General features: G+C 61.1%; 109 protein-coding genes, 1 tRNA gene and 1 other RNA gene (1 of these 111 only partly in view). 51 read left to right on the plus strand and 60 right to left on the minus strand.

Features of this window, described 5'->3' with window-relative positions; all coding sequences use genetic code 11:
- The first annotated feature begins 476 nt into the window (after positions 1-476).
- Positions 477-2063, plus strand: coding sequence for a gamma-glutamyltransferase family protein (locus tag IFT66_RS13960; RefSeq protein ID WP_249406460.1), 1587 nt, complete (start codon positions 477-479; stop codon positions 2061-2063).
- Between the two features lie 91 nt (positions 2064-2154).
- Here IFT66_RS13960 and IFT66_RS13965 read toward each other — a convergent pair whose 3' ends face one another.
- The 8 genes from IFT66_RS13965 to IFT66_RS14000 form a co-directional block, all read right to left on the minus strand.
- A complete protein-coding gene (locus tag IFT66_RS13965) occupies positions 2155-3564 on the minus strand; it encodes a mannitol dehydrogenase family protein (protein ID WP_192077994.1) in 1410 nt (469 codons plus the stop codon).
- The gene (gene uxuA, locus IFT66_RS13970; RefSeq protein ID WP_192077995.1) at positions 3561-4760 is read right to left on the minus strand and encodes a mannonate dehydratase; all 1200 of its coding nucleotides are present in this window, start codon (positions 4758-4760) and stop codon (positions 3561-3563) included. Before uxuA ends, IFT66_RS13965 begins: the two co-directional genes overlap by 4 nt.
- Positions 4757-5821, minus strand: a complete 1065-nt coding sequence (locus tag IFT66_RS13975) for an L-idonate 5-dehydrogenase (RefSeq protein WP_192077996.1) — start codon at positions 5819-5821, stop codon at positions 4757-4759. The genes uxuA and IFT66_RS13975 overlap by 4 nt, the downstream gene beginning before the upstream one ends.
- Positions 5822-5895: 74 nt before the next feature.
- Positions 5896-7302: a TRAP transporter large permease gene (locus IFT66_RS13980; RefSeq protein ID WP_174195363.1), complete on the minus strand. Its 1407-nt coding sequence runs from the start codon at positions 7300-7302 to the stop codon at positions 5896-5898.
- A gap of 4 nt (positions 7303-7306) precedes the next feature.
- Positions 7307-7885 carry a TRAP transporter small permease gene (locus IFT66_RS13985; protein ID WP_174195364.1) on the minus strand — a complete coding sequence of 193 codons (579 nt, stop codon included), beginning with the start codon at positions 7883-7885 and terminating at the stop codon, positions 7307-7309.
- 70 nt (positions 7886-7955) lie between these two features.
- A complete protein-coding gene (locus tag IFT66_RS13990) occupies positions 7956-8927 on the minus strand; it encodes a sialic acid TRAP transporter substrate-binding protein SiaP (RefSeq protein ID WP_192077997.1) in 972 nt (323 codons plus the stop codon).
- Positions 8928-8992: 65 nt separating this feature from the next.
- Positions 8993-9706: a FadR/GntR family transcriptional regulator gene (locus tag IFT66_RS13995; protein ID WP_192077998.1), complete on the minus strand. Its 714-nt coding sequence runs from the start codon at positions 9704-9706 to the stop codon at positions 8993-8995.
- A 63-nt stretch (positions 9707-9769) separates the two neighbouring features.
- Positions 9770-10870: an Ldh family oxidoreductase gene (locus IFT66_RS14000; protein WP_192077999.1), complete on the minus strand. Its 1101-nt coding sequence runs from the start codon at positions 10868-10870 to the stop codon at positions 9770-9772.
- A gap of 110 nt (positions 10871-10980) precedes the next feature.
- Here IFT66_RS14000 and IFT66_RS14005 point away from each other — a divergent pair, with 110 nt between their 5' ends.
- Together IFT66_RS14005 and IFT66_RS14010 are read left to right on the plus strand one after the other, a co-directional pair.
- Positions 10981-11973 carry a GntR family transcriptional regulator gene (locus IFT66_RS14005; RefSeq protein WP_192078000.1) on the plus strand — a complete coding sequence of 331 codons (993 nt, stop codon included), beginning with the start codon at positions 10981-10983 and terminating at the stop codon, positions 11971-11973.
- 29 nt (positions 11974-12002) lie between these two features.
- The gene (locus IFT66_RS14010) at positions 12003-13121 is read left to right on the plus strand and encodes a mandelate racemase/muconate lactonizing enzyme family protein (protein ID WP_192078001.1); all 1119 of its coding nucleotides are present in this window, start codon (positions 12003-12005) and stop codon (positions 13119-13121) included.
- 76 nt (positions 13122-13197) lie between these two features.
- Here IFT66_RS14010 and IFT66_RS14015 read toward each other — a convergent pair whose 3' ends face one another.
- A complete protein-coding gene (locus IFT66_RS14015) occupies positions 13198-13575 on the minus strand; it encodes a hypothetical protein (protein WP_062454259.1) in 378 nt (125 codons plus the stop codon).
- 36 nt (positions 13576-13611) lie between these two features.
- Positions 13612-14511 carry a glutathione-dependent disulfide-bond oxidoreductase gene (gene yghU / locus IFT66_RS14020; protein ID WP_092664068.1) on the minus strand — a complete coding sequence of 300 codons (900 nt, stop codon included), beginning with the start codon at positions 14509-14511 and terminating at the stop codon, positions 13612-13614.
- A 270-nt stretch (positions 14512-14781) separates the two neighbouring features.
- Between yghU and IFT66_RS14025 the strand changes: the two genes are divergently transcribed.
- The 7 genes from IFT66_RS14025 (at position 14782) to IFT66_RS14055 (ending at position 22793) form a co-directional block, all read left to right on the plus strand.
- Positions 14782-16548, plus strand: coding sequence for a chemotaxis protein (locus tag IFT66_RS14025; protein ID WP_192078002.1), 1767 nt, complete (start codon positions 14782-14784; stop codon positions 16546-16548).
- A 170-nt stretch (positions 16549-16718) separates the two neighbouring features.
- Positions 16719-17129 carry a 30S ribosome-binding factor RbfA gene (gene rbfA, locus IFT66_RS14030; RefSeq protein ID WP_192078003.1) on the plus strand — a complete coding sequence of 137 codons (411 nt, stop codon included), beginning with the start codon at positions 16719-16721 and terminating at the stop codon, positions 17127-17129.
- Positions 17130-17145: 16 nt separating this feature from the next.
- Entirely contained in the window at positions 17146-18075 is a 930-nt protein-coding gene (gene truB / locus IFT66_RS14035; RefSeq protein ID WP_192078004.1) for a tRNA pseudouridine(55) synthase TruB, read from the plus strand.
- 144 nt (positions 18076-18219) lie between these two features.
- A complete protein-coding gene (rpsO, locus tag IFT66_RS14040; RefSeq protein WP_062454254.1) occupies positions 18220-18489 on the plus strand; it encodes a 30S ribosomal protein S15 in 270 nt (89 codons plus the stop codon).
- 340 nt (positions 18490-18829) lie between these two features.
- A complete protein-coding gene (pnp, locus tag IFT66_RS14045; protein ID WP_192078005.1) occupies positions 18830-20962 on the plus strand; it encodes a polyribonucleotide nucleotidyltransferase in 2133 nt (710 codons plus the stop codon).
- Between the two features lie 92 nt (positions 20963-21054).
- On the plus strand, positions 21055-22062 hold the full coding sequence (locus tag IFT66_RS14050; protein WP_062454252.1) for a class I SAM-dependent methyltransferase: 1008 nt from the start codon (positions 21055-21057) through the stop codon (positions 22060-22062).
- An 83-nt stretch (positions 22063-22145) separates the two neighbouring features.
- Entirely contained in the window at positions 22146-22793 is a 648-nt protein-coding gene (locus IFT66_RS14055; RefSeq protein ID WP_192078006.1) for a tetratricopeptide repeat protein, read from the plus strand.
- 37 nt (positions 22794-22830) lie between these two features.
- Here IFT66_RS14055 and fabI read toward each other — a convergent pair whose 3' ends face one another.
- Genes fabI through fabA form a run of 3 tightly spaced genes read right to left on the minus strand, consistent with a single transcriptional unit; the run spans position 22831 to position 25427 of the window.
- The gene (gene fabI, locus IFT66_RS14060; protein WP_192078007.1) at positions 22831-23637 is read right to left on the minus strand and encodes an enoyl-ACP reductase FabI; all 807 of its coding nucleotides are present in this window, start codon (positions 23635-23637) and stop codon (positions 22831-22833) included.
- A gap of 4 nt (positions 23638-23641) precedes the next feature.
- Positions 23642-24865 carry a beta-ketoacyl-ACP synthase I gene (gene fabB / locus IFT66_RS14065; RefSeq protein WP_184654306.1) on the minus strand — a complete coding sequence of 408 codons (1224 nt, stop codon included), beginning with the start codon at positions 24863-24865 and terminating at the stop codon, positions 23642-23644.
- Between the two features lie 46 nt (positions 24866-24911).
- Entirely contained in the window at positions 24912-25427 is a 516-nt protein-coding gene (gene fabA / locus IFT66_RS14070) for a 3-hydroxyacyl-[acyl-carrier-protein] dehydratase FabA (RefSeq protein ID WP_062454248.1), read from the minus strand.
- A gap of 306 nt (positions 25428-25733) precedes the next feature.
- Between fabA and irrA the strand changes: the two genes are divergently transcribed.
- Complete coding sequence (irrA, locus tag IFT66_RS14075) at positions 25734-26150, plus strand: iron response transcriptional regulator IrrA (RefSeq protein ID WP_192078008.1); 417 nt, start codon at positions 25734-25736, stop codon at positions 26148-26150.
- On the opposite strand, the gene IFT66_RS14080 is transcribed toward irrA, so the two are convergent.
- Positions 26147-26800 (minus strand): trimeric intracellular cation channel family protein, encoded by a 654-nt coding sequence (locus IFT66_RS14080; protein WP_192078009.1) that lies wholly within the window; start codon positions 26798-26800, stop codon positions 26147-26149. The two genes, irrA and IFT66_RS14080, sit on opposite strands and share 4 nt — an antisense overlap.
- A gap of 121 nt (positions 26801-26921) precedes the next feature.
- Between IFT66_RS14080 and IFT66_RS14085 the strand changes: the two genes are divergently transcribed.
- Complete coding sequence (locus IFT66_RS14085; RefSeq protein WP_192078010.1) at positions 26922-27386, plus strand: hypothetical protein; 465 nt, start codon at positions 26922-26924, stop codon at positions 27384-27386.
- Positions 27387-27404: 18 nt separating this feature from the next.
- Here IFT66_RS14085 and IFT66_RS14090 read toward each other — a convergent pair whose 3' ends face one another.
- The 3 genes from IFT66_RS14090 to IFT66_RS14100 form a co-directional block, all read right to left on the minus strand.
- Entirely contained in the window at positions 27405-28193 is a 789-nt protein-coding gene (locus IFT66_RS14090) for a YdcF family protein (RefSeq protein ID WP_192078011.1), read from the minus strand.
- Between the two features lie 67 nt (positions 28194-28260).
- Positions 28261-29469: a TIGR03862 family flavoprotein gene (locus IFT66_RS14095; protein WP_199864845.1), complete on the minus strand. Its 1209-nt coding sequence runs from the start codon at positions 29467-29469 to the stop codon at positions 28261-28263.
- A gap of 19 nt (positions 29470-29488) precedes the next feature.
- Positions 29489-33115, minus strand: a complete 3627-nt coding sequence (locus IFT66_RS14100; RefSeq protein WP_192078012.1) for a hydantoinase B/oxoprolinase family protein — start codon at positions 33113-33115, stop codon at positions 29489-29491.
- Positions 33116-33313: 198 nt separating this feature from the next.
- On the opposite strand from IFT66_RS14100, the gene IFT66_RS14105 reads away from it, so the two are divergent.
- The 4 genes from IFT66_RS14105 to IFT66_RS14120 are packed head-to-tail and all read left to right on the plus strand — an operon-like array spanning position 33314 to position 36796.
- Positions 33314-33898 carry a TRAP transporter small permease subunit gene (locus tag IFT66_RS14105; RefSeq protein WP_192078013.1) on the plus strand — a complete coding sequence of 195 codons (585 nt, stop codon included), beginning with the start codon at positions 33314-33316 and terminating at the stop codon, positions 33896-33898.
- A 3-nt stretch (positions 33899-33901) separates the two neighbouring features.
- Positions 33902-35215: a TRAP transporter large permease gene (locus IFT66_RS14110; protein WP_192078014.1), complete on the plus strand. Its 1314-nt coding sequence runs from the start codon at positions 33902-33904 to the stop codon at positions 35213-35215.
- A gap of 20 nt (positions 35216-35235) precedes the next feature.
- The gene (locus tag IFT66_RS14115; protein WP_062454240.1) at positions 35236-36219 is read left to right on the plus strand and encodes a TRAP transporter substrate-binding protein; all 984 of its coding nucleotides are present in this window, start codon (positions 35236-35238) and stop codon (positions 36217-36219) included.
- A complete protein-coding gene (locus tag IFT66_RS14120) occupies positions 36182-36796 on the plus strand; it encodes a winged helix DNA-binding protein (protein WP_446737906.1) in 615 nt (204 codons plus the stop codon). Before IFT66_RS14115 ends, IFT66_RS14120 begins: the two co-directional genes overlap by 38 nt.
- A 10-nt stretch (positions 36797-36806) precedes the next feature.
- Here IFT66_RS14120 and IFT66_RS14125 read toward each other — a convergent pair whose 3' ends face one another.
- Entirely contained in the window at positions 36807-37631 is an 825-nt protein-coding gene (locus tag IFT66_RS14125; RefSeq protein ID WP_192078015.1) for an alpha/beta hydrolase, read from the minus strand.
- A gap of 222 nt (positions 37632-37853) precedes the next feature.
- Here IFT66_RS14125 and IFT66_RS14130 point away from each other — a divergent pair, with 222 nt between their 5' ends.
- Genes IFT66_RS14130 through IFT66_RS14155 form a run of 6 tightly spaced genes read left to right on the plus strand, consistent with a single transcriptional unit; the run spans position 37854 to position 43275 of the window.
- The gene (locus IFT66_RS14130) at positions 37854-38990 is read left to right on the plus strand and encodes an ABC transporter substrate-binding protein (protein WP_192078016.1); all 1137 of its coding nucleotides are present in this window, start codon (positions 37854-37856) and stop codon (positions 38988-38990) included.
- Between the two features lie 9 nt (positions 38991-38999).
- The gene (locus IFT66_RS14135) at positions 39000-39923 is read left to right on the plus strand and encodes a branched-chain amino acid ABC transporter permease (protein ID WP_192078017.1); all 924 of its coding nucleotides are present in this window, start codon (positions 39000-39002) and stop codon (positions 39921-39923) included.
- Positions 39924-39936: 13 nt separating this feature from the next.
- Positions 39937-40914, plus strand: a complete 978-nt coding sequence (locus tag IFT66_RS14140) for a branched-chain amino acid ABC transporter permease (protein WP_192078018.1) — start codon at positions 39937-39939, stop codon at positions 40912-40914.
- On the plus strand, positions 40907-41656 hold the full coding sequence (locus tag IFT66_RS14145; protein ID WP_192078019.1) for an ABC transporter ATP-binding protein: 750 nt from the start codon (positions 40907-40909) through the stop codon (positions 41654-41656). The genes IFT66_RS14140 and IFT66_RS14145 overlap by 8 nt, the downstream gene beginning before the upstream one ends.
- On the plus strand, positions 41656-42339 hold the full coding sequence (locus IFT66_RS14150; protein ID WP_430257997.1) for an ABC transporter ATP-binding protein: 684 nt from the start codon (positions 41656-41658) through the stop codon (positions 42337-42339). Before IFT66_RS14145 ends, IFT66_RS14150 begins: the two co-directional genes overlap by 1 nt.
- Before the next feature lie 3 nt (positions 42340-42342).
- Entirely contained in the window at positions 42343-43275 is a 933-nt protein-coding gene (locus IFT66_RS14155) for a glutaminase (RefSeq protein WP_113165751.1), read from the plus strand.
- 80 nt (positions 43276-43355) lie between these two features.
- On the opposite strand, the gene IFT66_RS14160 is transcribed toward IFT66_RS14155, so the two are convergent.
- The 4 genes from IFT66_RS14160 to IFT66_RS14175 form a co-directional block, all read right to left on the minus strand.
- Complete coding sequence (locus IFT66_RS14160) at positions 43356-44873, minus strand: tripartite tricarboxylate transporter permease (RefSeq protein WP_062454231.1); 1518 nt, start codon at positions 44871-44873, stop codon at positions 43356-43358.
- A 22-nt stretch (positions 44874-44895) separates the two neighbouring features.
- Positions 44896-45384, minus strand: coding sequence for a tripartite tricarboxylate transporter TctB family protein (locus IFT66_RS14165; RefSeq protein ID WP_062454230.1), 489 nt, complete (start codon positions 45382-45384; stop codon positions 44896-44898).
- The gene (locus IFT66_RS14170) at positions 45381-46325 is read right to left on the minus strand and encodes a Bug family tripartite tricarboxylate transporter substrate binding protein (protein ID WP_062454229.1); all 945 of its coding nucleotides are present in this window, start codon (positions 46323-46325) and stop codon (positions 45381-45383) included. The genes IFT66_RS14165 and IFT66_RS14170 overlap by 4 nt, the downstream gene beginning before the upstream one ends.
- Positions 46326-46555: 230 nt before the next feature.
- Positions 46556-47623: an ABC transporter substrate-binding protein gene (locus IFT66_RS14175; RefSeq protein ID WP_062454228.1), complete on the minus strand. Its 1068-nt coding sequence runs from the start codon at positions 47621-47623 to the stop codon at positions 46556-46558.
- A gap of 165 nt (positions 47624-47788) precedes the next feature.
- Here IFT66_RS14175 and IFT66_RS14180 point away from each other — a divergent pair, with 165 nt between their 5' ends.
- From IFT66_RS14180 to IFT66_RS14190, 3 genes are all read left to right on the plus strand, one after another.
- Complete coding sequence (locus IFT66_RS14180; RefSeq protein ID WP_192078020.1) at positions 47789-48295, plus strand: DUF1993 domain-containing protein; 507 nt, start codon at positions 47789-47791, stop codon at positions 48293-48295.
- A gap of 84 nt (positions 48296-48379) precedes the next feature.
- A complete protein-coding gene (locus IFT66_RS14185; RefSeq protein ID WP_113109268.1) occupies positions 48380-49057 on the plus strand; it encodes a response regulator transcription factor in 678 nt (225 codons plus the stop codon).
- Positions 49054-50436, plus strand: a complete 1383-nt coding sequence (locus IFT66_RS14190) for a sensor histidine kinase (protein WP_192078021.1) — start codon at positions 49054-49056, stop codon at positions 50434-50436. The genes IFT66_RS14185 and IFT66_RS14190 overlap by 4 nt, the downstream gene beginning before the upstream one ends.
- Positions 50437-50448: 12 nt before the next feature.
- Here IFT66_RS14190 and nagA read toward each other — a convergent pair whose 3' ends face one another.
- Genes nagA through IFT66_RS14210 form a run of 4 tightly spaced genes read right to left on the minus strand, consistent with a single transcriptional unit; the run spans position 50449 to position 54293 of the window.
- Positions 50449-51603 (minus strand): N-acetylglucosamine-6-phosphate deacetylase, encoded by a 1155-nt coding sequence (gene nagA / locus IFT66_RS14195; RefSeq protein ID WP_192078022.1) that lies wholly within the window; start codon positions 51601-51603, stop codon positions 50449-50451.
- On the minus strand, positions 51600-52628 hold the full coding sequence (locus IFT66_RS14200) for an SIS domain-containing protein (RefSeq protein WP_245341588.1): 1029 nt from the start codon (positions 52626-52628) through the stop codon (positions 51600-51602). Before IFT66_RS14200 ends, nagA begins: the two co-directional genes overlap by 4 nt.
- Before the next feature lie 10 nt (positions 52629-52638).
- Positions 52639-53403: a GntR family transcriptional regulator gene (locus IFT66_RS14205; protein ID WP_184654292.1), complete on the minus strand. Its 765-nt coding sequence runs from the start codon at positions 53401-53403 to the stop codon at positions 52639-52641.
- Positions 53400-54293 (minus strand): N-acetylglucosamine kinase, encoded by an 894-nt coding sequence (locus tag IFT66_RS14210; RefSeq protein WP_192078024.1) that lies wholly within the window; start codon positions 54291-54293, stop codon positions 53400-53402. Before IFT66_RS14210 ends, IFT66_RS14205 begins: the two co-directional genes overlap by 4 nt.
- 205 nt (positions 54294-54498) lie before the next feature.
- On the opposite strand from IFT66_RS14210, the gene IFT66_RS14215 reads away from it, so the two are divergent.
- The 7 genes from IFT66_RS14215 (at position 54499) to IFT66_RS14245 (ending at position 61179) form a co-directional block, all read left to right on the plus strand.
- Positions 54499-55422 carry an N-acetylmuramic acid 6-phosphate etherase gene (locus IFT66_RS14215; RefSeq protein WP_192078025.1) on the plus strand — a complete coding sequence of 308 codons (924 nt, stop codon included), beginning with the start codon at positions 54499-54501 and terminating at the stop codon, positions 55420-55422.
- An 18-nt stretch (positions 55423-55440) separates the two neighbouring features.
- A complete protein-coding gene (locus tag IFT66_RS14220; protein ID WP_192078026.1) occupies positions 55441-56697 on the plus strand; it encodes an ABC transporter substrate-binding protein in 1257 nt (418 codons plus the stop codon).
- Between the two features lie 170 nt (positions 56698-56867).
- Positions 56868-57821 (plus strand): carbohydrate ABC transporter permease, encoded by a 954-nt coding sequence (locus IFT66_RS14225; protein ID WP_192078277.1) that lies wholly within the window; start codon positions 56868-56870, stop codon positions 57819-57821.
- 15 nt (positions 57822-57836) lie between these two features.
- On the plus strand, positions 57837-58679 hold the full coding sequence (locus IFT66_RS14230) for a carbohydrate ABC transporter permease (protein WP_192078027.1): 843 nt from the start codon (positions 57837-57839) through the stop codon (positions 58677-58679).
- Positions 58676-59740 carry a Gfo/Idh/MocA family oxidoreductase gene (locus IFT66_RS14235; RefSeq protein WP_192078028.1) on the plus strand — a complete coding sequence of 355 codons (1065 nt, stop codon included), beginning with the start codon at positions 58676-58678 and terminating at the stop codon, positions 59738-59740. Before IFT66_RS14230 ends, IFT66_RS14235 begins: the two co-directional genes overlap by 4 nt.
- A 73-nt stretch (positions 59741-59813) precedes the next feature.
- On the plus strand, positions 59814-60815 hold the full coding sequence (locus IFT66_RS14240; protein WP_192078029.1) for a sn-glycerol-3-phosphate ABC transporter ATP-binding protein UgpC: 1002 nt from the start codon (positions 59814-59816) through the stop codon (positions 60813-60815).
- A gap of 100 nt (positions 60816-60915) precedes the next feature.
- Positions 60916-61179, plus strand: a complete 264-nt coding sequence (locus IFT66_RS14245; RefSeq protein ID WP_174195392.1) for a hypothetical protein — start codon at positions 60916-60918, stop codon at positions 61177-61179.
- A gap of 46 nt (positions 61180-61225) precedes the next feature.
- Here IFT66_RS14245 and IFT66_RS14250 read toward each other — a convergent pair.
- Both IFT66_RS14250 and IFT66_RS14255 read right to left on the minus strand, forming a co-directional pair.
- Positions 61226-61301, minus strand: a tRNA-Ala gene (locus IFT66_RS14250).
- 154 nt (positions 61302-61455) lie between these two features.
- Positions 61456-61845 (minus strand): TIGR02300 family protein, encoded by a 390-nt coding sequence (locus tag IFT66_RS14255; RefSeq protein ID WP_062454214.1) that lies wholly within the window; start codon positions 61843-61845, stop codon positions 61456-61458.
- A 213-nt stretch (positions 61846-62058) separates the two neighbouring features.
- On the opposite strand from IFT66_RS14255, the gene aroA reads away from it, so the two are divergent.
- The 4 genes from aroA (at position 62059) to rpsA (ending at position 66587) form a co-directional block, all read left to right on the plus strand.
- Positions 62059-63426 (plus strand): 3-phosphoshikimate 1-carboxyvinyltransferase, encoded by a 1368-nt coding sequence (aroA, locus tag IFT66_RS14260; RefSeq protein WP_192078030.1) that lies wholly within the window; start codon positions 62059-62061, stop codon positions 63424-63426.
- A 9-nt stretch (positions 63427-63435) separates the two neighbouring features.
- Entirely contained in the window at positions 63436-64077 is a 642-nt protein-coding gene (locus tag IFT66_RS14265) for an FMN-binding negative transcriptional regulator (protein ID WP_192078031.1), read from the plus strand.
- Positions 64078-64094: 17 nt separating this feature from the next.
- Positions 64095-64727 (plus strand): (d)CMP kinase, encoded by a 633-nt coding sequence (gene cmk / locus IFT66_RS14270; RefSeq protein WP_192078278.1) that lies wholly within the window; start codon positions 64095-64097, stop codon positions 64725-64727.
- A gap of 156 nt (positions 64728-64883) precedes the next feature.
- Positions 64884-66587, plus strand: coding sequence for a 30S ribosomal protein S1 (gene rpsA, locus IFT66_RS14275; protein ID WP_062578558.1), 1704 nt, complete (start codon positions 64884-64886; stop codon positions 66585-66587).
- Between the two features lie 96 nt (positions 66588-66683).
- Here the strand turns inward: rpsA and IFT66_RS14280 are convergent, their stop codons facing one another.
- From IFT66_RS14280 to rimP, 10 genes are all read right to left on the minus strand, one after another.
- Positions 66684-68438 carry a hypothetical protein gene (locus IFT66_RS14280; protein ID WP_192078032.1) on the minus strand — a complete coding sequence of 585 codons (1755 nt, stop codon included), beginning with the start codon at positions 68436-68438 and terminating at the stop codon, positions 66684-66686.
- 288 nt (positions 68439-68726) lie between these two features.
- Positions 68727-69353 (minus strand): ribonuclease D, encoded by a 627-nt coding sequence (locus IFT66_RS14285; protein ID WP_092663999.1) that lies wholly within the window; start codon positions 69351-69353, stop codon positions 68727-68729.
- A gap of 458 nt (positions 69354-69811) precedes the next feature.
- Positions 69812-70804, minus strand: coding sequence for an Ldh family oxidoreductase (locus IFT66_RS14290; protein ID WP_184654281.1), 993 nt, complete (start codon positions 70802-70804; stop codon positions 69812-69814).
- Positions 70805-70860: 56 nt separating this feature from the next.
- Positions 70861-71772 (minus strand): cell envelope integrity protein TolA, encoded by a 912-nt coding sequence (locus IFT66_RS14295; protein WP_092663995.1) that lies wholly within the window; start codon positions 71770-71772, stop codon positions 70861-70863.
- Entirely contained in the window at positions 71769-72275 is a 507-nt protein-coding gene (gene exbD / locus IFT66_RS14300; RefSeq protein ID WP_192078033.1) for a TonB system transport protein ExbD, read from the minus strand. The genes IFT66_RS14295 and exbD overlap by 4 nt, the downstream gene beginning before the upstream one ends.
- A 4-nt stretch (positions 72276-72279) precedes the next feature.
- Entirely contained in the window at positions 72280-73239 is a 960-nt protein-coding gene (gene exbB / locus IFT66_RS14305) for a tonB-system energizer ExbB (protein ID WP_249406469.1), read from the minus strand.
- A gap of 374 nt (positions 73240-73613) precedes the next feature.
- The gene (gene infB, locus IFT66_RS14310) at positions 73614-76457 is read right to left on the minus strand and encodes a translation initiation factor IF-2 (RefSeq protein WP_062578571.1); all 2844 of its coding nucleotides are present in this window, start codon (positions 76455-76457) and stop codon (positions 73614-73616) included.
- 100 nt (positions 76458-76557) lie between these two features.
- Positions 76558-77241, minus strand: coding sequence for an RNA-binding protein (locus tag IFT66_RS14315; RefSeq protein ID WP_184654277.1), 684 nt, complete (start codon positions 77239-77241; stop codon positions 76558-76560).
- Entirely contained in the window at positions 77238-78854 is a 1617-nt protein-coding gene (gene nusA / locus IFT66_RS14320) for a transcription termination factor NusA (protein ID WP_113109286.1), read from the minus strand. The genes IFT66_RS14315 and nusA overlap by 4 nt, the downstream gene beginning before the upstream one ends.
- Before the next feature lie 61 nt (positions 78855-78915).
- Entirely contained in the window at positions 78916-79518 is a 603-nt protein-coding gene (rimP, locus tag IFT66_RS14325) for a ribosome maturation factor RimP (protein WP_062578581.1), read from the minus strand.
- 290 nt (positions 79519-79808) lie between these two features.
- Here rimP and IFT66_RS14330 point away from each other — a divergent pair, with 290 nt between their 5' ends.
- Entirely contained in the window at positions 79809-81458 is a 1650-nt protein-coding gene (locus IFT66_RS14330; protein ID WP_192078035.1) for an MFS transporter, read from the plus strand.
- A gap of 18 nt (positions 81459-81476) precedes the next feature.
- Here the strand turns inward: IFT66_RS14330 and IFT66_RS14335 are convergent, their stop codons facing one another.
- The gene (locus tag IFT66_RS14335) at positions 81477-82658 is read right to left on the minus strand and encodes a lytic murein transglycosylase (RefSeq protein WP_249406470.1); all 1182 of its coding nucleotides are present in this window, start codon (positions 82656-82658) and stop codon (positions 81477-81479) included.
- Between the two features lie 66 nt (positions 82659-82724).
- Positions 82725-83330: a recombination mediator RecR gene (recR, locus tag IFT66_RS14340; RefSeq protein WP_113167613.1), complete on the minus strand. Its 606-nt coding sequence runs from the start codon at positions 83328-83330 to the stop codon at positions 82725-82727.
- A gap of 54 nt (positions 83331-83384) precedes the next feature.
- On the opposite strand from recR, the gene IFT66_RS14345 reads away from it, so the two are divergent.
- On the plus strand, positions 83385-84017 hold the full coding sequence (locus IFT66_RS14345) for an MOSC domain-containing protein (protein ID WP_192078037.1): 633 nt from the start codon (positions 83385-83387) through the stop codon (positions 84015-84017).
- A gap of 54 nt (positions 84018-84071) precedes the next feature.
- Here IFT66_RS14345 and IFT66_RS14350 read toward each other — a convergent pair whose 3' ends face one another.
- The 3 genes from IFT66_RS14350 to ffs form a co-directional block, all read right to left on the minus strand.
- Positions 84072-84395 (minus strand): YbaB/EbfC family nucleoid-associated protein, encoded by a 324-nt coding sequence (locus IFT66_RS14350; protein ID WP_062454196.1) that lies wholly within the window; start codon positions 84393-84395, stop codon positions 84072-84074.
- A gap of 22 nt (positions 84396-84417) precedes the next feature.
- Positions 84418-86295: a DNA polymerase III subunit gamma/tau gene (locus tag IFT66_RS14355; protein WP_174195408.1), complete on the minus strand. Its 1878-nt coding sequence runs from the start codon at positions 86293-86295 to the stop codon at positions 84418-84420.
- Positions 86296-86371: 76 nt separating this feature from the next.
- An RNA gene (gene ffs, locus IFT66_RS14360) (signal recognition particle sRNA small type) lies at positions 86372-86468 on the minus strand.
- A gap of 85 nt (positions 86469-86553) precedes the next feature.
- On the opposite strand from ffs, the gene IFT66_RS14365 reads away from it, so the two are divergent.
- Positions 86554-86964 (plus strand): HIT family protein, encoded by a 411-nt coding sequence (locus tag IFT66_RS14365; RefSeq protein WP_192078038.1) that lies wholly within the window; start codon positions 86554-86556, stop codon positions 86962-86964.
- Positions 86961-87917, plus strand: coding sequence for an NAD(+) diphosphatase (gene nudC, locus IFT66_RS14370; protein ID WP_062454193.1), 957 nt, complete (start codon positions 86961-86963; stop codon positions 87915-87917). The genes IFT66_RS14365 and nudC overlap by 4 nt, the downstream gene beginning before the upstream one ends.
- A gap of 18 nt (positions 87918-87935) precedes the next feature.
- Here the strand turns inward: nudC and IFT66_RS14375 are convergent, their stop codons facing one another.
- Positions 87936-88799, minus strand: coding sequence for a prephenate dehydratase (locus IFT66_RS14375; protein WP_062454192.1), 864 nt, complete (start codon positions 88797-88799; stop codon positions 87936-87938).
- Positions 88800-88811: 12 nt separating this feature from the next.
- On the minus strand, positions 88812-89570 hold the full coding sequence (locus tag IFT66_RS14380; RefSeq protein WP_192078039.1) for a 3-deoxy-manno-octulosonate cytidylyltransferase: 759 nt from the start codon (positions 89568-89570) through the stop codon (positions 88812-88814).
- Between the two features lie 150 nt (positions 89571-89720).
- Between IFT66_RS14380 and IFT66_RS14385 the strand changes: the two genes are divergently transcribed.
- Entirely contained in the window at positions 89721-90308 is a 588-nt protein-coding gene (locus IFT66_RS14385) for a c-type cytochrome (protein WP_062454190.1), read from the plus strand.
- 25 nt (positions 90309-90333) lie between these two features.
- On the opposite strand, the gene IFT66_RS14390 is transcribed toward IFT66_RS14385, so the two are convergent.
- Entirely contained in the window at positions 90334-91278 is a 945-nt protein-coding gene (locus IFT66_RS14390) for an AEC family transporter (RefSeq protein ID WP_062454189.1), read from the minus strand.
- A 349-nt stretch (positions 91279-91627) separates the two neighbouring features.
- Here IFT66_RS14390 and IFT66_RS14395 point away from each other — a divergent pair, with 349 nt between their 5' ends.
- Complete coding sequence (locus IFT66_RS14395; RefSeq protein ID WP_192078040.1) at positions 91628-92620, plus strand: adenosine kinase; 993 nt, start codon at positions 91628-91630, stop codon at positions 92618-92620.
- Here the strand turns inward: IFT66_RS14395 and IFT66_RS14400 are convergent.
- Positions 92613-93155 (minus strand): SH3 domain-containing protein, encoded by a 543-nt coding sequence (locus IFT66_RS14400; RefSeq protein ID WP_062454187.1) that lies wholly within the window; start codon positions 93153-93155, stop codon positions 92613-92615. The genes IFT66_RS14395 and IFT66_RS14400 overlap by 8 nt on opposite strands.
- Before the next feature lie 164 nt (positions 93156-93319).
- On the opposite strand from IFT66_RS14400, the gene IFT66_RS14405 reads away from it, so the two are divergent.
- Positions 93320-94324, plus strand: a complete 1005-nt coding sequence (locus IFT66_RS14405; RefSeq protein ID WP_092663971.1) for a 2-hydroxyacid dehydrogenase — start codon at positions 93320-93322, stop codon at positions 94322-94324.
- 6 nt (positions 94325-94330) lie between these two features.
- Here the strand turns inward: IFT66_RS14405 and IFT66_RS14410 are convergent, their stop codons facing one another.
- Genes IFT66_RS14410 through recF form a run of 3 tightly spaced genes read right to left on the minus strand, consistent with a single transcriptional unit; the run spans position 94331 to position 96751 of the window.
- Positions 94331-94804 (minus strand): GNAT family N-acetyltransferase, encoded by a 474-nt coding sequence (locus IFT66_RS14410; RefSeq protein ID WP_192078041.1) that lies wholly within the window; start codon positions 94802-94804, stop codon positions 94331-94333.
- Positions 94801-95589 carry a molybdopterin-synthase adenylyltransferase MoeB gene (moeB, locus tag IFT66_RS14415; protein ID WP_192078042.1) on the minus strand — a complete coding sequence of 263 codons (789 nt, stop codon included), beginning with the start codon at positions 95587-95589 and terminating at the stop codon, positions 94801-94803. The genes IFT66_RS14410 and moeB overlap by 4 nt, the downstream gene beginning before the upstream one ends.
- Before the next feature lie 37 nt (positions 95590-95626).
- Positions 95627-96751 (minus strand): DNA replication/repair protein RecF, encoded by a 1125-nt coding sequence (gene recF, locus IFT66_RS14420; protein WP_192078043.1) that lies wholly within the window; start codon positions 96749-96751, stop codon positions 95627-95629.
- 197 nt (positions 96752-96948) lie between these two features.
- On the opposite strand from recF, the gene IFT66_RS14425 reads away from it, so the two are divergent.
- Positions 96949-97155, plus strand: a complete 207-nt coding sequence (locus IFT66_RS14425) for a SlyX family protein (protein ID WP_062454183.1) — start codon at positions 96949-96951, stop codon at positions 97153-97155.
- Between the two features lie 3 nt (positions 97156-97158).
- On the opposite strand, the gene IFT66_RS14430 is transcribed toward IFT66_RS14425, so the two are convergent.
- From IFT66_RS14430 to IFT66_RS14445, 4 genes are all read right to left on the minus strand, one after another.
- Complete coding sequence (locus tag IFT66_RS14430) at positions 97159-98337, minus strand: low temperature requirement protein A (RefSeq protein ID WP_192078044.1); 1179 nt, start codon at positions 98335-98337, stop codon at positions 97159-97161.
- Positions 98338-98492: 155 nt separating this feature from the next.
- On the minus strand, positions 98493-99629 hold the full coding sequence (gene dnaJ / locus IFT66_RS14435) for a molecular chaperone DnaJ (RefSeq protein ID WP_062454181.1): 1137 nt from the start codon (positions 99627-99629) through the stop codon (positions 98493-98495).
- Between the two features lie 94 nt (positions 99630-99723).
- Entirely contained in the window at positions 99724-101625 is a 1902-nt protein-coding gene (gene dnaK / locus IFT66_RS14440) for a molecular chaperone DnaK (protein ID WP_062578609.1), read from the minus strand.
- A gap of 194 nt (positions 101626-101819) precedes the next feature.
- Entirely contained in the window at positions 101820-104381 is a 2562-nt protein-coding gene (locus IFT66_RS14445) for a transglycosylase domain-containing protein (RefSeq protein ID WP_192078045.1), read from the minus strand.
- Positions 104382-104621: 240 nt separating this feature from the next.
- Between IFT66_RS14445 and IFT66_RS14450 the strand changes: the two genes are divergently transcribed.
- The 5 genes from IFT66_RS14450 to IFT66_RS14470 all read left to right on the plus strand — a co-directional run bounded on the left by IFT66_RS14450 (position 104622) and on the right by IFT66_RS14470 (position 106440).
- Positions 104622-104825, plus strand: coding sequence for a hypothetical protein (locus tag IFT66_RS14450; RefSeq protein WP_062454178.1), 204 nt, complete (start codon positions 104622-104624; stop codon positions 104823-104825).
- A gap of 111 nt (positions 104826-104936) precedes the next feature.
- Positions 104937-105179 (plus strand): hypothetical protein, encoded by a 243-nt coding sequence (locus IFT66_RS14455; RefSeq protein WP_062454177.1) that lies wholly within the window; start codon positions 104937-104939, stop codon positions 105177-105179.
- A 104-nt stretch (positions 105180-105283) separates the two neighbouring features.
- Positions 105284-105481 (plus strand): hypothetical protein, encoded by a 198-nt coding sequence (locus IFT66_RS14460; protein WP_062454176.1) that lies wholly within the window; start codon positions 105284-105286, stop codon positions 105479-105481.
- 276 nt (positions 105482-105757) lie between these two features.
- Positions 105758-105970 carry a hypothetical protein gene (locus tag IFT66_RS14465; protein ID WP_062454175.1) on the plus strand — a complete coding sequence of 71 codons (213 nt, stop codon included), beginning with the start codon at positions 105758-105760 and terminating at the stop codon, positions 105968-105970.
- A gap of 95 nt (positions 105971-106065) precedes the next feature.
- The gene (locus tag IFT66_RS14470) at positions 106066-106440 is read left to right on the plus strand and encodes a hypothetical protein (RefSeq protein WP_139283901.1); all 375 of its coding nucleotides are present in this window, start codon (positions 106066-106068) and stop codon (positions 106438-106440) included.
- Between the two features lie 15 nt (positions 106441-106455).
- Here IFT66_RS14470 and IFT66_RS14475 read toward each other — a convergent pair whose 3' ends face one another.
- On the minus strand, positions 106456-106935 hold the full coding sequence (locus IFT66_RS14475) for a YbaK/EbsC family protein (RefSeq protein ID WP_113166876.1): 480 nt from the start codon (positions 106933-106935) through the stop codon (positions 106456-106458).
- A 550-nt stretch (positions 106936-107485) separates the two neighbouring features.
- Between IFT66_RS14475 and IFT66_RS14480 the strand changes: the two genes are divergently transcribed.
- Positions 107486-107695 (plus strand): cold-shock protein, encoded by a 210-nt coding sequence (locus IFT66_RS14480; protein ID WP_062454173.1) that lies wholly within the window; start codon positions 107486-107488, stop codon positions 107693-107695.
- Positions 107696-107998: 303 nt separating this feature from the next.
- Here the strand turns inward: IFT66_RS14480 and IFT66_RS14485 are convergent, their stop codons facing one another.
- The 3 genes from IFT66_RS14485 to IFT66_RS14495 all read right to left on the minus strand — a co-directional run bounded on the left by IFT66_RS14485 (position 107999) and on the right by IFT66_RS14495 (position 110454).
- Entirely contained in the window at positions 107999-109387 is a 1389-nt protein-coding gene (locus tag IFT66_RS14485; RefSeq protein ID WP_192078046.1) for a dipeptidase, read from the minus strand.
- Between the two features lie 174 nt (positions 109388-109561).
- Positions 109562-109993 carry a MarR family winged helix-turn-helix transcriptional regulator gene (locus tag IFT66_RS14490; protein WP_062454171.1) on the minus strand — a complete coding sequence of 144 codons (432 nt, stop codon included), beginning with the start codon at positions 109991-109993 and terminating at the stop codon, positions 109562-109564.
- Positions 109994-110241: 248 nt separating this feature from the next.
- The gene (locus IFT66_RS14495; RefSeq protein WP_192078294.1) at positions 110242-110454 is read right to left on the minus strand and encodes a hypothetical protein; all 213 of its coding nucleotides are present in this window, start codon (positions 110452-110454) and stop codon (positions 110242-110244) included.
- Between IFT66_RS14495 and polA the strand changes: the two genes are divergently transcribed.
- Positions 110392-113382 carry a DNA polymerase I gene (gene polA / locus IFT66_RS14500; protein ID WP_192078047.1) on the plus strand — a complete coding sequence of 997 codons (2991 nt, stop codon included), beginning with the start codon at positions 110392-110394 and terminating at the stop codon, positions 113380-113382. The two genes, IFT66_RS14495 and polA, sit on opposite strands and share 63 nt — an antisense overlap.
- Positions 113383-113392: 10 nt before the next feature.
- Here polA and IFT66_RS14505 read toward each other — a convergent pair whose 3' ends face one another.
- Complete coding sequence (locus IFT66_RS14505; RefSeq protein ID WP_192078048.1) at positions 113393-113695, minus strand: hypothetical protein; 303 nt, start codon at positions 113693-113695, stop codon at positions 113393-113395.
- 80 nt (positions 113696-113775) lie between these two features.
- On the minus strand, positions 113776-113874 hold the end of the coding sequence (gene phnN, locus IFT66_RS14510; protein ID WP_192078049.1) for a phosphonate metabolism protein/1,5-bisphosphokinase (PRPP-forming) PhnN. It continues 495 nt past the right edge of the window; only the last 99 of its 594 coding nucleotides appear in the window; the start codon falls outside the window, past its right edge; its stop codon occupies positions 113776-113778.

Raw genomic sequence — 113874 nt, forward strand, 5'->3', positions numbered from 1 at the left:
GTTCAAATCCTGCCCCCGCAACCAAATCATCATTATCGAAAAACACCCGTAGCCATAAGCTGCGGGTGTTTTGCATTTGTGGCCTAACCGAACCGTATCGACGACCGATACGCCGTGTGTGCCAAGACGGGTGACGCCGGATGGGATCGGTTTTGCTGGGCTTCTCCTCAGACAATGCTGAAAACTCTTCGAGCGACGCTCGTGTTGCTAGCCTCTGCCAGGGCTTAAGACATAGCTGCACGGGCGCAGGTTTCAGTGCTCAAACGAAATTGCGAGACCGCCTTTCCTTCCTTGAGGTTGCAGGTTTGCCGTTCGCTGCACTATCGTGCAAGCCGATTGCCTGATGGAGGTTACCGTCCAAGGGCGGCGGCCTGCCGAAAGGTTTGCCGCTGACCGACATCCCCTCCGAATATGATGACGTTTGGACCCGTAGGCGCTGAGGCCATGACAGGCTGTCAGTGAAACAAAGGAATGACATGTCTGATTTCGATTTCTTTTCCGCAAGGCGCCCGTCGACCCTGTCGACCGGCGCGATGATTGCCACGTCGCATCCGCTCGCCACCGCAGCCGGTCTGGAAGTCCTGCAGGATGGCGGCAATGCTGTCGACGCAGCGATTGCGGCTGTCTCCGTCCAATGCGTCGTCGATCCCCTGATGACCGGTATCGGTGGCGATTGCTTTTCGCTCTACGCACCTGCGGGCGGTGCGGTCAAGGCGCTCAACGGTTCGGGCCGAGCGCCTGCCGCCGCCTCCGTTGCAGCCCTTACAGAGCTCGGCTTAAACGGCGAGATTCCCCAGACAAGCCCGCATTCGGTCACCGTCCCGGGTGCCATTTCCGCCTGGTGCCGTCTCCACACCGATCATGGAACTCTACCGCTCGAGCAATTGTTCATGCGCGCGATCGGCTATGCGCGTTCCGGCTTTCCCGTCACGCCTCGTGTCGCGATGGACTGGAAGGGCAATGAAAAGGTTATCGCCGGCGACAGCCACGCCGCTGCGGTGTTTCTGCCTGAAGGCAAGGCGCCCGTTGCAGGCGCTGTCATCCGCCAGCCGCTTTTGGCAGACCGCCTCGAGGAGATTGCTGCAGGCGGGGCTGCCGCCTTCTACGAAGGGGAAACGGCGGAAAAGATGGTTGCCCATCTGCGCTCGCTCGGTGGTCTGCACACGCTTGAGGATTTCGCGGTCGGCAAGGATGGCGCGAACTGGGTCGATCCGGTCAGCGCCAGCTACAAGGGTTTCGACGTCCACGAGTGCCCGCCGAATGGACAGGGGCTGGCGGCGCTGCTGATCCTGAAGATCGTCGAAGGCTTCGATCTCGCCGCCATGGACGAGGCGGATCGGATCCATGTCCACGCGGAGGCGACCAAGATCGCCTATCATCACCGCGACGCCCTGATCGCAGACCCCGACCATTGCGCGGGCGTTGCTGAGCAACTGTTGTCCGATGAAGTCGTTGCGACGCTCCGCAGCCGTATCGACATGAAGAAGGCATTGCCGCCGGTTCTGTGGGACGAGCCAGAACACAAGGACACGATCTACCTCTGCGTCGTCGATACGCAGGGCAACGCGATTTCCTTTATCAATTCGATCTTCCATCCCTTCGGCTCGACGCGTCTCGACCCGAAGACCGGCGTGCTGTTCCACAGCCGTGGCGCATCCTTCCGGTTGATCGAGGGGCATCCGAATGCGATCGGCCCGTCGAAGCGCCCGATGCACACGATCATTCCCGGCATGGTGACGCAGGATGGCAAAACGGTGATGCCGTTTGGCGTGATGGGCGGCCATTACCAGGCAGCGGGTCATGCGGCCTTCCTGTCGGGCGTGATCGACAGGGGCCTCGATCTGCAGGCGGCCATGGACGTGCCGCGCAGTTTCGGCTTCGGCGGCGTGCTGGAACTCGAGCCCACCGTCAGCCCGGCGGTGCGGGCAGATCTTGGAGCGAGAGGCCATGTGCTGAAGATCGTCACCAGCCCGATCGGAGGCAGTCAAGCCATCCGCATCCGCGACGGCCTGCTCGAGGGCGGGTCGGACAGCCGCAAGGATGGCATGGCGCTCGGCTTCTAGCCATGGCGGCGTATTCCGTTGCTGTCGTTCAGAAGTGCAAAAAGCCCGCCGAGTGCGGGCTTTTTGTCGTTCTAGCAGACGGAGGAACGCCCTAGCGCCACTGTTTCATTTCCGCATCCACCAGCACGCGCCATGCCTGGGAATCGATCAGAGCCTGCGGAAACAGGCCCGGGATCTCGAAAAACGGGGCCGAGGGGTGCTCGTCCGAACTCCGTGCAGCGGCGGAGAGAAGCTCGTCGCGGCGCGGATCGTTGCAGTCCTGTAGCCGGCAAACGGCCGCCAGCCACACGCCGACGACATGCGCATAGGCCGCCCCATCCTCGCCTTGGCCGAAAACCTCAACTGCGGGTCCGAAAATACGCTGAGGGATCTTCTGGCTCGTATCCATCGCGATCTGCGCGCAGCGATGCGCGATTGTCGGATTGGCAAAGCGTTGCAGAAGCTGCTGGATATAGGCCGACAGGTCGATGCCCGGGACCGGGTCGAGCGTCTTGACCACGGTGTTGAGATGTCGCTCGACATCGTCAACATGCCGTTCAACCGTCATCACGTCACGTGTGCATTCCAGCCCGTCCAGCAGGCCCAGATGCGCAAGCAGCGTATGCGAACCGTTGAGAAGCCGGAGCTTCATTTTTTCATAGGGCTCGACATCGACGGCAAAGAGGGCGCCGGCGGCTTCCCATTGCGGTCGGCCGGAGACGAACTCGTCTTCGATCACCCATTGCAGAAACGGCTCCGTATCGAGCGCCAGTGCGTCTTCGACGCCGAGCAGTCGGGATGCGCGCTGCCGGGTTTCTTCCGTGGCGGCGGGCACGATCCTGTCCACCATGCTGGAGGGAAAGGCACCGTTCTCGGCAATCCATTCGGCAAGAGCCGGGTCGCGCCGGTTTGCCATGTCGAGCACCAGCCGCCGCAGGATCTTGCCATTGGACGGAAGATTGTCGCAGCAGAGCACGGTGAAAGGCGCGACATCCAGGTTGCGTCGAAGCGCCAGCCCTTCGACGATGAAACCGATCGGGCCGACCGGCGCCTGCGGGTTTTGAAGATCCGCGGCAACGGAGGGGTGATCGGGATCGAGGCCGCCTGTCGTCGGATGCAGCCCGTAGGCCTTTTCGGAGACGGTGAGTGTGACGATCCGGATGTCGGGGCTGGCGAGATAGGCCAGAACCTGGTCGCGCTGGTCCGCAGCGCAGATCCAGTCGACGGTCGAACCGATCACCTCGGAACGATCGCCCTCGGTGTCGCGCACGGTGATCGAGTAGAGCCCGTCCTGTTCGCCAATCGCTTTGACCGGCTCCGGCGAGCGCAGATTGACCGCAACGATGCCCCAGGGGCCAAACTCCGCCTCGAGCGCCTTTTGCGTATAGACCGCCTGATGGGCGCGGTGAAAGGCACCGAGCCCGAAATGCACGATCCCGGGGCGAAGTTTCGTGCGGTCGAATGGCGGACCGGTCACGGTTTCAGGCAACACCGTGGCGGATGAAAGTCTCTGCAGGGTCATTCTCTTGCTCCAAATTCCGGATGGCTGAGCGCGCGCTCGATGCCGCGCAGTTCTGCCAGTCCCTTGAGCCGGCCGATGGCTGGGTAGCCTGGCTGGGCGCCACGGGTGAGATCGTCGAGGATCTCCTGACCATGGTCCGGCCGCATGGCAATCCTGTGGTCTTCACGTCCTTCGCGATGACGCCGCTTTTCTTCCTTCAACAGGGCGGCGATGACCGCCACCATGTCGGTACCGCCTTCGAGATGCTCGTCTTCGAAGAAGGAGCAGGGCAAGGAGTCCTCATCGCGCGTCACATTGCGCAGATGGACGAAATGGATGCGGTCGGCAAAACGCTCGGCAATCCGGGGAAGGTCGTTGTCCGCACGCGCGCCAAGCGAACCCGAGCACAGCGTCACGCCATTGGCGCGGCTGTCGACCGCTTTGAGCATATGGGCGTAATCGACTTCGGTCGAAAGGATCCGCGGCAGGCCAAGCAGCGGCCACGGCGGATCGTCCGGATGAGCGCAGATGTTGATCCCCACCTGCTCGGCGACAGGCACGACTTGCGAGAGGAAATCGACGAGGTTCGACTGGAGTTTTGCGCGGTCGATGCCGTGGTAGGTCCTCAGCTTCTCCAGAAGCTGGTCGAGCGAGTATCCGTCCGCTGATCCCGGCAGCCCCGCACCGATGTTGCGGCCGAGCGCTGCGATCCTGTCATCCGCGAGCTCGGAGAATCGCGTCGCCGCTTTGTCCTTCAGGGCGTCGGGATAATCGGACGCTGCATCCGGTCGCTTGAGGATATGAATATCGAAGGCGACGAAATCGGTAAGGTCGAAGCGCATCGCCTTCGCGCCGTGCCGGGTTTCCCAGCGCAGGTCGGTCCGGGTCCAGTCGAGGACCGGCATGAAATTATAGCATACTGTGCGAATGCCGCTTTGCGAAAGGCGGCGCAGACTTTCCTGCCAGTTGGCGACATGGGCGCGCCAGTCGCCGGTCTGTGTCTTGATTTCTTCCGAGACGGGCACGCTTTCGACCACATCCCAGTAAAGACCGCCGGCCTTGATCTCCGCGTGTCGCTTCTCGATCTCGTCGGCCGGCCACACTGCCCCCGTCGGAATGTGGTGCAGGGCACTGACAATGCCTTCCGCACCGGCCTGCGCCGCATCCCTCACCGAGACCTTGTCGATCGGTCCGAACCATCGCCAGGTATGCTTCATTCTGTTCTTCCCGTTTCATGGTCGAAAAGTGCGATCTGCACCTTGCAGGCGACGGAACGGTCCGAAGCCTGTTCGAAGGCGCTCAGCGCGTCCTCGAGTGGATAGGTATGCGAAAGGATTGGCCGCACATCGATGGCGCGCCGAGAAATCAGATCGACCGCTTCTGCAAACTCGCGATCGAAGCGCTGCGAACCGCGCCAGTTGATTTCCTTGCCGACCAGCATGTTGAGCGGGATCGTCACGTCTCCCGTCACGCCCACCTGAACAAGAGTTCCCCGCGGCTTCAGGGCTGCAAGAGCGGTGCGAAGCGCTGGGCCGGCGGCAGAGCAATCGAAGGCCACATCGATCGTGCCTTTGCCTTCGAGATAGGGCGCAAGCGCTTCCGCGTTTTCGGCGACGTTGACCGTATCGGTCGCGCCCATGGCGGGCGCCCGGGCAAGCGCTGCATCGGCGAGATCCGTCACGATGATCTCGGCAGCGCCTGCATACCGGGCGGCTGCGACCGTCAGAAGGCCGATCGGTCCAGCGCCGGTCACCAGCACGCGCTTGTTTTTGAGATCGCCGGCCTGGGAAACTGCATGAAGGCAGACTGCCAGCGGTTCGGCGCAGGCGGCTTCGGCTGGCGAAACATCTGCCGAGACCGGATGGCACTGCATTGCCGGCACGACCAGATGATCGCGGAACATGCCCTGTTCGTGCGGCAGGCGCATGGCGCTGCCCATGAACCGCATTTCGAGGCAGTGGATCGGTTGGCCGAGACTGCAATAGTGGCATTGGCCACAGGGTTGGGAAGGATTGACGGCGACCAGGGTGCCGACGCTGAGACCGGAAACGCCGTCTCCGATCGCTTCGACGAAGCCGGATGCTTCGTGTCCGGAAATGATCGGTTCGCGCACGCGGATCGGGCCGAAGCCGCCGTCTTGGTAATAATGCAGGTCAGAGCCGCAAATGCCGCCCATCGCCATGCGCAGGAGCACTTCACCGGGTCGAGGAGCGCCATAACCCTCGCTCTCGACCTTGAGATCGCGTTTGCCATGCAGGCGGACGACGCGGGTAAGCATGGGGATAGCCTCGTTTCGTGCGTTTCGATCGGTCATTCCGCGCCGGGCCGGCCGGCGCGGAATGGGTGTCGGTATCAGCGGATCAGGCCCATTTCCGTTGGCAGCCACAGCGTGATTGCCGGCACGAAGGTGATCAGCACCAGTGCGAGCAGCAGCGGCACCAGCCACGGAAGGATTGCCATCGTGGTGCGCTCGACAGAAAGCTTCGCGACGCGGGACAATACGAACAGCACCATGCCGAGCGGCGGATGCAAGAGGCCGATCATCAGGTTCAGCGTCATGATCAGGCCGAAATGCACCGGATCAATGTCGAACTGCAAGACGATCGGCAGCAGGATCGGCACCAGGATGGTGATGGCGGCGATCGTATCGAGGAAGCAGCCGACGAACAGCATCAGAAGGTTGACGAGGATCAGGAACACCCACTTGCTGTCGGTCAGGCTGGTGATCGCCGTCGACAGAAGCTGCGCCGTCTGGCTGACCGTCAAAAGCCATGCAAAGACCGAGGCCGCGGCCACGATGAACAGCACGGAGGCCGTGGTTTCGATCGTATCGAACGTTGCCTTGGCAAGCGACTTGAGGGTCATGGTGCGATAGCGCACGAGGCCGAGGAACAGCGACCACAGCACGGCGGCAACGGCTGCCTCGGTCGGCGTGAACCAACCCATCGTCATGCCGCCGATCAGGATGACAGGTGTCATCAGCGCCATGACGGCGGAGAAGTCGAAATACCAGTCGCAGGCGAGAAGCACGACGAGCGCGATCAGGATCGACAGGTTGAGCGATAGCCCGGTCAGCGTCAGCAGATAGATACCAAGCGGCACCATGGCCACAACAAGGACCTCCGTCGATGCGCTGAGGATATTCCTCCAGCTGAACGGCGTATCGGAACCCCAGCGTTTCACATAGGCGAAGATGGCAACGGTCAGCATCATCAGCACCGTCATGACGACGCCCGGCACGATGCCGGCCATGAACAGGGCGCCGATCGAAACGTTGGCCATCATCCCGTAGATCACGAAAGGCAGCGATGGCGGGAAGATCGGACCAAGCGTTGCCGATGCCGCGGTAACGCCGACGGCGGCCTCGATCGGATAGCCGTGGTCCTTCATCGCCTTGATCTCGATCGTGCCGATGCCGGCAGCGTCGGCAAGCGCCGTTCCGGACATGCCGGAAAAGATGACCGAACCGATGATGTTGACCTGCGCCAAACCACCTTTCATCCAGCCGACCAGCGCGACTGCGAAAGAGTAGATGCGGCCGGTCACGCCGGCGCTGTTCATCAGGTTGCCGGCAAGAATGAAGAAGGGAACGGCCAGAAGCGGGAAGCTCTCGACACCGGCAATCAGCCGCTGCGCGACGATGATGTCAGGCGCAACATTGTAAAAGACGATGTAGAGGACCGACGAGGTTGCCATGGAGATGGCGACCGGCAGACCCAGCACCATCAGGAGAAGAAACGAACCGATAAGCAGCAGCATGAAATCAATCCTCGGCGTTCTGGAATTCTTCGGGGCGCTCGAGCACCGAATAACCGCGGCGCATGTTGGCGACGAAAACCTGGATGGAGCGCAGCAGCATCAGCACGAAGGCAACCAGCACGCTGTAGAAGACGATGTTGCGGGGCAGGTTTACGGTGACCATCTCCTCGCCCTCGACGATTTCCATGTACCGCCACATCAGCCATGATCCGTAGGTAAAGAAACCGACCCGGATAATGTCGACCAACGTCGCCATGATGCGCGTCACATGTGGCGGCAAGTAGTGGTAGAGAACGTCCACCTGAATGTGGCGCGACATGCGTACGCACATGACGGCGCCGAGGAAAACCACGCCGATCAGGCAATTGACGGCGATTTCCTCCGTCCAGGCATAGCTGTCGTTGAGGACGTAACGGGTAAAGAACTGCAGGAAGACGCAGCCCGTCATCACCCAGAACAGGGCAAGCGTGACCCAGTCCTCGAAGGCATAGATTTTAAGGTCCACATCGACGGGCGCTTCGTCGAATGTATGGGCAAGCTCCTCAGGGGTCACCTGAGTGTGGATTTCCGGGGATGTCGACATGGATCCGATCCAGTTTCACGAAGGGAAGGCGCGGCTCTCGCGAGCCGCGCGAACGTTGGCGTGATCCGCGTTACTTGATGGCGCGGATGGCTTCCCAATCGGATTTCGCGTAGCCGAACTCTTCGAAAGTGACCTTTTCCAGCACGGTCTTTTCGAAGTCCGCCTTGTCAACGGTCACGACGTTGAGGCCGCGCTTCTTGAAGTCCTCGACGAGCGCCTTTTCGCGTTCCTCGATGATCTTGGTGGTGCGGGTGGCGGCTTCCTGCGTCACTTCCGTGAAGATTTTCTTGTCTTCGTCCGACAGGCTTGCCCAGCGGCTCTTGGAAATGACCGTGTTGAGATGGTCGACGATGTGACCGGACAGAACGATGTTCTTCTGGACTTCAAAGAACTTCTTCGCCTCGATCGTGGTCAGCGGATTTTCCTGGGCGTCGACCGTGCCGTTCTGCAGGGCGAGATAGACTTCCGCAAAGGCGATCGGCGTGGTGTTGGCGCCGCAGGCCCGTGGCATGGCAAGGTATGCCGGAACGTCCGGAACGCGCATCTTGACGCCCTTCAGATCGGCGCATTTTTCAATCGGCTTGTTGGATGTCGTATGGCGCGTGCCATAGTAGCTGACGGCTGTGATCACGTTGCCGGTCTTGTCTTCATAGCCCTTGGAGAGACGCTTGAAGACGTCGCTCTTCACATAGGCGATCAGGTGCGCCGGATCGCGGAAGATGTAAGGGAAGTAGGTAACGCCGATCGGCTTGTAATCGCGGGCCGCGAAGCTGGAGCCGGAAATGATCATGTCGACCGTTCCGAGCTTCAGACCCTGGTTGATGTCGGCTTCCTTGCCGAGCTGCGACGCGGGGAAGACGTCGATCTTGTAGCGACCTTCGGTGCGCTTGGCGATTTCGCCGGCAGCCCAAACGGATTCCGTATGGAACGGCTCCGAGGTCTCATAGACATGCGCCCACTTGAGCGCTGTCTGCGCCTGTGCGCCGATTGCCGACGCCATGACGACGGCGGCGGCACCTAAAATAGTGGTAAACTTCAACATAACTTTCTCCTCCCGAATTGAAATCTCAAACTATCGTCTCGATCCGCCGCCTCCTCGCGGTCGGATCAGTCGTTCCTCGTCGGCTCCTCTCCGAAGCTTTCCGAGAATCTCTTCTGCGACAGCGTCAAATGCTGCCGCATGGCCTCGCGCGCATCGGCGGGGTTGCCCGCCGCAAGCGCGTCGCGAATGATCTTGTGTTCTTCGAGTGCTGCCTTCCAGGTGTGCGGGCCTTCGAAATAGCTGGCCAGCTTGGTGAAATACGGCGACAGCCGCTTGTCGTAGATCAGGCCGGTAAAGCGGTTGAGCGCCGAATTGCCGATCATGTCCGCAATCGCCGTATGAAACGCCCGGTCCAGCGCCAGCGCCTGGTGCGAATCGTCGAGCGAACCCTCCATCTCCGCAAGGATCGAATTGAGCTTTGCGATGCTCTCGCTGTTGGCCTTGCGGGCTGCCTCTTCGGCAATAGCGCTCTCGATCAGGCAGCGCGCCTGCAGGATCTCAAAAGGACCATCGCTGTCATCGGCGGCAAGGATTTCCGGCTGCCGGTTTGATCTGGCGCTGACATAGACGCCGGATCCCATGCGGATCTGGATCAGACCCTCGACTTCGAGCACGATCAGGGCTTCGCGAATGGTGGGGCGGGACACGCCAAGGCGCTCGGCAAGCTCACGCTCGGCCGGCAGACGCTCACCGGGCCGGACTTCTCCGGCTTCGATCAGCGTACGAAGCTGTTCCGCGGCCTGCCTGTAAAGGCGGCGCGGCTCAAGGGCGACGAACATGGTGTCCTCCACGCGTTCTCCCGACGCGCAATGCGGTCAGATTGTCTTACCAATTTTGGGAAGTCAAGTGCCATCAACCTGTGACTGTGCCGGCATCTCCAAAACCGGCAGTTGCGCCCCGTAGCGACCCGCAAGAACTTCGAAAGCGGCGTGTGTTGCCGGATCGAGCGTGACGCCAGATGCTTGTCGATCCGCTGCAACCGCCCATTCCCGGTCGCCTGGCGCCATGACCCGGCAGTCGGCACGGGCGGGAGAGTTTCGCAACACGTCCAGATAGCGTGCCATGCCCGCATCGAACGTCTCCCGATCGCCGAACGCCTCCGGCAGGATCGCAAATACGAAGGCTCCAAGACCGCGCGGCGTCGAAAAATCTGGACCGCCCATCGGGGCGAGGGCGAAACTCAGGCTCATGCCGGTCACGACAGCGCTGAGGATTTCCGCAAGCCCGGCAAGACCCGCGCCCTTGAAGCCGAATTCGCCGCCGAGCGGCGCCAGCATGTCGGCCTTGTCCGCATCGAGCGTGTCGATGCCCGAAACATCTGACGCGACCGACTGCGGCAGGGTCGTGCCCATGCTGCGGTAGAGCAGAACGCGGTTATAGGGAATGGCGCTGGTTGCCATGTCCAGCAACCACGGATCTTGCCCTTTCACCGGCACGCCGACGGCAATCGGGTTGGTGCCGTGGAAGCGCGATGCGCCCTCATGCAGGCGCACGAAACTGTCGGAATTGCAAAAGGTGAAGCCGATCACGCCCTGGCGGGCCGCCTCCAGCGCATAGGCGCCGGCCGGGCCGAAATGCGAACTGTTGCGGATCGCCACAGCGCCGATGCCGAACTGACGCGCGAGCGCGATTGCGCGGTCCATCGCCGTATAGGTCGCGAGTGCGCCATGCGCATGATCCGCGTCCAGCGTCTCCACCGCCCCGAAACCGCCAGCGGGCTTTAGCTTCGGCACCTTGTTGAGGCGCCCGCCTTCAAGCGCAGTCACGTAATGGTCGAGAAGACGCACCCCGTGACTGTCTACGCCATGGCGGGTGCCATGCATCATCGCCCGCGTCGCCGCATCTGATGTCGCAGCGTCTGCGCCGCAAGCCAGAAGGACGTCGCGGCAGAAGCGATCGAGCTCCCGGAGCGAAACGGTGGCTTTGTTATTCCCAGTCGGCATTCCAGGACATCCTCCACAATGTCTTTTGTCTACACTAGACATACGATTTGGAAGATGCAATCCATGCACTGCGATTTCGATCGATCGCGTTTGTTTTCCTGGAGAGCCGAATGGCTGGCCCGTCCCCGAGGCTTCATCAACGTGTGTGCGAGATACTGGCATCCGAGATCGCCTCCGGTGCGCTGTCTGCCGGCGCGTATCTGACCGAAACCAGCCTTGCCGACCGCTTCGGCATCAGCCGGGCGCCAGCGCGCCATGCCTTGGGCGAGCTTGAACTGCGAGGCCTGATGCAGCGCGTCCCGGGAAGGGGATACCAGATCCTGTCCTCGGAAAGCGGCACCGCGCCCGCCGCCCCGTCGAGCCATTCTGCGGGCTCCGACGAGAAGATCCATTTCCTGTCGAGCTGGGAGCTGATCTACCGTCAGATCGAGATCGAGATCGTCTCGCGCACCTCGCTTGCCAGCTGGCGTATCAACGAAGCAGCGCTTGCCGCAGCTCACGGTGTCAGCCGAACCGTAGCACGGGACGTGATGGCAAGGCTGCAGCAACGCGGCGTGGTGCTGAAGGACGATGCCGGCCGCTGGCTGGCACCGGGCCTGACGCCTGTCCATATCGGCCAGCTTTACGAACTGCGCTGGGTGCTGGAACCGCTGGCTCTCGAGCAGGCCTTCCCGCACTTGCCCGATGGCTACGTGGCGGGATGCATCGAGTTCGTCGAGCAGGCGATCGCCGCCGCCGAGACGGTCACCGGCGACACGCTCGACCGCGTCGAACATCAGCTGCATTCGGAGCTTCTCGGATATTGCGACAACCGCGCGCTGATGCAGGCAATCAGCCTGCCGCAGGCGATCCTCGTCGCCCACCATTTTCTCTATCAGCCGAAGGCCACCGGCTATGACGGCGAGCCATTCCTGCTGGAGCATCTCGACGTGCTTTCGCCGCTCGCTTCCGGCGATATCGGCGCCGCATGCGATGCGCTGGAGAGGCATCTGCGGATCTCACGCGACCGCGCAATCGCCCGCATTGGGGCTGCCGCATCGCGAACCATCGCCCTGCCTGACCTGCCTTATCTGGAGCGGCAGGGGCACGTCAAAACAGACTGATGTCTACCACCGGGAGGAGGAGCCCAAGAATGAAGATCAAATCCATACAGCCATTCATCCTGCATCTGCCGCTAACCTCGGACTCGATTTCCGACAGCACCCACAGCATTACCCACTGGGGTGTCGTCGGCACCGTGATCGAGACCACCGACGGGCTGAAGGGCTACGGCTTTACCGGCACCCATGCCCATATCGCCTCCGACCGGCTGATCACGTCCTGTATAAGGGATTGCTACGCGCCGCTGCTGATCGGCGAGGATGCCAACGAACATCAGCGCCTGTGGACCAAGCTGGCACGCTATCCCTCCCTGCAATGGGTCGGCCGTGCGGGGATCACCCATCTGGCGCTGGCCGCCGTCGACGTCGCGCTCTGGGATCTCAAGGCGAAGAAGGCAGGCGTGCCGCTCTGGAGCCTGCTCGGTGGCGCAAGAACCGATCGTCTCGAGGCGTATAATACCGATATCGGCTGGCTGTCGTTTTCGCTGGAGGACCTGCTGGCCGGGTCGGCGCGCGCCGTGGAGGAAGAAGGCTTCACCCGGATCAAGCTCAAGGTCGGCCATGACGATCCCAATATCGATGTGCGCCGCCTGGAAGCGGTGCGCAAGCGGCTGGGCCCAGACGTGCGGATCGCCATCGATGGCAATGGCAAATGGGATCTTCCCACCTGCCAGCGGTTTTGCGAGCGGGCCCGCGATCTCGACATCTACTGGTTCGAGGAGCCGCTCTGGTACGACGATATTGCCGGACATGCGGCGCTTGCGAGAAGCAGCACGATCCCGATCGCGCTTGGCGAGCAGCTCTATACCGTCGATGCTTTCCGGGCGTTTATCGCAGCCGGTGCCGTGTCCTACGTCCAGCCTGACGTCACGCGTCTCGGTGGCGTCACCGAATATATCCAGGTTGCGGATCTGGCACTGGCCCACCGGTTGCCGGTCGTACCGCATGCAGGCGAGATGAGCCAGGTTCACGTCCATCTCAGCTACTGGCATCCCGCGTCGACCATTCTCGAATACATTCCCTGGATCAAGGATCACTTCGAGGAACCGTCCAATGTCGATGCCGGCATTTACCGCCGGCCGCAGCAGCCAGGCGCCAGCACGACGGTGCTGAAGGAAAGCTTCGAGCGATACGGCAAGAGCCTCGGCTAGATGCAGAAAGGCCGCCGGCGTCAATCGCCAGCGGCCTTATCTAGTTGATCGTCGACAGCAGCGAATACGGTCGATCTCAGATCTCGAAGATATTCTCGAACGATTCCGGAAAGTTCTGCCGCGCCAGCTTTTCGTTGATGACAAGCATCGCCTCATAGGAAAGCGGATCAAACGTTTTGTCGGCCGGCAGCACTTCGCGCCCGAACAGAAGGCTCAGACGCGCGGCATCGAGATTGCCGCGCTCGAAGGGTTCGGTGCCGAAGTGATGCCACAGCGCATGCAGAAAGGCCCCGTCGATCTTGTGCTCTTTCGTGCCGGGACGTGCCCGGCGCGGCAGAGCCTTGATCGGCGTCACGCCTTTCGGATTGGCCCGGCGGATGGTGAACTGCACCCCCGTGCTTGGCATCCCGCCCGGAAAGCCTCGGTGTTTTGTCATTTCAGGCAGGTTTGCCATGCTCGTATCCTCAAGTCCTATGCGGCTGATCGGCTTTTAGCCGATCTTGTCTTGTGTCTTCGTATCGAAATCCGAAGCGTCGTGGCGCTCGTGCAGCTGCTCCGATGGCTCGCCGGATGTCCGGTTGACCATGCGGCCGCGCTTGACGCCAGGCCGTGCGAAAACCTCCGCCGTCCAGCGCTGCAGGTTCTCATAGCTCTTTACCTCAAGAAAATCACCTGCATCGCCGTAAACCTGGCCAAGCGCCAGCGTGCCGTACCAGGGGAAAATCGCCATGTCCGCAATCGTATACTCGTCGCCCGCCATATAACGGTTGTCGGCAAGATGCCGGTCGAGCACGTCGAGCTGGCGTTTCGTCTCCATCGCATAGCGATCGATCGCGTATTTGATCTTGATCGGCGCATAGGCATAGAAATGTCCGAACCCACCGCCGAGAAACGGTGCCGAGCCCATCTGCCAGAACAGCCAGTTCATCGTTTCCGTGCGGGTGCGCAGATCGGTCGGCAGGAAGGCGCCGAACTTCTCCGCCAGATAGACGAGGATCGAGGCCGATTCGAACACGCGCAGCGGCTTGCCGCCATCCTTTGGCGCATGGTCGCAAAGTGCGGGGATCTTTGAGTTCGGATTGATGTCGACAAAGCCGGATCCGAACTGATCGCCCTTGCCGATATTGATCATCCAGGCGTCGTATTCGGCCTGTGTGTGACCGGCTGCCAGAAGCTCTTCCAGCATGATCGTCACCTTGACGCCGTTTGGCGTGCCCAGCGAATAAAGCTGCAGCGGATGCTTTCCGACCGGCAGTTCCTTGTCTTGCGTCGGGCCGGCGATCGGGCGGTTGATACTGGCGAACTGTCCGCCATTGCCCTTTTCCCAGGTCCAGATCTTCGGCGGCTCGTAGCCGGCAGGAAAATTATCGGCAGGAGTTTTCTCGGTCATCAGGGCGGTCCTTCCTGAAAAATTGCTCTTAAAATACGAATGATGCCTGCGATATAAGAAGAACGATAAGAGATTTCCCGTTTTATAGCGCCATCGTATCGCGTTTTTTGGTGCTGGTCAGGATCTCTCTATGCTGCCCCACCGTGTTCCGAACGAGCGGCAATGGTTAACCACGTACACGCAACTCCGCGGTCGGTTCTTGTTCAGTTAACCGTTGCACCGGCACTGTCCAGCTATTCGAGGACACCCGTGCCTGCTTCAGGCGGAGACGTGTCCCACAACAAACAGGGCGAACGGTTTTCCAGCGACGAACTCAACGTTGCGGCGAAGCTGGAAAAGGTGGTGAACATGGCAGTCAGAGCGGTCGTATCGATAGAAGAGGGTGTTTCCGCAGACGCCTCGGCGTTTGCCGCGCGGCTGGACGCTGCCCGTTCGCGCCTTGAGGAACGCTTCACCGAAGGCGGACGAGCGCTTCTTTCCATTCTCGACGTTCTCAACCGCCTGGTCGCCTCGCTCGATCAGGCCGAGAGCTCGCTCGACGAAGAAACGGCGAACGCATCCCTGTTCGAGCTCACCCAGACGGTCGCGCGGCTTTCGCAGCTGAGCGAAAACGAGAAAGGCCGACAGGTCCAGTTCGCCCTCATTTCCGACGCCCAGAGGCACCTGAAGGGCCATTCCGAGGACATGCAGGAAACCCTGCGCTATCTGCGCACCTTTGCAGTTACTGCAAAGATCACCGGCGCCGGAATTGCAGACTTTGCAGGATTTGCCGAGGAAATCCTGCAAAGGATTCAGGACGGCACCCGTCAGGTCAATGATTTCTCGGACAAGGTCCAGTATCTCGGCCAGGGACTGGGTTCCCTGATCACAAGAGGGAAGAGGATTGTAAGCTCCTACGAGGACACAATCCCGCAGATCGCAGCGGGACTGTCGAACGGTGGTGAGGCGATTGCCTTCAATCGCAGATCGATGATCGAACAGGCTGCAAGCGTCCGGGCAATCGCGCGCGGCATCCAGACCAAGCTCGCCTCGACGCTGTCTGCAATGCAGATCGGCGACACAACCCGCCAGCGGATCGATCATTGCCAGTCAACGCTCACGCTCCTCGACGATTTTCTGGCCTCACCGAACGCTACGCCGCTGACCGGTCCTCAGCGCGACAACCTGTCCGCTGTCATCCGGAGGCTTGTCTCCCATCAGCTCAGGCAGTCCATCGATCAATTCGAGCGTGACACGGCAAAGATCGTCGCAAGCGTGGCGGGTTTCCGTTCAGATCTCCAGAAGATCGATGCAATCCGGGAAACGATGGCAGAAGGCCAGGGCGGCGCCGCCGCCATGCGCCAGCTCGACACCGGCGTCGGCGTTGCGCGCGAAGCGGTTCGCCAGATCGAAGCCGTTGCCGGCGAGGCGACGGAACTCAGCCGGTCGACCGGCCAGACCGTAAGCGAGCTCGTCACCAGCATCGGCGTCGTGCAACTGGTCCGCACCGATATTCACTACATGGCCCTCAATACCAATCTGCGCTGCGGCAGGATCGGAGATCAGGGCAAGGCGATCAACGTGGTTGCCGCCGAACTGCGCAATTACGCGGGCGAACTGGATGGTGCCGCCGACAAGATCCTCGTTCATCTCAGAATGCTGGAAGAATCTGCGCAAAAGCTCAGCGCCTGCGAAGATACGGGCGGCTCGCTCGATCTTCGGCTCGAACAGGCACTCGCCAATATCCGCGTTGTCGGCGATCGCAGGGAGACCGAAATGTCGCTGCTTGGCGAACACAGCCGATCCGCCGTCGGCGAAATCGATGCCTCGCTTGCTCGGCTTGATTTCAAGGTTGAGCTTGGTGAGGTTTTGCGGGCCTGCGTGGAAGAGGGCGAAGCCTTCGCAAGCGCCCGGCCACTGGCCGCCATCGAGCCTGCCCTCATCGAACTCGGGGCTCGCATTTCCGCCCTTTACACAATGGGTTTGGAACGTGAACTGCACGCGAAGATCATGGGAACCACACCCCTTGGCGAAACGTCCCTCGTCTCGGTTGCATGAGTGACGACACGCTGTTTTCAGGTGTCATCGGCATCGACGGCCTCCAAGTCAGACCGATTAAATACCCGCTGGACCTTGACCTTTCGCTGGGCCTTTGTCATGTGACCGCCTTCATTTGACGAAGCGCCCCATCGGGACGAGCCCCGGCGGCGTTATACGAAAGAAACAACATGACCAAGCCCACATCCTCGGCGCCGTCGCAGCGCATGCTTCGTGTTGGCGAACAGGTACGCGCCGCCATTACCCAGGTCCTGCAACGTGGCGAAGTTCGCGACGACCTGCTCGAGAAAACCGTGATTTCCGTTTCGGAAGTGCGCATGTCGACCGATCTGAAGGTCGCAACTGCCTATGTGACGCCCCTTGGCGTCGCTGACCATGACGTCGTGATCGCAGCGCTCAACCGGCATGCCAAATATATTCGCGGCCGCATAGCCGGCCAGCTCCGTCAGATGAAATACATGCCGGAAGTGCGCTTCCGCGACGATACGAGCTTCGACAACTACAAGAAGATCGACGAGCTGCTTCGCTCGCCGGAGGTCCAGCGTGATCTCAACAGCGACGAAACCAAAGACCAGAAATAACAATCAAGAAGTATTGATGTCCAAACCCCGCAAACCAAAGGGCCGGCCGGTTTCCGGCTGGCTTATTCTCGACAAGCCGATCGATTTCGGCTCGACCGAAGCCGTGTCCAAGATCAAGTGGCTGTTCAACGCCCAGAAATGCGGCCATGCCGGCACCCTTGATCCGCTTGCGTCAGGCATGCTGCCGATCGCGCTCGGCGATGCGACGAAGACAGTGCCCTATGTCATGGATGGGCGGAAGATCTACGAATTCGCCGTCACCTGGGGCGAGGAACGGTCGACCGACGACCTCGAAGGCGCTGTCACCGCATCGTCCGACAGCCGTCCGAGCGAAGAAGAGATCCGCGCGCTTCTGCCGAACTACACCGGCACGATCAATCAGATCCCGCCGCAGTTTTCTGCCATCAAGATTGCCGGCGAACGGGCCTATGATCTGGCCCGCGACGGCGAGATTGTCGAGATCCCGTCGCGCGAGGTCCAGATCTTCCGCCTGACGCTGCTCGGCGTAACGGCAGACAAGGCGCATTTCGAAGTGGAATGCGGCAAAGGCACCTATGTTCGGGCGCTCGCCCGTGACTTCGGCCGCGATCTGGGCTGCTACGGTCATATCTCGGAACTGCGCCGCACCTTCGTCGCGCCCTTTGCCGAAGACCGCATGGTGCCGCTCGCCGAACTCGTGGCCCTGGAAAAGATCGAGGATCGCGACGAACGGCTTGCAGCCCTTGATGCCTTCATGATCAACACGTCGGAAGCGCTTTCCAGCCTGCCGCATCTGCCTGTCACAGACGATCAGGCCCACCGCATCAAGATGGGCAATCCGATTATCCTGCGCGGCCGCGATGCACCGGCTGACGAAGCGGAAGCCTATGCGACCGTGCGCGGTAAGCTGCTCGCCATCGGCGAGATCGGCCAGGGAGAGTTCCGTCCCAAGCGGGTGTTTGGCTGAGCCTCTTCCATTCTCTCCTTGAATGGTCTATAGGCACCGCCAGCAAAAGCAGGCTTTTCCGCCTGTTTTGCGTTTCACGGCCAAGACTGGACGACATCCCGGCCTTAGGCGACCCATAATCCTCATATTCGAAAGGATAACACGATGTCGATCACTGCAGAGCGCAAGGCCGAACTCATCAAGGAATACGCGACCGTTGAAGGCGACACCGGTTCGCCGGAAGTCCAGGTTGCGATCCTTACCGAGCGGATCAACAATCTGACCGAACACTTCAAGGGCCACAAGAAGGACAACCACTCGCGTCGTGGCCTTCTGACCATGGTTTCCACACGTCGTTCGCTTCTCGACTACGTCAAGAAGAAAGACGAATCCCGTTACAGCAAGCTGATTGCTGCCCTGGGCATTCGCCGCTAAAAAATTTCCGGCGGGCGCTCAATCGGGCGCCTGCCGGTTTCTCATTCGGGCCAAGCGTCCGATGGAATGTTTGCGATGCGCTTCATCTCGCGCCGCAAGAATGCCCGTAGACCCGGATGGGCCGGATCTGCAAAAACCAAACCGTTGACCTGTCATGGGGCAGGATTGCCGGATGCTTTCGACCAGGGATCACTCAAAGACCCTGAGCAGACGTCGACCACCGAAGTCGCCGACCCGAAGCCTCCCGTTGTCTTGCCCGTGATCTGTCACATCGATTGCGGTCGACTATGCACTGCGCCGGCTACGGCACTGCGCGTGCTCCCGCATTAAAGGACACCATATGTTCAATACCCACTCCGTCGAAATCGAATGGGCAGGCCGCCCGCTGAAGCTTGAAACGGGCAAGATCGCCCGCCAGGCTGACGGCGCGGTCCTCGCCACCTACGGCGAAACCGTCGTTCTCGCCACCGTTGTTTCGGCCAAGTCGGCCAAGCCCGGCCAGGACTTCTTCCCGCTGACCGTCAACTACCAGGAAAAGACCTATGCCGCCGGCAAGATCCCGGGTGGCTATTTCAAGCGCGAAGGTCGCCCGTCGGAAAAGGAAACGCTGGTTTCCCGCCTGATCGACCGTCCGATCCGTCCGCTCTTCCCGGAAGGCTACAAGAACGAGACCCAGGTCGTCGTTACCGTCATCCAGCACGACCTTGAGAACGATCCGGACGTATTGTCGATGGTTGCAGCCTCCGCTGCCCTGACGATCTCGGGCGTACCTTTCATGGGCCCGGTTGGCGGCGCACGCGTCGGCTACATCAACGGCGAATATGTTCTGAACCCGCATCTCGACGAGATGGACGAGTCGACCCTCGACCTCGTCGTTGCCGGCACCCAGGACGCCGTCCTGATGGTCGAGTCGGAAGCCAAGGAACTCAACGAAGACATCATGCTCGGCGCCGTCATGTTCGGCCACAAGGGCTTCCAGCCGGTTATCGACGCGATCATCAAGCTCGCTGAAGTTGCCGCCAAGGAGCCCCGCGATTTCCAGCCGGAAGATCATTCCGCGCTCGAAGCCGAAATGCTGCAGCACTTCGAAGCCGAACTGCGCACCGCCTACAAGAACACCCAGAAGGCTGAACGCTACGCTGCCGTCGACGCCGTCAAGGCGAAGGTCAAGGCGCACTTCTTCCCGGAAGGCGTAGAGCCGAAGTACCCGGCCGAAGTCATCGGCGCGACCTTCAAGCACCTGCAGGCGAAGATCGTTCGCTGGAACATCCTCGACACCAAGAGCCGCATCGACGGTCGTGATCTCGAGACTGTTCGCAAGATCGTGTCGGAAGTCGGCATCCTGCCGCGCACCCACGGTTCGGCCCTGTTCACCCGCGGCGAAACCCAGGCGATCGTTGTCGCGACGCTCGGCACCGGCGAAGACGAACAGTATGTCGATTCACTGACCGGCATGTACAAGGAACGCTTCCTTCTGCATTACAACTTCCCTCCCTACTCGGTTGGCGAAACCGGCCGCATGGGTTCCCCAGGGCGTCGCGAAATCGGCCACGGCAAGCTCGCATGGCGCGCGATCCGTCCGATGCTGCCAACGGCTGAACAGTTCCCCTACACGCTGCGCGTCGTCTCAGAGATCACCGAGTCGAACGGCTCGTCCTCGATGGCAACCGTCTGCGGCACATCGCTTGCCCTGATGGACGCTGGCGTCCCGCTCGCAAAGCCTGTTGCCGGTATCGCTATGGGCCTGATCCTCGAAGGCGAACGCTTTGCCGTTCTCTCCGACATCCTCGGTGACGAAGATCATCTCGGCGACATGGACTTCAAGGTTGCAGGTACTGTCGACGGCATCACCTCGCTGCAGATGGACATCAAGATCGCCGGCATCACCGAAGAGATCATGAAGGTCGCGCTCGGCCAGGCACAGGGTGGCCGCAAGCACATCCTCGCCGAAATGGCCAACGCCATCACCGAAGGTCGCTCGGAACTCGGCGAATTCGCACCGCGCATCGAAGTGATGAACATCCCGGTCGACAAGATCCGTGAAGTCATCGGTTCGGGCGGCAAGGTCATCCGCGAAATCGTTGAAAAGACCGGCGCCAAGATCAACATCGAAGACGACGGCACGGTCAAGATTGCCTCCGCGTCCGGCAAGGAAATCGAAGCGGCCCGCAAGTGGATCCATTCGATCGTTGCAGAACCGGAAGTCGGCACCATCTACGAAGGTACCGTTGTGAAGACCGCCGACTTCGGCGCCTTCGTCAACTTCTTCGGCGCCCGCGACGGTCTGGTCCATATCAGCCAGCTCGCTTCTGACCGTGTTGCCAAGACCCAGGACGTGGTCAAGGAAGGCCAGAAGGTCTGGGTCAAGCTGATGGGCTTCGACGAGCGCGGCAAGGTTCGCCTGTCGATGAAGGCCGTCGACCAGGCCACCGGCCAGGAAGTCAAGAAGGCTGACGGCGAAGCTGCCGAATAAGCCCTCGACCTATCGAGAGATCGAGGCGCGGAAGGAATAACTTCCGCGCCTTTTTTGTTTTCACCGACGACACGACCGCCCGAGATCCGATCATGACCCGAGAAGCCCTGAAGACCCTTTTCCATCCCTTCGCCACCGACGCGATCCAAACGCCCGGCGAGGGTGAGCGCATACTGTTTCTGGGTGCGGAAGCGGGCAATGCCCTGCCTGACGGGTTTGATGCCGAGATCACGGCCATCCAGCCGTTCCGTCCACTGTTCCGCAGCCTGCGCGACAACGCGTTTCCCGAGCCCGAGGGCGAGGATTACGACGGTGCGCTTGTCCTGTGCGGCAAGCATCGCGGCGAAAACGAAAACCGCATTGCCGAAGCACTTGCGCGGGTGAAGGTCGGTGGCCTGATCGTCGTTGCCGGTGGCAAGGAAGACGGTATCGCACCCATTCGCACGATGCTGCTGAAGCTCGGCATCACGCTGGACTACGCGCCGAAGTATCACGGCGTTGCCATCTGGTTCGGCCGGCCGGAGGATGCGTCTGGCGCGATCCAGGCACTGAAAAAGACAGCTGTGACGGTCGACGGTCGCTTCCAGGCCGCTCCCGGCATGTTCTCGCACGACCGCATCGATCCGGGCTCCGAACTTCTGGTAAGCCGCTTCCCGACGGATTTCGACGGCAATGCCGCTGATTTCGGTGCCGGCTGGGGTTATCTTTCGGTGATGCTCGCCGAGCGTTCGCCCCGCGTGAACCGTATCGACCTGTTCGAGGCCGATCACCGGGCGCTGGAATTTGCAAAACAGAACGTTGCGCATAACTGCCCGGATCTCGAAGCCCGCTTCTTCTGGCAGGATCTGGGAACCGAGCCGCCAAAGGAAAAATACGACCTCGTCATCATGAACCCGCCCTTCCATGAGACGCAGGCTGCGGATCCGGAACTGGGCAAGACGATGATCCGCACGGCGGCAGGCGCGCTCAGAAGCGGCGGCAGACTGATGCTGGTCGCCAATCGCGGCATGCAATACGAGCCGGTGCTCGAGGAAGCGTTCCGGGAATACGGCGAAACCTGCCGCAACGCCCGCTTCAAGATCCTGTGGGCGAAGAAGTAACGCCACCCCTCAAAAACTAGGATTGCCCGCCCCGATAGCTCGAATGCACACTGAAGTTGCGTTCGAGCTGTCGGGGTTTTTGTATGAAAGGCGTTGTTTCAGCACTTCTGCTCTTGATCGCCACTGAAACGGCAAGCGCCGGAGAGCCGCGCGCCAGTGTTCGCTTGACCTGGGAATGGTTCAACACCGCGGAAACCTATCGCAAATACAAGGTCAAAGGGCCGGATGACCTTCGCATTGCCGCGCATTACTTCCGGCTCGCGGCCAAGAACGGCAACGCTGCGGCAGCATACAAGCTCGGTGAAGCTTATGAGATAGGCTCAGGTGTCCCACTCAATCTTCCGGAAGCGCTCCGCTGGTATCGCCAGTCCGCCGACGCTGGCGACATGCATGCGGAGCTGAAGGTCGGCTGGTTCTATCAGAAGGGCTTGAGCCTGCGGGCTGATCCATCACGGGCTGTCGAATGGTACGAGCGCTCCGCCCGCAAAGGCAACCTGTGGGCCTATCATATGCTGGCCTTCATGTTGATGGACGGGGAGGGTGTCGCAAAGAACCTCGCCCTTGCGCAAAGTTATTTCGAAAAGAGCCTGCCTTTCACGCACGATCACTGGGCGCAGCTGAAGCTGGCGCAGTTGCTCCGGTCGAGCGATCCACGTCGCTCCAAAGAACTGCTCAAGCAGTCAGCGAGTGCCGGCAATGCCGACGCGGTCCGGGAATTGAACTCAAATTGAAAGTGCCCGCCGTCCCAGGGATCGCACGCGTCGGATGCTACTGAGCGTCGGAGTTGCGCAGTCTGTCGAGGCTTGGCAGTGAGGTGATGCTGTATCCGGCGTCCACGTAATGCACTTCGCCTGTAACACCGCGGGAGAGATCGGACAGCAGATAGAGTGCCGATCCGCCGATGTCCTCGATCGTGGCAGTGCGGCGCAACGGCGCGTTCTGCTGGTTCCAGGCGTAGATCGCCCGTGCATCGGAAATCCCGGCGCCGGCAAGCGTGCGCACGGGGCCTGCAGAGATTGTGTTGACGCGGATGTCGTTCGGGCCGAAATCGGCGGCCAGATAGCGCACCGAGGCTTCAAGCGCTGCCTTGGCAACGCCCATCACGTTGTAGTTCGGAATGACGCGCTGTGAACCGTTATAGGTCAGCGTCAGCATAGAGCCGCCATCAGGCATCAGGGCTGCGGCGCGCTTGGCGATTTCCGTGAAGGAAAAGCAGGAGATCACCATCGTACGCGAGAAATTCTCCCGCGTCGTATCGGCGTAGAGGCCCTTCAGCTCGTTCTTGTCGGAGAAGCCGATGGCATGAACGAGAAAGTCGATCGTGCCCCAGCGTTCGCGCAGCGCTTCAAACGTTGCGTCGACCGACGCGATATCTTCGACGTCGCAGGGAACCACGAAATCTGAGCCGAGTTCGGCGGCAAGCGGTCTGACCCGCTTGCCCAGCGCCTCACCCTGATAGGTGAAGGCAACTTCCGCACCCTGTGCCGCGACCGCCTTGGCAATTCCCCAGGCGATCGAGTGGTTGTTGGCAACGCCCATGATCAGGCCGCGCTTGCCCTGCATGATCCCGGACATCAAATTATCCGTTATGACGCTGGAAGACGAGCGTAGCGTTGGTGCCGCCGAAGCCGAAGGAATTCGAAAGAACAGTATCGATCTTGGCACCGTCGATGCGCTTGCGAACGATCGGCACGCCGTCGAATTCCGGATCCAGCGTCTGGATGTGAGCGCTCTCGCCGATAAAGCGTTCCTGCATCATCAGCAGGCCGTAGATCGATTCCTGCACGCCGGCACCGCCGAGCGAGTGGCCGGTCAGCGACTTGGTCGACTGGATGTGCGGGATCTTGTCCTTGAACACTTCGCGGATGGCGCCGATTTCCTTGGAATCGCCAACCGGTGTCGAGGTGCCGTGGGTGTTGATGTAGTCGACCTCGCCTTCCACGTTGGCAAGCGCCTGACGCATGCAGCGGATGGCGCCTTCGCCAGATGGTGCGACCATGTCGTAGCCATCGGATGTGGCGCCGTAGCCGGTGAGTTCTGCGTAGATCTTGGCGCCGCGCGCCTTGGCATGCTCCAGTTCTTCAAGCACGAGAACGCCCGCGCCACCGGCGATGACGAAACCGTCGCGGTCGGCGTCATAAGCGCGCGAAGCCGTCGCTGGCTGGTCGTTGTACTTGGAGGACATGGCGCCCATCGCGTCGAACAGGTTCGACATGGTCCAGTCGAGGTCCTCGTGGCCGCCGGCGAACATCACGTCCTGCTTGCCCCACTGGATCATCTCAGCGGCATTGCCGATGCAATGCGCAGACGTCGAGCAGGCCGACGAGATCGAGTAGTTGACGCCGTGGATCTTGAACCAGGTCGCAAGCGTTGCCGACGCTGTCGAAGACATCGCCTTCGGCACGGCAAACGGACCGATCCGCTTCGGGCTGTTGTTCTTGATCGTCGTCTCGGCCGCTTCGATCAGGGTGCGGGTGGAAGGACCGCCCGAACCCATGATGATGCCGGTGCGCTCGTTCTCGCTGTAATCCTTTTCCTCAAGTCCGGAATCGGCCAGCGCCTGCTTCATCGCCACATGGTTCCACGCTCCACCCTGGGAGAGGAAGCGCATGGCGCGGCGATCGACGAGTTCCGTCGTATCGATGTTGGGCTTGCCCCAGACCTGGCACTTGAAGCCGTGCTCGGCGAAATCCGGCGAGAAAGAAATACCGGACTTTGCCTGCCGCAGGGACTCGGTGACTTCGGCTGCGTCGTTACCGATCGAGGACACGATACCGAGCCCAGTGACAACTACCCGTCTCATTTCATCAAACCTTTGTTGTTTTCGACAGCTGCGCTTTTCAAGCAGTTCAGGCGGTCTTTTCCTTGGACAGACCTACGCGGAGGTCCGTCGCCTGATAGATGGTCTCGCCATCGGCCTTCAGCCAGCCGTCGGCGGTGCCCAGCACGAGGCGACCCCTCATGACGCGCTTGAAGTCGATGCCATATTCCAGAAGCTTGGTGTCCGGGCGGATCATGCCCTTGAACTTCACTTCGCCGGTCGAAAGCGCCATGCCGCGGCCGGGTTCACCCAGCCAGCCCAGGAAGAAGCCGGTCAGCTGCCACATGCCGTCAAGGCCAAGGCAGCCCGGCATGATTGGGTTGCCTTCGAAATGGCAGGGGAAATACCAGTCGTCCGGACGCACGTCGTATTCAGCGCGGATGTAACCCTTGTCGAAGGCGCCGCCGGTTTCCGAGATCTCCGTGATCCGGTGGACCATCAGCATGGGCGGCAACGGCAGCTGCGCATTGCCGGGACCAAACAGATCACCGTGGGCGCAAGAGAGGATTTCTTCGTAGCTGAAGCTGGACTGTCTGGTGGACATGAATTTCCGTTTCCCCCCGTTTGAAGCTTTTGTTTCCCAAGCTTTAGAGCAATATGGGCCGAAATTGAAGTCTTGCCATGACAACACAGGTGCTGTCTGGGGAAGACTGCAGCTGCGGAAGCATCGCATTCAGGTCCGCATATAGGAAGCGGAGAGCGCAAACCAGTGGTAAAACACCGAAAATTAGCGTTTTTGCCGACCGCGGAAGGACGTGCTAAGGGACACTATTGAAAGAATTCATCTTAAAAGTTATATCGGAAATCAGATTAGATCCCGTGTGACAAAACGGTTGGAGCCGAAGCACATATGGCGGATGCCATGCCGAACATCGAGATTAGATTGCGCCATTGCGGCCTTCGACCGACGAGGCAGCGTGTCGCGTTGGCGGATCTGTTGTTTGCAAAGGGTGATCGGCACCTGACGGTCGAGGAACTGCACGCGGAAGCCACGGAAGCCGGCGTGCCGGTCTCGCTCGCAACCGTCTATAATACCCTCCACCAGTTTACCGAGGCAGGCCTCATCCGCGTTCTCGCGGTGGAGAGCGCACGCACCTATTTCGACACCAATATTTCCGATCACCATCATTTCTTTGTCGAAGGGCGCAACGAGGTGCTGGATATCCCGATCAGCAATCTGGAAATCGGCAATCTCCCGGATGCGCCCGAGGGCATGGAGATCGCCCATGTCGACGTGATCATCCGGCTGCGCGAAAAGCGAGCCTAATCCTTGTTCTTGCCCTTGATTGCCTCGTCTGCCGGCCGCCCCGGCCGCGACTTGTAGCGTGGCAGCGTCCAGCCGTAATGGATCGCGCCGCCCCGCAAGGCGAAGGCGACACATACCCCGAAGCCTGAACTAACATACTGCGGAAAACCGAGCGCTTGTGCCGCCGTGAACGCACCCGCGCCGGCAATCGCGGCCGTGATATAGATTTCCGAGCGCAGCAGCACGGAAGGCTCGTTTGCGAGAAGATCGCGCAGGATCCCGCCGAATGCCGCCGTCAGCGCGCCGGTGATGATCGCGATCGTGGGTGATCCGGTCGCGGCCAGACCCTTGGCCGCACCCAGCACCGTGTAGGCGGCAAGGCCCACCGCATCGAGCCAGATCAGCAGGCGATAGCGCCATTCGACCCGGTGTGCCGTCAGGTAGACGAGAACGCCGGTTACGACGCAGATCAGGATATAGGTCGGGTCGAGAACCCAGAAGACCGGGGTCCGGCCAAGAATGATGTCACGCACCGTGCCGCCGCCGAGCCCGGTCACGGCTGCAAAGAACAAAAACCCGATGAGATCGAGCTCCTTTCTCGATGCCGCAAGCGCACCGGTTGCGGCAAACACCGCGATGCCGGCATAATCGAGGATCATCAGCAGGGACATTCCATTCTCCAGCGTCGCGCAAGTGCATTGCTCTAGATGATCAAGCTAACAACGGCAACGGCATCTCCGGTCAGGTCCGATGATGTCATGAACAGATGATTTGAGAATATGGGTAGGTGCGGTGAATAAGGTCTTGATACTTCTGGTCGCTCTCGTCCTGCTGCCGACCTTCGCGTCAGCCCAGCAGAAACTGTTCAGCGATCCGGAAATCACGGAAAAGAGCCATTTCCAGAAAACCTGCGGAAAAGTCGAGTTCGGTCCGGGCTTCATCAAACGTTTCGACATCAACAATGATGGCATAACGGACGTCGTCACCGATCACAGCGACCTGACGTGCGACGGCGTTCGCGGCCCCAAATGCAATGCAGATGGCTGCCCGCAGAACTTCTACGTCCAGGCGAAGGAGGGCGGCTATATCATGATCGCCACCGCCCAGATCTATGGCTACGATTTCGTCCAGTATTTCGGCAACATGGTGTTCATGCTGCAGATGCATCCGCGGTTCTGCGAGCGCACCGATGCCGCGCCCTGCGTCATGCGGGTCCGCGTCCGCGGCGGCCGCTTCGTGACGATCTCGAAACAGTAATCACGGCCCCTTCAGGGATCAGGGCGCCTTGATGCTGTCGATACGGCCCGCGAACCTATAGCCGAGAACGGCCATCCACTCCCGCGCGGCCGTCGCCGTCAGCTGCGCATTGAGCGCCGGCTGGGTGAAATCGAGCTTGGCGGATACGATGCCGCTGGTGCGAAAGTCGGTCGGCCAGGGGCGCACCTGAATGCCCGCCTTCTGAAACAGCGCGACGGAACGGGGCATGTGGAAGGCCGAGGTGATCAGCGCGCAATCGCTGAAGCCCTGCTGTTTCAGGATGTCGGCCGTATTCTGCGTATTCTCGTAGGTGGTGCGCGACGTGTTTTCCTTCACTACCCGGTCCGGCGCTATGCCGAAGGCTGTGAAGAAGCGTTCGGACGCTTGCGCTTCGCCTTCATAGACGCCGCTGAACGACCCGTCGCCGCCGGAAATCAGGATGCGCGACTGCGGAAATTGCAGCGCCAGCCGACCCGCTTCGATAAAGCGGTCCGCCGCCTGGTTGAATTCGATGCCACCCCGCGCCGCCGTCACCTCGCTCTCGAAGGCGCCGCCGAGAATGATCATGCAGGAAAGGTCGGCGGGATCGGTTGCCGGCTTCGGGTAGCGGGCCTCCAGAGACTGCAGCGCCAAAGCGCCCGCCGTCGTATAGAGCGTCACGAACAGGGTGAGCGCGCAAAGAAGTGCCGAAATGGCGGAAAGCTTCCGCCAGCCGAAAAACCCGAAGAGAGCGGCAAGGGCCGAAAGCAGGAATGCGATGGAAAGCGGCTGTGCGAGCAGCCAGATCAGCTTGGAAATGAAAAACATGGACCGTCGTCTGTTTGAGTCCCGGCCAGTCTATCCTGTCGCGGGCCGATGGTGAACGCGGCAACGGTCACTCTGTCTTGAGATAGGCTTCAACGCCGCGCGCCGCGGCAAGGCCCGTGGCAAAGCAGGCGGTCAGAAGATAGCCGCCGGTCGGCGCCTCCCAGTCGAGCATCTCGCCGGCTGCGAACAGACCGGGACGCCGCTCCAGCATGAAGCCGCTATCGAGCTCGTCCCAGGCAATGCCACCGGCCGTCGAGATCGCTTCCGCAATCGGGCGGGGACGCAGCAGCGGGATCGACAGCGACTTGATCGCCCGCGCCAGATCCTCCGGCGGCATCCGGTTCACATCCGGTATCAGTTCGCGCAGCAGGGCCGCCTTGACGCTGTCGAGGCCTGCACCCTTGCGCAACCGGTTGGAAAAGCTCGCTTTCGCATCCTGCCGGGAGAGGTCGCGCACCAGACGCTCGACGCTTCGCCCCGGCATCAGGTCGACGTCAAGTGCCGCCTTGCCATCCCTGTTGATCAGCTCACGCAGCACTGCCGAATGCCAATAGACAAGACTGCCTTCGATCCCGTGTTTCGAGATCACGAACTCGCCCTGATAGGTGCCGGCATCCGATTGGGTCGAGACGGATTTGAGCGGCCCACCCGCAAAACGCTCGACGAACATGTCGCTCCACGCAACGTCGAAGCCGCAATTGGCCGCCTGGAGCTCGGATACCGCAATCCCCTCGGCCTTCAGCCACGGTACCCATGCCGCATCCGAACCGAGCCGTGGCCAGCTTGCTCCTCCGAGCGCCAGAATGACGGCATCCGGGCGTATGAGGAGTTCGCCATTGGGCGTTTCAAACCTGTAACCGCCGCCTTCGAAACCCGTCCAGCGATGTCGCGTCTTCAGCGCAACGCCCCGATTGCCCAGTCGGGCAAGCCACCCCCGCAGCAGTGGCGATGCTTTCATGGCAACCGGAAAAACCCGGCCCGACGTTCCGACGAATGTTTCCGTTCCGAGCTCCTGTGCCCAGGCGCGAACATCCGATGGCGTGAACGCGTCAAGCGCCGGTTGCATCCGCGACGAAGACGAGCCGAAACGACCGGAAAACCGGCCAAAATCCTCCGCATGGGTGATATTGAGCCCGGATTTTCCGGCCAGCAGAAACTTCCGCCCGAAGGTCGGCATCGCCTCGTAAACGGTCACGGAAAACCCTGCGGCGGAAAGATGCTCCGCCGCCATCAGTCCCGCCGGCCCGCCGCCTATGATCGCAACCTGTCTAGTCATGATCTCCGGTTACGGCAGATTACGGCGTTTTGCCATAGCCCCCAGCCGTCGGCGTGGTCACGGTCACCGCTTCGCCCGCCTCGATCACCGTCTGGGCGCAGCCCTGAAGTGTCTCGATCGAGCCGTCGAGCCTGCGCACGGTGGTCATCCCGAGTTCGCCCTCTCCGCCGCCGTTAAGGCCGTGCGGGTGGAGCGTCCGATGCGAGGAGAGGATGGCGCAGTCCATCGTTTCGAGAAACCGGATCGTCCGCTTTGTGCCGTCGCCGGCCGCAAACTGACCCTGTCCGCCGGAATTGTCGCGGATTAGGAAGTCTTCCAGCAGCACCGGATACCGGGTCTCCAGGATTTCCGGATCGGTGAGACGCGAGTTGGTCATGTGCACATGGACAGCGTCGGTGCCGGCAAAGCCGCTACCGTCGTTGAACCGGCCGGCCGGCGAACCGGAGCACAGCGTCTCGTAATACTGGTAGGTGGCGTTGCCGAAGGTCAGGTTGTTCATCGTGCCCTGGCTTGCTGCGATCGCACCCAGCGCGCCGAACAGAGCATTCGTCACGTGCTGCGACGTCTCGACATTTCCGGCAACGACCGCTGCCGGATATTGCGGCTTGAGCATCGAACCATCAGGCACGATGATGCGGATCGGCTTCAGGCACCCGGCATTCATCGGGATCGAGCTCTCCACCATCACGCGGAACACGTAAAGAACGGCCGCGCGCGTCACCGGTTCGGGCGCATTGAAATTGTTCTTTTTCTGCTCGCTGGTGCCGGTAAAATCGACCGTCGCCTCGCGCTTTTGCCTGTCGATGGTGATCTTGACCCTGATCGTGCTGCCCTGGTCGGTCGCGTAGGAAAACTCCGCGTCGCCAAGCTTTTCCAGAACACGGCGAACGCTTTCCTCCGCATTGTCCTGGACGTGGCCCATATAGGCCTGCACGACATCGAGCCCGAATTGCGCGATCATCCGTCGCATTTCGTAGACGCCCTTTTCATTGGCCGCGATCTGCGCCCTCAGATCCGCGACGTTCTGTGCAACGTTGCGGGCAGGGTAGGGATGGTCGGACAGGAGGTTGGTGATGCCCGCCTCGTCGAATCGGCCGCGGTCGACCAGAAGCACGTTGTCGAACAGCACGCCTTCCTCGTCGACCGTGGTCGCCAGCGGTGTCATCGATCCCGGCGCTGTACCGCCGACATCGGCGTGGTGACCGCGCGAGGCGACGTAGAACAGGATTTTCTCACCCGCGTCATCGAACACCGGTGTCACCACGGTAATATCGGGCAGATGCGTTCCGCCATTGTAGGGCGCGTTCAACGCGAAGACGTCGCCGGGACGGATCTTGCCCTGGTTCTGCGCAATGATGGTTTCGACGGATCGATCCATCGATCCGAGATGAACAGGCATATGCGGCGCATTGGCGACCAGCGCGCCGTTCTCGTCGAACACGGCGCAGGAGAAATCCAGCCGTTCCTTGATGTTGACGGACGACGCCGTGTTCTGCAGCGTCACGCCCATCTGCTCGGCAATCGACATGAACAGGTTGTTGAAGACCTCGAGCAGAACGGGATCGGCCTGGGTGCCGACAGCCTTGGCACGCGAGAGCGTGACGATACGCTTCAGGACGACGTGGTTGAGCCGGGTCACTTCGAATGCCCACCCGTCCTCGATCACGATGGTCTGGTGCGGCTCGACGATCAGGCAGGGACCGCTCGCGCGCGCACCGGGATTGATGTCGGCGCGGCGATAGACAGGTGCCTCGCGCCATGCGCCGGTGGAATAGAACCGCGTGTGCTCCGCAGCCGTTGGGGCCGCGTCGTCCAGCGCAAACTCAGGCTCCGAAGCATCGGCACCGCCGCCGATCGCCTCGACCTCGTAGGCCTCGAAGATGATCTCGCGGTTCTCGAAGATAAAGCCGAACTGCTTCCGGTGGACAGTCTCGAACGCGGCCGTCATCTCGGCTGTATCTGTCACCGCGACCGAAAGGGTCGTATCCGTGCCCTGATAGCGAAGATGGGCACGGTGCAGAACCTCGGTCTGCGCTTGCGCCACGCCCTGCGAGCCCATTTCCGCAAGCACGCTGGCGGATAGTTCGTCGCGAACCGGGTCAAGCGACGCCAGCGCTTCGGCAAGCGGCCGCGAGACCGTACGCTGGCGGGTAGCGCGGATATCGGCGAGACCCATCCCGTAGGCAGACAGGATACCGGAAAACGGATGGATCAGGACCGTCGAGATGCCGAGCGCGTCTGCCGTCAGGCAGGCATGCTGACCGCCGGCGCCACCAAAGCAAGTCAGCGCATAATGCGTAACGTCGTAGCCGCGCTGCACGCTGATCTTCTTGACGGCATTGGCCATGTTCTCGACCGCGATGGCAAGGAAACCATCCGCCACCTGTTCCGGCGTTCGGCCATCGCCGACCACCGTCGCCATCTCCTCGAAAGCTGTGCGCACGGAGCCGGCATCCAGCTGCTGATCGCGGTTGGGCCCGAAAATCCTAGGGAAGAGCTCCGGTGAAAGCTTGCCCAGCATCACGTTCGCATCGGTGACGGTGAGCGGGCCGCCGCGGCGATAGGCTTTCGGGCCGGGATTGGCGCCGGCGGAATCCGGGCCGACGCGGAAACGGCCGTTTTCGAAATGCAGGATGGAGCCGCCGCCGGCCGCGACCGTGTGGATCGACATCATCGGCGCGCGCATCCGCACGCCTGCGACTTCGGTCTCGAACGAGCGTTCGAGCTCTCCGTCATAGTGCGAGACATCGGTGGATGTGCCGCCCATGTCGAAGCCGACCATTCTGTCGAACCCGGCAAGTCGCGAGGTCTCGACCGCGCCGACGACACCGCCGGCCGGGCCGGAAAGGATTGCATCCTTGCCCTGGAACAGTCGTGCAGCGGTAAGCCCACCGGAAGACTGCATGAACATCAGCTGCGGGCCGTCTTTTCCTGCACTCTCCGCGTCTGTGCCGAGTTCGCTTGCCACCTGATCGACGTAAAGGCGCAGGATCGGCGAGAGATAGGCGTCGACGACGGTCGTGTCGCCGCGGCCGACGAGCTTAATCAGCGGCGAAACCTCATGGCTTACAGAGACCTGGGCAAAGCCGATCTCGCGCGCAATCATTGCGACAACTTGTTCATGAGCCGGATAACGATACGCGTGCATGAAGACGATGGCGATGGCGCGGTAGCCTGCATCGAATTGTGCCTGCAGGTTCGCGCGCACCGTTGGTTCGTCCGGTTCGGCTTCGATGGTTCCGTCGGCCCGGACGCGCTCGTCGACTTCCACGACCGCTGTATAGAGCAGTTCGGGCTTGATGATTTTCTTCGCAAAGATGTCGGTGCGGGCCTGATACCCGATCGCCAGCGCATCTTTGAAGCCGCGCGTGGTCACGAGCAGCGTCCGCTCGCCCTTTCGCTCCAGCAGCGCATTGGTGGCGACGGTCGTTCCCATTTTCACCGCGCCGACTAATTCGGCGGGTATGGGCTGACCGGCTTCCACCTGCAAAAGCTCGCGAATGCCCTGCAGCGCGGCATCGCGATAGGCTTCGGGATTTTCCGAAAGGACCTTGTGAGCCACCAGCGTCCCGTCCGGCTTGCGCCCGACGATATCGGTGAATGTGCCGCCGCGGTCGATCCAGAAATCCCACTTATCTTGCGCCATGCGATGCCCCCCATAAAGATCGATTTCGAGGCACGAGAACATTTCGTCGATAAAACGTCAATGATCGATTGACATGAAAATGCCCAATACGGCATCATGCCAATATAACAGGCAAAGTGGCCACAAGAGCCGCGCCGCAAAGGCAACCGAGGGGAAGCCACATGAGCGATCTACGCATTCTTGTGCGGAGGGCAAACCGTGTCCACCGTTGATCCACGTCACAGCATCTTCCCCGAATGGCTCCGCAAAGGGTTGGACGGTTTGTACCTCGTGTCCGGCTGGCTGGCCGGCCTGTTCCTGATCGCGATCTTCCTGATCATGCTTGCGCTATCCGCAGGCCGCCCGCTTGGGATAGACGTCCCGGCCGGCGACGATTTCGCGTCCTGGTCTATGGCGGCGTCTGCCTTCCTTGGTCTCGCCCATACATTCCGCTCCGGCGAAATGATCCGCGTCGGCTTGCTGGTGGAGAGGTTCACCGGCCGCACTCGCCAGATGGTCGAGATTTTTGCGCTGCTGGTGGGATCCGCCGCTGCCATCTATTTCGCCTGGTACGCTTTCGACATGAACGTCACCTCGTGGCGTTTTAACGATCTCGCCCAGGGGGTGATCGCCATGCCGCTGTGGATCCCGCAGATGGGTTTTTCCGGCGGCCTGATCATCCTGGCTGTCGCCATGACGGACGAGCTTCTGCACGTGCTTTTCGGTGGGTCGCCCCGCTACGAAAAGCCGCCTGCCGAAACCGCCGAAGAAGTGATCGAACGCGCAATGCAGAGCGGGGCCTGACACATGGGAACGATCGAACTCGTCGAAATTGCCGGCGTCGTCCTCGTCGCGCTGCTGGCGCTTCTCGCCGCCGGCGTCTGGATCGGCGTCTCGCTGCTGATCTGCGGCCTGATTGCCATGCTTTTCGTGCCGGGCATCCCGTTTGGCGCGGTGCTGGCCACCAACTCCTGGAGCAATGGCGCGTCCTGGTCGCTGGCGGCGCTGCCGCTGTTTGTCTGGATGGGCGAAATCCTGTTCCGGACAAAGCTGTCCGAAGAGATGTTCCGGGGGCTGGCGCCCTGGCTTGGCTGGCTGCCGGGCAGGCTCATGCATGTCAACGTTCTCGGATGCGGCCTGTTCGGCTCGATCTCCGGCTCCTCGGCTGCAACCACGGCAATGATCGCCAAGATCGCACTGCCGGAATTGAAGAAGCGCGGCTACGACGAAATGGTCAGCCTCGGCTCGCTGGCCGGTGCCGGCACGCTCGGCATTCTCATTCCGCCGTCGATCACCATGGTCGTCTATGCGGTCGCTGCCAACGTCTCGATCATCCAGATCTTCCTCGCCGGATTCCTGCCGAGCCTGATCGTGATGGTCCTCTATTGCGGCTATATCGTCGTCTGGTCGCTGCTCAACCCCGACAAGCAGCCGCCTGCGCCGCCCAAAATGAGTTTCAAGGAAAAACTGAAGGAATCGGCCAATCTCATTCCGGTCAGCCTCCTGATCATCGTCGTCTTCGCAACGCTGTTGCTCGGTTGGGCCACGGCGACGGAATGTGCGGCATGGGGTGTGGCCGGCTCGCTCGCCATTGCGGCGTGGTCGAAAACGCTCAGCTGGAAGTCCTTCTGGGACAGCGTCATGGGTGCGACACGTCTCACCTGCATGATCATGCTGATCCTGACGGGCGCCGGCTTCATGTCGATCGCCATGGGATATACCGGCATTCCGAACGCGCTGGCTGCCTGGGTGGATAGCTTCAACCTCAGCCCCTACGCTTTGATCGCCGTGCTGACGATCATGTATATTCTGCTTGGTGCGGCACTCGATGGTCTTTCGATGATCGTCCTCACCACGGTTGTCGTTTTGCCGATGATCCAGCAGGCCGGCTTCGACCTCGTCTGGTTCGGCATCTTCCTGGTGCTGATCGTCGAGATGGCGGAGGTCTCTCCGCCCGTGGGCTTCAATCTCTTCGTCCTGCAGACGATGAGCGGGCGCGATAGCCTCACGGTGGCAAAAGCCTCGCTGCCATTCTTTTTCCTGCTTGTGGCGACCGTCGCCATCATTACGGTTTTCCCGGAAATCGTGATGGTTCTGCCGAAAATGGCATTCCCGGGTTAATCACAAAGAGGGAACTGAAAATGAAGGTCACTGGAAAACTCGCCCGCCTCGGCATTGCCGCAGCCGCGCTCCTCGCGTCCACAGCATCGTCTTTCGCAGCCAACTGGGTCCTGCCGTCCGCCTATCCACCGACCAACTACCATGTCGAGAACCTCAACCAGTTCGCCAAGGACATCGATGCGGCCACTAAGGGTGAGCTGAAGATCACCGTTCATCCGAATGCCTCCCTCTTCAAGGCCCCCGATATCAAGCGCGCGGTCCAGACCGGCCAGGCGCAGGCGGGCGAAGTGCTGCTGTCGCTGCACGAAAACGAAAACCCGGTCTTCGGGATCGACGTCGTGCCGTTCCTCGCCACCAGCTTCGAACAGTCCAAGAAGCTTTACACAGCGTCGAAGCCCGCTATCGAACAGGCGCTCGACAAGCAGGGCCTGAAGCTCCTCTACACCACGCCATGGCCGCCACAGGGCCTCTTCACCAAGAAGGACGTCAACACCGTTGCCGACCTGAAGGGTCTGAAGTGGCGCGCGTATAATGTCGGCACATCGCGTATTGCGGAACTGGTCGGCGCCCAGCCGGTCACCGTCCAGGCCGCCGAACTGCCGCAGGCTCTGGCAACCAGTGTCGTCGATGGCTTGATGACATCCAGCGCCACGGGCGTCGACAGCAAGATCTGGGAATCACTGACCCACTACTATGACACCCAGGCCTGGATCCCGAAGAACGTCATCTTCGTCAACAAGGCTGCGTTCGCAGCCCTCGACGCCGCCACGCAGAAAGCCGTGACGGATGCGGCTGCGGCTGCAGAAACCCGCGGCTGGTCGATGGCCGCCGAAAAGACGGCGTCCTACATGGAAACGCTGAAGAAGAACGGCATGCAGGTTCTGGAACCAAGCGCCGAACTGAAGACCGGTCTTTCCGAAATCGGCGCCAAGCTGACCGAGGATTGGTCGAAGAAAGCCGGCGCAGATGGCGCCGCCATTCTGGACGCCTACAAGAAGATGTGATTTCGGAAGCGCCGCGGCAATCGTGCCGCGGCGCCCTCTCATTCCGGAGAAGCTCATGTCCGAACCGATAGACACTGTTGGCCCGATCGTTTCTTCGGAGCACCTGGCAAGCGGCGCGCTGCCGGCTCTGTCCGAAATCGAGTTCGGCCTCACCATGCTCAATCATGCGTTCAGCCGCTGGATGGTGCGCTGCATGGCGGCATCCGGAGTGCCCGACCTTTCGACCGTCGACATTCTCGTCCTCCACAACGTCAACAGCCGCAACAAACCGAAGACGCTGGCCGATATCGCGCTCGTCCTCAATATCGAAGACACCCATGTGGTGACCTACGCTCTCAAAAAGCTGGAACGGCTGAAGCTGATCAAGTCCGGCCGGCGCGGCAAGGAAAAGCTGGTCATGGTGACGGAAGCGGGCGCTGCCGCCTGTGCCCGCTACAAGGCGATGCGTGAAAGCCTGCTCGTCAAATCCGTTTTGGCAACCGAAGTGTCCGCAGACTCCTTGTCGGATGTCGCCGCCCGCCTTCGCGCCCTGTCCGGCCATTACGATCAGGCCGCCCGCGGCGCCGCGTCTCTCTAGCGACAAAACGCTAGCCCAAAAGCGCTCTCGTCAGCGGGTGGTTCGGATCGGATAGCCCGTCCAGAACCGTGAAATGGTTTCTGTCCGGCTCCTCGACGGCTTCGGTCTCGGCCCCCAGACCCTTCCAGATATTGGCGAGCAGTGCGTTCTGTCGAAGGAATTCCGAGCGTTCGTTGCCGCCAACCCAGCAGGTGAGGCGCGTGTTCGGGATGGGTTCCAGCAAGGCCGGGCTTTCGCGCTGCGCCTCCTCAGGATCGATCCGCTGCTTCTCGTTCATCTTCGTCCTCATGATCGGGCGAAGGTCATGCACGCCTGAGATCGACACCGTGTTGACGATGCGGTCTCGGACGGTCTCTGCAAGCGGCGATGTGGTGGTGATCATCCGTGTGACCAGATGCCCGCCCACCGAATGCCCGGCAAGCCGGATCGGCCCCTCCACCAGGTCAGCCGCAGCCGTGATCGCCTGGCCGATCTCGAGGGTGATTTCAGAGATCCGGTTTTCAGGCGCGAGCGTGTAAGCGGGAAGAGCCACCGCATATCCGCTCTCCAAAGCGCCATGGGCAAAATGCGACCAGTAGCTGTTGTCGAGCGCGATCCAGAAGCCGCCATGGACATAGACGACGAGGCCTGCCGGCTCTCCGGCGGGAAGGAAGAGATCGAAACGATTGCGTGGCTTGTCGCCATAGGCAATGCCAAGCTTCGCACGGCCCTCGGCCGTGAGCGCTTCGCGGTACAGTCTTGCCGGTTCCACCCAGGCGGCTGGCCAGAGATCACCCTTTGGAATGTTCGGGCCATTGGCATAGGCGTCGTCCCAATCGGTGATTCCGTGGCGCATGGAATAGTCCCCTGTTCGATCCGACACGCGTCATAGCCTGCCGCACATGTCGCTGGAAAGCCTGCGTTTGTCTCCGTAGGCATCGCCTCATCGGCATAGTTTGCTTTGTGATGCTTTTTGCGCTTGCACGCTGTGGAAGTTTGCCGGCGAATGTGGAAGGTAACGGGTTCACCGCCATCGACGGATTGGCGGAGCAGGGGATAAAAAAAGGGGAGAATGACGATGAAGAAAATCCTGGCAGCCGCCACGATGGCACTCAGCCTCGGCGCATCCGGTCTGGCCATCGCCGAGCCGCTCAAGATCGGCATGATCACCACGCTATCAGGCGGCGGTGCAGGCCTCGGGGTCGATACGCGCGACGGCTTCATGCTGGCCATCAAGCAGTCCAGCAACAAGGATATCACCGTCGTCACCGAGGATGATGCGCAGAAGCCGGAACTGGCCGTCCAGATCGCCGACAAGATGATCCAGAGCGACAATGTCGACCTGCTCACCGGCATCGTCTGGTCGAACCTTCTGATGGCCGTCGTGCCTGGAGCGGTCGCGCAGGACAAGTTCTACGTCTCGACCAACGCCGCACCCGCAGCGCTGGCCGGTGCCGGCTGCAACAAGCTCTATTTCAACGCAGCCTATCAGAACGACAATCTTCATGAAGCTGTCGGCGAATATGCCAACAAGTCCTACAAGAAGATGTTCATCCTGGCGCCGAACTATCCGGCCGGCAAGGATTCGCTGACGGGCTTCAAGCGCTATTACAAGGGCGAACTGGCGGGCGAAGTCTATACCAAGGTTGGCCAGACCGATTACGCTGCCGAAATCGCCCAGATGCGTGCGTCGGGTGCCGACGGCATCTTCGTCTTCCTGCCGGGCGGCATGGGCATTTCCTTCATGAAGCAGTTTGCCCAGTCGGGTGTGAAGATCCCGGTCATGGGCCCGGGCTTCTCCTTCAGCCAGGACGTCCTGCCGGCCATCGGCGATGCGGCGCTCGGCGCCAAGGCATCGGGGCAGTGGGCTCCGGATTTCGATACCGACGTCAGCCGCAAATTCGTCACCGACTTCAAGGCCGAATACAATCGCCTGCCGTCCATCTATGCGCTTCAGGCCTATGATGCCGGCCAGCTGATCGCGTCTGCCGCTGCCAAGGCGGACGTCAAGGATGCAGACGCTTTCCGCGCCGAACTTCTCAAAGCCGATATTCAGTCGCCGCGTGGCAAGTTCAAGTTCAACACCAACCAGCATCCGATCCAGGATATCTACCTGACGGAAGTGGTGAAGAAGGACGGCGTTCTGACCAACAAGACGGTCGAGAAGATCTTTGCCGATCATGGCGACGCCTACGCCAAAGACTGCAAGATCTAAGGGAAGCATGTGACCATCTCGCTTGCTCTCGAGCAGCTGCTGAACGGCATCCAGCTCGGCGTCATGTTGTTTCTCATGTCTGCCGGGCTGACGCTGATCTTCGGCGTCATGGGCCTGATCAATCTCGCCCATGGCTCGCTCTATATGGTCGGCGCATTCGCCTGCGCGGCCGTTGCCGCCTGGACGGGGTCGTTCTGGCTCGGCCTTGTCGCCAGCCTTGCCTGTGCGGCGGCAGCCGGTGCCATCGTCGAACTCCTGGTTATCCGCAGGCTCTATGACCGCGACCATCTCGATCAGGTTCTGGCGACATTCGCGCTGATCCTGATCTTTTCCGAAGGCACCCGCTGGCTGTTCGGCTCCTTCCCGCTTTACCTCGATATTCCGCCGCTGCTGCAGGGTGCGGTCGCTCTGCAGGGGGATGCAACCTATCCCGTCTACCGCCTGGCGATCATCGCCGTCGGTGCGCTGGTGGCGCTCGGCCTTTACCTGCTGATCGGCAAGACCCGGCTCGGCATGCGCATCCGGGCTGGCGAAAGCGACCGCGAGATGATCGGCGCGCTCGGCGTCGATATCCGCACGCTCTATACGCTGGTCTTTGCACTGGGCTCCGCTCTGGCCGGACTTGCCGGCGCAATCGTCGGCCCGCTGCAATCGGTCCAGGTCGGCATGGGCGAACCGGTCCTTATCCTCGCCTTCGTGGTGATCGTCATCGGCGGCATCGGCTCGATCAAGGGGGCGCTCATTGGCGCGCTGCTCGTTGGCATCACCGATACGCTCGGCCGGCTTCTTCTGCCGCAATTGCTGAGCCTGTTCATGGACCCGTCCCAGGCGGGCATGATCGGCGGCGCTGCGGCATCCATGCTGATCTATGTGGTCATGGCCGTGATCCTGTCGTTGAAACCTCGCGGCCTGTTTCCGCCAGCCCATGCATGAAGGCCGTTCAACGATGGTGCTGACCCGCGAAAACGCAGTCAATCTCACGCTGGCCGTGCTGCTGCTCGCCGTGCCCCTGGCCGCGAGCGCGCTCGGCCAGCCGTTCTACATAACCCTTGCGACCCGCATCGCCATCCTCGCTTTGGCCGCACTCGGCCTCAATCTTGCGCTTGGCCTCGGCGGCATGGTGTCGTTCGGCCACGCGGCCTTTTTCGGCATCGGAGGCTATGCCGCCGGCGTTCTTGCAAGCCACGCGCTATCAGGTGAACCGCTTCTGTTCGATCTCTCAGGCACGGCGCAGATGCCGATCATCTGGCTTGTCGCGGTCATCGCAGCCGGTGTGGTGGCGCTCGCCATCGGGGCGCTCAGCCTCAGGACCTCGGGCGTCTATTTCATAATGATCACGCTCGCCTTCGCGCAGATGGTCTATTATTTTGCGATATCCTGGCCGGCTTACGGTGGCGAGGACGGGCTTTCGATCGCGGTGCGCAACCAGTTTCCGGGCACGAACACGATGCGCCCGCTGAATTTCTTCTTTGTCGCTTATGCAGTGCTTCTGGCCGGCATCGGCCTTTTCGCACTGATCCGTGCGTCGCGTTTCGGTGCGGCGCTGGTTGCCACGCGCCAGAACGAGATCCGCGTCGCCGCCCTCGGCATTGACCACTACCGTATCCGGCTCGCAGGTTTCGTCATCTCGGCCATGATCACGGCCCTTGCCGGCGCGCTCTACGCAGATCTCAACCGCTTCGTCAGCCCGTCCATGCTTGCCTGGCACATGTCTGGCGAACTGATTGTGCTGATCATTCTCGGCGGCACCGGCAGGCTTTTCGGGCCGCTCGCCGGTGCAGCGCTTTATGTGGCGTTCGAGTTCGCGCTGGGTGGCCTAACCGAACGCTGGCAGTTCTTCCTCGGTCTCATCCTTCTCGGCGTGGTGCTCTTTGCCCGCGGCGGATTGCTGGGCCTGCTTGCCGGAAAGACGAAACATGGTTGAGCCGGTTCTCCAGACAGACAATCTCGTTAAGAGTTTCGGAGCACTTCGTGCCACCGACGGCATCACGCTCGACCTGAAGCCCGGCGAAATCCACGCACTTATCGGCCCGAACGGTGCCGGAAAATCGACCCTGATTCACCAGATCTGCGGCACGCTCAAGCAGGATAGCGGCACGATCCGCCTCGCGGGTGAAGACATCGGCGCACTGAGTGCAGCCGCTCGCGCCCGACGGGGGCTCGGTCGCACGTTTCAGGTGTCGTCGCTGGCGCCGGAGTTTTCAGCGCTGCGTAATGTCATGCTGGCGGTTCAGGCGAGGCAGGGGTCGAGTTTCGGTTTCTTCCGACCTGTCATGCGCGACAGATCGCTGATCGATCCTGCGATGGCGATCCTCGAGCGCGTCGGTCTGTCCGACCGGGCACGCCTGCCGGCGGCCGAGCTTTCCCACGGCGAGCGCCGCCAGCTGGAGATCGCCATGGCGCTGGCCCTGCAATCGAAGGCTCTGCTTCTCGACGAGCCGATGGCGGGAATGGGGCCGGAAGGTTCGAAACGGCTTACAGGCTTTCTCGATACGCTGCGCCAGGAAGCACCGATCCTGCTTGTGGAACATGATATGGATGCCGTCTTCGCGCTGGCCGACCGGATTTCGGTTCTGGTCTACGGCCGCATCATCGCAACCGGCACGGTTGAGGATATAAGGCGCGATCCGGCGGTCCGTACCGCCTACCTGGGGGATCACGCCTGATGCTGCTCGATGTCAAGGATATCGCGACGTACTACGGCAGCAGCCAGGCGCTGTTCGGCGTCGAATTTGCGGTGGCGGAAGGCGAGGTCGTGGCGCTGATGGGCCGCAACGGCATGGGCAAGTCCACGACCATCAAGTCGATCTGCAATCTCTTGAGCCCGAAAACCGGCCGCATCGTCTTCGATGGTAAGGACACCGGGAAGCTGGCACCCTACAAGGTGGCGCGGCTGGGCGTCGGACTTGTGCCCGAGGGACGCCGCTGTTTCCCGAACCTCACCGTTCACGAAAACCTGGTCGCCGCCGCAAGACCCGGTGAATGGACCGTCTCAGAGATCAATGCCCTGTTTCCCCGTCTGGAGGAACGGCATGCGCAGATGGCCAGATCGCTCTCCGGCGGCGAGCAGCAGATGCTGGCGATCGGACGCGCGCTGATGACCAATCCGCGGCTGCTGATCCTCGACGAGGCGACGGAGGGGCTTGCACCTGTCATCCGCCAGGATATCTGGAAGGCCTTGCGCCAGTTGAAGACGAAGGGCCTGTCCATTCTCCTGGTCGACAAGACGCTGTCCGAGCTCTTGCCGGTTGCCGACCGGTGCGTCATCCTCGAAAACGGCAGAAGCGTCTGGATCGGCGCCCCAGCCGATCTGACACCAGGGTTGCAGGATCGATATCTCGGAGTGTGAGCAATGACGGACGATCTGCAGGCCATCGTCGATCGGATCCACGCCAAGCTGCAGAGCCGGCTGGGCGAGGGAAAAGTGGCCGACTACATTCCCCAGCTTGCCCATGTCGATCCACGCAAGTTTGGCATGGCGGTCGTCACGGTCGACGGCAAGGTCCATAGCGCCGGAGATTGTGCCGAACCTTTCTCGATCCAGAGCGTGTCGAAGGTTTTCACGCTGACGCTCGCACTCGGCAAGCATGGCGAAACCACCTGGAACCGGGTCGGTCGGGAGCCGTCGGGCTCTCCCTTCAACTCCATTGTCCAGCTCGAACAGGAGGCCGGAAAGCCCCGCAACCCCTTCATCAATGCCGGCGCGATTGCCGTCAGCGATCTCGTTCTTGCTGGCCATACGCCGCGCGAGGCGATCGGGGAGATCCTGCGCTTCGTCCGCTATCTCGCGGATGACGAAACGATCGCGATCGACCCGTCGGTTGCGAAATCCGAGGAAGCGACCGGCTACCGAAATATTGCGCTTGCCAATTTCATGCGCTCTTTCAACAAGCTCTCGCATCCGGTCGAGCATGTGCTCGGCGTCTATTTCCACCACTGCGCCATCTCCATGACCTGCACCCAGCTGGCGCGGGCCGGTCTATTCCTCGCCGCCAATGGCCGCAACCCGATGACCGGGCACACCGTGGTCTCAAGCCAGCGGGCACGGCGCATCAACGCCCTCATGCTGACCTGCGGCCACTATGACGGCTCCGGCGAGTTCGCTTATCGGGTCGGACTTCCTGGCAAGAGTGGTGTCGGCGGCGGCATCATGGCCGTGGCGCCGGGACGCGCATCGATGGCCGTCTGGTCTCCAGGTCTCAATCAGAACGGCAATTCGCTGGTCGGTTCGCTGGCGCTCGAAATGCTGGCGGATGAAACCGGCTGGTCCGTGTTCGGGCACTGACACAACACTCCCTTCAAAACAGAAAGCCCGGCCTCCTTTCGGAAGACCGGGCTTGTTTCGTTGGGGGAAGGCTGAGGTCCTCAGTCTTCGCTGGCTGCCATCTGGTTCAGCACATTGCCACGACCGCGCATGCGCAGCACCAGCGGTACGATCAGGGCAGCCGCTGCCACGAGCAGCAGGCCTGCGGCGATCGGCGAGGTGAACAGCACCGTCACGTCGCCCTGGCTGATCGACAAGGCACGGCGCAACTGCTGCTCGGCCAGCGGGCCAAGGATCAGGCCGACGATCACAGGCGCGATCGGGTAATCGAACACGCGCATGATGTAGGCAACGAGACCGAAGACGAGCAGCATGCCAAGCTCGAACACCGACGGATTTGCGCCAATCGTGCCAAGCGTCGCAAACACGAGAATGCCGGCATAGAGCCAAGGCTTCGGGATCGTCAAGAGCTTCACCCACAGACCGACCAGCGGCAGGTTCAATACCAGCAGCATCAGGTTGGCGATGAGAAGCGAAGCGATCAGTCCCCAGACCAGCTGCGGGTTGGTGACAAACAGCAGCGGGCCCGGCTGCAGGCCATATTGCTGGAAACCGGCCAGCATGATGGCGGCCGTCGCCGACGTCGGAAGACCGAGCGTCAGAAGCGGCACAAGCGTACCGGCGGCGGACGCGTTGTTGGCAGCTTCCGGACCGGCAACACCTTCGATCGCACCATTACCGAACTCTTCAGGATGCTTGGAAAGACGCTTCTCGGTCGCATAGGAGAGGAACGTGCCGATTTCGGCACCACCGGCCGGCATTGCGCCGATCGGGAAGCCGATGACGGTCCCGCGCAACCAGGCTTTCCAAGAACGCGCCCAGTCCTGGGCGGTCATCCACACGGAGCCCTTGATCGCTTCCACCTTGTCGGGAGCCTGGGCACCCTGGGCGGCGATAAACAGCGTCTCGCCGATCGCAAACATGGCAACCGCCATGGTCGTGACCTCGATGCCGTCGAGAAGGTCAGGTACGCCGAAGGAGAGGCGGTTCTGGCCGGTCAGCTGATCGATGCCGACAAGCGACAAAGCAAGGCCGATGAACAGAGATGTCAGGCCACGCAGCGTCGAGTTTCCGAAAGCCGAGGAGACTGTGACGAAGGCGAGAACCATCAGCGCGAAATATTCGCGCGGACCGAACACCAGGGCAAGCTTCACGATATAGGGTGCAACGAAGGCAAGCGCGAGCGTGGCGATCAGACCGGCCACGAAGGATCCGATCGCAGCTGTTGCCAGCGCTGGCCCCCCGCGTCCTGCACGGGCCATCTTGTTGCCCTCGAGCGCGGTCACGATCGAGGCGCTTTCGCCTGGCGTGTTGAGAAGGATCGAGGTCGTCGATCCCCCGTACATGCCGCCGTAATAGATGCCGGCAAACATGATCAGCGAGCCGGTCGCATCCAGCTGGTAGGTAACGGGCAGAAGCAGCGCGACGGTGGTTGCCGGGCCGATGCCGGGCAGCACGCCGACCATCGTGCCGAGCGTTACGCCGACGAGCGCGTAAAACAGGTTCATCGGCTCTGCGGCAGAGGCCAGACCCTGAAGTAGGAATTCGAAAGTGCTCATGGATTAACTCTCTGGCTCCAAGTTAAAGGAGCAGGTTTTCCAGCGGACCGGCGGGAAGGGAAAGCTGCAGGACGCCCGCAAACAGGTACCAGATGGCGAGACAGATCGCGATGCCGATCGGAATGCTGATATGCAGCCGACGGGCACCGAAGCCGCGTGCGGCGAAAGCGAAAAGCAGGCCTGTCGCAATCGAGAACCCGACGAACCGGATCAGGATCATCTGGGCGAGAAGCCCGGCGACAACCCAGGCGACGGGACCGAATTCCTGCCGTTCGCGCGCGGGGAAATCCCGACGGAATGCCGCAAAGACCGTCCAGATGGCAAGGCCGATCAGGCCGAAAGCGATCCAGTAGGGCACGGAGGCGGGGCCGACAGGCGAGTAGCCAGTCGTACTCGTCAGCCGCGACACATCGATGAAGATGACGGCGGCGACGATCGCGAGTACGGCTGCAATGGCAAGCGCCGCCCAATCAGGGCGGCGCTGTTCGGTAGTCGTGTTTTCAGAACTCATTTGACCAGTCCGATGTCCTTCAGGATGGTTTCCGTCGCAGCGATATCCTTGGCGAGCTGCTCATCGAAGGCCGGACCGGAGAGGTAGGTGTCCATCCAGCCCTTGGTCTTCAGGTTATCCTGCCAGGTCTTGGACTTTACCAGCTTCTCGATGTCGGCAGTGATGGTCTTCTTCTGCTCGTCGGAAATGCCGGGAGCAGCGGCAACCATGCGCCAGTTCTGCAGCACGACGTCGAGACCGGATTCCTTCAGCGTCGGGGCATCGATGCCGTCGATCTTCTTGTCGGACGAGATCCCCAGCAGGCGCAGCGAGCCGGCCTTGATCTGCGATTCGAACTCGCCGTAGGACGAGATACCGGCCGTCACCTGGCTGCCCAGGATCGCGGCAAGCGCTTCGCCGCCACCGGAAAACGCGATGTAGTTGATCTTGGTCGGGTCTACGCCGGCAGCCTTTGCAATGAGGCCAGCGCCGATATGGTCGGTGCCGCCAGCCGAACCGCCACCCCAGGATACGGAACCCGGATCAGCCTTCAGCTTGGTGACCAGATCCGCCATCGTCTTGATGTCGGAAGATGTCGGGACGACGATCACTTCGTATTCGCCGGTGAGGCGTGCGATCGGTGTGACGTCTTTCAGGGTTACCGGCGACTTGTTGGTGAGGATTGCGCCGACCATGACGTAACCGCCAACCATCAGAGCGTTCGGGTTGCCCTTCTGCTGGCTGGCGAACTGGGCGATGCCGATCGTGCCGCCGGCGCCCGGAACGTTCATGACCTGGACGCGGTTGGAGATCTTCTCCTGCTGCAGGGCGACCTGCATGGTGCGGGCCGTCTGGTCCCAGCCGCCGCCCGGCGCTGCCGGTGCCATGACCGAATAGTCAGCCGCTACGGCCGGGAAGGCGACTGCGCCCGCGAGGAAAGATGCGATGAGAAAATGTTTCAAGGGTATGTCCTCCGTTGACGTCCTTTTGGACGAAATCTTTGATGGCGCAACGGTAGGATCGATTTGAGCGGACTGGTGCCGTCCGTTGATCTCCTCCCGTCACCGATCGAGTCCGCCTCCGAACGGGTCTCGAATGGTTCTAAGGCAGCATAACAAGCTGACATCTACCTGACATTTCCCTGACTGCGTCTGTTTGACAAGGGTAAATGCCTCAAAATCGCCAGAATTGATCACTGCTGGCGCAAGACCTCGTTCCATTTCGAGATCAGCCGCGCCCGTTTCACCTGATCGAGATAGACCATCAGCCCGAGGCTGACCGGCACCGGCTTCAATTGGCCACCCAGCATCTCGCGCATCGTCGTTGCGGTGTTGTTGCCGGACACTTCGGGACTGACGGCCGGGATCTGCAGTTCGCGGGCCATGATCGTCTGGCCCTCCTTCGACATGAAGAATTCGAGGTAGCGCTTTCCGAGATCGGCACGTTGAGCGGCTTGCGGCACCAGCCCGATACGCGACATGACCACCGTATAGTCCTTCGGCAGGACGATCCCGACATTCGGGTTCCGTGAGGCCCAGTCGGCGGCGTAGGATCCGACGATATTGTAACCCATCAGGAAACGGCCATCCGCCACCCTCTCAAGGATGGCGCCGCTTGTCGAATAGAGTTTGACGCCCGCTTCGCCCATCGCCCGCACCACCGACCAGATGTCCCCGAACTGTTCCTGGTCGCGCGACATGAACAGGAAGCCGACGCCGGAGCGTTCGATATCGTAGGTGCCGATGCGGCCATGCGCCTGGTCACCCTGGCGCGCCAGAAACGCGATGAACTCGGCGCGGGTGGCAGGCGGCGCCTCGTTCTTGAAACTCGGCTTGTTGTAGACGAACACGGCCGGCTCAAAGGTCAGCGCGTAAACCGTATTGCGCCAGTTCGCCCACTCGGGCCATCGCCCGCTCATCGGCAGGTCGCTCGCCTGGGCGTAACCGTCATTGGCAAGCTTGACCTGGAGATCCATGGCCGACGAAAACGCGAAATCTGCTGTCTTGCGGCCCGCGTCGGTCTCCCGCACGATCCTGTCGTAGATCTCTCCCGTCAGCATGTCCTCGTAGGACACCGCCACATCTGGGTTGGACGACTGGAAGCCTGTGATCATCGGCTTGGCAAGAGGCTCGTCCAGCGACGAATAGACGGTAAGGACAGGCGCATCCTTGTTGCCCGAAAGGGCAGGAAACATCAGCACTTCCGCGACGGCCAGATGCGGCGCAGCGATGAGACAAAGACAGAGGAGAAGCTTTTTCATTGCGGGCAAGAATGCCCGACCCGGGCGCTTGCGGCAAGCCGTTGGAAATCCATCACTGGCGTCCGGAATGCAGGGCTCGCGGTTTACCGCTCCCCTGTTGTATTGCCGGTCGCCGTTATTACCTGTCAATGGCGATTTCCCCACCAGCCCTTTGAGGTCATAACCATGTCGCTTTCCCTCTACGACGTCTCCGTCCCGGCCTTTATCCGTGGATTTGCCAATCTCTCCGAGATCCTGAAGAAGGCCGAAGCCTTCGCCGACGAGAAGGGCATTCCCCAAAGCCAGCTTCTCGAAGCGTGCCTGATCGAGGACATGCTGCCGCTGACGGGTCAGATCCAGCGCGCTAGCGACACGGCCAAGTTCGTCCCGGTGCGCGTCGGCCAGCTCGAAAACGTCGCGATGGAGGATAACGAAGTCACGTTTGCGGATCTCCATGCCCGCATCGACAAGACGGTCGCCTTCCTGAAGACCGTCGTTCCCGCCAGCATGTCCGGTCGCGACGAGGCCGAGGTCGTGCTGAAGACCCGGTCCGGCGAGATGAAATTCACAGCCACCGACTACGTTCTCGGGTTTGCCCTGCCCAACTTCTATTTCCATCTCACCGCCGCCTACGCGATCCTCCGCCACAAAGGCGTACCCATCGGCAAGACCGATTATCTCGGCCGTAGCTAGGCGAGCTATCGGCAGACGCTGCTCTGTCCAGTGACAACCCCGCGTCCCGGCGATAAGAGTCAGCCGGAACGGGGAAATGACGGTTTGCGTATCCTTCTTGTCGAAGACAATCAGACGCTGGCATCGGGCCTTGCCGCGATTTTGCGCGGCAGCGGCTATGTGGTCGATCTCGTGGCCGACGGAACGTCGGCGGAGGCAACGGTCGCCGCCGAAAGCTACGATCTGGTTATTCTCGACCTCAACCTTCCCGAAATGGATGGTCTCGATGTTCTGAAGGCCATGCGCGCCCGCCAGAACCGGGCGGCGGTGATGATCCTCACCGCCCGCGGCACGCCGGAAGAGAGGGTCAAAGGCCTCGATCTCGGCGCCGACGATTACATGACGAAACCGTTCGACGTGCCGGAGTTCGAGGCGCGCATCCGCGTCCTTCTTCGCCGCCAGGCGGGCCTTCGAAGCTCTGTCGTCACCTATGGCGGCGTTACTTTCGATCTGACGTCGCGAACCTTTTCGAGCCAGGGCGTACCGCTCGATATCCCTGCCCGCGAGGTGGCCCTTCTCGAACTCCTCTTCATGCGGGCCGGAAAGGTCGTGTCCAAGGAGGCGATCATTCGGTCGCTGACAGGGTTCGACGACGACCTCTCGTCCAATGCGATCGAGCAGTATGTGAGCCGACTAAGAAAGCGGCTTGCGGTCTACGGCCTGACCGTCAAGACCGCCCGCGGCATCGGCTATTATCTCGAGAAAATGGCCTCTCCGGAATGACGCCGACAGCCGCCTATTCGCTCCGCCGCCGCCTCCTAGCGTGGCTGCTTCTCTCGACGGCGCTGATCGGTGGCGTCGCCATGTTCGACACATGGGATGAGGCGCTCGATACGGCCAATGAAGTGTCCGATCGCGTGCTTGCGGGGTCGGCTCTCGCGATCGCCGAGCGCGTGATCGTCGCGGAAGACGGAGCGCTCGAGGTCGACATCCCCTATGTGGCGCTGGAAATGCTGACCTCTGCCGCGCAGGACCGGGTCTTTTACCGCGTCGACGGGCCGCCCGGCACCTTCATCACCGGCTACCAGAACCTTCCCTCAATCGCGCGGCGCGAGGGCCAGGCGGTGGCGTTCGAGAACGCCAGCTTTCGGGGCGAGCCCATCCGGGTCGCCGTCCTTGCCAGATCCGCGTCGACCGGCATCCGCTCGGTTCCCTTCGTCGTCACGGTCGCCGAAACCACCATGGCCCGTGAACAGCTGACGCGCACCATCCTGATACGCTCGGCGCTGCGAATTCTCTTCATGATCATCGGTGCCGCCGTGATCGTCTGGATCGCCGTCACGCTGTCGCTTCGGCCGCTCTATCGCTTCAGCGAAGCGATCGCCGAGCGCAGCCCGGACGATCTGCATCCGATCGGAGAAAGAGTGCCGAACGAGGTCCAGGGTCTGGTCGATACGGTCAATTCATTCATGGTGCGGCTCGAAAGCGCGTTGAATGCCCTGCGCCACTTCACCGGCAATGCCAGCCACCAGCTCCGAACTCCGCTCGCAATCGTGCGCACACAGCTCGCACTTGCGGACCGGGCGGACGATCTGGCCTCGGCAAAGACCGCAGTCCGCAAGGCGGATGAAGCGGTCGCCGGTGCCGAACATATCCTCGCGCAACTGCTGCTGATGGCAAAGATCGATGCGGCAGGACGCTCGGCAGCGTTCCGCAAGCTCGATCTCACTGATCTCGTTCGCGGCCTGACGGGAGATCATGTTCCGGGCGCCGCCGATCGTGGCATCGACCTCGGGTTCGAAGGAGAGGGCGTAACGCAAGTCAATGTCGAGCCGCTGCTGATCGGAGAACTGGTGAAGAACCTGATCGTCAACGCGATCCTTCATGCGGGCTCCGGCACGGAGGTCACCGTCCGCATCGAACGGAGTGGCGAGACGGCCCGGCTCGAAGTGGAGGATAACGGCCCGGGTATTCCGCCCGAGAAGCGAGCTATCGTGCTCGAACGGTTCGGCCGTCTCGGCCGCGGCGATGCATCCGGCACCGGTCTCGGACTGCCGATCGTCGAAGAAATCGCCCGCCTTCACGGCGCGGCCCTGTCGCTTCACGATGGCTCAGGCGGCACAGGCTTGAAAGTCCGGATCGATTTCCCGCTGGCGGGATAGGCCCTTCAGCCCTTAAGCGTACGCGCATTCTCCTGAAATCCAGGTGCTTTTCATGGAAAGATCCGCGCCAAGCACGACAAAATCCGCATCATATCCGGGCTTCAGAAAGCCTTTCCGGTTCTCGATGCGAGCAGCTTGCGCGGGATAGGCAGATGCCATGCGCAGGGCCTCCTCCAGCGACAGGCCTAGATTGCGGTGCACGTATCGAACCGACGAGATCATGTCGATATCGGCGCCGGCCAGTGTCCCGTCGGCCAGGGTCAGCCGGCCATCCTTGCGCAGAATTTCGCGGCCGTTGAGCGTGAAGGATGTCATGTCTGTCCCGATCGTCGACATCGCATCGGTCACCAGGAAGACCTTTCCGGGACCTGCCTTGGCGCGCAGCGCTGCCCCCATTGCGGCGGGATGCACGTGGATGCCATCGGCGATCAGGCCTGCATAAAGCGCTCCGGTATCGAGCGCCGCCCCGACCAGCCCCGGTTCGCGGTGACCGAGCGGGCTCATGGCGTTGAAGAGATGCGTGACGGTGCGAATGCCGGCCTTGGCATAGGCCGCCGCCGTATCGTAGCTTGCTTCCGTGTGACCGAGGCTGACGATGATGCCGGCGTCTGCGAGCTTTGTGACCTGTTCTTGTGTCACGCTTTCCGGCGCAATGGTCACCATCAGCACATCGAGCGCCCGTCCGCAGGAGAGCATCAGATCGAGGTCGCGATCCTCCATCGGACGGATGAGCGTAGGATCATGCGCTCCCTTGCGGGCAACGGACAGATGCGGTCCTTCCAGATGCAGTCCGAGAAAGCCGCGAATGCCCCGCGTCTTCGCATCGATACCGGCGGCAACAGTCCGGGCGGAAATGTCAGGCGTGTCGGTGATCAAGGTCGGCAACAGTGCCGTCGTCCCGAACTTCGCATGGGCGGCGCAGATCGTGGCGATACCCTCGACCGTCGGCTCTTCGTTGAGGAGCACGCCACCGCCGCCATTTACCTGCAGGTCGATAAAACCCGGAGCGATGATCTCGCCACCGTCGATCCTCTCGATCTCAGGTGCGAGCGAAACCGAAGGCTGGATGTGATCGATCCGGCCGTTCGAAAACACGACCGCGGCATTCTCATGCCAGTCGGCGCCGTCGAAGATGCGGTTTGCAGTCAGAGCCTTGAGGTCGGTCATAGGGTTTCGGTGACTTTGTTGAGGGCTGCCGGCTGATCGGGATCAAACCCCTTCGACCGCGACCAGGCTTCGACGAAACCGTAAAAGGGCACGATCAGCGCCAGCGCGTCGGTCAGCGGATGGCCGGTTGCGACAAAGGGAAGCTTTCGGGCAGCCGTGACCTTGTCGGAGGTCGCGTAGGCGAGCGCGCCCTTGGCCGCGAAATTGTCTGCGATCTGCACCGCGGAAGCTTCCGCCGCGTCCCTCGCGGCAAAGGTCAGTACCGGAAAGCGCTTTTCGACGAGCGCCACCGGACCATGCAGGACTTCGGCCGCAGAATAGGCCTCCGCATGCATGTTGGACGTTTCCTTGAATTTGAGCGCAGCCTCGCTGGCGATCGCAAGCGCCGGGCCGCGGCCGAGCATGTAGAGCGAATCAGCATCTCCGAGTTCGCTCGCAAACGCGCTCCAGTCGAGCTTGATGGCTTCATCGAAATGGCCGGGCATGGCGCGAACCGCCGCCTTCAGCCCGTCGTCACCGGTCCATTCGGAGAGAAGGGCGAGACCGGCGACAATCGAGCTGACGAAGGACTTGGTTGCCGCAACGGCAATTTCCGGACCCGCATTGATGTCGACCCCATAAAGCGATGCCTCGGTGATCGGCGACGGGAGCGTATTGGTCAGCGCAATCGTCACCGCCCCTGACCGGGTCGCAGCCTCCGCCATCGCGACGATGTCCGGGCTCTTGCCGGACTGGGAGATGGCGATCGCAGCACCACCGCCAAGCTGCAGATTGGCACCGTAGATTGAGGCAAGCGATGGTCCGAGCGAGGCAACCGGACGTCCCGCTGTCAACTCAATCGCATATTTGATGAACGTCGCGGCATGGTCCGAGGAACCGCGCGCGATCGTTACCAGGAAGGCCGGATCCTTGTCGCGCAGGGCCTGACCGGCCTTGGCAATGTCTGCCGCCGAACGGTCGAGCAATCGGGCCGTCGCCTCCGGTATCTCGTCGATTTCCTGGCGCATATGGGTCTTCATCGTCATCCTCGTCTGATCAGCTGTCGCCAAGCGAAAGCTCGGCCACGAAATCATAGGCATCGCCGCGGTAAAGCGAGCGGGTAAGCTCCACCACCCGGCCGGAGGCCAGGTAGGAAACGCGTTCGATCGACAGTCCCGCCGCCTCGATGGGCACTTCGAGCAGGCCGGCGTCGATCTTTTTCAGATTGGTCGCGGAGATCCGCTGGATGGCGCGTACCGGTCGCGCATCCTTCTTTTCCAGTTCCGCATAGAGCGACTGCTGGAGCGATACCGGGTCGGGCAGGAATTCTGCCGATATGCTGGCGCGCTCGATGGCAAGCGGCATGTCGTTCCCAAAGCGCAAACGTCCGATCCGGGCAACCATCGTGCCGGGTGCGAGACCCAGCATCATCATCTCTTCGGGCGAGGGATGAAACAATCCGCGCTCCAGCCATTCCGATCGGGAAACCAGGCCACGCCGTGCCATGTCCTCGGTAAACGATGTCAGCTTGGTCAGGGGTTGCTCGACGCGCGACAGCGGTTTTACCACGAAGGTCCCGGATCCATGGCGGCGGGTCAGAAGCCCGTCCCGGACAAGATCGTCGACGGCCTTGCGCACCGTGACGCGGCTGACGCTCGCATAGTCGGCGAGATCCCGCTCCGCGGGAAGCGCGTCGCCGTGACCGAGCTTGCCGGACCGGATCGCATCTTCCAGGCTTTGGCGCAGCTTGAGATAAAGCGGGCCGGAGCCGCCGGACTGCAGGCCGTCGAGGGGCAAGATGGCCGTCAGCGCCTCGCTCATGCGCACGCCTCCATCCGGGCTCCAGGTGCGAAGGCCTTGACGGCCAGTTCGACGGCGCCGGTCATTGCGTCGGCCCGCGGCTCGGAAAGACGGAGCCTGTGCCTCTCGGCAAGATAGGGAGGATAAAGCGGTGCAAGGCCACCGAGCAGGCAGAGCTTGGTCTTGTCACCGGACAGCGCGGTAACGGTGTCGAGCGCTTCGTCGATCCCGGCAGCACCGGTATGGAGGATCCGCAAAGCCGTCTCGTCGCCACGGCGAGCATAGTCGAAAACCTTTGGAGTCTGACGACCGAAGTCGCCAGGCTTGGCCAGCCTGGCAAAATCGACGATCAGTTCCGGATTGTTGTCGAACTCGGCCAAGATCGCCTCGCAGAGCGGCGTCATCGGCCTTATCCGGTCGAAGGCAAGCAGGGTTTCCTGCAGTGCGAGCTGCCCGAGCCTTGCGCCGCTGCCGAGATCGCTCACCTGAAACCCCCAGCCGGCGACGGATCTGAACTGACTGTGGCTGCGAATGATATAGACGGTCCCGGTCCCAACGATGCCGATCGCACCGTCTTCGTCACCGATCGCGCCCTGCAAGGCGATGACGCCGTCAGAAACGATCTGCGATCTGGCAAAGGGGAGACGTTCGGTCACATAGCCCACCGCGCCGCCGACATTGTTGCCGGCAAGACCCAGGATTGCAGATGCGGATGAAAGATCCGGCGTGAGTCCTGCTTCTTCGAACGCCTGCTTCGCGGCTTCAGCAATATGCCGGAGGGCGGTGTCGGGATCGGTCAGGATATTGGAGGCACCGCTCTTGCCGCGGCCGAGCAGGGTGCCGTTCATGTCGGCCAGCGCCGCCCGGCAGCTTGTCCCGCCGCCATCTATCCCGATCACGTAATCCGCCATGGATACCTCCACGAAGAATGATACCAAAAAAATACCATTTACCAAGGGCGAAATTATTGATGCGGACAAATCACGGCTAACACGCTATTTAAACTCGATTATTAGTCCTGAGCGACAGCTGCCGTGTTTCCGTGGGTAACTTTCGTTAATTTCCTGCTGGACAATTGGTATTTTTTTGGCATCATTTTGCGTGAGGGAGAAACGGATGAGCCAAACAGCCACCGAAGCCAGACACGGGAATACGGAAGGGCTCGATACGCGCGCCCCGACCGAAATCCTTCGGCTTCTGGCTGCCGGTCAGCAGCAGGCGGCCAAGAGCATCGATGCGGCGATCCCCGCTCTTGCGGATGCCGCGGAACTCGTTGCGTCGGCTCTGAGGCGTGGCGGAAAGCTTGTCTATGCAGGCGCCGGCAGCTCCGGCCTGATGGCCATGGCCGATGCGCTCGAGCTTCCCGGAACCTACGGCATTGCACGCGAGCAGATCGTCCTTCTTCTTGCCGGCGGAACGTCCGTTCTGGCCGACCTACAAGGCGCGCCGGAGGATGATGTCGCCTTGGCCGATCAGGATGCAGCGGTCATTGCGGCGGGAGACTGCGTTCTCGCCGTTTCTGCAAGCGGCTCGACGCCTTACGTTCTGAAGATCGCCGAGCTCGCGCGGGCCCGTGGCGCCAGGGTCGTGGCACTCGCCAACAATCCCGATGCACCCCTTTTCAATCATGCCGATGTCGCCGTCCTCCTCGAAACGCCGCCGGAAATGGTGGCTGGATCGACGCGCATGGGCGCGGGGACCGCACAGAAGCTTGCATTCAACATGCTGTCGACGCTGGCTGCGATCAAGCTCGGTCACGTGCATGACGGACACATGGTCAATCTGCGCGCCGACAATGCCAAGCTGCGCACCCGCGCCGCCGGCATGGTTGCCGATATCGCAGGCGTGACTGCCGAAGAGGCGGTAAGATATCTGCAGGTGGCGGACGGATCGGTGAAGATCGCCGTGCTTCTGGCTGAAGGCGCCCCCGATATCGACGCCGCACAATCGCTGCTTATTCGTTTCGATCAGGTGTTGAGGAAAGCACTTGCGGAACTGAAGATGACGGAAACGACCGAGACTCGCGCCGCAAGGCGCTAACCAATAAGGGAGAACAGCATGAACAGCCTGTTGAAAACAATTCTTTTGGCCACGACGGTGATCGCGTCTGCGGGCGCAGCGTCTGCGGCCGAGGTCACGCTCAACATCGAGAGCTGGCGCAATGACGATCTGGCGATCTGGAAAGAAAAGCTGATCCCGGCCTTCGAAGCGAAGAACCCCGGCATCAAGCTCAACTTCTCGCCGACCGCACCGACCGAGTACAATGCGTCGCTCAACGCCAAGCTCGATGCAGGCTCTGCCGGTGACATCATCACGTGCCGTCCGTTCGATGCCTCGCTCGAACTCTTCAACAAGAAGCAGCTCGTCGATCTCACCAGCCTGTCGGGCATGAGCAATTTCTCGCCGGTCGCCAAGGCCGCCTGGTCGACAGACGACGGCAAGTCCACCTTCTGCGTGCCGATGGCATCCGTCATCCACGGCTTCATCTACAACAAGGACGCCTTCGACCAGCTGAAGATCGCGGTGCCGAAGACGAACGAAGAATTCTACGCCGCGCTCGACAAGATCAAGGCTGACGGTACGTTCATCCCGCTTGCCATGGGCACCAAGGATCTCTGGGAAGCAGCAACGATGGGCTACCAGAACATCGGCCCGAACTACTGGAAGGGCGAGGAAGGCCGCAAGGCGCTGATCGAAGGCAAGCAGAAGCTGACCGATCCGGAATGGGTCAAGCCCTACGAAGAACTGGCCAAGTGGAAGCCTTATCTCGGCGACGGTTTCGAAGCCCAGACCTACGCCGATAGCCAGAACCTCTTCACGCTCGGCCGCGCGGCGATCTTCCCTGCCGGTTCATGGGAAATTGCGCTTTTCACCAGCCAGGCCCAGTTCAAGATGGGCGCTTTCCCGCCGCCGGTGCTCAAGGCTGGCGAAACCGGCTACATCTCCGACCATCCGGATATCGGCGTTGGCTTGAACACCAAGAGCAAGCATCCGGAAGAAGCCAAGAAGTTCCTCACCTGGGTTGCTTCGCCGGAATTCGCCGAGATCTACGCCAATTCTCTTCCGGGCTTCTTCAGTCTGAATTCGTCGCCGGTGAAGATGGCAGATCCGATGGCGCAGGAATTCGTTTCCTGGCGTGAAAAATACAAGCCGACGGTCCGCTCGACCTATCAGATCCTGTCGCGCGGCACCCCGAACCTCGAAAACGAGACCTGGGTCGAATCGGCCAACGTCATCAACGGCACCGATACTCCGGCCGTTGCCGCCGAAAAGCTCCAGAAGGGCCTCGACAGCTGGTACAAGCCAGGTAAGTGACAAGCTTCCCCTTCCCTTGATGGGGAGGGTCGGCCCGACGGGCCGGGGTGGGGTGATCCTTGTGCGTGTGGTGTCACCCCCACCTGCAGCTTCGCTGCGACCTCCCCCTTCAAGGGGGAGGTATCGTGATCATGCTGCGCCAGCGCAAGCACAAGAAAACAGGCAAAGCCATGAGCGACATCCACCCTTCATCTGCCCTGCAGCCGGTATCGATCAAGCGCCCGTTCCGCTGGCATATCGTCGTCTTCATGGCGCCGGCGCTGCTGGTCTACACGGCGATCATGATCCTGCCGCTGATCGAGACGCTCAGGCTTTCGTTCTACAACACTGTCGATGGTGCTCAGTCCTTCGTCGGCTTTGCAAACTACCAGGTCCTCTTCGGTGATGTCCGCTGGGCGCGCGATTTCTGGAATGCGCTCACCAACAACCTGATCTTCTTCGCCATCCACATGTGCGTGCAGAACCCGATCGGCATTGCGCTCGCAGCACTCCTGTCGCTGCCGAAACTGCGTTTCGCCGCCTTTTACCGCACCGCCATCTTTCTTCCGACGCTTCTCTCCTTCGTCATCGTCGGCTTTATCTGGAAGCTCATCCTCTCGCCCATCTGGGGCGTTGCGCCCTGGCTGATGAGCCTTGCCGGTGCGAAATGGCTGTTTGCGCCCTGGCTTGGTCAGTCCGGGCCGGCGCTGATCGCGGTTTCCCTGATCTCGGTCTGGCAGTATGTCGGCATACCCATGATGCTGATCTACGCAGCGCTTTTGAGCATCCCCGAAGAAGTGGTCGAAGCTGCCGAATGCGACGGCATTACCGGCTGGAGCCAGTTCTGGAAGATCAAGCTGCCGCTCATTCTGCCGGCCATCGGCATCATCTCGATCCTGACTTTCGTCGGAAATTTCAACGCCTTCGATCTTGTCTATACGGTGCAGGGCGCGCTTGCCGGCCCCGATATGTCGACGGATATTCTCGGCACGCTTCTCTATCGCACCTTCTTCGGTTTCCAGCTGCAGCTCGGAGATCGCTCCATGGGGGCAGCGATCGCCGCGGTGATGTTCGTCATCATTCTCGCCGGGGTCTCGTTTTACCTTTTCGCCATCCAGCGGCGCATGCGCCGCTACCAGTTCTAAGGGGGGCGTCCGGACATGTCCAACAAGGCACGCTCTTCACCGCTCCGCTCGAGCCTCGTGCATCTGGCTCTGATCGCCTACACGCTGATCGCGCTGTTTCCGGTGTTCCTCACCATCATCAACTCGTTCAAGGATCGCAATTCGATCTTCCGCAATCCGATGCAGGTTCCCACACCGTCGAGCTTCAGCCTGATCGGCTACCAGACGGTTCTCGGCCAGGCGGATTTCATCGGCTATTTCCAAAACAGCATGATCGTCACGGTCGTCTCGATCGCTCTCGTGCTGCTGTTCGGCGCGATGGCGGCCTTTGCGCTGTCCGAGTATCGCTTCCGCGGCAATACGCTTCTTGGGCTCTATATGGCGATCGGCATCATGATCCCGATCCGGCTCGGCACGGTCGCGATCCTGCAGGGCATGGTCGCATCGGGCCTCGTCAACACGCTCACCGCGTTGATCCTCGTCTACACGGCGCAAGGGATACCGCTTGCGATCTTCATCCTGTCCGAATTCATGCGCTCGGTCTCCGATGACCTAAAGAATGCCGGCCGCATCGATGGTCTTTCGGAATATGCGATCTTCTTCCGCCTGGTCCTGCCGCTGATCAGGCCGGCCATGGCAACGGTTGCCGTCTTCACCATGATCCCGATCTGGAACGACCTGTGGTTCCCGCTGATCCTTGCACCGTCTGAGGCCACCAAGACGGTAACGCTCGGATCGCAGATCTTCATCGGCCAGTTCGTCACCAACTGGAACGCGGTGCTGGCAGCCCTGTCGCTCGCCATCCTGCCGATCCTCGTCCTTTACGTCATCTTCTCGCGGCAACTGATCCGCGGCATCACGTCTGGAGCCGTCAAGTGAGTTCAACCGAAAAGCCGATCCGCGTTCTCGTCGCAGGCCTCGGCAATATGGGCCGCAGCCATGCGCTGGCCTATCACAACAATCCGGGCTTCGAGATCGTCGGTCTCGTCAACCGCTCGAAGCCGACGCTCGATCCGGCCCTTGCCGGCTACGAGATCCATGCCGATTTCCTGACAGCCCTTGTCGACCTGAAGCCAGACCTCTGCGCCATCTGCACCTATTCCGACAGCCATGCGGACTATGCGGTTGCCGCCTTCGAAGCTGGCTGCGACGTGTTCGTCGAAAAGCCGTTGGCAACCACGGTTGCCGATGCCGAGCGCGTCGTTTCCGCTGCCAAGGCCGCGGATAAGAAGCTGGTGATCGGCTATATCCTGCGCCATCATCCGTCCTGGATCCGCCTGATTGCCGAAGCCCGCAAGCTCGGCCCGCCCTATGTCTTTCGGATGAACCTCAACCAGCAATCATCAGGCCCGACCTGGGATGTCCACAAGGCCCTGATGCAGACGACGCCGCCGATCGTCGATTGCGGCGTGCATTATGTGGATGTCATGTGTCAGATCACCGATGCCAAGCCGGTGGAAGTGCGCGGCATGGGCCTGCGCCTTTCCGATGAAATTGCGCCCGACATGTATAATTACGGCCACCTTCAGGTGATTTTCGATGACAAGTCGGTCGGCTGGTACGAAGCTGGCTGGGGCCCGATGATTTCCGAGACTGCGTTCTTCGTGAAGGACGTGATGTCGCCGAAGGGCTCGGTCTCGATCGTCATGGACCCCAATGCCAAGTCCGACGATATCGACACGCATACCAAAACCTCCGTCATTCGCCTTCACAGCGCCGAGACCGGTCCGGACGGCAGGTTCATCAGGCCCGACGAGGATATGACCATGGACGGCGAACCCGGCCATCAGGAGCTTTGCGATTTTGAGCAGGCCTATATGCTGAAGGCGATCCGCGAGGATATCGATCTCACCAGGCACATGGATGATGCGGTCCAGTCGCTGCGCATCTGCCTCGCAGCGGATGAAAGCGCCCGCACCGGCAAGCCGATCTATCTCTGAAAGCAACGCAAGCAATCGTGCCGGGTGGGTAAACGTCCGGGATGCACCAAACGACAGAAGTGGGAATACGCTCGTGGGTTCGCTGCAACTGAAATCCATTCGAAAGGCCTTCGGCGATCATGAAGTGCTGAAGGGCATCGACCTCGAGGTTCAGGATGGCGAATTCGTCATCTTCGTGGGCCCTTCCGGCTGCGGCAAGTCCACGCTGCTAAGGGTCATTGCAGGTCTTGAGGATGCATCATCCGGCTCGATCCGGATCGACGATCAGGAAATGGCAACGACCCCGCCCGCCAAGCGAGGCATCGCCATGGTCTTCCAGTCCTATGCGCTCTACCCGCATCTGACGGTGAAGGACAATATGGGCCTAGGTCTGAAGCAGGCCGGAACGGACAAGGCCGAGATCGAGACGCGCGTGTCGAATGCCTCGTCGCTTCTGTCGCTCGATCCCTATCTCGCCCGTCGCCCTGCCGAGCTGTCCGGCGGACAGCGCCAGCGCGTGGCGATTGGTCGTGCCATCGTGCGGGAACCGAAGCTTTTCCTGTTCGACGAGCCGTTGTCCAACCTCGACGCGGCTCTGCGCGTGCAGACCCGGCTTGAAATCGCCCGCCTGCACCGGCGGCTGAAGGCGACGATGATCTACGTGACGCACGACCAGGTCGAGGCGATGACGCTCGCCGACAAGATCGTCGTGCTCAGCGCCGGCGCGATCGAGCAGGTCGGGTCTCCGATGGAGCTCTACAACAAGCCCGCCAACGTCTTCGTCGCCGGTTTCATCGGCTCGCCGCAGATGAACTTTATCCCGGGCGAGACGCTTTCCGAAAGCGGCATCAAGACCATCGGCATCCGGCCGGAGCATATCGCTCTGTCGCGAGAAAGCGGCGAATGGAAGGCCAAGGTAGTCCATGCCGAGCACCTCGGCGCCGATACCATCCTCTATCTCGAAACCGAGACGGCGGGCCTCATCACGGTCCGTCTGTTCGGCGAGCATCGCTATGGTCCAGACGACATCGTCTTTGCCACACCGGATAAGGCCTCGCTGCACCGGTTCGACGAAAACGACAAGGCGATCGGTTAACCTTTAAATCGGCCGTAACCAGTTCCGTGTTCCACTACCTCCAATGCGGGAAAGCGAACCTTTGCGCTCCTTCCGCGTTATGGGGATGGAGGAAACGGCAATGACGGTAATTTTAATTCTGATTGCAGCGATCGCCACTCTCGCAGGGACCGGCGCCCTGGTGGTTCGCCAGATCGCGGATGCTCGCCGCCAGCAGTACCAGGACGAGGTTCTGGCCTCAGATCTCGGCTATCTGCGCGAAGTCGAGCGCACCAAGAAGCGCTTTCGGCACGCGGCCCACAAAACCCGCAAACTCGCCGCCCGCCGCACCCGGATCCATCAGACCAAAGCTGCACACAGCACAGCCGCGTACTTCGCGAATTAAGCTTTGTCGGCCTCTATTCAGCAGTCGGTTTATTGCGAGAAAGATTTGGTGGAGCTAAGCGGGATCGAACCGCTGACCTCTTGCATGCCATGCAAGCGCTCTCCCAGCTGAGCTATAGCCCCATCAGGGTGGTCCGGGTGTTCCGGTCCTTGGGAACTCCGAAGCAGCGATGCTGACCGGAGTGGCGGCTTATTACGTCCGGTTTTCGGAGAGTGCAAGCCTGTTTTTCAAAGCCCGGCAATTTTTCTTCAAATTACCGGGCTTTAGGTCGAAAGATCAATTCTCGTCGTCGTCGCCGCCAACGCCGACAATGCCGGTTACGTCGTCGTCTTCATCGTCTTCGTCGGCTTCGAGGAAGGTGTTGTCGTCATCGTCGCCGATATCGACATCATCGTCGTCGCCCAGATCCGGGATGTCGTCGCCGGTTGCCGCATCGTCGGCGTCGTCGGTTGCGACGGGCTCGACAGTTGGGTTCTCAACGTCGACTTCCTCGACATCTTCTTCTTCCGCCTGCTCCAGCTTTGCAGCGGCGCTGTTTTCGGCGAAGAACGACAACGGCCAGGACTTGCCGCTATAGGGGGAAACGACGGGATCGCGGTTCAGATCGTAAAACTTCTTGCCGGTATCCGGGTCGGTGCGCTTGGTTCCGAGTTCCGCTTTAGCCACTATCAAAGCCTCATGAGATGGCCGAACAGGTCGGCGAAGCCGCATAAAGCGGCAATCAATGGGTGAAAAATCTAAGCCGGTCCCCATAAGGCCTGGCGGGCTCCATGTCAAAGACTAACTTTTCCTGAATTCCTTGGCAGGCAGGCTAATGACCCGCCTTTTGCTTTGTGATAACGACGGCGGAAATCAAAGACATACGAGCAAGGACCGATCATGTCGCATGGGATTGCCCTCAAACCGGCAAAGTCGAGAAGATCGACAAACCTCACCGGGACCGTCCGCATCCCGGGCGACAAGTCCATCTCGCATCGTTCCTTCATGTTCGGAGGCCTGGCTGCCGGCGAGACGCGGATCACCGGCCTGTTGGAAGGCGAAGACGTCATCAACACCGGCAAGGCGATGCGTGCTATGGGCGCAAAGATCGACAAGGTCGGCGCCGAGTGGATCATCCAGGGCACCGGCAACGGCGCGCTGCTCGCACCGCAGGCGCCTCTCGATTTCGGCAATGCCGGCACCGGCTGCCGCCTGACGATGGGTCTCGTCGGCGTCTACGATTTCGAGTCCGCCTTTATCGGCGATGCCTCGCTGTCCAAGCGGCCGATGGGCCGGGTGCTCGATCCATTGCGCGAGATGGGCGTCCAGGTGACGTCGATGGACGGCGACAGGCTGCCCGTCACGCTGCGTGGTCCGCGCACGCCCAACCCCATCGTCTACCGCGTGCCCATGGCCTCGGCGCAGGTCAAGTCCGCGGTGCTGCTTGCAGGCCTCAACACACCTGGCGTCACCACCGTGATCGAACCGGTGATGACGCGCGACCATACGGAAAAGATGCTGCAGGGTTTTGGCGCCGATCTGACCGTCGAGACGGATGCGGATGGCGTCCGCACGATCCGGCTTGAAGGTCGCGGCAATCTCAAGGGGCAGGTGATCGATGTTCCCGGCGATCCGTCGTCGACTGCGTTCCCGCTTGTGGCCGCCATCCTGGTACCGGGTTCGGATGTGACCATCATGAACGTCCTGATGAACCCTACCCGCACCGGTCTTATTCTGACGCTGCAGGAAATGGGCGCGGATATCGAGGTGATGAATGCCCGCAGCGCCGGTGGCGAGGATGTGGCCGACCTGCGTGTCCGCGGCTCCGACCTCAAGGGCGTCACCGTTCCCGCCGATCGTGCGCCATCGATGATCGACGAATATCCCGTCCTCGCGGTCGCCGCAGCCTTTGCGGAGGGCACGACGACGATGCTCGGTCTCGAGGAACTGCGCGTCAAGGAGTCCGACCGTCTCTCGGCCGTTGCCGAAGGTCTGAAGCTGAACGGCGTCGATTGCGATGAAGGCAAGGAGACGCTTGTCGTGCGCGGCCGTCCAGGCGGCAAGGGCTACGGCAATGCGTCCGGCGCTGCTGTCGTCACCTATCTCGATCACCGCATCGCCATGAGCTTCCTCGTTCTCGGTCTTGCATCGGAGCACGAAGTCACGGTCGACGACGCCTCGATCATCGCCACCAGCTTTCCGGAGTTCATGGACCTGATGACCGGCCTCGGCGCGCAGATCGAGAACCACATCGACGGAAAGATCTGAGGCGCAGCAATGTACCAGCCGCCGCATTTCCGCGAAGACGATCTCGGCACCCAGCATGCGCTGATCCGGGCCTATCCGCTGGGCATGCTGATCACATCGGGGAATTCAGGCCTGCTCGCCAACCCGGTTCCGTTTCACCTCGATGGAGAAGCCTCTGATAAAGGCGTGCTGCGGCTGCATCTTGCCCGGGCGAACAGCCAGTGGAAAGACATCCGCGATGGCGCGACGGTGCTCGCTGTGTTTCAGGGCGCCGATAGCTACGTCACGCCGTCCTGGTACCAGACCAAGCAGGAGACGGGTAAGGTCGTGCCCACCTGGAACTACGCCATCGTTCAGGCCCGCGGTCCGGCCCGCATCGTCGAAGAGGCCGACTGGCTGCTTGCCCAGATCGAGGCGATCACCAGCCAGCATGAGAACAGCCGGCCAATGCCCTGGTCCGTCAACGATGCGCCGGACGATTTCATTTCTGCCCAGTTGAAGGGTATCGTCGGTGTCGAGATCCAAATCTCGGAGATCGAAGGAAAGTGGAAGGTCAGTCAGAACCGCCCGGTCGGCGATCGCGAAGGCGTTGCCTCCGGACTTGATAACATGCCCGGACAGGACCAAATGGCCGAACTTGTCCGCCGCTACGGAGCCTCCCGCCTGACATGAATTCTGCAGATAAAACTATGCCTCTGGTGATCGCAATCGACGGCCCGGCCGCGGCCGGCAAGGGAACCCTGTCGCGCCAGATCGCCGAAACATACGGCTTCCAGCACCTCGATACGGGTCTGACCTACCGCGCAGCCGCCAAGGCCCTGCTCGACCGGGGTCTGCCCCTGAACGACGAGGGTGTTGCCGAGAAGATGGCGCGCGACGTCGAACTTGCAGGCCTTGATCGCGAAATCCTCTCGGCCCATGCGATTGGCGAAGCGGCCTCGAAGATCGCCGTCATGCCCGCCGTGCGCCGGGCTCTGGTGGAAGCACAGCAGGCGTTTTCGAGGCGCAAGCCCGGAACGGTGCTCGACGGGCGCGATATCGGCACCGTCGTCTGCCCCGACGCACCGGTGAAACTTTACGTCACCGCATCGCCGGAAGTGCGCGCCAGACGCCGTTACGACGAGATCGTTAGCCGCGGCGATGCCGCAGATTTCGACGAGATTTTTGCCGATGTGCGAAAGCGCGACGAGCGCGACATGGGGCGTGCCGACAGCCCTTTGAAGCCTGCGAAAGACGCGCACTTGCTTGATACGTCAGAAATGGGTATAGAGGCCGCGTTTCAGGCCGCGAAGGCGATTATCGACGCCGCCCTGAAAGGATGATGACCGACCGGATAACCGGCGGCGCATTCGAGCCCGATATCTTAGTCCTTGCGCCGGATTGCCTCTGAACATGACGAGGCGGGCTTGGATTTCGGGTGTGATCAACACGAACCCACGGCGCAATGTGTCCTTGACTGGACACGACCAGGAGATTTCATGGCAGTAACTAACCCGTCGCGGGAGGACTTCGCAGCCCTTCTCGAAGAATCCTTCGCAACCAATGATCTGGCCGAAGGCTACGTTACCAAAGGTCTGGTAACGGCGATCGAAAAGGACATGGCCGTTGTTGACGTCGGCCTCAAGGTCGAAGGTCGCATCGCGCTGAAGGAATTCGGCGTCAAGGGCAAAGACGGTTCGCTGAAGGTCGGCGACGAAGTCGAAGTCTATGTCGAGCGCATCGAAAACGCGCTTGGCGAAGCAGTTCTGTCGCGCGAGAAGGCTCGCCGCGAAGAGAGCTGGGTCAAGCTCGAAGTCAAGTTCGAAGCTGGCGAACGCGTTGAAGGCGTTATCTTCAACCAGGTCAAGGGCGGCTTCACGGTCGATCTCGACGGCGCTGTTGCCTTCCTTCCGCGCAGCCAGGTCGACATTCGTCCGATCCGCGACGTGACCCCGCTGATGCACAACCCGCAGCCCTTCGAAATCCTCAAGATGGACAAGCGTCGCGGCAACATCGTTGTTTCGCGTCGTACGGTTCTCGAAGAATCCCGTGCAGAACAGCGCTCGGAAATCGTTCAGAACCTTGAAGAAGGTCAGGTTGTTGACGGCGTCGTCAAGAACATCACCGATTACGGTGCGTTCGTTGACCTCGGCGGCATCGACGGCCTGCTGCACGTGACCGACATGGCATGGCGCCGCGTCAACCATCCGTCGGAAATCCTGTCCATTGGCCAGCAGGTCAAGGTTCAGATCATCCGCATCAACCAGGAAACCCACCGCATCTCGCTCGGCATGAAGCAGCTCGAGTCGGATCCATGGGATGGCATCGCTGCCAAGTACCCGGTTGGCAAGAAGATCTCCGGTACCGTCACGAACATCACGGACTACGGCGCATTCGTCGAGCTGGAGCCAGGCATCGAAGGCCTGATCCACATCTCGGAAATGTCCTGGACCAAGAAGAACGTACATCCCGGCAAGATCCTTTCGACCACGCAGGACGTCGACGTTGTCGTTCTCGAAGTCGATCCGTCGAAGCGCCGCATCTCGCTCGGTCTCAAGCAGACCCTCGAGAACCCATGGCAGGCATTTGCGTTCAGCCATCCGGCCGGCACTGAAGTCGAAGGCGAAGTCAAGAACAAGACCGAATTCGGCCTGTTCATCGGCCTCGACGGCGACGTTGACGGCATGGTTCACCTCTCCGACCTCGACTGGAACCGTCCAGGCGAACAGGTCATCGAGGAGTTCAACAAGGGCGACGTCGTTAAGGCTGTCGTTCTGGATGTGGACGTCGAGAAGGAGCGTATCTCGCTCGGCATCAAGCAGCTCGGCAAGGATGCTGTCGGCGAAGCCGCAACATCCGGCGAACTGCGCAAGAACGCTGTCGTTTCGTGCGAAGTCATCGCCGTCAACGACGGTGGTGTCGAAGTGAAGCTCGTTGCTCACGAAGACATCACGTCCTTCATCCGCCGCAACGACCTGGCACGCGATCGCGACGATCAGCGTCCGGAGCGTTTCTCGGTTGGTCAGGTTTTTGACGCCCGCGTCACCAACTTCTCCAAGAAGGATCGCAAGGTCATGCTGTCGATCAAGGCTCTCGAGATCGCTGAAGAAAAGGAAGCAGTTGCACAGTTCGGTTCGTCCGACTCAGGCGCTTCGCTCGGCGACATCCTCGGCGCGGCTCTGAAGAACCGCGGCGGCGAGTAATCGTTGTAGCTTGAAATGCGAAAGCCGCCGGATCGAAAGATCCGGCGGGTTTTTTCATGCCCCCTATTTATCTCGGCCGGGTCTCGAACCGTCGGCTCAGGTCCATCCAGCCATGCGCCAGTAGAGGTCGTTCGGACGGCTTTCCTTATTGCTGACGTCCGCAGACGCGGCTTCGCCATCGCCGAGATTGTCGTCGTCGGAAGGATCTTTCCCGTCGTCGGGGTGGTCGAACGCCTGGCCCTGGCTGTGGTCGCCTTCGCCATCCTCGTCGATCGCCGTCACCGGCTGCGTCTTGCGGTTTTCGCGCCGCGGCTCGTCGTCCGCCATTGGGTAGGGGACAAAGGGCAGGCCAATCGCCTCGCGCTGCACGAGCGGCAGCGGCACTGGCATCGCTTGGATGTCGGGGTCTGGCACGCCCTCCGGGGCTCCGTTGGCTTTTGCGGCCGTGGTGTGACGTTCTGCAATGCGCAGCAGATCGTCCTCGGGATGCGTTATCCCGGCCGTATGCATTGCGTCTATGTCCGGAGCAGCCGGGGCAGGTTGTCCCTGTCCGGCGGCATGTGCCACCGTTCCACTGCCCCCTCCGCCAAACAGGTTCTTGAAAAGTGCCGCTGTCGAATTCTCGACCGGAGCTCCTGTCGCGAGCAGCGCCGCCTGAAGCGCGCTTGGTGCGATCGCAGACACGAGTTGCGCGAGATTGCTGGGCCATTCCACAGCGGGTTTCGGCGCCGTCGTGGCGTCTCCAAACTGCGGGATCTTCAATTCGTTGTCGAAGGCGTCGATAACCGCTGCGACCAGAGCCCCGGTATTCGTCACGGTCGCGATGCCCGGCACGGCGGTCCGCGGCAGGGCTCCTTGCAAGACTTGCGGCACCGGCTTCGCATCTGCAGCCAAGATCGGTGCGGCTTGCGCAGGCGCCGGGCTCGCGTCCGGCTTGATCGGAACCGCGTTTGGGACGGCGGGAGACGGCGTGGCGGGTTTGGTTTGCAGGTCGGAGGTTGCCGTCGCGGGACCTTCTGATCGGACCGGCATCGGCCGCGCAAGGATCGCCTCGCGGGTCGGCTCTTCCTGCAAGTCAACGAGGGGCGGCAGCAGTTGGGGTCTTTGAAGCTCCTTACCGGGAACCTTAGTGTCAGGAGCCGCGGCGGCTGACCCGCTCGTGGGTGGCGAGAACGGAGCGAGAGCTGGTGCCGCTGCACCGGTGGCGGGCGGCGTTGCGCTGGTGGCGGGTGACGTCACCGACTGCGATTTTGCTCCGATATCAGGCAAAGCACCGGGGGATGGCCTGGGGGTCTCTGTACTTGCTGTGTCCGGAGAAGAACCGGGCAGAGGCACTACCGGCGATGCGGGGCTGGGCGTCGAGGGCTGGAGCGCTGAGGGCGCGGGCAGGGAAGCTGACGGCGAGGGGGCGCTGGTCCGTGACGCAAGGGAGGTTTTCGTATCATCTCCCGTTGCGCTGGCTATCTCATTCTGCCGATAGGAGGTGACCGCTGCATTCTCAACCGTATCGCTATCCGATACGAGCGCGGCCTCCAGCGACAGGATCAGCCTGGCGGCATCGAGACCACCGGGGTTCTTGAGGATTTCGGCCAGCAGCGGCACGGACAAGCCCTTGACCAGCTGGCTCAGCGTTTTCTCAAGTGCGGCTACGTCAACAGCACTCATGGACTGCACGGCGACAGTCAGGCGCTCTGCATAGTCTGCCAGCAACTCGCCGTCGTTTCGCGGTATCTGCAGGAGCTGACCTATCGTTTCGGCGAAGATCGACGACCCGTAGGCAAGCTGCAATTGGCCGGAGAGCGACAGAAGGTTCAGGCGACCACCTGCAATCAGTCCATCGTTCGCGGACATCTCAGGGTCTGGTCCTGCGGATGCAGCGATCGGACGCGTTGCCGCAACCGTACGGACCGGAGAGAGTGGGTCGGCCTGCATGCTTTGCGTAGCACTGACAGGAGTCAGCATGGCGCGCTTCCATCTGTCGCGTGTGAAAGGAAGGGACAACTCGGCCGCACACGACCGTACGCGCAAGGAGCACGCCGAAACTGCGCCGCCATCTCATGGCGCACGATTTGCCGATCAGCAATTTTAAGCGCGCTATGGTTAAATCATCGCTAATCGCCGGATTACACGGGCCGATGATCAGCTATGCGCAAAAATGTCGGTCTCACCCCAGCCGAGCAGATCGAGCTTGGCTCGGGTCGGCAGGAACTCGAAACACGCCGTCGCGTGTTCGATACGCTCATCGCGGAGCAGGCGTTCGGTCAGCTTGTCGCGCAGCGCATGAAGGTGAAGCACGTCGGACGCCGCATATTCCAGTTGGGCCTGCGACAGGGTTTCGGCCGCCCAGTCGGTCTGCTGCTGCGCCTTGGAGATGTCGACGTCGAGCAACTCTCTCAGATTGTCCTTGAGGCCGTGTCGATCCGTATAGGTCCGCACGAGCCGCGATGCGACCTTGGTGCAGAAGACAGGCGTGGTCGTAACCCCGAACGTGTGAAACAGAACTGCGATATCGAACCGTCCGTAGTGGAAGATTTTCTGGTGGGTGGGATCGGCAAGCAATGCGACGAGATTGGGAGCGTCTTTTTGCCCCGAAGCGATCCGGATGACGTCCGCCGTTCCGTCGCCCGGCGATAGCTGCACGACACAGAGCCTGTCGCGGCGGGGAACGAGGCCAAGCGTTTCGGTATCGATCGCGACCGCGCCCGTGTAGCGCGACGCGTCGGAGGCTGGAATATCTCCATGATGGTACCGTATCGTCGTCTTCATGCGTGTCTCCGATGCCTCGCTGTCTGCCGGATAACCTAGAGGAAAGCTCAGGCGGAAGCACGCAGCCAGGACGTCTTATCCCGGACTATGGCTATCGCTTGGCGACGACGAAGCACGAACGCGTGAGCAATTGCCCAGCAATGCAGCAAACGCATTGCTGCATTGCAGCAGAGCCTCTTGGCGCACCGGGAAGATATGGCTAGAAGTTTGGTCATCGAACGACGCACCTCCTCCTCCCAGTGTCGTTCGATACGGATCAACAACACCCTCCTCCTCCCAGTTGTTGATCAAGTTTAAAGCCTGGCGCATCCTCCTCCCGCGCCAGGCTTTTCTCGTTTTGTATCCCTTAAAATCCTCTGTATGACCGGCTCTGCCTCCGCAGAACGCCTTGCTGCGCAATAAGAAAAAGCCAGCGCATCGCTGCACTGGCTTGTATGGCATAAAGGTGGATCTGCAGGTCAGCCCAGAGCTTCTATCGCCTTCATCACGTCGTCGTCGATCTTAAGACCGTGCTGGATGCTTTCGGCGCGAAGACCGCGGCCTCGCCGGCCGGGCAGGCGGACACCGTCCTGCTTTGCCATTTCGCTCGCCAATGCCGCAAAGCGTTCTGCCGCGCCGCCACCCGTCGTGGCATCCGGATCGATGACGATCAGCGACTGGCCAAGCGCCGGCGGAGGTCCGGTCTCGTCAAACAGCGAGCTGGCCTGGTAGGAGTAATGCGCACCGCCGATGCCGGCCGCCATCACTTCGACCATGAGTGCAAGCGCTGCCCCCTTGGCGCCCCCGGATGGCGCCATCGTTCCCTTGATCGCGGCAAATGCGTCGGTTGTCGGATTGCCGTCGGTGTCGAACGCCCAGTCGTCGGGAATACTGGTGCCCTTCTGGGTCGCTTCCATCACCTTGCCGCGGGCAACCTTGGAGAGTGCTAGATCGATGACCAGCGGCTCGTCACCGGCAATAGGCGCCGCAAAAGCGATCGGATTGGTGCCGAACAGCGGCACCTTGCCACCCCAGGGGGCCATGGAGGCGGGCGCGTTGGCAAACATCATCGCAACCAGCCCCTGCTCGGCAAAGCGCTCCACGGTCAACGCCATGACGCCTGCATGGTGCGAACGGTTGATGGCGGCAAAGGCGATGCCCTGTTCGCGCGCAATCGCTGGAAGTTCCAAGACAGCGAGATCGAGCGCCGGATAGGCAAAGCCAAAGTCCGCGTCGATTGCAAGAACTGCAGGCCTTGGCCTGCTCGCCTTAGGCCGAGCAGTGCCATCCACCTTGCCGGTCCGCACCTGTTTGACATAGGCCGGGATGCGGCGAAGCCCGTGACCGGACTGGCCGGCGGCTTCCGCCTGCACCAGGGCGCGGGCAACCGAGCGTGCGGTGCTATCAAGCACGCCGTTGGCTTCGAAAACGCCGCTCACCAGCGTTTCGGCTTCTTCAAGGGTAATTTGCATGGACAAGCTGTTCCGGGAGCGAGTGTTAAGGATGGCAACCGAACCCGAAAGCACGGCTACTTGCACTCTACCGACTGAGTGACGAGGCTTGCAACACCTGCCGGTGCGATCGGAACAGGCGATGCGCGCCGAACGGCTGAGACGACGTAGTCGTCGATACGCGTATCTCCAGACGATCTGGCAACGGACACGCGCCCGATATTGCCATCGCTATCGAAATTGAAGCTGATCGTCACGATCCCCTTCTGGTTGGACGGGCAGCGGCGGGCATTACGGGCGATCTTCGTGCGCACACGGGTCATCCAGGTGGACGGTGACATCGTCGAGGCCACCGATCCGCTCGAGGTCTGCGCAGCGGCAGTGCGCTCCGACGGCTTTGCCTGAACCTTTGCCTGCGCCTTTTCCTTCTGCGCCTGCGGCTGACGCCGTGGCTTTTCTACCTTCTGGACCGGCTTCGGTGGTGGTGGACGAGTGACCGGCAGCGGGACTTCCACGTTCTCCAACGCTGCGGTGACCTTCTGCTCGATCGGATCGACAGGCTCGGGCGGCGGCGTTTCGACGATCTCCGGCGGCGGGGGCGTTTCCTCCGGCAGCGGCGTCTCGATCACGGGTTCCGGCGGCGGTTCGGGTGTCTCCTCAGCCACTTCCGGTGGCGGTTCGACCGGTGGCGGCTCCTCGATGGGTTCGACCTCTTCGACCGGCTCGGTCTGCTGGGTCTCGACCAGTTGCCGGTCTTCGGTGTCGGTAGCGATCTGCTCTTCGTCCGGGATCGCCGCCTCCGGCTCCGGCGCAAGCTCGATCATGATGGCGGCCTGCGGACCGTTGTCGGCAAGTTCCTCCGGCTCTTGCCTCATCAGAAGCGCTGCGGCGGCAATGTGGACCGTGAGCACAAGGATAGCGGCAGATCCCCACAGGGCGATCTCGCCGATCCTGCTCGCATATCCTCTGCGCTGCATGGCAAGGCTCATGGAGCGCCTCCGGTGGCCGGCGAAGCGGCTGGTGCAGGCGCTGCTGGTGCTGCGGGTGTAGACGCTGGCGCCTGTTGGGCACCCGACGCGGCCTCCAACCCGACCAGCGCAATCTTCAGGTAGCCGGAATCGCGCAGCAGGTTCATCACTTCCATGAACTGCCCGTAATCGACGGCCTTGTCGGCCCGCAGGAAGATCCGCGTATCCTTGTTGCGTTCGGTCTGACGGTCGAGATTTGCGGCAAACTGTTCGCGCGCGACCGGATCGTTGCCGATATTGAGCGACAGGTCGTCCTTGACCGTCACGTAGAGCGGTTCGTCTGGTCGTTCTGCCGGCTTGGCGCTGGAGGCGGGCAGATCGACATTGACGTCGACCGTCGACAGCGGCGCGGCCACCATGAAAATGATCAGGAGCACCAGCATGACGTCGATAAACGGCGTCACGTTGATCTCGTGATTTTCGGGAAGTTCATCGCCGTAATGTTCGCGAATGCCGCCTGCCATGGAATTATTCCCCCGCGACCAGAGACATCGACGCCGGCCTGCGTCCGCCTGGCGGCACCTTGCGGAAATCGAGATCGCGGCTGACCAGTCGTTCGACACCGGAAGCAGCGTCGGCCAGCAGCTGGCGGTAGCCGGTGACCGAGCGGGCAAAGGCGTTGTAGATGATGACAGCAGGAATTGCCGCGACCAGACCGAGCGCGGTCGCAAGCAGCGCCTCGGCGATGCCGGGCGCCACGACCGCAAGGTTGGTCGTGTTAGACTGCGAAATGCCGATGAAGGAATTCATGATGCCCCAGACCGTGCCGAACAGTCCGACAAACGGACCAACCGAGCCGATCGAGGCGAGAATGCCCGTGCCGCGGGCCATGCGCCGTCCGGAATAGGCTTCGATGCGCGACAGAACCGAAGACACGCGCTCCTTGACGCCACCGGTTTCCGCGTAATCAAGAGCTGCTTCGGAAAGCTCCACCTCTTCCGTCGCGGCACGCAGCATCAGGGCCGCAGGCCCGCCGCGACGGCCCGTCGTCTCAAGCGCTTCCGGCAGCGTATGCGCGCCCTGGATGATTTTCAGGACACGCCTGGCGCGGGTACGGGCGCCCATCAGCTCCAGCGTCTTTGCGATCCAGATCGTCCATGTGAGAAGCGAGGCAATGGCAAGGCCGATCATCACGGCCTTCACCACCCAGTCGGCCGCCATGAACATGCCCCAGGGCGAAAGATTGTGAGGAATATCGGCGCGTGCTTCGGGGGAAGGTGCACCCGTTGCAGCCGGAGCCTGCTCGATTGGCGTCACTGAGGGAGCAGCAGGTTCTGCCGGGGTTGCGTCTTGAACGGGTGGCGGGGTCTGCTGTGTCGTAGGAGCAGCGCTTGGAGGAGCAAGGGCCGGCGCCGTCTGTTGTGCCGGACCAGGCGCTTCCGGTGCAGGCGCCTCGACCTGCGCGACCGCATTTGTCGTCATCAGCATCAAGGCCGCAATCGTTGTCACGAGGGGACCGGGCCCGGCAACGCGCAACTGCTTCCTGTAGAGGTGAGACTTCGGGACAACGGACATGGCAGCGATACTCCGACTGGTCGCCGGAAGGCTCAGGTGGCCCAACGGCTCGATATCATTCAGCCGGTCCGAAAACTGAGGGCGGCGGCTTGCCGCTATGCGATAATAAACATGAGTGTGGTTGGCAACTATAATCGGGAGAGTATCGCTTAAATTTGACTGCTTCCGTCATGATTTGGTCCGCATGGCCCTGCTGCCAGCCGCAGCCTGTGTCCCAAAGCTCCGCATAAACGAAAAAACCGCCGGAGATTTCTCTTCGGCGGTTGATGGTTTCGGCAGCGCTAAACTTACAGCGTGCGCGTGATGTGCTCCACGCGGAAGCACTCGATCGTGTCGCCTGCGCGGATATCTTCGTAGTTTTCGAACGCCATACCGCATTCCTGACCCATCGGCACTTCGCCGACTTCGTCCTTGAAGCGCTTGAGCGTCTTGAGCTTGCCTTCGTGAATGACAACGTTGTCGCGCAGCAGGCGGACGCCTGCACCACGCTCGACCTTGCCTTCGACGACGCGGCAACCTGCAACCTTGCCTGTCTTCGTGATGTTGAACACCTCGAGGATCTCGGCATTGCCAAGGAAGGTCTCGCGACGTTCTGGCGAAAGCAGACCCGACATCGCTGCCTTCACGTCATCCACCAGATCGTAGATGATGTTGTAGTAGCGGATCTCGGTGCCGGCACGATCGGCCGCTATGCGCGCCTGTGCGTTGGCACGGACGTTGAAGCCGATGATCGCTGCTTCGGAGGATTCGGCAAGCGCCAGATCCGACTCGGTGATAGCACCTGCGCCCGAATGGACGATGCGGGCGCGGACTTCGTCGGTGCCAAGCTTGTCGAGAGCGCCGATAATGGCTTCTACGGAACCCTGAACGTCGCCCTTGATGAGCAGCGGGAATTCCTTGTAGCCGGTATTCTGCAGCTTGCTCATCATCTGTTCGAGCGAACCGCGCTGACCGGACTGGCGAGCAACCGCCTTGTCGCGGGCAAGCCGCTGGCGATATTCGGAAATCTCGCGAGCACGGCTCTCGTTTTCAACGACGGCAAACTTGTCGCCGGCAGCAGGCGTGCTGGAAAGACCGAGCACTTCGACCGGCATGGCCGGGCCGGCTTCCTTGACGTGAACACCCTTGTCGGTGACGAGCGCGCGGACGCGGCCCCACTGATCGCCGGCAACGATGATCTGGCCAGGCTTCAGCGTGCCCTTCTGGACGAGCACGGTTGCAACCGCACCGCGGCCACGGTCGAGCTGGGCTTCGATGACGATGCCTTCGGCCGTACGGACCGGATCTGCCTTCAGGTCGAGAATTTCGGCCTGCAGCAGAACAGCCTCGAGCAGCTTGTCGAGATTGGTCTTGTTCTTGGCCGAAACTTCGACGTCGAGAACTTCACCGCCCAGCGATTCAACGAACACTTCGTGCTGCAGCAGCTGCTGGCGCACCTTGTCCGGGTTGGCTTCGTGCTTGTCGATCTTGTTGATCGCCACGATGATCGGAACGCCGGCAGCCTTTGCGTGGCTGATGGATTCGATCGTCTGCGGCATCACGCTGTCGTCGGCTGCAACCACGAGGATCGCGATGTCAGTCGCCTGCGCACCACGGGCACGCATGGCCGTAAAGGCGGCGTGACCGGGGGTATCGATGAAGGTGATCTTCTGGCCGTTCTGTTCGACCTGATAGGCACCGATATGCTGGGTGATGCCACCGGCTTCACCCGAAACTACGTTGGCCTGGCGGATCGCGTCGAGAAGCGAGGTCTTGCCGTGGTCGACGTGACCCATGATCGTCACGACCGGAGGACGCGAGACCATTTCGCCAGCGTCGTCCATCTGGTTGAAGATACCTTCTTCAACGTCCGATTCCGAAACGCGCTTGACCGTATGGCCGAATTCACCAGCGATGATTTCAGCGAGATCGGCGTCGATAACGTCGCCGGCCTTCATCATCTGGCCTTCCTTCATCAGGTACTTGATAACGTCGACGGCGCGTTCAGACATGCGCTGCGACAGTTCCTGAATGGTGATGGTTTCCGGCAGGATGACCTCGCGCATAACCTTTTCGCGGGTTTCCTGCATCTGGCTGCGGCGGAACTTTTCCTGCCGGCGGCGCATGGCAGCCATCGAACGACCGCGGCCGGTGCCGTCATCATCGGTGCTGGCAGCAGTGATTGTCAGCTTGCCTTGGCGACGGCCTTCTTCGACCTTCGGGCGTGTCGGTGGCTTGGCAGGAACGGGCGCTGCAACGCGGCCGCGACCTGGAATGGTCCGGGCAGGTGCGCGATCCTCTTCCTCGTCGTTGCGGCGACCACGTCCGATGACGGGGGCGGCAACAGGTGCGGCTCCCGGCGTCGGGCGAGCCGAGTTACGGTTGTCCTGGGTATTGGCGTTGCGATCTGCAGCGGCTGGCGCTGGCGCAACCGGTGCCGGACGCAGAGCTTCCTCGGCGGCGCGTGCCTTGGCTTCTTCGGCCAGACGTGCTGCTTCGGCTGCTTCTTCGACCTTGCGGCGCTCGTCTTCTACCTTACGGCGCGCATCATCCTCGACGCGCTGCTTGGCTTCGACCACATCGCGCGCCTGGGCTTCGACGAGTGCGCGACGGCGTGCATCCATCTCGCTTGCGGACAGGTCGTGCAGGACAGCACCACCCGAACGCTGCGGCTGGCGCTGCGGCTGTGACGGCTGCTGCGGACGCTGGCCCTGATGCGACGAGGGACGCTGACCCTGCGATGACGAAGGGCGCTGGCCCTGCGAAGAACCGGGGCGGTATCCCTGCGATGAAGGCTGCTGGACGCGCGGCTGCGGCGGGCTAGGCTGGCTGACGGGTGCAGCAGGGGCGGGGGTTGCAGGTGCGGCGGCGGCCACAGGGGCGGCTGGTGCCGGCGCTGCAGGGGTTGCCGGCTGCGGGCGTGGCGCTACAGGAGCGGCTGCCTCGACTGGCCGAGGGGCCGGTGCTGCAATCGGTGTAATTGGCTTTTCGTCGAGCGGACGGGTCGGGCGGCGCTTGACCGTCTCGACGACGACCGCCTTGGTCCGGCCGCGACCCATGTCCTGGCGTACAGTACCCTGGGTTACGCCCGATGGTTTCAGGGTAAGGGTCTTCTTCACGCCCAGTGTCTTGTCGTCGTTGTTATCAGTCATTCCGTTCCTGTTCCTTCAGACAGGAACAGATGGAAGCCATCAGTGCCTGTCGATCAAATCGTACATATCGATGTGCGTCCGGCAAAAACCGGTAACCGCGTCATTGTTTCGGCATGTCAGCGACACCTTTTGTCTGGGACAGACCGCCCGTGCGGTACTGTTCAAGTAGGTTTGCGCGTTTCACTACACCTTCACCCGCCTGTCCCGCAAGCGCGCAGGCATGGATAAAAGCATTCTGGCCCATCACTTCGTCCAGTTCGGCCCCCGTGAAGAGCAAAAAGGATGGAATTTCTTCCTCGGCATTCGAGCCGAATTTGAAGGCCTTGCGGGCCTGATCGATCTTCCGGATACCGTCTGCCGCAGCGTCTGAGGCATGAAAGACGGCAATCGCGCCGCCGGAGCGAACTGCGGCATCGACCTTCGTCGCGCCCGAAATAAACTGGCTCGCCTTGCGGGCCATGTTCATCATGCCGATCAGATCGGCCGCGAGCAGTCTGTCAACCGTCGCCCCCAGATCGGCATCCGCCTTAGCGTCCGTCTTCAACGCGCGGGCGAAGGATTTCTTCTGGACCGCCCGGTCGATCAACGCCCGTTCGGCCTTTACCCAGCAGCCCCGCCCCGGAAGGCGACGCTTGAGATCGGGAACAACCTGGCCATCAGGCCCGGCCACGAAGCGGATCAGCGTTTCCGGTGATCCGGCTTCACGGGTGACGATGCAGGTACGGTCATTCACGATAAGCTCGTCGTCTGCATCGTCGTCTGGTTCATTGCCAATCGGGATCATTCCCGCTCGGCGGCAGGCGCCTCCTCGGCGTCTTCGGCCTCTGGTGCTTCTTCGGTGGCAAGATCCGCTTCGGTGATCCAGCCAGCCAGCAGGCGGGCCTGCACCACCATGTTTTCAGCTTCGGTGCGCGAAACCTCGAACTTCGAAAACAGACCTTCGAACTTCTTGGTCTCGCCGTCCTTGCGCTCGCTCCAACCGACAAGATCATCGGCCGCGCAGCCGGCAAAATCCTCGATCGTCTTGATGCCGTCTTCGCCAAGCGCGACCAGCATCTGACCGGTCAGGCCGTCGATCTGCTTCAGTTCGTCGGCAACACCGAGTGCGACGCGCTTTGCATCGTTTTCAGACTCGATCCGCTCGAGATATTCGCGGGCACGGGTCTGGATCTCGGTCGCGGTATCTTCGTCAAAACCGTCGATCGAGGAGATTTCGTCGAGCTCGACATAGGCAAGCTCTTCAACGGCGGCAAAGCCTTCGGACGCCAGCACCTGGCCAACCATCTCGTCGACATCGAGCGCGTCCATAAACAGGTTGGTTCGCTCGTTGAATTCCTTCTGGCGGCGCTCCGATTCCTCGGCTTCCGTCATGATGTCGATATCCCAGCCGGTCAGCTGCGATGCAAGGCGGACGTTCTGGCCACGACGACCGATCGCCAGCGACAGCTGCTCGTCCGGAACCACGACTTCGATCCGCTCGCTGTCTTCGTCGAGAACAACCTTGGAGACTTCTGCCGGCTGCAGCGCGTTGACGATGAACGATGCCGGATCCTGGCTCCACGGAATGATGTCGATCTTTTCGCCCTGCAGCTCGCCGACGACGGCCTGAACGCGCGAACCGCGCATACCGACGCAGGCGCCGACCGGATCGATCGACGAGTCGTTGGAAACGACAGCGATCTTGGCGCGCGAGCCCGGATCGCGGGCAACGGACTTGATCTGGATGATGCCGTCGTAGATTTCAGGCACTTCCATGGTGAACAGCTTCACCATGAACTGCGGATGGGTACGCGACAGGAAAATCTGCGGGCCACGCTGTTCGCGGCGCACGTCGTAGACATAGGCGCGAACGCGGTCGCCGTAGCGCATGTTTTCGCGCGGGATCATCTCGTCACGGCGAATGATGCCTTCGCCACGACCGAGGTCGACGATGACGTTGCCATATTCGACGCGCTTGACGGTGCCGTTGACGATTTCGCCGACGCGGTCCTTGAACTCGTCGAACTGACGGTCACGTTCCGCTTCGCGCACCTTCTGGACGATCACCTGCTTGGCAGACTGGGCGGCGATACGACCGAAATCCATCGGCGGCAGCGGATCGGCGATGAAGTCGCCAATCTTGGCGTCAACGTTGCGATCGAGCGCCAGCGTCAGCGGGATCTGCGTGCCGTAATCCTCGGCGACATCGACCACTTCCAGCAGACGCTGGAGACGGATCTCGCCGGTCTTGGAATTGATGTCGGCACGGATGTTGGTTTCCGAACCATAGCGCGAGCGGGCGGCCTTCTGGATGGCGTCGGCCATCGCAGCCAGCACGATTTCGCGGTCGATGACCTTTTCGCGGGCTACTGCATCTGCGATCTGCAGAAGTTCAAGCCGGTTTGCGCTCACTGCCATTGTCGTTGGTCTCCGTAAGTCGAGCTATGTGCGACCTTCTCAAAGGAAGGCGTGCTGTCGGTTATTCTTCGTCAGTGTGTTCGTCGGTTTCGTCGTTCTGATTGGCGGCCTGCTGCTTGGCCGCTTTGTCAGCCCGCAACGCGTCGCGGATCAGTTCGTCGGTGAGGACAAGCTTTCCTTCGGACAGCGCCGTAAACGGAATGAGCAAATGCTGTGTCTCGCCATCGGCGACCTGATCGCGGTCGATCGTGAAGCCCTCGGACGTGACGTCGGTGATCTTGCCGCGAAAACGCTTGCGATTGTCGACCAGGATCGACGTCTCGCATTTCACGATATGGCCGTTCCAGCGCTCGAAATCGGACTTGCGCACCATCGGGCGATCGATGCCGGGCGACGATACTTCGAGATGATACTCGCGATCGATCGGATCTTCCACATCGAGAACGGGCGAGATCGCCATCGAGACGGCTTCACAGCCCTCGACATCCATCGTGCCATCGTTGCGTTCGGCCATGATCTGCAGCGTCGCGCCATTCTGATTGAGCATCCGGACGCGCACGAGGCGGAAGTCCATGGATGTCAGAACGGGCTCGATGATCTCGGCCACTCTGAGTTCAAGCCCGGTCTCGACGATCAGGCGCGGTTCGCTGTCGGTTTGTGGCATGCGCCCTCCGAATTCGTGCTCCCTGTCCGGTTTCCGGAAGAGAGGGAGAAAAGCGATCGCCTAACAAAAAAGAGCGGGTCCGGGAGGGCCCACTCTTCATCGGACGATCAAGAATATGGCCTGCATATACGCTTTCACACCGGCGATTGCAAGACCGCCGCAAGACTCGTCGCATTCGCTCCGGTCCGTGATGGGGTTGGTGACAGCAGATCTCCATCATCGGGCATTTTAGGACATGACGCGGGTGGAATTTGTGGTCTTCAGGTCTATAACCCTTTGGTGACAGTGCCATGATGGGAGGAAGAGACTTGCCCGATCGGATTTCGACGCTGGCGCCGTTTCGGCTGCCGACGTTCCGAATGATCTGGATTGCCAGCATCGCGTCGAATTTCGGTGGGTTGATCCAGGCCGTCGGTGCCGCCTGGATGATGACGGCGATCGCCAGTTCGCAGGACATGGTGGCGCTGGTGCAGGCGTCCAACGCCTTGCCGATCATGCTGTTTTCGCTTGTCGCCGGGGCATTGGCCGACAATTACAATCGCCGAAGCCTAATGCTGACGGCGCAGGTCTTCATGCTGACCGTGTCGATTGCGCTGACGGTGTTTGCCTATCTCGGCCTGCTGACGCCGTGGCTTCTTTTGATGTTCACCTTCCTGATTGGCTGCGGCACGGCGCTCAATAACCCGTCCTGGCAGGCCTCGGTCGGCGATATCGTACCACGCGAAATCCTGCCGACCGCAGTGACGCTGAACAGCGTCGGCTTCAACATCACCCGCAGCGTCGGCCCGGCGATCGGCGGCGCGATCGTCGCAGCAGCAGGGGCTGCCGCCGCCTTCGCGGTCAACGCGATGAGCTATTTCGCCATCATCTACGCACTGTTTCGCTGGAAGCCGCAGCGTGCCGACGATTCGCTTCCGCGCGAAACTTTGCTGCGGGCACTGTCCGCCGGCCTTGGCTACGTCGCGATGTCGCCGAATATTCTGAATGTGCTGCTGCGCGGCCTGCTGTTCGGTCTGACCGCAAGCGCTATTCTGGCCCTTCTGCCGATCGTTGCCCGCGATCTCGTGTCCGGTGGCCCGTTCACCTACGGCATCATGCTGGGCGCTTTCGGCATCGGCGCCGTCGCCGGTGCCATTGCCAATGCGAGGCTCAGGGAAAAGTTTTCGAGCGAGTGGATCGTCCGGTTCGCGTTCGTGGGCTTTGCCGCAAGCTCCGCCGTCATCGGCGCAAGCACGAATACGACGGTGACGGTGATCGCCCTCCTGTTCCCCGGCGCCTGCTGGGTTCTCGCGCTATCACTGTTCAACACGACCGTGCAGCTTTCGACGCCACGCTGGGTCGTCGGCCGTGCCTTGTCCTTCTACCAGACGGCAACCTTCGGCGGCATTGCTGCGGGCAGCTGGATGTGGGGTCTGCTTTCCGAAAACTTTGGCGCGTCGGTTGCACTGTCCATCGCGAGCTTGGCCATGCTCGTCGGCGCTCTCGTCGGATGGCGCATGCCGCTGCCACAGTTCGGCGATGTCAATCTCGATCCGCTCAACCGCTTCAACGCGCCGCTTCTCAGCCTCGCGCTGCAGCCACGAAGCGGGCCGATCGTGCTCCAGATCGATTACCTGATCGGCGAGGCGGACATCCCCGAATTCCTGACCCTGATGGCACGCCGCAGACGGGTGCGGATCCGCGACGGTGCAAGGCAGTGGGCCTTGATGCGCGATCTCGAACATCCCGACGTCTGGACGGAGACCTATCATACCGCCACCTGGGCGGACTACGTGCGCCACAACCAGCGGCGCATGCAGATGGATGCGGAGATCTGGGACGCGATCCGCAAGCTGCATCAAGGCGATGAGGAACCGAAGGTTCATCGTATGATCGAGCGGCAGACGATCCCGCCGCCCTCCGACATCATGCACAAGCCGCATATCGACCTTCACCACTAAGGCGAAGGCTGTGGTCCGTTACTTGAGCCGGGTTTTCAGCGATGCATCCGGATAGCAGGTCGGCGTCAGGCCATTCTTGGCCTGCCAGTCGCCAAGCGCCCGGCGGGTTTTGAAACCCGGCAGACCGTCCACGTTGCCGACATCGTAACCCTTGGCCACCAGCGCCTTCTGCATGGCAAGCACGTCGGAGCGAAGCATCTTGCCGACGTCACCCCACGAGCCCTCAAAGGCGCCGGCACCATGGGCGATACGATCAGCCAGATTGCCGATGAACAGCGCATAGAGGTCGGAGTTGTTGTATTCCTTCAGCACGTAGAAATTTGGCGTGACGACGAATTCCGGTCCGTTGCGGCCGGCAGGTACCAGCATCATGCCGGATGCCTTGAGATCGGCGGAAGGAAAAGGCTTGCCCGACACGCGGGTGATCCCGGTCGCCGCCCAGGCGGAGATCGGCTTTGCCAGATCCGGGCCTTCCTGGGCGCAGGAAACCTTGGCAGGAATGGAAACCTCGAAGCCCCAGTCACGACCGCGCTGCCAGCCTTCCTGCTGTAGATAGTGGGCAATTGATGCCAGCGAGTCGGGTACGGAATTCCAGATATCCGGATGCCCGTCCTTGTCGAAGTCGACGGCATATTTGAGGTAGCTGGTCGGCATGAATTGCGGCTGGCCGAGAGCGCCGGCCCAAGAACCCTTCATCGTCGCGGCATCCACGTCGCCGCGCTCGATCATCATAAGCGCCGCGATCAGCTCCTCGCGGAACATCAGTTTGCGGGTGGACATGAAGGCCTTGGTCGCGAGAACCTCGAGTGCCGAATAGGGAAGCCGTGCCTTGCCGAAACCGGACTCGCGACCCCAGATGGCGACCACGATCTCACCGGGAACGCCGTAGGCGGCCTCGATCCGCTTCAGCGTCGCGGCATGTGTCGACGCAAGGCCGCGACCCGTTGCCGCCAGTCCTTGCAGCCGCTTTTCGGAGAAATAGGCGCCGGGGGAAGAGAACTCCGCCTGGCTCTGATCCTGGCTCTTCGGCGGCTTGGAGCCCGGCGGCACCAGATCGGGCAGGGTCCAGTTGAGGGCGATGCCGTCAAAGGCGGTCTTCAGCGTCCGCTCGGAAATGCCGGCTTTGCGAGCTTCCGGCCCAAGATCGCTGGCGATCCATCGCTGGAACTGCTTTTCCACATCCGGCTTGTTTTGGGCCATCACGGGCAGCGGAAGCAGGCAAAGGATGGCGCCAAGGGCGATGAGTGTCTTGCGCATGAAATCTCCTCAGATCGCCGTTCGTGCCCGAAGTGCCGCCGTCAGCGTGCCTTCGTCGAGATAGTCGAGCTCGCCGCCGACAGGAACGCCATGCGCCAATCGGGTGATCTTCACATCGATGCCGGCCAGCTGGTCGGTTATATAGTGTGCTGTGGTTTGTCCCTCGACCGTGGCGTTGACGGCAATGATGATTTCCTTGACCACGCCTTCGCTCACCCGGTCGATCAGGCCGCGGATGTTGAGATCATCGGGTCCGATGCCATCGAGCGGCGACAGCGTGCCGCCCAGTACATGATAGGCCGCGTTCATTGCGCCTGCGCGCTCCAGAGCCCAGAGATCGGACACGTCTTCGCAGACGATCAGCGTCGACTGGTCGCGTCGGATATCGGTGCAGACCGTGCAGGGATCGGACGTATCCACATTGCCGCAACGCGAGCAGATCTTCACCTTGTCATAGGCTTCGCCCATCGCATTCGACAGCGGACCGAGCAGCTGGTCCTTCTTCTTGATGAGATGCAATGCCGCCCGGCGGGCCGAACGGGGGCCGAGACCCGGTACTTTCGCCAGAAGCTGGATGAGTTTTTCGATTTCGGGGCCGGTGACTCGCTTTGCCATGGTTCTCCTTTAGCCCATATGCAGGGGAAACGGAATCGACGAAGGACTAGCCGAATGAAACTTCTTAGCCTCTGCCTTGGTCATCCGGAAAAGCTTCCGGGCAAGAGCTACAAGACCGGCATCAACAAGATGCCGATGAAAAATCCGGTCATGATCGACGTGGAAGGCCTGGTCGGCGATGCCGTCTGCAACACGAAATATCATGGTGGCCCGGAGCAGGCGATCCTGCTCGAAGGCAGCCTCACGCTCGACTGGTGGCGGTCGGAACTCGGCCGTGATCTGCCGGATGGCAGCTTCGGCGAAAACCTCGTGATCGAAGGTCTCGACAACCGCGACGTGGCCGCCGGCGATTGCTTCCGCGTCGGTGCCGAGCTTGTGCTGCAGGCGACATCCGCCCGCACGCCCTGCGCGACGCTCGCCGCCAAGATGGGCGATCCGACCTTCGTCAAAGCCTACAGGAGTGCGGCACGTCCCGGCATTTACTGCCGGGTGCTGGCGCCGGGTTTCGCATCGGCGGGCGATGCCGTCGAATTCAGCGTCTACGAGGGAACGAGGGTTTCTATTCCGGAACTGCTAACCAAATTCGGCAAGCGTCTGGGAGATGACGACCGGCAGCGGTTTTTATCCGCACCCATCCATGCCGATATGCGAGAGGCGATCGAAGCCGGAAAACCCGCCAAGTTCTAGCGAAAAGGCGGGTCTTGCCGGCAGACGGTTCCCAGAGGGAACGCCGGTCTCGGCTTAGAACGGCAGCTTCATGCCGGGCGGAATCGGCAGGCCGGCGGTCAGTTCCTTGGTCTTTTCGGCAGTGATTTCTTCTGCCCGATCCTTGGCCAGCTTGTGGGCCGCAATGATCAGGTCTTCGAGGATCTCGGATTCGTCTTCCTTGAACAGGGATGGGTCGATCTTCAGGCCCAGCATGTCGCCTTTGCCGTTCATCCTTATAGTGACGAGGCCACCACCGGCCGTGCCTTCGACTTCGAGAGCGGCGATATCCGCCTGCATCTTCTCCATCTTGGCCTGCATTTCCTTGACCTTGCCCATCATGCCCATGATGTCGCGCATCGGGATCTCCTCTTCCTGATTTTTAAAGTTCGATGTCGTCGCCCGGCAGGATATCGCCCTCGGCGCTTTCCACCACGGCTGGCGGCGGCAATTCGTCTGCGTCGATTTCGTCCTCGCTCACGCGGATCCGGACGTCGGTGATCTTTGCGCCGGGAAACTGCGACAGGATCGCCGCGACATCCGGGTCGGAGCGGGCGTCGGTCAGCCGCGCCTCGCGCGCCGTACCCTCTGCCTCGACCAGTGTCGGCGAACCGTCTTCCTTGCTGAGGGAGACGATCCAGTGGATGCCGGTCCATTCCTTCAGCTTGACGCCGAGTTCGCCGGGCAGCGTCGTTGGTCCGCCGTCGGTCAGGCGCATGTCGAGCCGGCCCGGCTCGATCTTCACCAGACGCACGAAATTGCGCACGAGCGCCTTCAGCTTCGCGTCACGGTTCTTGGAGCAGAGATCGACGATGTCGGCCAGCGAGCGCACCGCAACGCTGGGCTCGGGCTTCTCCTCGACACGGCCGACCGGCATCTCGCGCGGGTTGTCGTTCGGCACGGCTTTCAGCATCGCGGTCGGTCCGCCTGACGGCATCCGCTGCGATTGCATATCGATCCCGCGGGCATTAAGCGGCGGCTGCGATGACGAAGTCTGGCCTGCGCCATTGCCGCCGCCGTTCCCATTGGGCGCGCCGCGCTGGCCATCGCCACCGGAAAGGTCGGCAAGCCGCCGCGCCGCGTCTTCCGGCGAGGGAAGGTGGGCGGCATGAGTGAGGCGGATCAGCACCATTTCGGCGGCACCGGCGGGGCGGGAAGAGTTCTCCGCTTCCGGAATGCCCTTGAGCAGCATCTGCCAGATCCGCGACAGGGTGCTGACGGCGATCGTCTCGGAAAATTCGCGACCGCGCACACGCTCCACTTCGCTCAGCGAAGGATCGTCCGCCGCTTCCGGGATATATTTGAAGCGTGTGACGAGATGGGTGAAGTCTGCAAGGTCGGTCAGAACCACGACAGGGTTGGCGCCGGCCTCGTATTGGGCGGTGAATTCGGAAAGGGCAGCCGTCACGTCGCCCTGCACGATCTGTTCGAACAGATCGACGATGCGGGCGCGGTCGGCAAGACCCAGCATGCCGCGCACGGTATCAGCCACCACATGGCCTGCGCCATGGGCAATCGCCTGGTCGAGAAGGGAAAGTCCGTCGCGAGCCGAACCTTCGGCCGCGCGCGCGATCATCGACAACGCCTCGGTCTCGGCCGGTATGCCTTCCTTTTCAAGGATGGTCGTGAACAGGCCGACGAGATCGGCAGCACTGATCCGGCGGAGGTCGAACCGCTGGCAGCGCGACAGGACAGTGATCGGCACCTTGCGGATTTCCGTCGTCGCGAAGATGAACTTCACATGCTCCGGCGGCTCTTCAAGCGTCTTCAGCAGACCGTTGAATGCCTGCGTCGACAGCATGTGCACTTCATCGATGATGTAGACTTTGTAGCGCGCCGAGACAGGACGATAGCGCACCTGCTCGATGATCTCTCTGATATCGTCGATGCCGGTATGCGAGGCCGCATCCATCTCGATGACATCGACATGCCGACCTTCCATGATCGCCTGGCAGTGCTCGCCGGGGATCCGCAGATCGATCGTCGGGCGGTCGATCTCGGCGGTCTTGTAATTGAGCGCACGCGCCAGAATGCGGGCAGTCGTCGTCTTGCCGACACCGCGCACACCGGTCAGCATATACGCCTGGGCGATGCGGCCGGTCTCGAAGGCGTTGGTGAGTGTTCTCACCATCGGCTCCTGGCCGACCATCAGGTCGGAAAAATCCTTGGGACGGTATTTGCGGGCGAGAACCCGGTAGCCACTGCCGGAAGGCGTCGGCGCAGTCGGATTGCTGGAATATGTCGGCCCGTCGTCGCTCATGAAAATCCTGCCAGCCTGTACGGGCCATTCCGGCCGTCAGAGACTGAGCGCGCCGGATGCTGACCAAGATGAGAGGGTGGGAGGCTGGCACGGCGACCCGTGCCTGGCTCGTTAGGGCTGCTTCCTTCCGGACCTGACCCGGTTGGCGAGTGGCTCGTCCACCACCAACCTCCCACCGCTCATATCGTCAATAACGCTTCCAAATGCAAGCCAAGCCTGTAAAAAACTACGACCAAACAAAAACATTAGGAGGAATGCTTGAGCGAGTTCGAACTGGACGGGCGCATTGCGCGGGACTCCGATCTCATCGCCACCCTCGATCTCTGCCAGCTGCGGATCCAGAATGACAGCCGCTGGCCGTGGCTGGTGATGGTGCCGCAGCGGGCCGACATGACCGAGATTTTCGAGCTTTCGGAGGCCGATCAGGCGCTCCTGTCGGCCGAGGTCAATCATGTTGCGGCCGCCTTGAAGGAGATAACGGGCGCGACCAAGATAAATGTCGGTGCGCTTGGCAACATCGTCCGGCAGCTCCATGTTCATGTGATTGCCCGCTTCGAAGGCGATGCGAACTGGCCGGGCCCGATCTGGGGATACGGATCCGCAGAACCGTATGACAGCGAAAAGAGGCAGGCCCTCGTGAACACACTGATGGAAAAGCTTTCCCGATGAGCAGCATATTCGATACCGATACACCGCATCCCGATCCAAGCAGTCTCACGGCGTTCTCCGGCAACAAGCTCGACCGGCAGGCGGAAAACCGGGAAGACGACTGCATCGAGAAGGCGCTGTCCGTCGATGGCACCCATATCCTCGCCTTTTCCGGCAGCCGGGTCATACTGAAGCACGATGGCCAGATCCTCGATCCGCTGTTCGCCGCCTACGAGCTGGCGGAGCTGAAGCCGGATTTCGACCGGGCCGTGTTGCTCGGCCATCACCAGAACGGTGAGCCGCGCGTCGCTGTCCCGGTCACGATCGCCGATGAAGAACTCGCAAGCCATTACAAGCCGACCGAGGCACGCGCTCTCTTCCGGGAAGGCCTGCTCGATGACGAGCTTCAGGGGGAGGTCGCCCAGGCGGTGTCGCTGCTCAACTGGAATGCCGCCAATATCTTCTGCGGAAAATGCGGCTCGCCCACCGAAATGAAGATCGGCGGCTACAAGCGCGTCTGCACCAAGTGTCAGCACATGATGTTTCCGCGCACCGACCCCGTCGTCATCATGATGACGATCGATGAGGAAAACGACCGCTGCCTGCTCGGACGCAGCCATCATTTCCAGGAGGGTATGTATTCCTGCCTGGCTGGCTTCGTCGAACCCGGCGAAACGATCGAACAGGCCGTCAGACGTGAAACCGTCGAGGAATCGGCGATCGAGATCGGACGCGTGCGCTATCACGCATCGCAGCCCTGGCCGATGCCGCATTCGCTGATGATCGGCTGTTTCGCCGAGGCGACGTCGACGGAGATCACCATCGATGCCCACGAAATGTCTGACGTTCGCTGGTTTTCGCGCGCCGAGGTTCAGGCGATGCTGGAAGCCGGTCCGGATGACAAGCCGTTTGGTCCCGCCAAGGGAGCGATTGCCTATCGGCTGATGCGCGACTGGATCGACTGGAAGCGCTGAAAGGAGCGCTTCCGACCGTCAGCCTTTCTGCAGGGCGCCGCGCATCGGATGACCCTTGTAGGTTCCGAGGATGCGGACTTTCTCAGAGAAGAACCGCAGTTCTTCGAGCGCACGGCGCACAGGGGCATCGTCCGGATGCCCCTCGATATCCGCGTAGAACTGCGTCGCCACGAACTTGCCGCCCAGCTGATAGCTTTCGAGCTTGGTCATGTTGATGCCGTTGGTGGCAAATCCACCCATCGCCTTGTAAAGCGCAGCCGGAATGTTGCGCACGTTGAACACGAAGGTGGTGACGATCACGTCGTCGGCCTCGTTGCGCTGCACCCACTTCTCGTCGCGCGACAGGACCACGAACCGTGTGACATTGTTTTCCGTGTCCTCGACATTCTCAGCCAGAATGTCGAGCCCGTAGAGACTGGCCGCAAGCCGTGGCGCAAGGGCCGCCATCGAGCGGTCGCCCTTTTCGGAAACGAGTTTCGCAGCACCCGCCGTGTCGCCGGCAACAACGGCCTTCCAGCCATTGGCGCGGATGATCTTGCGGCACTGGCCAAGCGCGTGGATATGGCTGTGGACGGTGCGGATCTCCTCGCGCTCCACACCCGGCAGCACCATCAGCTGGAACCGGATCGGCATGAAATATTCGCCGACGATATGCAGACGCGATTCCGGCAGCAGGTAGTGAATGTCGGCAACACGGCCGGCGATGGTGTTTTCGATCGGGATCATCGCGAGATCCGAATCGCCGTTTTCCAGCGCCTGGAACGCATCCTCGAAGGTCGGGCAGGGCAGGGGTTCCATATCCGGAAACATGTCCCTGGACGCCATATCGGAATTGGCGCCGAATTCGCCCTGGAAGGAAATGCGGTTGGTCGAGGCATTCATGAGGCTGATCCGTTACAAACCGCGGGAGGAGAGGATGGCGCGTGCCTTTTCAAGGTCGGCCGGCGTGTCGACGCCCAGCGGCACCGACGCGACGATTTCGGCATCGATGCGCATGCCGGCTTCAAGTGCCCGCAGCTGTTCGAGTGATTCGCGCTTTTCGAGCACCGAAGGGCCGAGCGCCACGAATTTCTCGAGTGAAGTGCGGCGGTAGGCGTAAAGCCCGATGTGATGGTAAAGCGGTCCATTGCCGTAAGGGGCCGTGGCGCGGGTAAAGTAGAGCGCTTTCAGCCGCGTATCCGAGAGAGGCGATCCGACGATCTTGACCACGTTCGGATTGGTCTTCTCGTGCTCGTCGGTGATTTCGACGGTCAGCGTGGCAATATCCGTCTGCGGGCTGTCCAGCAGCGGTTTGAGCGAGGCGCGCACGACGTCGGCTTCCACGGTCGGCAAGTCGCCCTGCACGTTGATGACGTATTCCACCTTGCCATCGGGGTCTGCCTTGGTCAGCGCTTCAAAGATCCGATCGGAACCCGACTGGTGGTCTTCGCGGGTCATGACCACCTCAAAGCCTGCAGCTTTCACCACATCGAAAATGTCCTGATGGTCCACGGCAACGACGATGCGACCGACATTGGCCTCCTCGGCGCGCTTTGCGACCTGCACGATCATGGGCAGCCCGGCGATGTCTGCGAGCGGCTTGCCGGGAAGGCGCGTCGACGCCATTCGAGCCGGAATGAGGACGAGCGTCCGGTTGAAAGCCGTGTAAGTCATCGTAAAACCTTCCAATCCAGCCTGCGCAGTGGCAAAAAGTCTCAAGCAGAACGAGCGTATCGTGTTGCAAGGCCTCTGCAAAAGACATAGCTTCCAAACAAATTCAAGGTGCCTGCTTTGGGACGGCGGGCCGGTGAGGAGAATTTGCTGATGAATCCCTATGTAAACATGTCGGTAGGCGCATTGCTTGCCACGGTTTTCGTGATGATGTCCGTATCGATCGCGTCGGAGGGGATTTTCCACTCGCCGTCGCCTGAGAAGGAAGGATTTGCAATCGCCGCGCTGGAAGAGCCAGCCGGCGGCGAAGCGGCTGCCGGTGGCGGTGCCGCGGAAGTTGTCCCTGTTGGTCAGCTGATGGCAGGTGCCGATGCCGCTGCCGGCGCAACGGTATTCAAGAAGTGTCAGAGCTGTCACTCCATTGAAAAGGGAGGCCCCAACAAGGTGGGTCCCGATCTATGGGGTGTTGTGAACCGTCCGATCGCCAGCCATGAGGGCTTTTCCTACTCTGCTGCCATGAAGGATTTCTCCAAGGGCGGCGCGGAGACCTGGACGTTCGATCACCTCAACCACTTCCTCGTTGCGCCCAAGGCCTACGTGAAGGGGACAGCGATGGGCTTTGCCGGATTGAAGAACGACAAGGAACGCGGCAACCTGCTTGCTTATATCCGCGAACAGTCTGATAGCCCTGCGCCACTGCCTGAACCCGGCGCTGCACCCGCTCCCGCCCCGACGAACTGATCCCACCCGGCGGCAGACATTCCAATCACGACAGCAGCCAACCCCAGAAGCTTACGGTGATAAGGCCGAACGCTGTCGTGATGCTGATGGTCGAGGCCGCAAGGCTTTGCCCGGACCGGAACCGCTGGGCAATCAGCCAGGCATTGATGCCCGTTGGAACAGAAGAGGTCAAAACCAGAGCGGCCGCCCAGTCCCGCGGCAGCCCGATCGCATGGCTTGTGGCGAACACGATCGCCGGCATCAGGGTAAGCTTCAGGACTGCAACGGCCGTGGCGAGATTGATATCGCCACGGATCGGATAACGGGTCAGCGCCATGCCGATTGAAATCAGCGCCACCGGCCCGGCTGAGGCGGCGATCTGGTTGACGACAGGCAGCACGGACGTGGGGATCGAGAAGCCCAGAAGATTGAACGGTATCCCGATCGCGATCGCGATCACGAGCGGATTGCGGACCAGGTTGCTGGCGACCTGCCGCAGAACCACGGAAAGCGTGCGCTTCTGTGTGCCGTCGACCCGCGCAGTTGCCCCCTCCATCAGGATCGAGCCGGCGATCATCATGATCGGCAGATGGATGGCGAGCAGGATCGAGACGGCAAGAAGCCCTTCCTTGCCGACCATGTGATCGATCAACGGCAGGCCGATGAAGATGTTGTTGGCAAACGCACTCGACATGCCCGCGATGACGCCGACCTTGGCATCCCTTGCGAAGAAGCGGGTGGCCATCAGATGCCCGGTCGTCCATGTGACGGCAACGGCAATGAAATAGGCGCTCCACAGCCCGAAGGGAGAGACGCCGCCAAAATGGGCGTCCGCAACCGTCCGGAAGATCAGCATCGGAACCGCGATCTTGAAGACGTATTCCCCCAGCGCGTCACCGGTTTCGGCCTTCAAAAGCCCGGTTTTGGCGGCGAGCCAGCCCATCAGGATCAGGATGAAGACGGGCAGCACATTGGCGAAGACTGACGACACGGAGGCGGCTTTCGGAGGAGACTGTTATCTGCGTCTAGCGCAGATCTGGCTGGACGACAAATGCGTCGGGCGCAAACCCGTTGCAGGCGAAAGCCGAAAACAGAAAAGCGGGGCTTGATCCCCGCTTCCTTCCCCGGTCCAGCCAGGGGTGTCCAAACGCTTCGTCGCCAGTTCATCCGTGGTCGACATCAGCAATCGGATGATCTTTATCTAGCGGCTCACCATGACGGGAGAATGACAGCTGCGGATTTTTGGAGCCTTAGTGCCGACAGCGTTTTTTGCTTCCAATCACGGCTAAAGGCGAATACCCGTTCTCTCATCCATTCATTCGAAAGAGGATCAGAGCCGGATGCCGAAATTCGACGTGCTAACCATCGGCAATGCCATCGTGGACATCCTCGCGCGCTGCGACGATCAATTCCTCGGCGACAACGCGATCATCAAGGGTGCGATGAACCTGATCAATGCCGAGCGCGCCGAACTTCTCTACTCGAAGATGGGTCCTGCGGTCGAAGCCTCAGGCGGTTCCGCCGGCAACACAGCGGCCGGCGTTGCCAGTCTCGGCGGCAGGGCTGCCTACTTCGGCAAGGTCGCCAACGATCAGCTCGGCACCATTTTCCAGCATGATATCCGTGCCCAGGGTGTCCACTACGAAACAAAGCCTGACGGTGTTCATCCCCCGACCGCCCGTTCGATGATTTTCGTGACGCCGGATGGCGAGCGTTCGATGAACACCTATCTCGGCGCCTGCGTCGAACTCGGTCCTGAACATGTCGAGGAAGACGTGGTGGCCGAATCGAAAGTGACCTATTTCGAAGGTTACTTGTGGGATCCGCCGCGCGCCAAGGATGCGATCCGCGAAGCAGCCCGCATCGCCCATGCGCATGGTCGTGAAGTCTCGATGACGCTGTCGGATCCGTTCTGCGTCGGTCGCTACCGCGAGGAATTCCTGGAGCTGATGAAATCCGGCACCGTGGATATCGTCTTTGCCAACAAGCAGGAACTTCTGTCGCTCTACGAGACGGACGATTTCGAGCTCGCCCTCGGCAAGATCGCTCTTGATTGCAAGCTGGCGGCTATCACGCTGAGCGAGGAAGGTGCGGTTCTCGTGCGTGGCAAGGAGCGGATCGCGATCCCGGCCTATGCCATCGAGGAACTCGTCGATACGACCGGTGCCGGCGATCTGTTCGCCGCCGGCTTTCTCTACGGCTATACCGCAGATCGTTCGCTTGAGGATTGCGGCAAGCTTGGCTGCCTGGTCGCGGCCATCGTCATTCAGCAGATCGGGCCGCGGCCGATGGTCTCGCTCGCGCAGGCGGCGAAGGAAAGAGGCCTTATTTAAAGGCCTCTCCCGGGTAAGCGCCCCAGATTTCCGCCTGGGCGATCCAGCCCTCGGCACCGTTTGCTTCCGCATGGCACCAGTCGCCATTGCATTCGCTGATCTTGATCATGACGCCGGGCTCGAGCTTTGCGGTGAGGCCGGCGGATTGCTGCGGCTCGTTGCGCATGTTGACATAGATGTCCTTGCCCTTGCCGCGCATCCACGGCGCTGCAACGGCAGTGCGCTCGCCCGATAGCAGGGCCTGGTTGACCCAGCCCTCCGTGCCCTCGGCATCGCGAACACGACGCCAGTTGTCGTATTCCTGGATGATTTCCATCGGGGTTCCCGACTTCATGTACATCCATGACACCGCATAATCCGTGCTCGGACCGATGCGGATGTTCACTTTTCTCGATTTCAGGCTGACGAAACGGGGAAGCGGCAGGCCGCTTGCGCCCTTGGCAACGCCCTGTGCAAGTGCGCCGTCGGCGCCGGAAAGGCAGGTGAGGAGCCCGATCGAGGCTGCAAGGAAGGATGTAAAGAATGTTCTGCGCATGAATCTCATTCCGGCTGAAATTCCACAAGCGTTCCTGTCCATGCGAGGTTTTGTTTGTCTTCGCCGACGGGTCTGTTAAGAAAACGCCCTGGATGCCTCCGACTATTGCGCACCTTGGTTAAGGACGTCCTAATGGCAGCTGATTGCAATGCGGCTTTGAAACCATGACAGCGAAGAAAAAACCCCAGGTTTACATCACTCGCAAACTTCCGGACGCCGTTGAAACGCGCATGCGCGAGCTTTTCGACGCAGAGCTCAATATCGACGATTGTCCCCGTTCGCGCGAAGAGCTTATCGCTGCTATGAAGACCGCCGATGTGCTGGTACCGACGGTTACCGATAGGATCGACGCAGGGCTGATCGCGGAAGCAGGCCCGCAGCTGAAGCTGATCGCCAGTTTTTCCAACGGTACCGATCATATCGATGTGGATGCGGCCGCGAAGAAAGGAATCACGGTCACCAACACGCCGAACGTCCTGACCGAAGACACGGCCGACATGACCTTGGCGCTGATTCTTGCCGTCAACCGACGCCTGGCGGAAGGATCGCGGATCCTCACCGACAAGCCCGGTGACTGGGAAGGCTGGAGCCCGACCTGGATGCTCGGCCGGCGGATCTGGGGCAAGCGTATCGGCATCGTCGGCATGGGCCGCATCGGCAGTGCCGTGGCGCGCCGGGCCAAGGCCTTCGGCCTCGCCATCCATTATCACAATCGCAAACCGGTCAGCCCGGCCACCGAGGAAGAGCTGGAGGCGACCTATTGGGACAGCCTCGACCAGATGCTTGCGCGCGTCGATATCGTCTCGATCAACTGCCCGTCGACGCCGGCGACCTTCCACCTTCTCTCGGCCCGCCGGCTGGCCTTGCTGCAGCCCGGTTCGATCATCGTCAACACCGCCCGCGGCGATATCATCGACGAGGCAGCGATGGTGCAGCTACTGCGTGACGGAAAAATTGCTGGCGCAGGGCTCGACGTCTATCAGAACGAACCGGCCGTCAATCCGAAGCTGGTCAAGCTTGCGCGCGAAGGGCGTGTCGTGCTCTTGCCGCATATGGGCTCGGCAACGATCGAAGGGCGCATCGACATGGGCGACAAGGTGATCATCAATATCCGCACGTATTTCGACGGCCATCGCCCACCCAACCGGGTTCTGCCCGGCCGGAACTAACGGTTCTTACGCGAGCGGCTTCCGCATTTCGATCGATGTCGTTCTGGCATAGCCCGCATGGGCGTTCTCGGCCGTTCTGACGAAGCCCCACTTCTCGAAGGTCGCGTGGTTGCCGGTAAGCTCGATGCGCGTCTCCAGCCTCAGCGCAGGCAGGCCGTGTTGCCGCGCGATATCCTCCGCCACCGAAAGCAGCCTCCGGCCGAGACCTCTGTTCTGAAAAGCAGGCGATATCGCCAGCTTGCCCACATAGAGACATCCGTGTTCAGGCTTCAGAAACACGCAACCTGCAAGCTTTCCGTCTTCCTCCGCGACGATCGCAGTTTCGTCTCGCGCCTTTTGCACGAGCGAGGCGGGCGTCAGCCGGTGGGCTGAGGAGGGCGGATCGATCACGCCGTCCATGTAGGCGAAGGATGACAGGATGAGCGTCAGCAGGTCTTCCCAGCGGGTGAAACTCTCGTCGATGCGAACGATCTCGGTCATTCCGCCGCCGTCCGTGTCGCACGGCGCTTGTACTTGATCACATCGAACCGGGTTGCCAGCGCATCGTAGAGCAACAGGCGTCTAACCAGCGGTTCGCCAATCCCTGTCACCAACTTGATCGCTTCCATTGCCATCAGCGTCCCGATCACGCCGGTGAGCGCACCAACCACGCCAGTCTCCGCGCAGGCGGGGATGAGGCCTTCCGGCGGCTGCTCGGGGAAGAGGTCGCGGTAGGTGGGGTTGAGCTCTCCGTCCTCGCCGGCCTCGTAGGGTTTCAGCACCGTCACCGATCCGTCGAAGCGCCCGACCGCACCCGTCACCAATGGGATACGCGCCTTCTCCGCGGCGTCCGCTGCTGCATAGCGCGTGTCGAAATTGTCCGAGCCGTCGATCAGCAGGCGAAAACGGGAGAGATGCATCTGAGCCCATTCGGCGGAGAAGCGCTCCTCGAAATCCATCACCCGCGTATTCGGGTTCAACCGGGCGATCGCTTGCCTTGCACTTCGTGTCTTCATCTCGCCGATCGTGCCGGTATCGTGGATCACCTGTCGCTGCAGGTTGGAGAGCGAAACGCGGTCGTCGTCGACGATGCCGATCGTGCCAACGCCGGCCGCTGCGAGATATTCGAGAATGGGCGCGCCAAGACCGCCCGCACCGATCACCAGCACACGTGCGCTCTTGAGCTTCTGCTGGCCCTGACCGCCGATCTCCGGCAGCAGGATATGGCGGCGATAGCGCTCGATTTCATCTGGGCGGAGCGTGTCCGAATTCTGGTTTTCCATCATGGGATCATAGCACCGCAGAAATCGAGTGTAAGCAGGTTCAGCGGGTTATGCCGCCATGGGAAACTGTCAGGAACTGCGCCCGATCGGCAAGCGCTGCAAACATGTGGCGATCGGTGCCGGTCATGAAGGCTTGCCCGCCCAGTCCATGCACGAGATCGAACAATGTCGCGCGCCGTCCCTCGTCCAGATGTGCTGCAATTTCGTCCAGAAGCAGGATCGGCGCATGGCCAGTCATATCCGCCGTCAGGCGGGCATGGGCAAGCACGAGCCCGATCAGCAGGGCTTTCTGCTCCCCGGTCGAACAGCGCGAAGCCTCGATGTCCTTCTCGCGGTGACGAACGGTTAGGTCGACACGGTGCGGACCATCCAGTGTTCGTCCCGCTGCAGCGTCGCGGCCACGCCCTGACGCGAGCATGGCGAGATATTCATCTTCGAGGTCCGCCGCGGGCCGATCCATGGCACCGTCCAGAAACCCTTCCAGCGAAAGCTCTGGCGTCGGAAACGGCGTGTCGCCGAGATTGGCAGACAGCGTCTTCAGCAGTCCCAGCATCTCGTGCCGGGCAGCCGCCATGGATATACCGAGACCCGCCATCTGCGCCTCGATTGCGGAAAGCCACGCAGGGTCGAACCGGCCTTCGGACAGCAACCGGTTGCGGCTGCGCATGGCACGTTCGAAATCGCCCGCCCGCCGGCCGTGACCTGCATCGAGCGAGAGAACCAGTCGGTCGAGAAAGCGGCGGCGGTCGGCCGAGGGGCCGGTAAACAGGCCGTCCATCGCCGGCGTCAGCCACAGGGCACGAAGATGGTCCGAAAGTTCTTCGGTCGATTTTGCCGGCGTGCCGTTGATCCGGAGCTTACGGCTGACACCGTCGCCGTCTTTCGCTTCGATGCCGGTGCCGAGCGAAACCTCGCCTTCCATCCCGTCCACATCCGCAAAGACGCTGAAGCCTGCGGCAGCACCGACGCGCGTCACATCGCTCAGCACGGCGCGGCGCAGGCCACGGCCGGGAGACAGGAAGGACACGGCTTCGAGAAGGTTGGTCTTGCCTGCACCGTTCTCGCCGGTCAGGACGACATGCCGGCCGTCGAGATCGAGCGAAGCCTGGGTGTAATTCCGGAAGTCGGTCAGCTTCAGCCGGGAAAGAGAAGTCTTTTGCGCCATCTTGTATCGCGTTGTTTCCACGTAGGAGCTAAGGACTTCGCGCCAAGAAGGCAAGCGCAGGTCTGTAACTGACATCACCCTTAGCGAGTTGCAGGCCGTGCCCGCCGTTTTCTTCCCGCTCCAAACGCTGTAGTCTCGGAGAAAGCCTCAGCCGGAAGGATCCGGCGACGGCCCGAAATCGAGTGCGAGTGAATAGTGTGACCGACGACGATAGAATTTTGAAGCTGGAGGAATTGGCGGCGCATCAGGCCAAGGTCATCGAGGAATTGTCCGACCAGCTTGCCGAACAGTGGAAGGTCGTCGAGCAGACACGCTCGAAGCTCGACCGGCTGACCGTACGCTTTCTGTCCCTCGAGGAAACCTCGCTGGAAGCGCCGGCCAACACCAGGCCGCCACACTACTGACCGTCACGCGGCGGCGCGGGCAAAGCGCCTCAGGGCCACATATTCCCAGATTGCGACGGCAAGAAGCGAACCCGTCGCAAGCATCTGGATGTGGACGGTTGTCAGGCTCGCAACAAGCAGAAAGCAGGTAACAAGGACGGCAATGCCGGCACAATGCGACCATGGCACATGCTTTGTCGAATGCGTCTTTACCCAGATCATGCCGCTTAAGAACAGGATCGGACCGCCTAGAAGCGCGAAAGCCTGAGCAAGCGTTGCATGCTCGTGCGCATGCGACAGGGCGAAGTCTTCACCGACTGCAGTAAGGATGATGCCAGCGATAATCGGCAGATGACCGTAGGTGAAAAGATGATTCGCGGTCGCCTGCGGCTCTGAACTTTCTTCCGCCTTGTCGGCTGCCTTTTCCTGCCCGTCATGGAAGTAGATCCACCACATCAGCACGGTCGAAAGGAAAGCTACAAACAGCACGAGGGGCGTCAAGCTGCTTTCCAGATGACTGGACGCATTCTTGCCCGTGGTGAGGATCGTTTCTCCAAGCGCGATGATGACGAATAGCGCGCAGCGTTCGGCCATATGCTCGCCGTTGATGTCAAGCGTTTCCGCCGGTGCGGCACCTAGCCCGGGCACCCGGTAGCGCAGGATCGGGGCGATATATTCGATCGCCAGCGCAGCGATCCAGAAATACACCCGGACGGACTGTTCACTGAGGCCGCCGGCGATCCACAAAGCGCTTGAAACCGAAAGCCAGACGGTAATCCGCTGGAAGGTGACATAGGAGGCCCGATCGGCGTGTCGGAAGGCGTAGAGCGCAAACAGCGATCGAATGATCTGCATGGCCGAATAGGCGAGCGCGAAGGTCAGGCCCATGTCCTGAAACGCCCTCGGCAGGGCAATTGCCAGAATGACGCCGAGAAACATCAGGCCGAACAGCAGGATCCGCACCGGCTCTATTTCGGCATCGAGAAGATTGGTGACCCAGGTCGTGTGGATCCAGACCCACCAGAGCGCGAAGATGAAAATCAGCGCTTCGGCGGCGATCCCGAGTGAGAAATCCGCGGCCAGCGTTTCCGACAACTGGATGAAGGCGAAGACGAAGACCAGGTCGAAGAACAGTTCCGGGAAGTTGGCCTTGGTCGCCTGCTTGTCGTCTTTGCGAAGCCAGTAGTGTTTACCGTCCGTCATGTCTGGTCTCGATTGTTTCAGTCCCGCAACTACAGAGCGGGATTGTTCAGCTCTATAATAATGGCTGGGCAGATTGCGGTGTCTATAAGGGTTTTAACGAAGAAAAACGCCGGCGCAGGGCCGGCGTTTTGCAATCTTCGTCTTTGCGACAGCCATCAGGTGTCGAAGAATTCCTTCATCCGGGCAAAGAAGCCCGTCGATTCCGGATTGTTCTCCTTGGACGAGATGTCCTCGAACTCCTGCAGCAGCTCGCGCTGGCGCTTGGTCAGCTTCTGCGGCGTCTCGATCTGGATCTGGATGTAGAGGTCACCCGTCTGTGAAGACCGCAACACCGGCATTCCCTTGCCCTTGAGGCGGAACTGCTTGCCGGCCTGTGTGCCCTCAGGAACGGTCACACGTGACTTCGATCCATCCAGCGTCCCGACATCGAACGTGCCGCCAAGCGCTGCCGTTGTCATGGAGATCGGCACGGCGCAGTAGAGATCGGCGCCATCACGCTGGAAGAACTCGTGCGGTCGGACCGACAGGAAGATGTAGAGATCCCCGGTTGGGCCACCGCGCGCACCGGCTTCGCCTTCGCCCTGCAGGCGAATGCGCGTGCCGTCTTCGATGCCCGATGGAATGTTTACGGACAGCGAACGCTCTTCGGTGACGCGACCCTGGCCGTGGCACTTGGTGCACGGATCGGTGATGGTCTGTCCGCGGCCATGACAGGTCGGGCAGGTCCGCTCAACCGAGAAGAAGCCCTGGGATGCACGGACGCGCCCGGACCCTTGGCAGGTGCCGCAGGTCTTCGGCTGGGTGCCAGGCTTGGCGCCCGAACCCGAACAGACGTCACAGGTGATCGAGGACGGAACCCGGATCTGCGCCGTCTTGCCGGCATAGGCCTCGTCGAGGGTGATCTCCATATTGTAGCGAAGATCGGCGCCACGTTCGCGACCGCCGGAGGACCGGCGCGCACGGCCGCCGCCCATCATGTCGCCGAAAATGTCTTCGAAAATGTCGGAGAAGCCACCTGCTCCCGCGCCGCCGGAGAAGCCGCCACCGCCGCCGCCCATGCCACCCTGTTCGAAGGCAGCATGACCGAAGCGATCATAGGCCGCGCGCTTCTGGGGATCCTTCAGCGTCTCGTAAGCTTCGCCGATCTCCTTGAATTTCTTCTCAGCTTCCGCATCGCCGGGGTTCTTGTCGGGATGGTATTTCATCGCAAGCTTACGGAAGGCGCTTTTCAGCTCCTTCTCGTCAGCGGATTTGCCGACACCCAGCGTTTCGTAAAAATCTGCTTTAGCCATAAGCGGTAACCGGCTCCAGAAAGGGTTCCGGCTGCACGATGGCAGCCGGATATCTTAGTCGACTATCTAGCGGTATCCGTCAACGGAGCCAGACTTAGGCCGACTTCTTGTCGTCCTTGATTTCCTCGTAGTCGGCATCGACGACACCGTCGTCCTTGCCGGCTTCGGCAGCGCCACCATCAGCCTGCTGGGCCTCATAGATGGCCTGACCAAGCTTCATGGATGTTTCCATGAGGGTCTGGGTCTTCGCCTGGATATCGTCTGCATCAGGCTCGGGAGCCTCGACAGAAGCCTTGAGCGCGGCAATGGCATCCTCGATCGCCTTGCGGTCGGTCTCGGTTACCTTGTCGCCGTATTCAGCCAGCGACTTCTCGCTGGAGTGAATGAGGCTTTCGGCCTGATTCTTGGCTTCCACACCGGCACGACGCTTCTTGTCGGTTTCGGCGTTCGCCTCGGCGTCCTTGACCATCTTCTCGATGTCGGCGTCGGACAGACCACCAGATGCCTGGATGCGGATCTGCTGTTCCTTGCCGGTACCCTTGTCCTTGGCCGAAACCTGGACGATGCCGTTGGCGTCGATGTCGAACGTGACTTCGATCTGCGGCATGCCGCGCGGAGCCGGCGGCAGACCGACGAGGTCGAACTGACCGAGCAGCTTGTTGTCCTGCGCCATTTCACGCTCGCCCTGCGAAACGCGGATCGTCACGGCCGACTGGTTATCGTCGGCGGTCGAGAAGGTCTGCGACTTCTTCGTCGGGATCGTCGTGTTGCGGTCGATCAGGCGGGTAAAGACGCCACCGAGCGTTTCGATGCCGAGCGACAGCGGGGTCACGTCGAGAAGGAGAACGTCCTTGACGTCGCCCTGCAGAACGCCGCCCTGGATCGCGGCGCCCATGGCAACCACCTCATCCGGGTTGACGCCCTTGTGCGGCTCCTTGCCGAACAGCTGCTTGACGACTTCCTGTACCTTCGGCATGCGGCTCATGCCGCCGACCAGAACGACTTCGTCGATTTCAGCGGCAGTCACGCCGGCATCCTTTAAGGCTGCCTTGCACGGTGCGACAGTGCGCTGGACGAGATCGTCGACCAGGCTTTCGAACTTCGAGCGGGTCAGCTTCAAGGTCAGGTGCTTCGGACCGGAAGCATCGGCCGTGATGAACGGCAGGTTGATTTCGGTCTGCTGCGACGACGACAGTTCGATCTTTGCCTTCTCGGATGCCTCCTTGAGGCGCTGCAGAGCGAGCTTGTCGTTCTTCAGGTCGATGCCGTTTTCCTTCTTGAACTCGTTTGCGAGATATTCGACGAGACGCATGTCGAAGTCTTCACCACCGAGGAAGGTGTCGCCGTTGGTCGACTTCACTTCGAAGACGCCATCGCCGATTTCGAGAACCGAGATATCGAACGTGCCGCCGCCCAAGTCGTAAACGGCAATCGTCTTGCCTTCCTTCTTGTCGAGGCCGTAGGCAAGTGCTGCAGCCGTCGGCTCGTTGATGATGCGCAGAACTTCAAGACCCGAAATGCGGCCGGCATCCTTGGTTGCCTGGCGCTGGGCATCGTTGAAGTATGCGGGAACCGTGATGACCGCCTGCGTGACCTTCTCGCCGAGATAGGCTTCTGCGGTTTCCTTCATCTTCTGAAGGATCATCGCCGAGATCTGGGCAGGAGAGTAGGCCTTGTCCTGGGCCTTCACCCAAGCGTCGCCGTTGTCGCCCTTGACGATGTCGAAGGGTACGAGGCCCTTGTCCTTCTCAACGGTCGGGTCTTCGTAGCGGCGGCCGATAAGGCGCTTCACTGCGAAAAGCGTATTGGTTGGGTTGGTTACAGCCTGGCGCTTGGCCGGCTGACCGACGAGACGTTCGCCGTCGTCAGAAAATGCGACCATGGACGGCGTCGTGCGCGCGCCTTCCGCATTCTCGATGACTTTGGAATCCTTGCCGTCCATGATGGCGACGCAGGAGTTGGTAGTGCCAAGGTCGATGCCAATTACTTTTGCCATATCTTCTCTCTCCTTTAAGCGAACTGTCGGAACCCCGTGAAAGGCATTCCTTTGACAGTTCCTCGACTGGGAATTTTCGCAGCACCGGCTGCTGTCATGCGGGGTATATAAGGACGGGTTTTTCGGACTGCAAGGCGGGAATTCGCCTGCATTCACGCAAAAAAATGCAATTTTCCTTCTGTCTTTCTAACGGGCTACTGGCCCATGAGGATATCGTACAGCGTCGTGCGACGCGTTTCCTGCGGCTGGTAGACTTGTCCGACGTCCGAAGGCGGCATCGGGCGGCCGCCGACATCGCCGGGCGGCACCGGTGCCTGGCTATCGTAAGGGGCACGATATTCGCGGTAATCCCTGTATTCTCCGGGTTGCGCCCGGTTGGCAGAACCGCCTTCGCGATACTGTCGCGGCGGCGGTCTGTTGTCATAAACCGTCCCGGTGTTGCAGACCGCGTTGTCACCATAGGCGCAATCGGGCTGGCCCGGTGGGGCAGGCTGGACTTGCTGGCGCGTTGCGGGCGGAGGCCTGCGCGCCGGCTGTTCAAGAGAGGCTTCTCCACGAGGTTCCGCCTGCTGGACCGGCGCACGCGGAGCTGGCGGAAAATTGTCGGGCGCAGGCGCTTCACGCTGATCGCTCGCCCCCGGTATGATGCCGGAAATGATGTCGCCAATCGATGTCGATGGCGATTGTTCTTCCTCAACGGGCGGTGGCAGCTGAAGACCGCTGTTGAATCCGAACAGCGGCGTCGGGGTATAGCCCTTCATTGCCACCGTCATGTATTCCTTCCAGGCTTTTGCGGGCAGGCCGCCACCCGTCACCTTTTTCATGAAGGCGCCGTCGTCGTTGCCGAACCAGATCCCTGTCGTCATGATGCTGGTATAACCGACAAACAGCGCATCGCGGAACGACTGGGTCGTCCCGGACTTGCCGGCAACCTGCCAGCCGTCGAGGCGCGCGGCCCGCCCGGTGCCGTCACGGACGACGCCCGACATCATGCTGTTCATGGCAGCGGCAACCGGCGCGCTGAGAACACGCGGCGGGTTGGTGTAGTCGGCCTCATAGAGAACCTTGCCGTCCGTATCCGCGATCCGCTTCACGATATAAGGCGTCGCCTTGTAGCCGCCGTTCATGAAGGCCGCATAGGACGAGGTGAGCTCCGTCAGCGAGACTTCCGATGTCCCGAGCGCGATCGAGGCGTTCGGCTGGATGTCGGAATCGACGCCGAGCCGATGCGCCATCGACACGACCTTTTCAGGTCCCACCGCCATCACCAGTTGAGCGGCGACGGTGTTGAGCGAATGAGCCATCGCATAGGAAAGCGGAACCGGCCCCTTGTATTCCTTTTCGTAATTCTCCGGCGTCCAGTTGCCGATCCGGACAGGCGCGTCGTTGACGATCGTGTCCGGATTGTAGCCCGCTTCGAGAGCCGAGGCATAGACGAACGGCTTGAACGCCGAGCCTGGCTGGCGCTTGGCCTTGACGGCCCGGTTGAACTGGCTCTGCGCATAATCGCGGCCGCCCACCATTGCGCGGATGGCGCCAGTCGCATCGACGGACACAAGCGCCGCCTGCGAGGCGTTCAGCTTGCCGCCTTCCTTGGTCAGCACATCTTTCAAAGCCTTTTCGGCGGCTTCCTCAAGACGCAGATCGACGGTGGTCTCGACGACGACATCGACCTTCGGCTCCCCGATCAGACGCTTGACCTCATCGACCACCATGTCTGCGGCATAGTGCTGGGCGCCGTTCCAGGAGCTCTTGGCGTTGGAAGGAGGCTGCGCCATCGCGGTCTTGAGGTCGCTGTCAGTGATGTAGCCTTCTTCTCGCATCGTGCCGAGAACGACCTGTGCCCTCTCTTCGGCCGCTTTCGGATCTCTGGCAGGCGAAAGCCGCGAGGGCGCCTTCAAGAGACCCGCAAGCGTTGCCGCCTCGCCGAGGTTGACGTCCCGTGCCGACTTGTTGAAGTAGCGACGCGAAGCGGCCTCGACACCATAGGCGTTCGCGCCGAAGTACACCCGGTTGAGGTACATCGCCAGGATCTGGTCCTTGGTGAATTTCGTCTCCAGCCAGAAGGACAAGAGCACTTCCTGGATCTTGCGCTCGAACGTGCGGTCCGGGGATAGGAACAGGTTCTTGGCAAGCTGCTGGGTGATCGTCGAACCGCCCTGGATCGGCTGGCCTGTCAGGTTGTTGACGAAGGCGCGCGCCAGACCCAGCGGATCGACGCCGAAATGGGAATAGAAGCGCCGGTCCTCGATCGACATGACGGCCTGGGGCAGGTAGGGCGACATGTCTTCCAGCGCCAGCGCCTCGCCACCAGTCGTGCCGCGGTTGGCGATGACCGACCCATCGGTCGCGGTGATCTTCATGTTTGGCGGACGGTCTGGAATGGTCCAGCTGCTGGCAGACGGCATCTGCGCGCCGTAGTAGAGAACAAGTCCACCGATGCCGATCGCTGCCCAGATCGACAGGACGACGCACCAGTAAACCAGTCGTTTCAGGGGCGCGAAGAAGCCACCATTGTCGCCACCGCGATTTGACGATGCCTTGCGCGAAGACCTGTCGCGGTCGTTGGACGGGTCGGACTGCTTGCGTGTCTTGCGGGGCGGGAGATCGTCGTACTCGTCATCGGCCTTCTGCGCACGCCGGGTGGAGCGTCCATTGCCAATGATGCGGTCGTCCGCGTCGAGACGGAAGTCATCTTTGTCCTGCGATCCGCCAAAAGACGGTTCGACGCGTTTGTCCGATTTTCTGGCTGCCATGATGAGCCGGCATATCCCCGTTACGCGCATCCTGAATGCGCTGTTCTCACAAATTGTCGCCCGAGTTATCTCGCTGCAGTGTAAATGCGGCGATTTAAGGAGATGTAAAATCCGATCGGACGCTATTTAATATGAGTGCCGCCTAAAAAAGGCTGGATTTCTACGTAAAACAGTTGCTTTCTATATACGGTAATTTGCCTGTCGGATCGGTTTGAGTTCCACCTTGGAGGAGGGGAGTGCATGAACAGGATCGTTGAGGCTGTGGTCATCAATGGCGACCGGCGTGTTCCGGTCGGTCTCGTTAGCGTCAAGCAGGCGCTCGAGATGCCACATAACGGTGTCTTTTCCAGCGGCATGTTTGAATTCAGTCATCCGGCCTATGAGGCTGGAAAGACCGATGTGTTTCTGACGCGAGAGGCGCTGTCGAAGTTGCAGCTCATGTAGAAGCTCGGTGGCCTTGCCCGCAAACCCGCTACGGCGGCGCTGCATGCCCAGTCGCGTCTTGCGGACGGAACTTCATTCGGGCCCGTGGATTGTCTTCAAAAGGAGATGACCATGGCGAGAAAACCACTCAATGTCGGCTTCACCGGTGATATCGACCCTGAAACGGGCGTCGTTGAAAAAGCAAAATCCACAGCCGCGAAGGTGAAGGACGAAGCGGGAATGGTCGCAGCGCATGCTGTGGATCACCCGGCCGCTACTGCATCCGTTGCCGCATCCATCGGCGTGGCGGCATTTCTACTCGGTTATCTGCTAGGCGTTTCGTCCCGGCCCCACGACAGGCAACGCTGGCTTTGACCTGCGATCCGCGTCCAGCGCTAGCCCTGCCCGATGAGCGGACCGGAACAATCATTGGTTATAGCCGTTTCCTCTAGACCTACCCGGAGACAAAGGAGGCATTCATGCCGAATCGTGACCCATTGCCAACTCCCGGCGTCGAGACTCCCCGTGGTCCCGTGGGGACTGGCGGAGTGCCCGACCGCACGCAGGAAAAGCCGCCGCTGACCCCGACGCAGGATCCGGGGGATACGAAAAACCCGCAGGATCCCACATTGGAGCCGGCTCTGATGCCGACGGGAGACCCGGCAGGCGCTGCCTGATTCGTGGTCCGAAGAAATTGATGATCTACGCCTTCCGGTGACAAGCGCGCCGGGCGGCGTGGCTCGCGATAAGGGTGTGGCTATTGTTAATAACCCCCTAAATTGCACCCGTGCGATCTTGTTATTGCTATTCAATTAGTCAGATCTCACACTGCCGGCTGCATCCACTCGTTTCCTTCGCTGAGGTTTGGAGGCTGCAAGCGGATAAGTCTTTTAGCCTGATCGCGGCTCCCAGGGGTATGGGGAGGAGCCTCGCCATCCGCACGTGAGGGGCAAATGCCAAGTCAGCTTATCCGCAAGCCGGTCAGTTCCGGCCAGCTCAACCTATTGCAGCAAGTCTTCGACGAGACCTGCTCCGAGCACCACATCGATAAAAGCAGTCCAGATGCAGAAGCACTGGCGCTCATTCTCGTCAACTCGCTTCAAAAGGGCGCCGACGAAAAAGAGAAACTGGCTGCATTGGCGGAAACTCTCGCCAAGGCGCGGTAGATTCCGGGTCGAACAGACATTCGGGCCATTCAAGGAACATATCCTGTCTTCGAAAGTTGACCGTGCTCTCGATCAACAACAGACAGGAGGCCAAAATGGCAGAATCCGTAAAGAGCCTGAAGCCAACCGAATCCCAGTCGCCATCCTTCGATCATGTGCCGAGCGAAAATTCGGCATTTAATTCCGAGATCGCCAGCCTCAAGTCCGAGATCGCCAATTTGCGTGATCTGTTGGCAGAAAAAGGCAGCGTTGCTTATGACCGCGTTGCAAGCCGCGCGTCCGATGCCGCAAGCTACGTTTCGGAAGAAGCAAATTCCGTGGCCGCCACTGTCCGCGAGCATCCTGCAGCAACCACGACCCTGATCACCCTGATTGGCGGTATCGGCTTTGCGATCGGCTATCTCGTCGCCAACGCGTCCGTCGACAGCAAGCAGGCCTGGTATCAGCGTTACATCAACGACCGCTTCTAAGAATACCTTATCCGTCTAGCCGGCCGAACTATCCGTTCGGCTGGCGCAGTCGATCCAGAAGGCCTTGGTGAGTTCTGCAAGTCGTTCCGGGTCTATCCTGATCGCAGCATTCGTTGCTCCAGCTGCAGGCACGACCTCAGGGTAATCCCTTAGCGAAAGGTCGCAATAGACCTGGAGCTCAGTCGCAAGACCAAACGGGCACACCCCTCCGATCGGATGGCCAGTTGCTGCCATGACCTCATCGCCGGACAGCATCCGCGGTTTGGCGCTGAAGACCGACCTGAACTTCTTATTGTCGATGCGACTGTTTCCCGACATTACGACCAACAGCATGACGTCGCCCGCTCGCAGGCAGATTGTCTTCGCGATCTGGTCAGGATCGACGCCATGCGCGAGTGCTGCAAGCGGAACGGTCGCCGAACTCTGTTCGGTCTCGATGATCTCGATGTCAGGCGCGTGGGTCGCGAAAAAGCTGCGTACGGATTCAAGGCTCATGGGTGCAGCATGACGGAAGCGCATCCAGCGGGCAAGTCTCGCGAGGCATGCGATTCTTGCAATGCTGCGGTGCGAAATTACGTCTGTTTTTTGTGCGTTTCCGCTGTATGTTTAAATCATCGACGGACGCACTCCTCCTCCCAGCGTCCCCGATGGGGCCGGCAACACTCCTCCTCCCAGTTGTTGGCCAGTTTCAGAAGCCCGACGCACCTCCTCCCGCGTCGGGCTTTTCTGTTTTCTGAGGGGCTGGAGCGATGAGATATCGGAAGCGCCTGAAGCTCTCGAAAAGGCCCGCAACTCCAAGAACTTGCGTCGATACAGCGGATACAGGGCACCACGATCGCGTCTGGATCGATCGATTTGCGCCCGGTCCTGCAGGCTTGACGCCAAAACGGCCAGACCTTAAATCCTCTGCATCGATATTTGTTTGACAAGCCAGCACGTGGCTAAACTGCCCCGCCTGCGACGATCTTTCTTCAAATACGAAACACAAACGCCCCGGGAAATTCCGAACGGGGCAGTCGGTCATTTGCAAGAGAAAGGCATCGTTATGGCGACTGGTACTGTAAAATGGTTCAACGCAACCAAGGGCTACGGCTTCATCACCCCTGACGACGGTGGCAAGGACGTTTTCGTTCACGTCACCGCAGTCGAGCGCGCAGGCCTCGGCCAGCTGCAGGACGGTCAGAAGATCGGCTTCGAACTGACGACCGACCGCCGTTCCGGCAAGGAATCGGCTGACAGCCTCCGCGCCGTCTAAGATACTCGTTTCATTTATTCATGAAGGCCGGTCATCGACCGGCCTTTTTGCGTTCCGACGATGCGTTTAGAGCAAGGCACAGAGCGCCGTTAACCAAATATTAACCAATTCGCGAGACGATGAACATTAGAGCCAATGTCGTCGACGGCGGCTGTTTCGCATTGCATGCCCATAAGAGTGACCACGGATGTACTGGCACTTGTGATTGGGATCAGAAAGGTCGGGCTAGCCCGACCTTTTTCGTTTCGTATGAGCTGGACGTGTATCGGCAAAGGCGCTGTCTGCTGCGCCCCGCCGATGCCCTCACTTTGCGAGGGCCGTGATGATCCGGACCCAGGACCTGATCCCCTTGTGGTAGGACTTCAGGTCATACTTCTCGTTCGGCGAGTGGATCCGGTCGTCATTGAGTCCGAAGCCGACCAGCAGACTATCCATTCCGAGCATCTTCTGGAAATCGCCGACGATCGGAATGGAGCCGCCCATGCCGATGATGACGGCTGGATTTGCCCATTCGTCCGAAAGTGCACTCTTGGCCTTGGTCAAGGCCGGTGAGTCGTAGGAAAGCTGGATCGCAGGCGAGCCACCATGCGGGTGGAACTCGACGTCGCAGTCCGCCGGGATCTTGGATGTCACATAGGCGCGGAACGCGTCGCGGATCTTGTCGGGGTCCTGCGTGCCGACGAGGCGGAACGAGATCTTTGCCGAAGCCTTGGCCGCAATGACGGTCTTGAAGCCGTCGCCAGTGTAACCGCCCCAGATCCCGTTGACCTCGCAGGTCGGTCGGGCCCAGGTCATTTCCAGAACCGAACGGCCCTTTTCCCCGGCCGGCTCTGAGAGCCCGATTTCGCCGAGGAACTTTTCGGCCGAGCGACCAAGCGTCTCCCAGCTTGCCTTGATGTTTTCAGGCGTTTCCTCGACGCCGTCGTAGAAACCCTCAAGGGTGATACGGCCCGTGTCGTCGCGAAGGCCGGCGATGATGCCGGTGAGAATGTGGATCGGGTTTGCGGCAGCACCGCCGTAAAGGCCGGAATGCAGGTCGCGGTCGGCAGCGGTGACAGTGATCTCTTCGCCGACCAGTCCGCGAAGGGCGGCAGCGATTGCCGGTGTGTCGGTGTCCCACATGCCCGTATCGCAGACCAGGGCGAAGTCGGCCTTGAGCTCTTCGGCATTGGCTTCGAGGAAAGGCTTCAGCGACGGCGAACCGGATTCTTCCTCGCCCTCAAACAGGATGGTGATGCGGATCGGCAGCGCGCCATGCACGTCCTTGTAGGCGCGGCAGGCTTCAACGAAGGTCAGCAGCTGGCCCTTGTCGTCGGATGTCCCGCGTCCGGTCATGATCTTGCGGCCACCCGGGAGCTCCTTCAGCTTCGGATCGAAGGGATCATCTTCCCAGAGCTCGATCGGATCGACCGGCTGCACGTCGTAGTGACCGTAGAACAGAACGTGCGGCGCATCCGGCGTTGCTCCCGCGTGATGACCGACCACCATCGGATGACCGGGGGTGTCGCGCAATGATGCTTCAAAGCCCAGCGTCGTCAATTCCTCGACAAGCCACTCAGCAGCTTTGCGGCAATCGTCCTTGAAGGCCGGATCAGTCGAGATGGACTTGATGCGCACGAGATCGAACATCCGATCGATGCTGGCGCTGAGGTTCTGATCGGCACGGTCAAGAACGGGGGAAAGTTCGGTCATAACAATATCCTGTGTGTGGATGCTCGGCGCCGCTGTAGACGTGGCTTGCGACGCTCGTTCCGGAAACTAGCAAGCCTTTATGTCACCGTACAATGGAAAAGGCTGATTGGTGCAGGACAACTAGCGGGCAGTAACGTCGACTGCAACCTTGCACTGACAAGTCTCTGGCGCCCCCTAGAGCTTGCGGGCGTTCTCCAGAATCATCCGCATGTATTCGATCATCAGATCACGCTCGAACCGCTTGAACCCGGAAAACAGGGCCGCGTCGGCTTCCGCGGCCGCCTCCACCGCACGGGCCTCCAGGCTGCGGCCAAGCGCCGTCAGGGTAATGATCTTTGCCCGCTTGTCGTCAGGATGGGGGATGCGCTCGATGAGACCGTCGCGCTGCATCCGCGCGAGCGTATTGGCGACCGTCGCCTGCTCCACCTCGAGCTTGTCCAGGAGTTGCTTCTGGGTAAGGCCATCCTGCTGCCAGAGTTCCAGGAGAACGGGAAACTGGCCCGGGGAAAAGCCGAGGCTGCTTGAGCGCTGTTGCAGGGATCGCGCAAAACCCTTCGCAAGCTGGTTGGCGAGATAGGTTGCGGAATGAGAGCGATCGAATGCCATGGCTTCGGTATCTTGCTTCCCGGTTGAAAGTCCAAACAGACCTTGCCTGGAAGGATATATCGCACGCCGTGCTTTCGCCAACCCTGCAACGCTTCGCTAGATGCTGTGAGCCGCAAACAAAAACCGCCACGACCGGGAGGGGAGCGGTCGTGGCGGCATGATAGAAGAACAAAGGCCCGGAGAGGGGGGTGAGCCTTTGTCCGGTCTGACGCGGCAGGGGGCAAGCCGGGTGCCAGACTGCGGCGTGATCAATCGCCGGTAAGCTTGAAATGTGCGGCGGAATGCGGCTTTTCAAGGGACTGGTCTATTACAAGTCGGTAACGTTGCGGTGAGCGTTCGGTGGCGCTGTCGGCGAACTTTTCGTGGACGCCGAAGATGCCTCGGGGTATTCCATCCCCATGAAAAAAGGCGATCATCTCTTCCTCATCGACGGCTCCGGTTTCATCTTCCGGGCGTTTCATGCATTGCCCCCGCTCACCCGCAAATCAGACGGGCTGCCGGTGGGCGCCGTGTCGGGGTTCTGCAACATGTTGTGGAAGCTTCTGACCGATGCGCGCGATACCTCGGTCGGCGTCACGCCGACGCATTTCGCCGTCATTTTCGACTATTCCTCGAAGACCTTCCGCAAGGAGATCTACGATGCGTACAAGGCCAACCGGTCCGCGCCGCCGGAAGAGCTCGTTCCGCAGTTCGGTCTGATCCGCCAGGCGACCCGCGCCTTCAACCTGCCCTGCATCGAGACGGAGGGGTTCGAGGCGGATGACATCATTGCCACCTATGCCCGACAGGCAGAAGCGACCGGCGCCGACGTCACGATCGTGTCCTCCGACAAGGACCTGATGCAGCTGGTGACGCCGATGGTCCACATGTACGACAGCATGAAGGACAAGCAGATCAGCGTGCCCGACGTCGTCGAAAAGTGGGGCGTAGCGCCTGAAAAGATGATCGATCTCCAGGCTCTGGTCGGCGATTCGGTCGACAACGTGCCGGGTATTCCGGGCATCGGGCCGAAGACGGCAGCGCAGCTTTTGGAAGAGTTCGGCGATCTCGAAACGCTTCTTTCCCGCGCCGGAGAGATCAAGCAGGTCAAGCGCCGCGAAAGCATCATCGCCTTTGCCGAGCAGGCGCGCCTGTCGAGGCGACTGGTGGAGCTGCGCACCGATGTTCCCCTGGAGCTCGAACTCGATGCGCTGGTTCTCGAACCCCAGAACGGACCAAAGCTGATCGGCTTCCTCAAGGCCATGAACTTCGGAACGTTGACGCGAAGGGTTGCCACAGCCTGCGGCTGCAACGCCGATGAAATAGAAGCGGCGGAGGTCGAGGTCGAATGGGGCGATGCCGCCCGCGGTCCAGACCTCGATGCGGGCGAGGCGGCGAAGGCCGACACGGGAGAGACCGCAGCCGCGGCGCCGGTCGAGCGAGCGGTTTCGACGGTCGCAAAGGTAACCGGCGAAGCGACGCCAGCCTCCTTTGCCGAAGCTCGTATCGCCGCATTCGGGCAGGCGAAGCTCGATATGGAAAACTATGTCACGATCCGCGATGTGGAAGTGCTTGATGACTGGATCCGCGCGGCGCGCGAGACCGGTTTCGTCGCCTTCGACACGGAGACGAACTCGCTCGACCCGATGCAGGCCGAACTTGTCGGCTTCTCGCTGGCGATCGCCGACAATGCTGATAGCCCGTCCGGGCTCGAAGTCCGCGCCGCCTATGTCCCGCTCACCCACAAGACCGGTGTCGGCGATCTCTTGGGCGGTGGTCTGGCCGAAAACCAGATGGCCAGCCGCGAAGCGCTGGATCGCCTGAAACCGCTGCTGGAAGATCCGACCGTCCTCAAGGTCGCGCAGAACCTCAAGTTCGATTACCTCGTCATGAAGCGGCACGGCATAACCGTCCAGGCCCATGACGATACGATGCTGATGTCCTACGTGCTGGAGGCCGGAAAGGCCAACCACGGCATGGACGCATTGTCCGAACGCTGGCTCAATCATAAGCCGATCGCTTTCAAGGATGTTGCCGGTTCCGGCAAGAGCGGGGTGACGTTCGATTACGTCGATATCGAGAAGGCGACTGCCTATGCGGCCGAGGACGCGGATGTCACGCTGCGTCTCTGGATGGTGTTGAAGCCGCAGCTCGCCGCAGCGGGCCTGACGCGCGTCTACGAACGGCTCGAACGACCGCTGGTCTCTGTTCTCGCCGATATGGAAGAACGCGGCATCACGATCGATCGGCAAATCCTGTCGCGCCTTTCCGGCGAGCTTGCGCAGAAGGCGGCGGCCTTCGAAGACGAGATCTATGCGCTCGCCGGCGAGAAATTCACCATCGGCTCTCCCAAGCAGCTCGGCGATATCCTGTTCGGCAAGATGGGCCTGCCCGGCGGCGCCAAGACCAAGACCGGCCAGTGGTCAACCTCGGCAAGCGTGCTGGAGGATCTGGCGGCAACCGGTCATGATCTGCCCCGCAAGATCGTCGACTGGCGCCAGCTGACAAAGCTGAAATCCACCTACACCGATGCGCTTCCAGGCTACGTCCATCCGCAGACCAAGCGCGTCCACACGTCCTATTCGCTGGCATCGACCACGACCGGGCGTCTTTCCTCGTCGGAACCCAATCTTCAGAACATCCCGGTCCGCAATGCCGAAGGCCGCAAGATCCGCACCGCATTCATCGCGACCCCCGGCCACAAGCTTCTCTCCGCGGATTACAGCCAGATCGAGCTGCGCGTCCTCGCCCACGTCGCCGACATTCCGCAGCTGCGTCAGGCCTTCGCGGATGGCATCGACATTCACGCGATGACCGCATCGGAAATGTTCGGCGTTCCCGTCGAGGGCATGTCGAGTGAGGTCCGTCGCCGCGCAAAGGCGATCAACTTCGGCATCATCTACGGAATTTCCGCTTTTGGTCTTGCCAACCAGCTGTCTATCGATCGCTCGGAAGCAGGCGATTACATCAAGCGGTATTTCGAGCGCTTTCCCGGTATCAAGGACTACATGGAGCAGACGAAGGCCTTTGCCCGTGAGCATGGCTATGTGGAAACGATCTTCGGCCGTCGCTCCCATTATCCCGATATCAAGTCGTCCAACCCGTCTATGCGCGCCTTCAATGAACGCGCTGCCATCAACGCCCCGATCCAGGGGTCGGCCGCTGATGTCATCCGCCGTGCGATGATCGGGATGGAGCCTGCCCTGAAGAAGGCCGGTCTCGACGAAAAGGTCCGCATGCTGCTGCAGGTGCATGACGAACTGATCTTCGAAGTCGAGGATGCGGCGATCGAAGAAGCGATCCCGCTGATCGTAGCGACTATGGAAGAGGCGACAATGCCGGCTGTCTCGATGCGGGTGCCGCTGGAGGTGGACGCGCGCGCCGCCGCGAACTGGGACGAGGCGCACTGATCTGGCTTGATCAGCCGTTGGGGTAAAGGGACAGAAGAGCTGTCGATAGCAGCTCGTCGGCGTATCGGTGCGCCGACTGGCTGCCTTCATCCGTCATGCCCAGTTCACGACAGCGGTGGTGGACGGTGTCGAGGATCAGGCTGGCAATGCCCTTGGCATGATCAACATTCGCGTTTTCGGAGGTATCCAACGCCATGGCGAGCGAGGTGATGGACACGATCTCGAGCACGGTCATCCGGGCTTCCAGATTGAGCCTTGCAGTTCCCGCAGCCTCCCCGTCGTCTAAGTCATCAAGCCTTCGCGTTTGGTCCATGCTGCGCCTCTTATGTTAGAAAGTCCACATAGAGGCAGAATCGGGACTGTAAAGTGCCCGTCGTGAAGATAGTCGCAAAATCACACGCGCCGGAAAAGACGTCGTTCCAGCGTGTCGATCAGTGTCTGGGCGGCTTCGCTCAGGGACCCGCTGTTGTCGATCGTTACGACCGAATAGTC

This window comes from Rhizobium sp. CFBP 13726 (genome assembly GCF_014841925.1).
GTDB classification, from domain to species: domain Bacteria; phylum Pseudomonadota; class Alphaproteobacteria; order Rhizobiales; family Rhizobiaceae; genus Neorhizobium; species Neorhizobium soli.

Coding starts and splice junctions, on each gene's coding strand:
- IFT66_RS13960 (WP_249406460.1), top strand. CDS start 477: ATGTCTGATTTCGATTTCTTTTCCGCAAGGCGCCCGTCGACCCTGTCG.
- IFT66_RS13965 (WP_192077994.1), bottom strand. CDS start 3,564: ATGACCCTGCAGAGACTTTCATCCGCCACGGTGTTGCCTGAAACCGTG.
- uxuA (WP_192077995.1), bottom strand. CDS start 4,760: ATGAAGCATACCTGGCGATGGTTCGGACCGATCGACAAGGTCTCGGTG.
- IFT66_RS13975 (WP_192077996.1), bottom strand. CDS start 5,821: ATGCTTACCCGCGTCGTCCGCCTGCATGGCAAACGCGATCTCAAGGTC.
- IFT66_RS13980 (WP_174195363.1), bottom strand. CDS start 7,302: ATGCTGCTGCTTATCGGTTCGTTTCTTCTCCTGATGGTGCTGGGTCTG.
- IFT66_RS13985 (WP_174195364.1), bottom strand. CDS start 7,885: ATGTCGACATCCCCGGAAATCCACACTCAGGTGACCCCTGAGGAGCTT.
- IFT66_RS13990 (WP_192077997.1), bottom strand. CDS start 8,927: ATGTTGAAGTTTACCACTATTTTAGGTGCCGCCGCCGTCGTCATGGCG.
- IFT66_RS13995 (WP_192077998.1), bottom strand. CDS start 9,706: ATGTTCGTCGCCCTTGAGCCGCGCCGCCTTTACAGGCAGGCCGCGGAA.
- IFT66_RS14000 (WP_192077999.1), bottom strand. CDS start 10,870: ATGCCGACTGGGAATAACAAAGCCACCGTTTCGCTCCGGGAGCTCGAT.
- IFT66_RS14005 (WP_192078000.1), top strand. CDS start 10,981: ATGGCTGGCCCGTCCCCGAGGCTTCATCAACGTGTGTGCGAGATACTG.
- IFT66_RS14010 (WP_192078001.1), top strand. CDS start 12,003: ATGAAGATCAAATCCATACAGCCATTCATCCTGCATCTGCCGCTAACC.
- IFT66_RS14015 (WP_062454259.1), bottom strand. CDS start 13,575: ATGGCAAACCTGCCTGAAATGACAAAACACCGAGGCTTTCCGGGCGGG.
- yghU (WP_092664068.1), bottom strand. CDS start 14,511: ATGACCGAGAAAACTCCTGCCGATAATTTTCCTGCCGGCTACGAGCCG.
- rbfA (WP_192078003.1), top strand. CDS start 16,719: ATGACCAAGCCCACATCCTCGGCGCCGTCGCAGCGCATGCTTCGTGTT.
- truB (WP_192078004.1), top strand. CDS start 17,146: ATGTCCAAACCCCGCAAACCAAAGGGCCGGCCGGTTTCCGGCTGGCTT.
- rpsO (WP_062454254.1), top strand. CDS start 18,220: ATGTCGATCACTGCAGAGCGCAAGGCCGAACTCATCAAGGAATACGCG.
- pnp (WP_192078005.1), top strand. CDS start 18,830: ATGTTCAATACCCACTCCGTCGAAATCGAATGGGCAGGCCGCCCGCTG.
- IFT66_RS14050 (WP_062454252.1), top strand. CDS start 21,055: ATGACCCGAGAAGCCCTGAAGACCCTTTTCCATCCCTTCGCCACCGAC.
- IFT66_RS14055 (WP_192078006.1), top strand. CDS start 22,146: ATGAAAGGCGTTGTTTCAGCACTTCTGCTCTTGATCGCCACTGAAACG.
- fabI (WP_192078007.1), bottom strand. CDS start 23,637: ATGTCCGGGATCATGCAGGGCAAGCGCGGCCTGATCATGGGCGTTGCC.
- fabB (WP_184654306.1), bottom strand. CDS start 24,865: ATGAGACGGGTAGTTGTCACTGGGCTCGGTATCGTGTCCTCGATCGGT.
- fabA (WP_062454248.1), bottom strand. CDS start 25,427: ATGTCCACCAGACAGTCCAGCTTCAGCTACGAAGAAATCCTCTCTTGC.
- irrA (WP_192078008.1), top strand. CDS start 25,734: ATGGCGGATGCCATGCCGAACATCGAGATTAGATTGCGCCATTGCGGC.
- IFT66_RS14080 (WP_192078009.1), bottom strand. CDS start 26,800: ATGTCCCTGCTGATGATCCTCGATTATGCCGGCATCGCGGTGTTTGCC.
- IFT66_RS14090 (WP_192078011.1), bottom strand. CDS start 28,193: ATGTTTTTCATTTCCAAGCTGATCTGGCTGCTCGCACAGCCGCTTTCC.
- IFT66_RS14095 (WP_199864845.1), bottom strand. CDS start 29,469: ATGACTAGACAGGTTGCGATCATAGGCGGCGGGCCGGCGGGACTGATG.
- IFT66_RS14100 (WP_192078012.1), bottom strand. CDS start 33,115: ATGGCGCAAGATAAGTGGGATTTCTGGATCGACCGCGGCGGCACATTC.
- IFT66_RS14110 (WP_192078014.1), top strand. CDS start 33,902: ATGGGAACGATCGAACTCGTCGAAATTGCCGGCGTCGTCCTCGTCGCG.
- IFT66_RS14115 (WP_062454240.1), top strand. CDS start 35,236: ATGAAGGTCACTGGAAAACTCGCCCGCCTCGGCATTGCCGCAGCCGCG.
- IFT66_RS14120 (WP_446737906.1), top strand. CDS start 36,182: ATGGCGCCGCCATTCTGGACGCCTACAAGAAGATGTGATTTCGGAAGC.
- IFT66_RS14125 (WP_192078015.1), bottom strand. CDS start 37,631: ATGCGCCACGGAATCACCGATTGGGACGACGCCTATGCCAATGGCCCG.
- IFT66_RS14130 (WP_192078016.1), top strand. CDS start 37,854: ATGAAGAAAATCCTGGCAGCCGCCACGATGGCACTCAGCCTCGGCGCA.
- IFT66_RS14140 (WP_192078018.1), top strand. CDS start 39,937: ATGGTGCTGACCCGCGAAAACGCAGTCAATCTCACGCTGGCCGTGCTG.
- IFT66_RS14145 (WP_192078019.1), top strand. CDS start 40,907: ATGGTTGAGCCGGTTCTCCAGACAGACAATCTCGTTAAGAGTTTCGGA.
- IFT66_RS14150 (WP_430257997.1), top strand. CDS start 41,656: ATGCTGCTCGATGTCAAGGATATCGCGACGTACTACGGCAGCAGCCAG.
- IFT66_RS14155 (WP_113165751.1), top strand. CDS start 42,343: ATGACGGACGATCTGCAGGCCATCGTCGATCGGATCCACGCCAAGCTG.
- IFT66_RS14160 (WP_062454231.1), bottom strand. CDS start 44,873: ATGAGCACTTTCGAATTCCTACTTCAGGGTCTGGCCTCTGCCGCAGAG.
- IFT66_RS14165 (WP_062454230.1), bottom strand. CDS start 45,384: ATGAGTTCTGAAAACACGACTACCGAACAGCGCCGCCCTGATTGGGCG.
- IFT66_RS14175 (WP_062454228.1), bottom strand. CDS start 47,623: ATGAAAAAGCTTCTCCTCTGTCTTTGTCTCATCGCTGCGCCGCATCTG.
- IFT66_RS14180 (WP_192078020.1), top strand. CDS start 47,789: ATGTCGCTTTCCCTCTACGACGTCTCCGTCCCGGCCTTTATCCGTGGA.
- IFT66_RS14190 (WP_192078021.1), top strand. CDS start 49,054: ATGACGCCGACAGCCGCCTATTCGCTCCGCCGCCGCCTCCTAGCGTGG.
- nagA (WP_192078022.1), bottom strand. CDS start 51,603: ATGACCGACCTCAAGGCTCTGACTGCAAACCGCATCTTCGACGGCGCC.
- IFT66_RS14200 (WP_245341588.1), bottom strand. CDS start 52,628: ATGACGATGAAGACCCATATGCGCCAGGAAATCGACGAGATACCGGAG.
- IFT66_RS14205 (WP_184654292.1), bottom strand. CDS start 53,403: ATGAGCGAGGCGCTGACGGCCATCTTGCCCCTCGACGGCCTGCAGTCC.
- IFT66_RS14210 (WP_192078024.1), bottom strand. CDS start 54,293: ATGGCGGATTACGTGATCGGGATAGATGGCGGCGGGACAAGCTGCCGG.
- IFT66_RS14215 (WP_192078025.1), top strand. CDS start 54,499: ATGAGCCAAACAGCCACCGAAGCCAGACACGGGAATACGGAAGGGCTC.
- IFT66_RS14220 (WP_192078026.1), top strand. CDS start 55,441: ATGAACAGCCTGTTGAAAACAATTCTTTTGGCCACGACGGTGATCGCG.
- IFT66_RS14225 (WP_192078277.1), top strand. CDS start 56,868: ATGAGCGACATCCACCCTTCATCTGCCCTGCAGCCGGTATCGATCAAG.
- IFT66_RS14230 (WP_192078027.1), top strand. CDS start 57,837: ATGTCCAACAAGGCACGCTCTTCACCGCTCCGCTCGAGCCTCGTGCAT.
- IFT66_RS14245 (WP_174195392.1), top strand. CDS start 60,916: ATGACGGTAATTTTAATTCTGATTGCAGCGATCGCCACTCTCGCAGGG.
- aroA (WP_192078030.1), top strand. CDS start 62,059: ATGTCGCATGGGATTGCCCTCAAACCGGCAAAGTCGAGAAGATCGACA.
- IFT66_RS14265 (WP_192078031.1), top strand. CDS start 63,436: ATGTACCAGCCGCCGCATTTCCGCGAAGACGATCTCGGCACCCAGCAT.
- cmk (WP_192078278.1), top strand. CDS start 64,095: ATGCCTCTGGTGATCGCAATCGACGGCCCGGCCGCGGCCGGCAAGGGA.
- rpsA (WP_062578558.1), top strand. CDS start 64,884: ATGGCAGTAACTAACCCGTCGCGGGAGGACTTCGCAGCCCTTCTCGAA.
- IFT66_RS14280 (WP_192078032.1), bottom strand. CDS start 68,438: ATGTCCGCGAACGATGGACTGATTGCAGGTGGTCGCCTGAACCTTCTG.
- IFT66_RS14285 (WP_092663999.1), bottom strand. CDS start 69,353: ATGAAGACGACGATACGGTACCATCATGGAGATATTCCAGCCTCCGAC.
- IFT66_RS14290 (WP_184654281.1), bottom strand. CDS start 70,804: ATGCAAATTACCCTTGAAGAAGCCGAAACGCTGGTGAGCGGCGTTTTC.
- IFT66_RS14295 (WP_092663995.1), bottom strand. CDS start 71,772: ATGAGCCTTGCCATGCAGCGCAGAGGATATGCGAGCAGGATCGGCGAG.
- exbD (WP_192078033.1), bottom strand. CDS start 72,275: ATGGCAGGCGGCATTCGCGAACATTACGGCGATGAACTTCCCGAAAAT.
- exbB (WP_249406469.1), bottom strand. CDS start 73,239: ATGCTGATGACGACAAATGCGGTCGCGCAGGTCGAGGCGCCTGCACCG.
- infB (WP_062578571.1), bottom strand. CDS start 76,457: ATGACTGATAACAACGACGACAAGACACTGGGCGTGAAGAAGACCCTT.
- IFT66_RS14315 (WP_184654277.1), bottom strand. CDS start 77,241: ATGATCCCGATTGGCAATGAACCAGACGACGATGCAGACGACGAGCTT.
- nusA (WP_113109286.1), bottom strand. CDS start 78,854: ATGGCAGTGAGCGCAAACCGGCTTGAACTTCTGCAGATCGCAGATGCA.
- rimP (WP_062578581.1), bottom strand. CDS start 79,518: ATGCCACAAACCGACAGCGAACCGCGCCTGATCGTCGAGACCGGGCTT.
- IFT66_RS14330 (WP_192078035.1), top strand. CDS start 79,809: ATGATGGGAGGAAGAGACTTGCCCGATCGGATTTCGACGCTGGCGCCG.
- IFT66_RS14335 (WP_249406470.1), bottom strand. CDS start 82,658: ATGGCCCAAAACAAGCCGGATGTGGAAAAGCAGTTCCAGCGATGGATC.
- recR (WP_113167613.1), bottom strand. CDS start 83,330: ATGGCAAAGCGAGTCACCGGCCCCGAAATCGAAAAACTCATCCAGCTT.
- IFT66_RS14345 (WP_192078037.1), top strand. CDS start 83,385: ATGAAACTTCTTAGCCTCTGCCTTGGTCATCCGGAAAAGCTTCCGGGC.
- IFT66_RS14350 (WP_062454196.1), bottom strand. CDS start 84,395: ATGCGCGACATCATGGGCATGATGGGCAAGGTCAAGGAAATGCAGGCC.
- IFT66_RS14355 (WP_174195408.1), bottom strand. CDS start 86,295: ATGAGCGACGACGGGCCGACATATTCCAGCAATCCGACTGCGCCGACG.
- nudC (WP_062454193.1), top strand. CDS start 86,961: ATGAGCAGCATATTCGATACCGATACACCGCATCCCGATCCAAGCAGT.
- IFT66_RS14375 (WP_062454192.1), bottom strand. CDS start 88,799: ATGAATGCCTCGACCAACCGCATTTCCTTCCAGGGCGAATTCGGCGCC.
- IFT66_RS14380 (WP_192078039.1), bottom strand. CDS start 89,570: ATGACTTACACGGCTTTCAACCGGACGCTCGTCCTCATTCCGGCTCGA.
- IFT66_RS14385 (WP_062454190.1), top strand. CDS start 89,721: ATGAATCCCTATGTAAACATGTCGGTAGGCGCATTGCTTGCCACGGTT.
- IFT66_RS14395 (WP_192078040.1), top strand. CDS start 91,628: ATGCCGAAATTCGACGTGCTAACCATCGGCAATGCCATCGTGGACATC.
- IFT66_RS14400 (WP_062454187.1), bottom strand. CDS start 93,155: ATGCGCAGAACATTCTTTACATCCTTCCTTGCAGCCTCGATCGGGCTC.
- IFT66_RS14405 (WP_092663971.1), top strand. CDS start 93,320: ATGACAGCGAAGAAAAAACCCCAGGTTTACATCACTCGCAAACTTCCG.
- IFT66_RS14410 (WP_192078041.1), bottom strand. CDS start 94,804: ATGACCGAGATCGTTCGCATCGACGAGAGTTTCACCCGCTGGGAAGAC.
- moeB (WP_192078042.1), bottom strand. CDS start 95,589: ATGATGGAAAACCAGAATTCGGACACGCTCCGCCCAGATGAAATCGAG.
- recF (WP_192078043.1), bottom strand. CDS start 96,751: ATGGCGCAAAAGACTTCTCTTTCCCGGCTGAAGCTGACCGACTTCCGG.
- IFT66_RS14430 (WP_192078044.1), bottom strand. CDS start 98,337: ATGACGGACGGTAAACACTACTGGCTTCGCAAAGACGACAAGCAGGCG.
- dnaJ (WP_062454181.1), bottom strand. CDS start 99,629: ATGGCTAAAGCAGATTTTTACGAAACGCTGGGTGTCGGCAAATCCGCT.
- dnaK (WP_062578609.1), bottom strand. CDS start 101,625: ATGGCAAAAGTAATTGGCATCGACCTTGGCACTACCAACTCCTGCGTC.
- IFT66_RS14445 (WP_192078045.1), bottom strand. CDS start 104,381: ATGGCAGCCAGAAAATCGGACAAACGCGTCGAACCGTCTTTTGGCGGA.
- IFT66_RS14450 (WP_062454178.1), top strand. CDS start 104,622: ATGAACAGGATCGTTGAGGCTGTGGTCATCAATGGCGACCGGCGTGTT.
- IFT66_RS14455 (WP_062454177.1), top strand. CDS start 104,937: ATGGCGAGAAAACCACTCAATGTCGGCTTCACCGGTGATATCGACCCT.
- IFT66_RS14460 (WP_062454176.1), top strand. CDS start 105,284: ATGCCGAATCGTGACCCATTGCCAACTCCCGGCGTCGAGACTCCCCGT.
- IFT66_RS14465 (WP_062454175.1), top strand. CDS start 105,758: ATGCCAAGTCAGCTTATCCGCAAGCCGGTCAGTTCCGGCCAGCTCAAC.
- IFT66_RS14470 (WP_139283901.1), top strand. CDS start 106,066: ATGGCAGAATCCGTAAAGAGCCTGAAGCCAACCGAATCCCAGTCGCCA.
- IFT66_RS14475 (WP_113166876.1), bottom strand. CDS start 106,935: ATGAGCCTTGAATCCGTACGCAGCTTTTTCGCGACCCACGCGCCTGAC.
- IFT66_RS14480 (WP_062454173.1), top strand. CDS start 107,486: ATGGCGACTGGTACTGTAAAATGGTTCAACGCAACCAAGGGCTACGGC.
- IFT66_RS14485 (WP_192078046.1), bottom strand. CDS start 109,387: ATGACCGAACTTTCCCCCGTTCTTGACCGTGCCGATCAGAACCTCAGC.
- IFT66_RS14490 (WP_062454171.1), bottom strand. CDS start 109,993: ATGGCATTCGATCGCTCTCATTCCGCAACCTATCTCGCCAACCAGCTT.
- polA (WP_192078047.1), top strand. CDS start 110,392: ATGAAAAAAGGCGATCATCTCTTCCTCATCGACGGCTCCGGTTTCATC.
- IFT66_RS14495 (WP_192078294.1), bottom strand. CDS start 110,454: ATGAAACGCCCGGAAGATGAAACCGGAGCCGTCGATGAGGAAGAGATG.
- IFT66_RS14505 (WP_192078048.1), bottom strand. CDS start 113,695: ATGGACCAAACGCGAAGGCTTGATGACTTAGACGACGGGGAGGCTGCG.